This window comes from Paenibacillus sp. FSL H3-0286, assembly GCF_045040705.1.
Taxonomy (GTDB): Bacteria; Bacillota; Bacilli; order Paenibacillales; family Paenibacillaceae; genus Paenibacillus_AQ; species Paenibacillus_AQ odorifer.
The window spans coordinates 2,249,190-2,364,532 of record NZ_CP150285.1 but is presented as its reverse complement, the minus strand read 5'-3'; the positions used below and the strand labels follow the sequence as shown (position 1 = coordinate 2,364,532).

The window sequence follows — 115,343 nt, the reverse complement described above, 5'->3', positions numbered from 1 at the left end:
TACCATTCAACCTAATGAAGACTACATACTTTCCATCCTAAAAAAATTACTCGACACCCCCAGCCCAAGCGGTTTCACCGCACAGGTAATGACACTAGTTGCTGAAGAAGCAGCTGCGCTGAACGTACCTTTAAGCTGGAATGAAAAAGGCGGCGTAATTCTTAACGTCCCTGGCCTAGATCCCTCTCGTACTATTGGCATCAGCGCTCACGTGGATACACTTGGTGCCATGGTCCGCTCGATTAAAGCTAATGGCACACTGCGTCTGACCTCTGTGGGTGGCTTCGCCATGCACAGCATTGAGAATGAATACTGCACGATCCATACCCGTAGCGGCAAAACTTATACAGGAACCATCTTAACCAGCCATCCATCTGTTCACGTATATCCAGACGCTCGTGACTTCAAACGATCAGAGGAGAACATGGAAGTACGTATTGATGAGCTGGTATCTTCTAAAGAAGACGTACTCAAGCTTGGCATTTCCGTCGGAGATTTCATTTCTTTCGATGCACGTGCAGTGATTACGCCTAGCGGCTACATTAAATCCCGTCATTTAGATGACAAAGCAAGCGTGGCTGCCCTTCTCGGATTGCTGGAAAGTATTAAACGTGAAGGCTGGAAACCTCTCCACAACCTTTCTTTCCTCATCTCTAACTACGAGGAAGTGGGACATGGTACAGCTTGGATTCCTGGTGAAATCAATGAAATGATTGCCGTCGATATGGGCGCCATGGGTGATGATCTCAGCTGTAAAGAAACCGATGTATCCATCTGTGCAAAAGACTCTTCCGGCCCTTACGATTATGTTATGACAGGTCGTTTGATTGAACTGGCAGAAGCACTCGCAATTCCTTATACCGTTGATATTTATCCTATGTACGGCTCCGATGCTTCCGCAGCGCTCAGAGGCGGAAACAATATCCGTGCAGCATTGATTGGCCCAGGTGTACATGCCTCCCACTCCATGGAACGTACGCATAAGCAAGCTGTAGTGAACACTGCTAAGCTTCTCGCTGCTTATGTGGGGACAAACTGAGGGTAGCTCTGGCAAGCTGAACCAGCTCTGGAGGCGCAGACAGGGACTTATCGTCTCACTTCTGGTGTTATTGATAGTGGGGTTAGCGCTATCGTTGTTTCTGGTATTTAGAAATCATAAGGAAGATCCCTTTAAAGGTCTTCCTCACGCCTATAGCTTTTTGGAAACAGTGAGTACAGATAACGTGCAGCTCTATATGATGTCACTTTCACCTGAGGATATTAAGCTCAGGGCCGCGGGTGTCCCTTTACGGCAAGTTAATGCATATGGGATTAACGGTGGTTTTTTCTATCAAGATGCGCTTTTATCCATGGCTATCATGAATGATACTCCAGTCAACGGAGCCCAGAAGGGTTATGGGTCTGGCTGGTTCAATGCTAAATACGCACGTGGAACCCTTGTCTGGGATGGTGCCAGCCGTAGCTTCTCCGTACAGGTTGTCTCTTCTGGAGAAGAATTGAAGATTACTGATCGCCAGCATTATTTTGCGCAAGGTGGCATTAGTATGAATCTGGGACACGAAGACTTATGGGAAGCGGCAGTAGCTGAAGAGCATCTTCCTTACGCTGATGAGAAACGCCTGCGCTCAGGCATGGTGTATGACAACACAGGAAAGCTCTGGCTGATTGTTACCCCAACGCTCTCAACAGCGGCAGAGTTCCGCTCAGCGATCCTCCAGACAGTTCCTGCTAAGGGTCTGGAGGGCATCTTCTTGGACGGAGATGGCTCTTCCCAGATGAATGCGAAGGAAATCATTGTACCCGGCGATTCTCGGTCTGTAGTACAAATGATTGCTGTGGACGGAACGAAATAAATAAGTAGAAAAATAAAAGAGTAGAATTCTCCAATTAGTGGAGGACCCTACTCTTTTTTTTTATTGGTGGTTCGCTTGTTCTTCAACAGACACTGCCGGACTTTCCGGTGGTCATCACTTACGGCTGGTGCTTACGGACCCAGATGGCGTTATTCGCAAATTATTAGCCTTTGGAGCATTGTTTCGGACCCAAGCGACGTTATTCACGCAAAAAAGGAACGTATCGGGTGCTTTTAGTGTCAATAGCGACTGTGGTGTCCGTTAACATTCCAAATGTGCAATAATGCTGCGTTTAAGGTCAGTGGTGTCCGGATAGTACTTCGTAAGTATTAATGTGATCTAAAAACAAGCATCAATCCCAGACTTGCTCCAGCTTATCTGAATAATAAGAAATGGCCTTACTGTAACTTCTTATCCCTTCATCCGCAGAGGTTTCTGCCAACAGCTTAAGCAGCAGCTCCATCGCTTGACTATGCTCTCCAAGATTGTGCAAGGTCATGGCTAGGAACGCCGGAAATTCCTTATTCTCCGGGTACTCCTGAACAGCCTGCATCAGAAGACCTTTTGACTTCTCGTATTCTCCGAGTGTCCGGTAGGTGCTGCCCAGTCCCAATAGAGCGCCAACTCTCTGCTCAGAAGGTAATCCTAACGCCAAGCTTTTCTCATAAAAGGGTACTGCCGCCCGCTCCAAACCCAGCACATCATGCGTCCAGGCCAATTGATATAGAAGTTCAGCGTCCCCAGCATTCTGCTCATATAGCTCAAACAGCATCATTTTGGCTTCTTCCGCTTTACCAGCGTTGCGTAGGGCTACGGCAGCTTTAAGTTTATCTTCCACACAGAGCCCTCCCCTATTTTCATTCAAAACCATCCAACGGGTTTAAGCCTTACCAGCGATTTTCTCCGCAAGCTCGTTCAGATAGGTCCAGCGTTCCATAAGACGCTCCAGCTCTGCTTCGGCTAGGCGTTGCTCCTCTACTAGCTCCTGCAGCCTTCCAGAGTCAGCAAAAGCCGCCTCCATCTGTACACTAATATCCGTCAAACGTTGCTCTGCAAGCTCAATTTGCTCATCAATGCCCTCATATTCACGCTGTTCCTTGAAGCTGAATTTGAGTTTTGTTTTGGGAGCCGTTGAAGCTGCAGGGTTGCTGGCAGTGTCCGCGGCCTCTTTTTGCTTTGAGCTTCCTTCTTTGTTCGGTTCTCCAATGCGTGACGGTACATTTTTGGCCAGCCATTCTTCATATTCCGTATAATCGCCAACATGAATCCGGATATCGCCATTTTCAAAAGCAATCAGCTTATCTATCGTACGGTCCAAGAAATAACGGTCATGGGATACAGTAAAGACGACACCCGGAAATTCATCCAGATAATCCTCCAAAACAGCCAATGTGCCGATATCCAAATCGTTCGTAGGTTCATCCAAAAGCAATACGTTAGGCGCTCCCATCAATACACGAAGCAGATACAAGCGTCTTTTTTCGCCCCCGGACAGCTTGGAGATCGGTGTCCACTGCATCGCAGGAGGGAATAAGAAGCGTTCCAGCATTTGACCAGCCGTAATCACACTGCCGTCTGCTGTCCGTATCACTTCTGCTTCTTCCTTCACGTATTCAATGGCACGCATACTGTCATCCATATCCTGATGCTCTTGTGTAAAGTAACCAAGCTTAACCGTAGCGCCAAGCTGAACTTCACCTTTATCGGGTTGCAGCTGACCTGCAATCATATTTAAGAGTGTTGATTTGCCGCTGCCGTTCGGGCCGACGATGCCCACTCTATCCTGGGGTACAGCGATATAGCTGAGATCTTTGATTAGCTGACGACCATCCAACGCTTTCGACAGATCATTAATTTCAATGATCTTGCGACCTAAACGTGTAGAAGCCACAGAGATATCCAATGAACCGTTCGAGCTGCTTCCCGTACTCTCTTTCAGCTTCTCGAAGCGGTCGATTCTTGCCTTCTGTTTTGTTGAACGGGCTTTGGCACCGCGACGAATCCAAGCCAGCTCTGTACGCAACAGATTCTTACGCTTCTGTTCGGCAGAGGCTTCTCGTTCTTCTCGATCGGCTTTAAGCTCTAGAAACCGTGAATAGTTAGCTTCATAACGATAAAGCTGGCCACCATCTAGCTCTAGCATGACACTAGCCACACGCTCCAGGAAGTAACGATCATGCGTCACCATTAAAAGAGCGCCGCGCCGTTTCTGCAAATATTGCTCCAGCCAAGCCACGGAATCCGTATCAATATGGTTCGTAGGCTCATCAAGAATCAACAGTTCAGAGGGGGTAATCAGTGCAGCTGCCAGAGCCACACGTTTACGTTGTCCACCAGAAAGTGTGTCCATTAACGCATCAAACTTTAAGATGCCTAGCTTGGTAAGCACGCTTTTGGCTTCACTCTCCAAATGCCATGTTCCCGCAGCGTCGATCGCCTGCCCAATCTTTACTAGTTTTCCTTCCAGTTCAGCATTACCAGGCTGCTGTTCAAGCTGGGACATAGTCTCCATATACTCACGCATGGTAGCAAGGTCTGGATCATCCCCGGCGAACACTTGCTGCAAAACTGTATTCATAGGATCATAAGGAGGATTCTGCGCCAAATATTGTACTCTTACATTATTCCCGATGGCAATTTGTCCACCATCCGGAGTATCCAGACCGGCAATAATCCGTAAAAAGGTTGATTTACCCGTTCCATTCACACCGATCAAGCCAATTTTATCCCGATCGTCCATACCAAATGAAGCGTCGCTAAAGAGTACTTTCTCGCCATAACTCTTGGAAAGATGTTCCACGGTCATAATATTCATGCTATTTCCTCGCTTGCCTTATATTTTCATAAAACCGGCCCGCATCTAACCAATGCTATTTATCCGGTCTATCATCCTATCCAAAATTTAGGTGATCATGGCCCCTCTAATAAAAAGACCAGCAGCGAAATCAGCGCGTTTATACGCGTCCTCCTCCGTAAAAGACGGATCAAATAAAATATCCATCTTCAAACGATCCAGCATCCCTATGTAGGACTGTGCCATAAGCTCAGGCTCGGATGCTCCACCTTCTAATAATACCTTGACCACATCTTGCATGTACTGCTCCATAAATTGAGTCATATACGCCACTAATTCAGGATTATTGTTAGGGGCACGGAAAAAGAGCTTCGTATGCCGCTTGCGTTCATAATAATAATTCAGGTGATGTTTAGCAATGATCGACAGTTTACCGGCCAAAGTATCACTAGCCTTCAGCCTTTCCTGTAATTGCAGGAGAAATCCCTCACAATCGCGGCGCGTCACTGCCATGAATAATTCTTCCTTGCTCTTGAAGTATAAATAAACGGTGCCCTTTGCTATCCCGGCTTGCTCCGCCACTTCCGACATCTTCGTTTCGTAAAATCCACCTGAACCGAAGAGCTCGTATGCGGCATCCAGAATAGCAGTATGTTTTTGATTGGATGCGCTACTCATCGGTCCCTCCCTAAACTGTGCCGTTCAAAGCTTAAATTCAAATGCTAAATGATCATGCTCAGCAGTAAGGCAGCTGCACCGCCGAGGATAGAGCTGATGGCATTGACTGCGTCATTGCTCATCCACTTCCAGCCTCTTGCGTGTACAGCTGGAGCCCCACAATGCTGTGAACCTTCCACTTCGCGGCCGCATACGGTACAGCGGTTCATCTGCTGCACGGTTGCACCAAGGATAGAGTCGGCAAAGGCGCCGACTAATCCTCCGGCAAGTCCTGCTAGGGTAAGCAGCACGAAAGAGTGATCCGGCATGCCGGATATCATACGCAGCAGCCAAGCTGACGCACCGATGAGTGCACCTCCTGCTGCTGCCGCCAGCGTACCCAAGCTGGATACACCGCCCGAAGCTCCGGCAGGAAGAACTTTACCCGTAAGGACAGAACGAGGCGGTTTCTTGCTCAGTGTTCCGATCTCCGTAGCCCATGTATCCGAGGTTACTGTAGCCATTACACCAATAAATAGGAACCCCCATAGCTCATTCGGGAAGATCGCATTCAGAAAAACCAGAACCATGCCAAGTCCACCGTTAGCAAAAACCTGCCCGGCATCGCGGCGGCCCGTCTTAGCATACGTCAGCTCTAATTCTGCTTTATTATCATGATGAAGTTTGGACAGCAGGCTTGAAGTGATGAAGAAGATCAGCAATATCCCAAACCAAAAAGCATTTCCGGCACCAAAATAAATAGTGCCCATCACTACCGCGGCAATCATGCCAGAGAGACTTAAAGACTGCTTCCAATATGCCGCTCCCGCAACAATCAAAGCGCCTAAAGCGCCAATAACCCACTGCATAGATTCATCTCCAACAGATCTATTAACCGATCAGGCAAGTCCCCATCAGCTTGTCGCCCCAGTACAGCTCGAAAGCGTCGCCAGCTACAGTAGGACCCACGCCTGCCGGAGTACCTGTAAATATCACATCGTCTTTCCCTAACCCGTAGCGCTCGGCGATAAAATCAACAATTTTTTGAAGTGAAAAAATCATGTTTTTAACATTGCCGCGTTGTACTTCCACCCCATTTTTCACCACTGTAAAATCAGTTCCCTCCAGCTCTTCCTTATCTGGAAACGCTATGTAAGGGGTGAGTGGTGCGGCATTTTTAAAGCCTTTAGCTGGCGTCCACGGCAAACCTTTCTTCTGCAGATCATTATGCACATCACGCAGCGTGAAATCCAGTCCCAGTGCCATTACATCTACCAGATCCTCCACGCTCATGCCTGGTGTATAATCACGTGCAATACGCAGTACAAGTTCACCTTCATAATGAATCTGACCCGCATCCTTTGGCAGCTTAATTACTGCTTTATCGAGGGAAACAGCCGCATGTGAGGGCTTCATGAAGATGAGCGGCTCAATGGGCACATTGTTACCCAATTCCTCCGCGTGTAGCTTGTAGTTGCGTCCAACACAATATAGATTATTAACAGCAGCGCACATAAACAGTCAGCTCTCTTTCCCATCGATTTGGATTATTTATACCTTCAGAAAGGTGTCGCCCCATATATCCGGGCGGTTTGTACAGATCATTATATCAGAATGCATGTCGGCTAAGCGACGCATCTCTTTCGCTTTGTTCACAGTCCAAGCCATAATTTCCACCCCACGCTCGGACAAAAGCTTAGCCAGTCTAGGATTCAGACGCGAGAAGCTAATCGAAAGTAAAGAGCAATCCAGTTCATGCAGCCTGCGTGCAGGATTGCCAAATCTGGAATCAAAGATCAATCCGGTACGAAAACGGGGATCAATTTCCTTGACTTTTTTTAATGCTCCAGTATCAAAAGAGGTCAAGATCACGTCGTCCCGCATACCTTTTGCAGAAATAAGATCCGTCACCGTCTTCTCAATGCCAGGATACATATCTCCCACTGTTTTCAGTTCAATATTCAGACGCAATCTTCCAGAGGCTAGTGACAGCACCTCTTCCAAAGAAGGCACCCGCTCGCCCTGAAAAACACGCCCTTTCCAGCTCCCCGCATCCAGACGCCGGATATATTCCCAGTCCATGTTCTTTACTTTGCCATGACCATTGGTCGTCCGGTCCAACGTATAATCATGAATGACAACAGGAACGCCGTCTTTGGAGAGCTGGACATCAATTTCCATCCAGTGCACAAAGGGCATGGCAATCGCCATCCGAATGGCTGCCAATGTATTCTCTGGAGCTTTACCGGAAAACCCTCGATGGGCTACACACAAATTGTTCATCATAAGGACCTCCCAGGAACCCTATTTGGTAACTTGAGTGACTTTACCGTCGCTGCCGATCTTTACCCGTCCTGCGGATAGAGCTTCTACTCTTTTTAACAAGAGCTTTCCATCCACTTCGTTCATTGGCACAGGCTGTGCTAGCTCGGCTTTCATAGGCTTCAGCTTTAAGGAGCATTGACCTTTTACACTACATTCCGCCTGAAAAACCGCAGTTTCCCAAGTGGCAGGCACTGTAGATCTCGTAAAAATAAAATTCCCGGTGCTGTAGGCAATCCATTTGCCCTTGTATGGCTCCACGCCTTGCAACACATGTGGATGGCCGCCAATGACAAGATCGGCTCCTGCATCGATAAAGCTATGGCCCAGCGACTGTTGCGTTTTATCATATTGTTCTACCCGTTCTTTACCCCAATGGACCACTACGACCACCAAATCGGCTTTCTTTTTGGCTGCAGCAATAGCCTTCAGTCCTTCTGCACTATCGTATACGGAGGCAAGCCCCGGCTTATTTTTCCCTGCCATCCAATCCGACGCAGGAATCACCCGGGTGAATCCCAGCAAAGCGATCTTAATGCCCTTACGTTCAAAATATTGCGCCGAATATGCTTCTTTACTGTTAAGCCCCGCACCCACATAAGGAATTCCTCTTTCAGCAAGGTGGTTAAGGGTATCCCGCAAGCCTTGCTCTCCTTGATCAAGCGTGTGATTATTCGCCATATTTACTGCGTCCACACCCGCTGACTTAAGCGCATCCAGAGCGAGTGGTGATCCTTTGAATACAAATTGCTTATTAGTGGCACTTACGCCACCTGTAGTCACTGGAGTTTCCAGATTCAAGATCGTAAGATCATCTTTCTTGAACAGACCCTCCAATGCGGCATACGAATAATCATAACCTTTCTTCTCCAGCAGTTCTCCAGCTTTCCCGGAAAATATAACATCTCCACCAAAATTCAAAGTTACCGTCTTACCAGACGCGTTATCATCTGACGGCAGACCAGACACTGCATCATTATTTGCTGCTTCCGAGCTGTCCTCATCCTTCGCAGGGGTCGCTGTCGCTTCAGGAGCTTGTGTTTCAATAATCTCTTCGGGCTCCTCCTGCGGTGTAGGCGTTGGCTCTGGAGTTGCCGTAGGAGAAGGGCTTGGCGTCTCTGTAGCTTCAGGCGTTGCAACTGCAACCACCGGAGGTGCTGTCTGAGGCTGATCACTACTCTCTGGTATAGGCGTAGCTGTCGCTTCTGCTACCGGAGGCGGTGAGGCGCTTTTCTTGTCAGGGTCATTCGTAAAGCTATAAGTCAATAACACGGTAATCATCAAAAGAAGACCTGCATTGATCCAAGCCCAGGCCGTTCTGCGCTTGCGTTTGCTCTTATGTTTGTTCTTTTGTCTAGAACGCGATCGCGGCGGATACATGGTTTCTGTGATCTCCTCTACTCTCAAATTGTTTTTATTATAGCATATCTATCACAGCACCCTACAAATAAGAGAGTCGATAGAAATAGAAAATTTTACTAACTAAAGAAAAACAGTGAAGCGCCTCATGCTTCGCTTCACTGTTTTATTTAGTCATCGTACTCACATTTCATTCATTAGCTGTTTAGCAACGCTTTCCGCAATAAGCTTGGACTGCTTGATGCAATCCGGCATTGCTATGCCATTAAATCCGGCGCCAATGATATACACACCAGGAAGCGAAGCCGCTAATTCTTTGCGGAATTCGGTAATATTATCAAGATGTCCTATAGGATACTGCGGCATGGAATGCTCTAAGCGGGTGATTTCCGTAAATATTGGTTTCGCAGTAATGCCCATGATCTCTCGTAAATCTTTAAGCACAAGCTCCGTCAAAGCCTCATCAGGCAGCTGAACATTCTGTTCATCACCAGAACGACCCACATAACAGCGCAAAAGCACCTTATCATCAGGAGCCGTATGCGGCCATTTCGTAGATGTCCATGTGCAGGCAGTAATATTCCGCCCTTCTTTACGAGGCACAAAAAAACCTGATCCATCATATTCGTTAACAATATCCTTTTTGTTAAAAGCCATGACTAGATTCGCTACTGAAACATAATCCACCGCTTCCAGCGCCGTAACCTCCATATGGGGACGAAGTAAGTCAGCAGCCGAAAAATTAGGCGTAGTGATATATACATCATCCGCAAGCAACCGTTCGCCATTCTCCAGCTCTACCTCATAAATAGAAGGACTCCCAACAGCCTGAATAGAAACTACGTTAGATTCCGTCCGTTGTTCAACATCATGCAGCTCATAAATCAGACTATGCACGAGACTTTGCAGCCCTTTGCGGAACGTCAAGAAGGTACTCTGTGTAGTACCTTCCTGTGCCTTTTTATTCTTTCGCCCTGTGCGCATTCCACGAATAAGGCTGCCATACTGTTGTTCTAATTGTCCAAATTGCGGAAAAGTAGCATGCAGGCTAATTTTTTGTATATCTCCGGCGTACATGCCAGAGAGGAGTGGCTCGGTTAAGTTCTCCAGCACTTCAGACCCTAGACGGCGCTCAATAAGCTCACCAAGCGATTCGTCTTCATCATTACGCCGCGGAGGAAGAATAAAATCCATCATCGCACGTATTTTGCCCCCAAACGAAACTAACCCACTTGATAAAAAAGGTTTCAGTTCGGTAGGGATACCGAGTACAAGACCGTTTGGCAAAGGATTAAGCTTGTCCCGCTGCAAGATATATCGCTTCTTAGCAAGAGGGTTGGAGGATACCAGCTCGTGATCCAATTCCAATTCCTTAGCCAGCTCGCACATCTCCGCCCTTTCCGCCAGAAATGAATCCGGTCCCTTTTCAATCACAAAACCATCGCGATGTAAGGTTTCAATCTTTCCACCGAGGTTTTTCTCTTTCTCAAGTAAGACAATATCAGGCTTAATACCCGCTTCTTTATAAAATTTACGAATATAAAAGGCGGCGCTGAGTCCGCTCAGCCCTCCGCCTATGATAACAATTTTTCTTGTGGGGCCAATCATGATTGAGCGGCCTTCATCTGCTCCAGTCGTTTACGAATTACATCGCTCAATACAGACATATATGCGGGATCACTATTCAGTGAGTCAATCCGCATAAGACGCATATCAAGCTCTGCAGCTACGGCTGTTGCCTCAATATCGAGATCGTACAGTACCTCTAAATGATCGGATACGAATCCGATAGGGGCCACCAATACGTATTCCACCTGTTCTTTACTAAGCTGTTGCAGCGTGTCCAGAATATCTGGACCAAGCCACGGTTCAGCTGTGCGGCCAGCACTTTGCCAAGTAAACTGCCAGTTGGTTACGCCTGCTTGAGCTGCAATTGCTTGCGAAGTTTCCAGCAGCTGATCCCGATATGGATCACCCATAGCCAGAATACGTTCTGGAAGACTATGAGCGCTGAATAATACGCGAATCTCATCACGGGTCGCGCCTGCTTCAATATATTGATCCAGCTTCGCCGACACTCTTTGGCTTAACACATCAATCAATTCAGGATGCATATGGTAACTCTCTACAAAACCCATGTCAATCTTGCATTCATCAGCCTTTTCCTGTGCACGCTTGATGTAGCTCCCCACACTCATACTGGAATAGTGTGGCGCCAAAACAATACCCACTGCTTGAGTAATGCCATCCTTCGCCATAGCCTCCACGCCGTCCTCAATAAAGGGACTGGCATGCTTCAACCCTTGATAGCAGACAAATTCAACATCTGCTCCCGCTTTATCCGCATTTAATGCTGCTTGTAAAGCTTCTACTTGCCGGTCTGTATTCTCCCGCAGTGGGAATACCCCCCCGACGATTGCTTCATAACGGTCGGTTAACTCTTTAAGCTGCTCCGCTGTTGGCGGATTCCCCCGTCTAATATGCGTGTAATAAGCTTTAACATCTTCTAGGCTCTTAGGAGTGCCATACGACATGACGAGAACACCTATTTTTACTGTCACGGATTCCGTCCCCTTTACAATTTAATAGCGTGGAACATATAAATTCTTATATTTTTACGAACGTTGCTTAGCCGTTTCTTGTAATACTTCCTGAGAATAAGCGTGAATATACTCCGTCAATTCTCTAAGTTTGTCTAATGAGGCCTCCGGGAATAATCCATGGCCCAGATTGAAGATATAACCTGGCTCAAGCACCCCTTCATCGATCAGTGCTTTCGCGCGTTCTTTCAAGAGGTCCATCGGAGCTGTAAGCAAATATGGATCAAGATTTCCTTGAATCGCAAATTTATTGCCTATTCTGCGTCGGCCTTCAGTCAAGCTAACTCGCCAATCCAGCCCGATTACGTCTGCTTGAAGCTTCGTAAGGCTTGGCAGCAATTCTCCAGAGCTTACGCCAGGAAAGTATATTTTAGGTACATCAAGATCAGATAATTCGGAAAAAATACGAGAAACCGTCGGCAGCACGTACGTTTCAAAATCGCGTGGAGCAAGCGCACCAACCCAACTGTCGAACAATTGGAAGGCTTTGCCTCCACTCCGCACATGACTTCGGAGGTAAGTGATAATCATATCGCCCAGCTTGTCCATCAGCATTTCCCAGACACGGGGTTCACTGTACATTAGCTCTTTCGTACGGATATATCCTTTGGAAGGTCTACCTTCGATCAAATAGCTGGCAATTGTAAACGGCGCGCCTGCAAAAGTGATCAAAGGAACGTCCAGTTCCTTATCCAGAATAGCAATCGTTTCCAAAATGTGGCTCAGATCACCCTCCACATCAATGGGTTTTAGTCTCTCCACATCAGCTGCACTACGGATCGGATTCTCAATCACTGGACCGATATCCTTAACGATATCGAATTTCACTCCGATTGAAGCAACTGGATTCATAATGTCGGAATACAAAATGGCCGCATCCACACCCAGCTTGCGAACGGGCATCATGGTTACTTCTGCCGCCAGCTCAGGCTGCTTGCAGATTTCAAGCAACGAATACTTTTCCTTAATTTTACGGTACTCGGGATCATAACGGCCGGCCTGCCGCATGTACCATACGGGAACGTGCTCCGTGTCCTGCTTTCTGCAGGCGCGGATAAAAGTGTCATTGTAGGTCATGATAAGATCTCCATTATATTTTATTAGATTTTTTTAATCGGCATATCTACTATTATGCCCTTTTTAAAAGCTTGTAACAACTAATACGAAGAGTTTGGAATGACAATCCTATGACATTACTATGACATGTGTTGCACACATGAAGCTGCAAAAAATGATATACTGATAAAATGGCATTTTTTCCGTGAATCATATATTCTCTGAAATTCTTTGAAAGGATGTGAAAGCACTATGAAGAAATGGGAGACCTGGAAGGTCAACCTCTTAGTGCTTTGGTTCGGGCAATTTTTGGTGAATGCTGGAATGACAATGATTACACCCTTCCTGACCTTGTACCTTGCGAAGGATCTTGGTGTCCAGGGTGAACATGAAATTGGAATCTGGGCGGGACTTATTTTTGCCGCAAACTTCTTAACCTCTTTCATATTCCAGCCATTATGGGGCAAGCTTGCAGACAAATATGGACGTAAAATCATGTTGCTGCGTTCCAGCTTTGGCATGGCTATTGTCATGGTATTAATGGGCTTCGCACAATCCCCTTTACAGCTGCTCCTGCTCCGTCTCTTAAACGGTACGATCTCTGGCTTCAATCCCGCCTCCATCGCACTGGTGTCAGGTACTACCCCCAAAGAACGTATGGGCTTCTCCATGGGATTGATGCAATCAGGATCTGTAGCAGGAACAATTCTAGGGCCACTGATTGGTGGCTTACTTGCCGATTTAATCGGATTTCGGCCGATTTTTTATGTCGTTGGAGCCTTGCTCTTTATCGCCTCTCTGCTGGCATTATTTCTTGTTAAAGAAAAATTCGACCGCGCCGAAGCCGCACAAGAGCCACAGGTTTCTGTACTCGCAGGCTTGAAGGAATTAATCAAAATCCCTCAGCTTCCAGCTCTATTCGGTGTAACCTTTCTGCTGCAATTTGCAATGATTAGTCCTATGGCCTTGTTGCCACTTTATGTAGAAAAATTAAATGGACCCGCTGAGAATATAGCCTTCTTGGCCGGGATGGTCAGTGCCGTTACAGGGATCTCCAATATGCTGGCTTCTCCCTTGCTTGGGAAGCTAAGTGACAAAGTCGGCGCACATCGTATTCTGACCTATGCGTTAATTGGCGCTTCACTCTTCCTAATTCCGCAGGCATTCGTAACTAGTGTCTGGCAGCTGATTATAGTCCGTTTCCTAATGGGAGTCTTCATGGGCGGACTGTTGCCCAGCGTTAATGCGCTTATCCGCTCCTATACCCCTGACGGAAAAGAAAGCCGCGCATTCGGCTTCAACAGCAGTACATTGGCGCTAGGCAATATGCTGGGAGCTATCTTGGGCGGCTTTCTATCAGGTTACATCGGAATTGAGGGGCTTTTCATTATATCCGGCTGCTTGCTGCTGGTTAATACGATTTGGGTTCGATTGAAGCTGTACAAAGTAACAACACCGCGGTTATTTCGCTAATCAGCTATTTGACCATCGCTAGTGCCAATCCATCATAGGCAGGCAGACATGTACTGATAAGACGTTCATCCGTAGCGATCATCTCATTGAAGTGGCGCACAGCCAGGATGGCAGGACCATTTCTATCTGTATTTAAGGTCCGTCCACGGAGAAAAATATTATCACCCGCAATGATCGCTCCTGGATTGGCCAGCTTGATGGCATATTCCAAGTAGTTAGTGTAGTTCAACTTATCTGCGTCAATGAAAAAGAAATCGAACCTAGCGCCCTCTGCTTCCAGTGCCTTCAGGCTGTCCATTGCGGGTCCTATTCTATACTCCGTAGTATCCCCGAAGCCTGCCAGCTCTAAATTACGGCGGGCAAGCTCGGCATAGTCGGCTCTCAGCTCTAGCGAAGTCAGTGTGCCACTTTCAGAGAAACCGCGGGACAAGCAAATTCCGCTGTAACCGCCAAGTGCGCCAATTTCCAAAATACGCTTAGAGCGAGACAGTCTAACTAGCATGGTGAGCAGTCTTCCGTACCCCGGCTCGACAGACACCGGCGGCATGCCTGCTTGAACGATTGCTTCTTTTACTCGAAGCAGAATTTCGTCCTCTGTATAAAGTTGTTCACTGTATTCTTCTTGCGTAAGCATAAAGATTCTCCTTTGAGGATCCCCCGTTTGCTCATAGTAAGGGATGACGGGGAACATTTTATGATTTATGGAATGCCGGGCATTGTGAAGTGTCCCACATTCCCCTATACTTGTATGGATGCTTTAAAGGACGACAATGTCGTCTCTTCTTATTGTACTGGCTTTTTGTATTTATCTACAAGTTAAACGGAGTTGAGAGTATTTGAGCAAATTACAATTAATCGCTACTGCCCCTATGGGTTTAGAAGCTGTGGTAGCGCGCGAATTAAACGAACTGGGTTATGAGACCAAGGTCGAGAACGGACGAGTATTATTCAGCGGTGATTACATCGATATCTGTCGCTGTAACTTGTGGCTGCGTACATCTGACCGCGTATTGGTTAAAATGGGCCAATTCCCTGCTAAAACCTTTGACGAGTTATTCGAAGGGGTTAAAGCCTTGCCTTGGGAAGATTGGATTCCAGAGAATGGAGAATTCCCGGTTGAAGGACGGTCCCATAAATCACAACTAACGAGTGTACCCGCTTGCCAAGGGATTGTCAAAAAAGCTATTGTTGAGAAGCTGAAGCTTTCGTATCATACAGACTGGTTCCCGGAGAACGGTCCTCGATATGTGATCGAAGTGATTTTATTAAATGACATCGCTTTGATCACATTAGATACCACAGGACCCGCGCTTCACAAACGGGGTTACCGCAGACATGCAACAGAGGCTCCACTGAAGGAAACAATGGCTGCTGCACTAATCCAGCTTAGCCGCTGGAATGGCCATCGGCCCCTGTTCGATCCATGTTGTGGTTCGGGAACACTGTTAATTGAAGCTGCCATGATCGCTTGGAATATTGCTCCAGGACTACGCCGCTCATTTCCATCTGAACATTGGCCAGTCATCCCCAAACATCTTTGGGAAGAGGCGCGCGAAGAAGCTTTCGATGCGGTGCGCGATGATTATCCTTTGCAATTAACAGGTACGGACATTGATCCAGAAGCGATTGAAATTGCTGAAGCTGCCGCCAAGAGTGCTGGACTGTCCGGAGAAATTACCTTCAAAGTGATGGCTGCCGCCAAAGCAAGACCTGAAGGAGAATATGGTTGTATCATTACTAACCCTCCATATGGGGAACGGATCAGTAATGACAAAGAAGTGGAAAAGCTGACCCGCCAGTTTGGTGAAATGATGATATATCTGCCAACATGGTCATTTTTTGCGATCAGCCCTTACAAGGAATTCGAACAATTTTACGGTCGTAAGGCAGACAAACGCCGCAAACTGTATAACGGACGTATCGAGTGTCAATATTATCAATACTTGGGTCCACTTCCACCTAGAAATCCGAAATAATTAGGATCACCATTGTTTTGAATGCAGAACGGACATCTACCTCGTATGAGGAGGATGTCCGTTTTTCTCCGAGTATAAGACTGTTTTAGTTTAGCGCCTATAACTTTACGCTCATATATTTCTTCGAGAAACGTTTATCATCTAAAAAAGACAACAACATTGTTTATTCTGGTTTTATTTATTTTCTGTGTTAGGAGGTTTTATAATGTCTGACTTTCCATCAATTCGGAGCAACAGAACCGTAACAAGTACAATAGCTGCTGTGATTCGCTCCCGATATATCGGTTATCTCCTTTTTCTTGGCATCATGCTGGCCAAGTTATTATTTCTGCATAGTGGGCTGCATGCTCCCAATATAGATATGAACCGGCAGGACAAATGGATTGCTGTAGGTTCAGTCATGTTATTGTCTTTTTGGACCCTGTGGCTTCCCCGCCGGGGACAGACGATAGCGTTGTTAAGTATAAACTTGCTTCTGACACTGCTTATTTATTCGGATATCGTCTACTATCGTTATTTTCAGGATTTTATCACGGTACCCGTATTGTTTCAGGCTGGACAGATGGATGCGCTTGGTGGAAGTATCTTCGCCCTACTGCGTCCTTCCGATCTTTATTTGTTCGCTGACTGGCTTCTGCTTATTGCCTATGGAATCGGAATAGGGTTCTACCACCGGAAAACCCATACATACTTGTCTAATGCCGCCCCTCGCCGTTATGGGCAATCTCACTCTTATTCTCAAACCGGTTATTCCCGCCGCTCTTCACGCCTGAGCAGGATGCTAAAAAGAAGCGTGAATGGCATCGTTGCTCTGGCGCTAGGTTGCGTGCTAACCTTTGGACCTATACACACCTACGCTACTACCTGGGCTAAAGATCTATTCACTGGCAACTGGTGGAGTCTGGCGATGTATAACGTAACCGGACTAATCGGTTTTCACGGTTATGATATTTACTTATATGCTAAAGATCATCTAGGTCCGCAGCCCGAGCTTTCGCAAGAAGAAGCCACCTCAATGCAGCTCTGGTTCAATAAACAAAACACTGAGCAAAATGCCAATAATGACAGCTTTGGAAAATACAGCGGAAGCAACATCGTTGTTATTCAAGCTGAAGCTTTTATGAACTTTGTAGTTGGACGCTCAATATCCGGCCAGGAGATCACGCCTAATCTGAACGCTCTAATCAAAGAAAACACCTATTTCAGCAATTACTACCATCAGACCTCACAAGGACGAACTTCCGATGCGGATTTCACGTCCAACGCTTCCCTGTACCCGCTGGTCTCCGGCTCGGTATTTGTCCGTTACCCGGATCATCAGTTTGACACGCTGCCTGCTATTTTGAAATCAAAGGGCTACAGTACCAATGCTTTTCATGCGTACGAAGGCAGCTTCTGGAATCGGCAGATTATGTATAACGCGATGGGTTATGACCATTTTTATAACAAAAAAGACTATACAATAGACGAACCTCTAGGCTGGTCTCTGGGTGACAAATCCTTTTTGCGGCAATCCCTCGATATTATGGACACTTCAGAAACGATAAAGCAGCCTTTTTATTCATTTTTGACTACACTATCCAGCCATCATCCTTATTCTCTCCCTGCAGATAAACAAGGGCTTGATACTGGAGAGTTCAAGGGCACGATCTTCGGAGATTATTTGCAGGCTGTTCACTATACGGATGAAGCTTTAGGGGAAATGGTCAAAGAGATGAAGCAGCGTGGGCTGTGGGATAATACCATTGTTGCATTCTATGGAGATCATGATAATTCGATTCAGGAGACCTCTTATTACGAACAATTTCTCGGCAAAAGCCTTAGCGCACTCGATATGCAGCAAATAATGCATCAGGTTCCCTTGCTCATTCATCTGCCAGGCTCTAACGCCTCTGTCCTTGATTCAGCTCCAGCTGGTCAGTTGGATCTTACACCTTCCTTGCTCCATTTGCTGGGGATCTCACGTGATCCTTATTATCTCATGGGCAATAATCTGTTTAGCGGGCATGAGCGTCTTGTAACGCTGCGATCCGGCGCCTATGCCGATGCAAAGCTTTCTTATCTCCCCAGCGAAAATGGGCAATTTGCCAGCGGAACCTGTTATAGTCTCGAAAGCCGCGAAGCCGTTGACGTAGGGGAGTGCAGCATCGGGTATGAGACCAGTAAGCTCCGCCTACAGATCTCCGACGATATCATGAAATATGATGGAATCAAGAAGCTCAAGAACACACAATCTGCACCTTAAGCTTACATCCGGGTAAACGAAGAGACTATCCAAAAAAACTATCGAAAACGGCTGCTGCGATATCCTCTCTATGTTGGACATTTACCACTTGATCGTTGTTGGAAGCACGTTTGGTTTTCCGACTTAAATACGTAAAGTATCTCACTAACGGACACAGCTGACCCTAAACGCAGCATTATCCGAGATTTGGAATGCTAACGGACTCCAGAGCAGCTATTAGCCTAGAAAACGCCGATATGAGCCTCTTTTTAAGGAATAGCGTCACTGGGGTCCGAAATCTTGCTTTAAAGGCTAAAAACAGGCAAATAACGTCATCTGAGTCCGTAACCCCTGTGAGATGGTGGAATGATAGGATGGTGGGACGATGAGATGATGAGACGGAGAAATGATGGGATGATGGGCACGATTGAAGTAAGCCGTCAATGGCCAGAAAACGCAGAGCAGCGATCCTCCAAATTAACAGGAGAATCGCTGCTCTGTTTACTTTTACTTATTCTGAGAATGAAGAGGGATCGACCCTATTATCTTAGTTGATAAGAACTCAGTATTATTTCTGAACGGAGGGCTGTTTGATAAAAGCTTCCGCTTTCTTCAACACTTCATCCTCCGTTGGAGCACTCACATAACGACCATTCACATAAACAAAAGCCCGTTTGCCACATGGACCGCAGTACGACTTGCAGCCGACCTTGATCTCGGCATCAGGTGCCATTTTTTGCAGCTTTGGGATAATACTTTTCAACTTCATGAAATTACATTCATCGCACACTTGTATTTCGTTAGCCATGGAGCAACCCTTCTTTGTGTTCGAAATTTACAGGCGAGTGTTTAGTGATCGCCGTGATTACCTTTAGAGGGATTCGTAATGACAAAACCTTCTTGTGGAAGATACAAATAATCAACGACCACGCCATCAAGGAGTGGTTGGCTCGGATCAAGAATAACATCGATTTCCTTATCTGTCGATACTACAACATCGTTCTCTTTAGGCGTGTCCAAGTCCAGTCCGTAGTGAGCATGATCACCGTGTGCATGTGTAATTGCTACGCGCAGCTTCAACTCACTGTTTCCTTCCAGCTCCATTTGTTTCTTTATCACTTTAGCCGCATTACGGGTAATTTTGACCTTCATCTATATTCCATCTCCTAGTCCGAAAATTAAATACTCAATTACTTATTTTAAAGGTAAATGACATCTAAAAGCAACTATATTGGCTAATTAGCTCTGAAGTTCTTGTCGAAAATGTGCGGTGCTATCCTTCACCCTGCTGAAGGGTAGGATATTTCCGGCCCATTCGTGACACGAACCAGCCCATTAGCAGCATGGTCACTCCAATATCATCGATCGGAATAAATGGCATGAAGTCCGGCAAGACCCAATAGAGCAATACTGGAATTGTAAATAACAGCTTGTCCCCCATTGCTACTTTAGGGGAGCGGATGTATTGCCAGGAGCTACTGAAGATATGGGACCATTGTTTTAGTGACAGTATTTTTTTCAGTTTCATGGTGACCCTCCTCCCAAGTAAAAAGGATACAGCCGCGGATAACGTGTAGTGACGACAGCGGCCATACCCTATGGTTTATTTTACGCAAGTTTACTGCAAATGTTTCATAATTATTTCACATTGGAAAGGAGCGTTGCTAATATAAGTCCTGTTTCCAGGGCCATATCTTCAAAATCTGCTAGTGGCAGCGGATTTTTGCCAATCCCAAGCTCCACAGTAAATCCAGGTTTGCGGAAGGTCTGAATAAACCAATCCTTATATCCGGCATCACTTCCCGTCAGCTCCACTGCCCGGTAACTGCTCGCAACTGCCAGCTGCGCGGCTAATTCACGGCTCTCGGGAGGCTCATACCCGCGGTAGTTCCAATAAATCTCTCCTCCTTGGCTATGCAGAGACACTGCAGCTTCGCCAGGCGCTTCCTCAGCCAGGGCTGCCAGAGCAGCTGCTTCAGGCTCACTCAGCGGCTCAGGGCCGCTGTAATCCCGATGTGAGGGCTGCCTTACTCCCCGACGTTCCCGCTCCTCTTCCCAATGAGCGGGAAATTGATCCCCAAGATCCACACCGCGAATGTTAGCTTTCCAATGCCGGAAGCTGCTTCGTCCACCATTCCATCTCATGAGGTCATCATAAAATGGATGGTCAGGCAAAACCCCTTCCTGAACCAGCTCCACACCATCTGGATTAGCCATAGGCACGACCCATAATGTCCAGTTTTGGAACCAAACCTCAGGGTTATGTCCATTCCATTCCAAGCCTTCAGCATAAGCTGCCGCATACTCCTCTATGAAGGACATCAAGCATGGCGAAGTCAGCCATTCATTGGCATGCAAAGCGGCGTTAACATGCAGATGACGAGTGCCGTTCCCTATCTTGAGTACATGGAGTGGCTTGCCGAGTACGCTCGTGCCTATTGTGGCTGCTTGTATAAACGGGTATTGGACAAGCAAGCTGTCAATGTCACTCTCAACATCAGCCGGACCGTACTCCCCGCGCAGAAACACTACGCGGTCTGGAATCGGGGGTGGAATGACAAGTATTTTTCCAGGTGTACAGCAGTGCCCTGAGGTCACACCAGGATTAAGCTTCTCCAAATCCTCTAAATTCACTTTAAATAATGAGGTTATGCGTTCTGGAGTGTCCCCTTCCTGCACAGCATACCTTTTACGCGGCGAAGATGGCAGAAATAAAACCTGGCCTGGGTATAAATAAGACTGCCTCCCAACCCATGGATTACCTTGAATAACATGCTCAGGAGTTAATCCATGTAGAGCGGCAATTCGGCTTACGGTATCTCCCCTGTTTGCAATATATTGTCGCATTAGGTCTCATCCTCTCGGCCTTAAATTGCTGATACAGCAATACAAAAACAGCGGCATACAGCACTTAACTCTATTGTATGCAAGCGCCACTACCCGGCATGAAGGAGAAATGAATCACAAGAAAAAACAACGTCATCGCCCTTTATAGATGGCAACCATTTCTCATGAAAATAAGGATATTACAGATCCGCAGCGTATAAATGCTTATATTTCAAAAAAACAGACTGGGAAATGTGCTTTCCCAGTCTGTTTTTCTTTTTACACTCCCATGGAGTTTGTCCCTATTCAATTCAACATTGCTCCTGCTTATAACGTGGATACTTGCCACACTACTGGAGTACGTCTAATTTGTTCTCCAAGCCAGTCTCGCGCGATGCTTTGAAACATCTCAGCATCACCGCTGCAGAAGAACTGATGAATTGGACTTTCATCGCCGATGGACAGCTTGCCTTTGTCATATAAAATTGTGCTGATCTCACGAGCGGTCTCATCTGCAGAACTGATCAGCTTGACTCCTGATCCCATAGTCTCACCAATGGGTTCTACAAGAAATGGATAATGAGTGCATCCTAAAATTAAAGTATCGATGTTAGTGTCTTTAATGCCTTCGAGTGCCTCTTCTACGATATCGTAACTTTTCTCTGAGCGGAACTTGCCTTGCTCGACAAGTGGGACAAGCGCTGGACAGGCTTGACTTACAACCTCAACAAAAGGGGACAACTGCTTTAATGCGTTAGTATAAGCTCCGCTGTTGATGGTTCCTACCGTACCGATCACGCCGACATGTCCGCTTTTGGTTGCGCTAATTGCTGCGCGGGCTCCGGGATGAATCACCCCAATTACAGGGATAGAGACCTTGGCTGAGATATAATCGAGTGCCGCAGCTGTTGCGGTATTACAAGCGATAACGATCATTTTAGGATTAAACTGGATCAAATAATCTACAATTTGTTCAGTAAACAGTTGTACTTCCTCGGTCGAACGGGGTCCGTACGGAGCTCGGGCAGTATCTCCGAAATAAATGATCTTCTCCCGCGGGAGTTGCCTCATCACTTCTTTGACAACTGTTAACCCTCCCACACCTGAGTCTAATATTGCTATAGCTTGCTGCACGAACACACCGCTTCCTTCTACTTGTTTTGTGTAGCTTATGTAAGGTGAAAACAAAATGTACCTGGCTTTCAGCCCCAATTGCAGATATTACTCCTTTTGCCCTCTTAGTTCAAGACTAGTCTTCTTCCATCATTTAACAAGCGGGTGCAAACTAATTAAAAAAGCCACCCTCCGCCCAATGCGAAAAAGCGGCTCTATTATAAGAGAATGAGTACTCTTTTACCACTGAAACAGAGGATTTAAACCACGGTCCCATTATAGAATTTCTTTATCAACCTTGTCATCTTGAACGACTTCTTCCAGGCTAACTTCTTCGCTTACATCTTCACTTATAGTGGCCTCAACCCACTCAGTTTCCATTTCCAAAGTGGCAGCAGCCTCTTCAACAGCTTCTACAGCGTCAACTGCTTCTACAGCATCTTCTGTAGCAATACCGCTTACAGTTACTGTGATTTTTTCTTCTTCATCAACAGCATTCGCACATGATTTGCTCCATTCCCGAACTTCATGCACTACATGCCCAATCGAATCTTTTGCTTTGTCATAAATTTCAATGCTCTTGTCTCCGGCTTGAACAGCAATTTCTTGAACCTTCTCAATACCAGCGGCAGTTCCTTCCGCAATATCCTTGCGCAGCTCTTTACCTGGTTTAGGTGCGAACAGCAATGCTGTCACCGATCCAACCACACTGCCGACTAAAGCGCCCCATAATAAGCCTTTGGTGTCCTTTTTCATCGTTTCATCTCTCCTTTAAATTCATTGCTCCCCGCTCTACCGGGCTAATGCCTATATCTGCTATATCATAAGCAGCAGGGGATTGTCTTGTGACTAATTATTATAACTTTTCAGAAGTTTTGTCTGTAACATTTTTGGGTACGATAGCGTAGCGGCAGCAATGGCCGCCCTCTGCCATACATTCATTACGTGTTACCTTAGCATCCAGCAGTTCTTCGAAAAGACTATGCTCACATTGGCAAGCCTTACGATACTGGGTAGCCACTTGGCGAATCGGGCAATTGTACTCCTTTATGACATATGAGCCATCCTCTTCGCGGTTCCATTCTGCCATATATCCACCGGCATTTTGGATGGAAGATAATTCGGCGACGCGTTCTTCCAAATTCCGCCGTTCCATCATCGGAGCATACTGAGCGAGCATTCGGCGGCGGCGTCCTTCAAATAATGTATTAACAGCATCCAGTCCACTGCCGTAATCCAATTCACGCAGAAGCTCCAAAGCCAAGTTGTGATAACTTTTTGGGAAATATTCTTCGGCTCTCTCCGTTAATGAGTACATATGTAAAGGCCGCCCCATCGCTTGCCGGACCACTTTTGTCTTTGCAAGCCCTTCTTGCTCCAGCTGAAGCACATGACGACGGACACCCATCTCTGTAATTCCCAATTCTTCTGCCAGCGCGCCGATGGTCAGTGTTCCTTTCGTCTTCAGGAGCGTCATAATCATTTGTCTTGTCGATCCGTTTTCCTGCCCCATCTTCATCATAAAGGAACCCCTCTCTTTCACGGCTATCGCCTATTCTATGTGATTCTATCCTATGCTATTATAGCGGTACGCTGGCTCCAAGCTCCTGGTCCAAATATTTCCGTACCTCAACGGCAAACTGCTCAAGTACTTCCGAAAGAATGGGGGTAAGTGGATGCAGATCACCTCTCTCCCAGGCATAATAATCCTGAACGAGTGGCTTACGCAGAGCAACTAATTCTATCAATCTCTCATAAATTTCACTTTGACCTAGCACTTTCTCTTCATGAATAATAGAAATTATATCCTCATAACTTCCAGCATCACGCATAATAAACCCGTCAATGAGACAGCTACCAACGTCTGTTACAACCTCTATTGCCAGATGGAGGCAGCGTTCCTGTATTAGTCCAGTTAATGTTGTACCATCCCAGGAAGCTGCTACAGTCCGAAGACCAGCGGTAATATCAGGGATTTGAGCAAGAATGGTTTCGATTTGATTGCGGTTGACATAATACACAGCAATACCCCCATGTCGATAATTGTTAGAGAATCGTCCTAATCTCTACTTACCGCGTTTGCCACGGCGTTTCAGCCAGAAGAACATTACGAAACATGCTCCGAGAAAAACGACTAAATAAGTTAACGCTTCCATTGGATACTCAAGCTCACGCATTCCTGTCACCGCTTCCGGTATAAAATGATGATACTATATTCAAGCAGCTGCTTAAATTTCGTAATCTACAGCAATCGAGAGCTCTTTGACTTCATTAATGTGAGCAATAACTTCTTTATGCGCCGGATGAACCTGATACGCCTGTAAATCCTCTAGAGAAGCCACTTCTGTGACTAGAGCAATATCAAAGGAACGATCGGAATGAATGATGTCAGCACCCACCTCGATGGAGAGAAGCTGCGGGATCTTACCTTCCATATTACGCAGTACCGCTACCGTTGCCGCTACGCTTTCTTCGGACCGATCTTTTAATTTGAAAAACACAATATGTTTGATCATTCTATATCGCTCCCTAATGTAATATTGTAATTAGATATTAAAAATATATCATAAGCGTAGCTGTTCTGAAAGAAACTTAAACGGTGTTGTCAGAAATAGCAGCATTAACCATTGCCGATATACCAGAAAGTGTTGTAGTATATTTTTAAAAAATCGGAGGAATTATGCCTAATAACCAACAAGAAACTCATAATATCCAGGCGTGGTCTCTGATCAATCGCAAATACCTTGGACAAGGCGTTCGAGTCAAAAGATTTCGCCGTCCAAAGCGCAGCCAGATTAGAAACCGTGTGCTGCTTGCTGTATTGATGGCTAAGGATATCAAGCTGTCACGACTCGCAGAAGAGCTTGGTATATCCTCACGCAGTGTAAGCGCTTGGGTATACGAAGGTCGTATCCCTTCCAACAATAACATTGACAAGACCTGCCGCCTATTGGGGTACCCACCCCACATTCTGTTCAATGAAGCGTTGATTCGTCAAAGCCCCATTGTATGTCAGCCTACACCTTCACGTTTTATGAAAAGAAGTATTACCAGTTCACCGCGCAGCAATGTTATCCTGACCGGACTTTGTATGGTTTACGATTTCTCAGTAACGGATGTAAGTATCTGGATAGGCGTCCATCCTGGAACATTTCGAAAATGGCTCCACAACAGCCATCTGCCGACCCCTGCTCTGCAGGAAAAAGCCGAGGCTTTCTTTCGGATTCCACGCCATATTCTATTTGCAGACTGCGGAACGCTCTAATACAATCCTCTCACAAAACACGTCTAACACAGCCCTTCTTCAAGAAATCATGAGAAGGGTTATTTGCCATACCTTTTTTTCTTAAAAAGAGGTCATACTACTGTGTGTAAATATATTGTCTAGTACTAAAGAACGGGTCAGGAGGCGCAAGATGAAACTTAACGGAATTCTGTCAAAGGGCTATACCGATACTTGGAAAGTGGCCCCTGGTGTCATTGGACTTCGCACTATGTTTGTAAATGTCGCATTAATTGGCCAGCCCTCTTCGGATTGGGTTCTTGTAGATACTGGTCTTAGCTCATATACAGGCAATATTATTGATTTTGCTACGGAGCATTATGATAAACCTCCGGTGGCAATTATCCTGACGCATGGGCATTTTGACCATATTGGGGGTGTAAAAAGGCTTGTTGAGGAATGGAATGTGCCTGTATATGCTCATCCGCTAGAACTACCTTTTCTGACAGGTAAAGAAGACTACCCTCCAGCCGATCCGGCCGTAGGCGGCGGGCTTATGAGCATGATTTCCCCTTTATTTTCACATCATGGCATTGACCTTGGTTCAGCCGTTCATCCCTTGCCGGAAGACAGGACTGTTCCTGGTGCGAAGGGCTGGGAATGGATCCATACCCCTGGACATAGTCCCGGACATATCTCCCTGTTCAGGCCTGAGGATAGAGTTCTGATCGCAGGTGATACGTTCCTTACGGTCAAACAGGAATCCGTATTTGCAGTGGCTACGCAGCATCAGGTGGTGCATGGCCCACCCTCTTATTTCACGACAGACTGGGAAGCTGCTGAGAAATCGGTCCGTACCCTTGCCTTGCTGAATCCACATCTTGTTCTTTCGGGACATGGAGTACCCATGGAAGGTGAGGAGCTGTCTACTCAGCTTGCTCATTTGTGCAAAAATTTCAAAAAAATGGCGCTACCGGGTCAAGGTAAATTTGTGTAAAAAAGGTACTCCTGATCAGCGCACAGAGGTCTAGGGAAAAAGTCCCTATAATTCATTTGATATAGCCGATTCTACGGATATTCAACGAAATTATAGGGAGTTCCTCCCTAAATTACTTGCTTAGTGCAGATTTACGTGCGACGATATATCTCAGTATGTATTGATGTTTTTTTCCAAGCGGCCCACATAAAGTCTCCACACATGAGCCGGTCGTAATTATTTTCGTACCTGCAAAATGTTGTCTTAAATCTTCTTCACTAAAAAAATGGGCGTATTTTCCCTCTTTGTATTCGTAGGTTCCCGGTTCCAAAAGTGTTCCACAGCCGTTGTTCGCATCCTCATCGGAAAAACTGGTAAAATAGAGCAAGCCATCCGGCCGCAGCTGTTCCAGACAATTAGCTACGAGCCTGCGGCGATCCTCTTCGAGAAATAAATGCAATACGTCATAGCAGTAGACAGCATCAACCTGTACTTCAGAAATAGGATCTAATACGGAACCTGAGATAAAATGGCTCTTGGGATCCCATTCTGCCGCCATCTTTAACGCGTCCTCGCTCAACTCAATGCCTAAGGTCTTAAACTCATCTGAGAACACCTTCGTATTTCTTCCGTATCCCGCACCCGGGACTAAAACTGATTTCACGTTATGTTGCCGGAATATATCCCTTGCTGCCTGAGCTGTAGGACTAGGTTCACTCCCCCAGATCATTCCTTCCTGAGCAAATCTTCGACTCCAGTATTCGGACATAGATTAGACCTTCTTTTTAAATTTATTCGCTAATTTCATCGCAAGGAACTGAGGGATCAGGTTTAGCATACTAAAAAATATAAACGATCCTGTAGGTCCAAGTGGTTTGAAAAACGTCCCGTCCCAACCGCCTTCCCCTGACAAGTTGCTAATAAAATAATAAGAGACAAATGCAGAAGCGATATTCCCAATGACTATAGCAATTATATTATTAGACCATTTTCCCAAAAAAGCTATTAGTGATGTTATGACGATCATCATTAAATAACCAACCATTGAACCATTATTGAAATCTTTATCCATCGCGAAATATACAAATGGAAAACAGTACACAATAATGATCAGGAGATTCAATCCTAATTTTCTCACCGCATCCCCTCCTCAGCTAGTTTTTCACTCTATACCAATACTGATAGATCTCCTTAAAACCCAGCTTGTCATACAAGGCTGAAGCCCCCGTATTCGCTTGCACAACTTGCAGAAAGGAAGTTGTTGCTCCCTTTGCTCTCCCCCAATTAAGCAACGCTAGCAGCAGCTGTTCCGCCATTCCCTTTCTACGATGAGCAGGGGAAGTGACAATATCATACAGACCCAAGTACCCGTTCTGAATCACACCAAGACCGCAGGTGCCAGGAACACCATGATTAAACAACAGGACATAACCCTGCTGCAAATGTGATGCAGACAACATTCTAGTTAAGGTTTCCCGGTTCTTATCAGACAAGCCGGTAAGCTCACTGAAGGTGTGCAGCCACTCTTCAGTCAAGCTCTCCTGTATCTGAACCGTATAACGCAGATCGGGGCTCGCTAAGTCCCCCAGATCAAGAAGCCTTACAGATGAAGGCTCGGCAATTGTATAGCCACGCTCTGCAAGAATCTCATCAAGCTTTGGCGGCTGGATGTAGGGGGTTATTTTGAACACGGACTGTAGTCCAGCATGCTCATAATAACGCTCCGCAAGCTTGATTTGTTCTGTGAGTTCAACCTGAGAGCTGTCAGCCCCGTATAATGGATTGACCGAATTGGCCCTTTTTGTATAACCAGCTGCCGAACGTAGAATCCAGCCCTGCAGGAGAACGCTTTGCTCCGCCGGCCAAGTATTAAGTGTGATTTCTTCTATGAATTTATACAGCTTAATCCGCTCCTTTTGAAGCACGTTTGTTACGCATCGCAGGCAGTAATTTCACAGCTCCCTCCCCTTGGGAGGTGAAATAGTCATATTCGGGAGACTCTTTGCCATAGAGAGCTATTTTCCCCTCACCGTTATAATGAACACCCCAACCAAAACGCTTCGGCAACAGTGAAGCCCTTAGACAAGGATGATTTTTGGAAAATAGTTCGTTCCATATTTCTTCCTTACGGGCCAAACGTTCTTCCTGTGGAATTTGTTTATGGCGCACATGAACCTCGTACAGAAGTTCTTCATGATTGTATTTGTAGGGCTCATTGATTAACAGTTCATATTGAATCACATGTGCAGGCGGGAGCGTTCGGCAAGACATCGGAAGAACTCCTATTTCCTCAGGACAGTCCTCTGCTACACGAATAAAAGTATCGGTATAGCTCATTTGCATCACCTCCATCTTAAATAGAAATATATTCCTTCTATGATAAATCATTTTCCTATTCTAAGCATAGCCGAATTTTCTAAAGCCCATGATGGATGAACAGCAAAAACGGCCAATCCTCTAAACTACGGAGGATTAGCCGTTCTCATTTACCAACTCGACTTGGTAATGCCCGGAATCTGACCTTTATGCGCCAATTCGCGGAATACAATTCGGGAAACATTAAATTTCCGCAAATAGCCTCGAGGTCTGCCAGACACTTGGCATCTATTTTTTTGACGAGTTGCGGAGGAATCACGTGGCAGCTTTTGCAAAGCCATATAGTCCCCCTGTTCCTTTAGTTCTTTTCTTTTAACAGCGTATTTGGCGACTAGTGCTTGTCTCTTCAATTCTTTCACAACTTTAGATTTCTTGGCCATGTTCGTTCTCCTTCCATCCTTTAAATCTACTCGTTCAATGCACTCTTCAAGGCTTCCAGGTTCTGACGCATGATTCCTAAATAATCCAGGTTTTGACTGCGATCTTCCTCTGTTAATCCTTCAATTGGGTTTAGAACGGCTGCTTTGGCACCAATCTCTTTTGCTATTGTGTCTGCCACACTGGAGGATACAAGTGTCTCGAAGAAAATCGTCTTCACTTTATGCTCTTTCGCAAACTCCACAATCTTACTCATATTTGCGGCAGAAGGCTCCTGCTCCGGAGATAGTCCGGCAATCGGGACCTGAGTTAATCCATACTGCTTGGCAAGGTATCCGAAAGCCGCATGCTGAGTAATAAAATCCTTGCGTTTAGTATCCTTAAGACCGTCCTTAAATTCTTGATCCAGTTGCTCCAGCTTAACTACATAAGCATCTGCATTTGTCTTAAAATCCTCGGCATGTTCAGGTGCGGCAGCAGCTAAAGCTGCTTCAATGTTATGCACTTCTTGAATGGCTAATGTAGGATTGAGCCACACATGCGGATCTAATCCACCGTGATCATGCGAATGCTCTTCAAGAGCATGTTCTCCTTCTTCATGAGCATGCTCCCCTTCTTCATGAGCATGCTCTCCTTCTTCATGAGCATGCTCTCCTTCTTCATGGTGGTGGTCAGCCTCTTCCTCTTCCGTGCCTTCCATGATGTCCAGACCCTTGCTCGCTTCTACAGTAATTAACGGAGTGCCAGATACACTTTCCAGCACCTGATCTACCCAACCTTCCATTCCTGCGCCATTATAGATCAGCATATCCGCATCTGAGATTTCTGCCATATCTTTTGCTGTCGGTTCCCAATCATGGGGTTCGATTCCTGCTGGTATGAGTGCTTCCACGTCCGCCAGATCTCCTGCCACATTTTTGGTAAACTCGTAAATAGGATAGAAACTGACTTTAATATTTAATTTAGATGACTCCGGAAGGACAGTAGCTTCTGCGGCTCCAGAAGCATTCGTAGTAGTAGAAGAATTAACAGCATTATTACCGCAACCGGCGGCAATAAGTAACGCGGACAGGGACAAAATGGCTAAATGATGGATTTTAAATTTCATTGAGAGGTGTAACTCCTTTACTGGAAATAGTTTTATGAATTCGCCGACGATTTCTTAGTCGGATCAGCTTCTGTACCAAAATTGCGATTAATAAGAACGATAGCAGTATAAGAGCAATCGTCCCACCAGGCGGTGTATTGATGTAATACGAGGCACTTAGGCCACTAAAAACGCCGAGTAATCCTACGCCGATTGAGATCAATATAGCTGTCGTAAAACCAGACGCTATACGCAAAGCAATCGAAGCTGGCAAAACAATAAGCGCTGAGACTAACAGCACTCCAACAACTGGCATCGCAGCAGCGACTGTCATTCCAGTTAGTACAGCAAACGAAAATGATAACCAGCCCACATGAACTCCACTGATGCTAGCGGTCTCTTCATCAAAGGTCAGATTATATAAGGATCTGCGTAACACAATAAAATAGATCAGACCGATTACAGCAACCACAGCGATAATCTTTAGTTGAGTGTCGCTGACCGCAACGATGGAACCAAACAGATAGGAACTGAAGCTTTTACTTAAATTCTGCTTTAAGCTCATAAGTACAACTGCCAATGCTAATCCAGAGGTCATAATAATCGCTACCGGAAGCTCGCTATATGTACGATAAGAACGTCGAAGCTGTTCGATGACAATACCACCGAGAATCGCTACCATGAAGCCACTTAGTGCCGGATTAAGCTGTAGTATTGAGCCTAGTGCTACTCCTGCAAGCGAAACATGAGATAGGGTATCCGCCATTAGGACCTGACGGCGAAGCATGAGATATACCCCGAGTAGCGGACCGATAATGCCAATTAATCCACCGGCCCAAAATGCACGTTGCATGAATTCGTAACTAAACATTGCCAACCCTCATTCTCCTTTCGTTCCAGGCTGATCAACGTATCCAGATAGGAGCTGGTCTCTTCCAGGCCATGCGTCACCATGATTACGGTCCGGCCGTGTTCACTGACATCATGGCGCATCAGCTTATAGAACCCAATACGACTGTCCAGATCCATTCCCGTAGTAGGTTCATCGAGAACCAATATCTGCGGCTGTTGTGCCAATGCTCGAGCGATGCAAATCCGCTGCTTCTGGCCGCCTGACAGTTCTCCTATCTTCCGGTCTCGCAAATGCCACATATCCACCTGCTTTAAACTTCGCTCAACGATCTCGTCCTGCTCAGGTGTAAAACGTCTAAATAATCCAAGCCTTGGATAACAACCCGAGCGAACCAGTTCGATCACCTTACTTGGGAACCCTGCGTTAAAAGAAGCTACCTGCTGTGGAACGTAGCCGATAACCATCTTTCCGTTATCTGATAACTCTTTATTCAACTGAACCGTTCCACTCCATGGACGAAGCAGGCCGAGCATTAGCTTCAGCAGGGTGGTTTTAGCAGCACCATTGGGTCCCGTTATACCAATAAACTGTCCGGTATGAATATCTAATGAGATATCATCAAGAACAGGTTCATCCCCATACCCGAACACTACATTCCGCATGGATGATAGGATCATCATGCCTCGCCTCCCTTCTGACTGATATTATGTCCAACCCAGATTAAATCGTAAGTTTTACGATTTAACAAATTTGATAATATCGTAATCATTACGATTTGTAAACCCAAAACTGAAAATTAATCGTAATAATAACTATTAGTCCTTTTTCGAATACAACAAAAATCCGGAATCCCACCTTCTGGATTCCGGATTTCCACCGTTAATTTACTAAGTATCTATTCCTCAGCAGCCGCAAGGAGTTCTTCAACAGGCCACGGAAGTGGATTGTTGAACTTTGTCCAATCCTGCTTCAGCTCCTCCGCTGTCAGCAGACATCTGTCCAATCTGGCTTCGAGTTGTGCCTGATCTATATTTACACCGATAAATACGATTTCATTTATTCTATCGCCCCACTGCTCGTCCCATTTTGCCCGCAGCTCAGGTTCGCTTTCCAGCACCTCCAGCTGCTGATCCTTAGGCATTGTAGCCAACCAGTAACCAGCAGGTCCGAACTGAATGGAAGGTCCTGCCTGACTTACAGTAGCTGCAAGATCACCTTTTGCCGCTACCCATGCCACCCCTTTTGCCCGAACGACCTCTTCCGGCCAGTTGCTAAAGAAAAAACTTAATCTTTGCGGGTGGAACGGTGTTCTCCGGCGATAGACGAAAGAAGAAATCCCGTATTCCTCCGTCTCAGGGGTATGGGTCTCTTTATTCAGCTCGGCGATCCAACCAGAGGATAAGCTTGTTTTCTCAAAATCAAACAATCCGGTATTTAGAATTTCCTTTGGATCTACTACGCCGTTAATTGTACGGATCAGCTTAGCAGACGGCTGAAGCTTACGCAGCACAGCTTCAAGCTTATTGAGTTCATCTTCTTTCAACAGATCGCACTTATTAAGCAGCAAGACATCACAAGTTTCGATCTGATCAATAAGCAGATCCACAATATCGCGGAAATCCCCTTCTCCAGCCGTTTGGTTGCGGTCCATCAGACTATCACCTGAGGAGAAGTCATGCCAGAAACGCCCAGCATCCACAACAGTCACCATCGTGTCTAATTGAGCAAGCGAAGTCAGATCAATATCCAACTCGGGATTGGCATAGGTAAAGGTCTGTGCTACTGGTACAGGTTCGCTAATGCCTGAGGATTCAATCAGGATGTAATCAAATCGCCCTTCCGCAGCCAGTTTTTGTACTTCGACAATCAAATCATCACGAAGTGTACAACAGATGCAACCATTGGACATCTCAACCAATTTCTCTTCAGTCCTGGAAAGCGTATTTCCGGACTTCACCAGATTCGCATCCACATTCACTTCACTCATGTCATTTACAATAACAGCTACTTTAAGACCGTCACGGTTGTGCAGAATATGATTCAACAATGTTGTTTTCCCAGAGCCCAAATATCCACTGAGCACGGTAACAGGGAGCTTTTTCAACTATACCACTCCTATCGTTTATAAAATCAAGATTAAAAACATCCGCCCTTAACGGGTTTCGCGATGTAAGGTTACTCTCTTTAGGCGTGGACAATATTTTTTCATTTCCATACGCCCTGGATGATTTCGTTTATTCTTGGTAGTGGTATAGTTGCGATCTCCTGTCTCCGTACATGCCAGAGTAATGATTACTCTCATCATTTCCATCTCCTTTTGATTAAATCGTAATAATTACGATTAACACATCGTACACGGTTTATTCACAATCTGTCAACTATGATCTTGTAAAAATTTCAACTCTCTTAATTTTGTGGTCTTTCTGGTGGACAAATTACGTATAGATGGAATTATAAAAAATATGATTCTTGTAATTCCTAGAGAATCAGGCAGGAGTGGAGATCATGAAGATACCAGTAATTATTTTGAGCGGGTTTCTGGGGAGCGGGAAGACAACTCTGCTGTTGTCCCTGCTGAAAGAGAGCAAGGTAAGAGGGCTGAATCCAGGAGTAGTAATGAATGAACTGGGCAAACGAGATGTGGACGGGTATATTTTGCAGGAGCATACCGGTACAGCTGTAACTAAACTGCTGGACGGATGCGTATGTTGTAGCCGTAAAGAGGATTTGGCAGATAGCCTGATGGTGCTGCTGAGAGGACGTCCAGATGCCATTTATATGGAGTTGACCGGCGTCGCCGATCCTGAAGAAATCGCCAAAACGTTGCAGGAAACTCCTCTACAGGATCTGGTGGAGCTGCACTATACCATCACTCTGTTAGATGCGGAAAATGCTCTGGAATATAACAGCAGACTCTCCTCTGACAAACAGCTCGTTCGGACCCTGCGTAAGCAGCTTTCCACAGCTGATCTTATTGTCGTTAATAAAAGTGATCTCGTAGAACCGGAAACCTTATGGCGAATTGAAAAGGGAGTTCGTAAACAAAATACGGAGGCTGAAATTGTATACACCCATTACAGCGAAATCAACCTCTCTCCGATATTGTCAGGAATTATCCCACGTAAAATCATAGCTCCGGCTCCACAGCGAGCGCCTCAAACCTTCAAAGGAGCATCATTGAAACAAATGCATTCAGAGCATGGGGGAACCGCTGTAAAAGAGCTGCATGAGGAGCAGCATGCTTCTTTCTCGCAGGTAACAGCCATCACGTTAACCATTCCGCAGGTAAGGACAACTATGCCTTCTAAAGAACGCCTAGAGGCCTTCTTCCAAGAATGGGGTGACAACCTATTACGTGCCAAGGGGCATATTCTTTTGTCCGAACAGGAGCCGGTTCAGCTTGTTCAATATGCGGGGATGCGTACTACCTGGGAAGCCTCTCGTTATCCTGGTATGCCTTATGTAGTGTTCATCGGGATGAATATAGATGAAGAACAGCTGGCAGATCGGTGGTCCGCCTTATTCGAGTTTTGACTACCTTTTCACCATTAAAAATACTGCCGTTGCTCCTCCCGATCTCGTTCCTGATTATCATTGGTTTTGTATGGCTGCCGAATCATCTGGAACTGCTGGATAATGCGTACATCGACACCTTCAAAACCGCTTTTATCGGCATATTGCTGGAAGCCTTGCCGTTTGTATTAGCAGGAGCATTGTTATCTTCACTGCTTCGCGTCTTTATCCCGGATGAAATGATTTCCCGGTGGATTCCGCGGCGACCTCTTCCGGCCATTCTGTTCGCATGTCTGCTCGGAATTATTTTCCCGGTCTGCGAATGTGGAATGATCCCACTCGTCCGCCGGCTTATCCATAAAGGTATGCCTGTTTACGTGGCTATCGTCTTTATTTTGTCCGGACCGATCCTAAATCCTGTCGTCTATGGGGCAACCATGACAGCATTTCGCAGCCACTCGGAGCTGGCCTATGCCCGTATGGGTCTGGCGTTTGTTGTAGCCTGTCTCATAGGCTTGATAATCTACGCAACGGTCAAAAAATCTCCCATCCGCCTAAATGTTCAGCGTGAAACGGGGGAAGCTCATCAGAATAATTCTCGCGGGGGAAAAATAGCCGCTGTCTTCGTCCATACCTCAGATGAGTTTTTTGAGATGGGGAAATATTTAATGATCGGCTGCTTGTTAACCGCTGGTATTCAGACATTTATGGTTCAAGACAGTCTGGCCGCGATCGGAGCTAAGCCGCTGGGGTCATATTTCTTCATGATGGGACTGGCATTTGTGCTCTCGCTCTGCTCCACCTCAGATGCCTTTGTAGCTTCCACCTTCGTACATTCTTTTCCATCTGGGGCTCTGCTCGCTTTTATGGTATTCGGACCCATGCTGGATTTCAAAAATTCATTGATGTTGCTCTCACTGTTTAAGACCAAATTCGCTCTTTATTTGTTCTTTCTGATCTTCGCAAGCGTGTTTGTTGGGGCGGTATTCATGTCCTTGTGGCTGTAATTCATAGAGGTGGTAAGCTGTTGCTTACAACATGGGTAGGAGGATAGAGCATGAATGACTCTCGTAGCATCCGGTTTCACTATTTGTTAAGGGCGGTCATTCTGCTCGCTTTCGCCCTCTATATCGGGCATCTGGTACAGCAGGACGCTTTGCATTATTATGTAGCTCCTAAACTGGCACGCTGGGTTCAATTATGCCCAATCCCGCTGACACTTATGGCGCTCAGTCTGACCATACAGGCTTTATTTGGCAAAGGTAGTGTTCTCTGTGACTGTGAGCATCGGCTCCCACATTCTTTTTTCAAAAGTACAGCGCTATATGGATTATTCCTTTTTCCACTGCTGCTCGGATTTCTTCTTCCTGATCGCGCATTGGGAAGTATGGCTGCTGCTAAAAAAGGAATCTCCCTATCCTCCTTGCCCACTGAAGCTAAAAATTCCGCGAGATTCGAGTCCATTGATCCTTACCATGAAGAGCTTACTGAGCTGGCCAAGATCCTTTATGCACAACCTGTGGTCCCAGTTTATTCGGCGATTTTCTCCGAAACTTTAGGTGCGCTTGAGCTGTACAAACAACAATTTGCAGGCAAAGAAATTACTATTTCCGGCTTTTTATATCGTGATCAAGGTGAACATTCAGAGAATTCTTTTGCCATAGGTAGATTTCTGGTCCAATGCTGTACTGCCGATGCTACACCTTTTGGGATATTAGTGGATTCCGGCAAGCTAAAAAGCCTGCCTACCGATACCTGGATAGAGGTCCGGGGCAAGCTTCAAGTTGTTCCCTATAAAGGTCAAGAAATTATGCAAATTAGTGCAGAGTCTATTACACCTATCAAACAACCCGTAACACCTTACATCTACACCAGTCCTGACTCTATCACCGCATGGAAGGAGCTAGAAGGCTCAACTAAGATTACTAAATAATCGCATCTAGCTCATCCTCATCATTCTCAGACTTATTAGGATTAAATACTTCTACCATAATACGAGCTGGAATACAGATAATTTGCTGTTTGGGTCTTGAGATGAACCCCATTTCCAAAGCAATTCTTAAGGGAGCATCAGAATAGGTCATTTGGATTCCATAATCAAACACCTTTAGTGTATTGTGGCCGAATTTCGTTTGAATATCTATAATTTGTTCTTCTTTAGTCAAAGAAACGGTTTTGTACTCTTTACCGTCCACCGTAATTATAGCTTTCAAATCCCCTTGCTGATACTGCTCATTGCTGCTGTCCCACCACTTCATGCCATAAATCAAGCCCGCAGCTAACAAGGCTATCACAATAATTAAAATATCCCCGCGCTTCATTGTTAGCAAGATAAGAATCCTTTCATGACAAATAATATACGTAATGATTACGATTAATATCAATATATTAATCATAACCTTATTTGTCAATGATGCTCACCTAAACGAATTTGGGCAGACCACTCTCTTAACACCCGGTCGAGCTCTTTTATCGAGATGGGTTTAGAAATGAAATCCTGCATTCCAGCACTAAGACACATCATCTTATCTTCATCTCTGGCAAAGGCTGTAGCCGCAATGATGATTGGATTCAGCCCAAGCTTCTCACGTATGATTCCTGTTGCTTCTATTCCATCCATAATAGGCATCTGAATATCCATAAATACCAGATCATAATGATTGGAAAGCACAGCCCGAACTGCTTCCTCACCATTTAAGGCGATGTCAGGAACATATCCCCTCTTTTTCAGATACGCCTGCATAAGCTGCTGATTCACAGGATGATCTTCAGCAATAAGAATGGACATCGGTCCATATTCACCGGTAGTTAACTCTTTAACAGTGGATTTATCATTTCTGACCAAATCCGTTGAGGCGTTGACGGTCAATTTCTGATCCCATTCCTCTTTGGGTAGAGAAACCTCCACTGTAAAATAAAACTCCGAGCCTTCATTCTCACAGCTATTTACACCGATAGATCCGCCAAGAAGCTCGGCCAGCTTTTTACTAATGGCAAGGCCAAGTCCTGTTCCGCCATATTTACGATTGATCGACGGATGCAATTGCGAGAAGGATTGAAATAATAGACCTTGGCTGGAAACTGGAATCCCCAACCCAGTATCTTTTACGACAAATTTCACGATAAGATTTCCGGATGCCTCTGAGGCTTCTAGCATAACAGAGATACTGATTTCACCTGTCTCCGTAAATTTCACTGCGTTCCCAACCAGATTTACGAGAATTTGACGCAATCTCGCCCCATCAGTCATGATGACGGCTGGAAGCTCAGGAGATAACTCGCTAGTAAGTAAAAGCCCTTTTTCCTTAACCTTCGGATAAAACAGTTCACAAACGTTCTGTATCACTTCATGCAAATCCACCATTTGCAGTTCAAGCGTCATCATGCCTGCTTCAATTTTGCTGAAATCCAGCACTTCATTCAGAATATGAAGCAATGCCTCTCCGCTTTTGTTAATGATCTGTGTGTAGTAGCTTTGCTCTTCATCCAGCTCCGTCCCAGATAAAAGATCAGCCATCCCAATAATACCGTTCATAGGCGTACGCAGCTCATGGCTCATGATCGCTAGGAACTCCGATTTTGCCCGGTCGGCTTCCTCGGCAGACTCCTTCGCCCGCACAATCTCCTTCTCCTCCGTGATATCACGAAAGACGACAACCGCCCCAATCCGTTCATCACCATCAAACAGTGGGGTCATTCGATATCTGACTAAAAAGCTTGAACCATCCTGCCTCCAAAACACACCCTCCCTATCTTCAATAGTGAGATTATTGGAGCGCGAAGGAAGCAGCTTCTTCTGAATTCCTGTAAAAGACTCGTTATCCAGCCAGGTTTGGTGAATCGCATGAAATTTGCTGTTTCCCCACTCAGTAGGATCGAAACCCAACATAGTAATGGCTGCTGGATTAATGAACATCGTGTTGCCTTCAAGGTTCATCCCAAATATGCCCTCAGAGACCGAATTCAAGATCAGCGCATACTCGTTACTTAATTTCTGTATTTCTTCAAAATGACGCGTACGTTCCCCAATGTCGCGGGTTACACAGACAAGCTCTTGATTCCCGCAGGTCTCAGAGTAAATATACCGCAGTGTCGTTTCTGTCCAAATACAGGTTCCGTCTTTGCAAATAAACCGGAGAATAACAGGCTCAAGCTTCTTCCCCTCCATACAATTGCTGAGATATGAAGTTAATTTGATTCTGTCCTCCGGATGTATGTAATCAATCCCTCTAGTTCCGCACATTTCTTCTGGTGCATAGCCAAACATAGTCTGGCAGATGGGTGAGGCATACAGATAGGTAAAGCTCCCGTCCGCTGCATTACGTGAAATGAAGTCCATAGAATTTTCTGAGATCAGACGATAGTTCTGCTCACTTTCCCGCAGTTGTTCTTCCATTCGTTGACGTTCGGTGACATCCTGGGCTATCCCGCTGATCTGCAGCAGTCTTCCTTCTTCATCCGTAATCACTTCCCAGTGCGCATCCAGAAATTTCAGTTCTCCATCCGCACTATGAATACGGACCGTTACTTCGCCATTAGTCCCATTCTCCATGGATTGATGTACTAACCGTTCAAGTCTGATGAAATCGTCAGGATCAATGCAAGCAAAAACACGTCTGTAATCAAAATAAGAATGATTGCTCTCATCTTCCAAAAAGCCAAAAATATTACGCATCTCTCTGGAAACCGTCAGCCGTGATTTTGTCATGTCCCATTCCCAGGATCCCATCTTCGCAAGGTGTTGCGCTTTAGCCAGCATATCCTCGTATTTCTTGCGCTGAGTAATATCGCGACCAATGGTTAATATCTGTTTAACGTTCCCCTGCTCATCACGTACCACTTGGGAAGAACTCTCTATCCACAAATAATGTCCATCTTTATGACGGGCTCTACGAGTAAATACGTCCGTATCGGAATATATCTTACCTTGTTCAATCATCTCTAGAGCATCATCTACGTGATAATACTCGGGTCTTTTGGTACCTATCATTTCTTGTGCAGAATAACCTAATAGCAGCTCCACTGAGGGAGATACGTAGTGCAGTGTCCCGTCAGGATCGCCAAAAGAAATCATATCCGGTGTATTTTTCGTAATCAAATTATATAACTGCTCATCTTCATGAATCTTTTGTTCAGCAAGTTTTCGGTCAGTGATATCCGTTAACTCAGAAATCAGGACATAGGGTTCACTGGAATTCTCCTGATAGATTAAAAATATATGTTGGGCTACCCAGATGATTTCTCCATCCTTACGCAAGAACCGCCGTTCTTTCTCCAATGCAGTCCCAGGCTCAGCTAGCAAATCGTTCAGGATAACGGAATGATCGTTATTAGTTTTATCTTCCGGATACACAAGATCCAGATAATTTATATTCAAAAGATCTTCTTCTGCATAACCAAACATTTGGCATAGCGCAGGATTCGATTGTAATAACGTCCCGTCCTTCGGAGAGACTACCGCAATCCCGATAGAAGACCGTAAGTATAGCTGTTTAAAAAGAAAATCAGACACCTGTAAGCCTCCTCTTTTGAAAATGGGGGACTATATTAACAAACTTGTAATAATTTCAGTATACCTTTTTTTCGGTAAATAAGCTTGATAGTTGAGTCCTAAATGATAGACTGGTAACTTTCGCAGTAAAACTCCGCAAAAATAAACAGCAAGTCTCCCTCTGAAAAGGAAACTTGCCGTGTGTGCATGTTACAACTCTAAAGTCCTATTCTATTATCAAATTTTCCAGCTGAAGCTTCTTAATTTTCTTACGGATAGGTGCACCAATAATTAAAAAAACAAGACCTAACAAAATCAACATTCCGCCCATTATTACGTTTACCATGCTGAGATTCTGTGATGAAAAAGAATAATTTATTACACCAATCATCACATTAAATAGGCCTAAAATCAACTCTAGCCACATTACAGATTTCCATAACCTGTTGATTCGCTTATAGTGTTTTATTCTGGATTCCAGATCTGTGTAAATATCAAACGGACCTTCCACTGACTTCTTTCTAAGGTAAACCCAGCGCATGTAAGTACTCACACAATCTATACCGTTTTCCTCTAAAAACTTGAGATATTTGATGCTATCCGGATGATCCGGCAAGTTATCTAAAAGCTCAATTCTATACGTGTACTCATTATTGGGGGTCTCTGTAAACACATATTTGCACCAGGATAATTCTGATAGAGCCATCCCCTTCGCAGACATTTCATTAAGCCACTTTTCTTCCTTCTCATAATCCCAAATCAGTTTGCGAACCACATGTTTCATTTGGACTCACCTCCAGCTATTCTCTTACCATTGGCTATCAATTCTTCCAGACGGATGATCTCTCCCTGAATCACTGACTTTCCTAAGTCGGTAATTTCGTATTCTTTTCTACGGGAACCTTGCTCCCCTTCCACTGCTTTTATCCAGCCTTTTTCCAGTAAAGTGTTAAGTGCTCCGTATAAAGTGCCCGCGCCCAGATCAACCCGACCGTTACTTAAGTCCTTCACATTCTGCATAATTGCGTATCCGTGCATTGCTGTATATAGAGACAATAAGATATAAAATACAGCTTCAGTTAATGCGCCTCTTTCTGTGCTTTCAGGCATCATTTCATCCCCATTCTATTACTGTTGTCGATATATCGGCTTCCGTAATACCATTATTACGGAAGCCGATATAATTGTCAATACAAAAACACCCATTTTTTCATCGCAGCGATTATGAGCGCAACAAAAAAAACGCCTAGCACTTAGCTAGGACGGATTTGTTGGGGGGCTACTCAGCAGCTAGATACTCCCACCGTGGCACCTATTCCTTCCTCATTATGAAGTATCGGACTGAGATGCCGCTATTTCCGAAAAATAGCGTGTTTCAGCTTACGTTCGGACTCAGATGCAGCTATTCGTCTCCAAACACTCGCTTTTCACACGATTCCTTAGCAATAAGCGCTATGCAGTCCGAAACCTCTGTAAAATGTGCCAAAAATCAATAATAGCGGCCATACGGTCCGTTAGCAGACATTGTTCGTACAGATTCTAAAACTACAAAAGTCTATACAAAAAAATAGGCCAGATAAGATATGTAAAAAAGGAACATACCCAACCTGACCTATTCTTTATTTTGTTCTGCATAGTTTTTTATGGTCTCTCTTTTGAGGCATTTTTAACCATGACACCTAGTACATTTTTAAACGTTTGAAGATCCTGTTCGGAAATATTGGTGATCGTATCATCTTTAAACTTTTCGGCAACCGGCAGTAAATCGAGATAGATCTGTACTCCCTTATCTGACAATTCCAACTGCTTGACTCGCTTATCCGCATGGGTGCCAGAGCGATGCAAGAAACCCTCAGATTCTAATTTTTGAAGCAGCCTGACTACGCTGGGCTCTTTTATAGACATTTTATCTGCTAGTTCTCTCTGGGTAATGGATTCACTGGTATAGATGTAATACATCGCAATCCATTGGCTCCGGGTCATATTATACGGCCGAAATTCCTTTTCCAAGGCTTCCGCGAATATTTTTGCACTACGGTTTGCAATAAAGGCCATACAGTCATCTAAATTAAACACTGTTTACACCAACCAATCCCAACTGTTTTATCTTAAAATAATCAACTCTTTTCTAATTTATTATAGCAAAATATATTAAGGAAGCTGAACATACTTTTCAAGTGATCACATAGTTCATTTATTTAGGCTGCAGCAGGATCCATCTCCCGAGATACTTAGAACAACTTATCCTTGATGCAACGCCCCAATTCCTAAACCGAATGCAGCTTCATGAATTACTTCCCCAGTAGTTGGATGGGCAAAGATTGTCTGTGTAATCTGTTGTTCCGTAAGCCCATTGGCAATCGCAAGTGTAAGACTACTAATCAGAGAAGACGCATCGGGACCAATGATAGACCCTCCCACAATCTGTCCGGAGCCATTATCTTTGATTAATTTGATAAAACCTTCCGGTTCATTCATTGTCAATGCTTTTCCGTTACTTGCAAAAGATACCTTACTCACACGATAGTCCAGCCCATTCTCCTTACATTCATCTTCCAACAGCCCGACGCTGGCAATCTCTGGAGAGGTGAAAATTACATTCGGTACCGCGGAATAATGCATATCTTGGGATTCACCGAGTAAGGTGTTTACAGCCGTAATGCCCTGATGTGAAGCAACATGAGCAAGCTGAATAATGTTAGTTACATCGCCAATCGCATACACATTTTCTACATTCGTACGCATTTGTTTATCAACGGCAATACCTTTACCACGTTCATTTAGTTGAATACCTGCTTTTTCGATATCCAGACCCTCTAGGTTAGGCTCGCGTCCAATAGCGACCAATACTTTTTCACTAACTAGCAGATGCTCACCCTCACTATTCTCATAGGTTACAATCGCCTGACCATCATCCGCACGTTGGATTTTGGAAACTTTGGAGTTGGTGTGAATATGAATCCCAGCCTGCTGAGCTAAACACATAATTTCTACCGAAATATCACTGTCCAGCATCGTTAGCAGACGGTCCATAAATTCTACAACATGAACTTCAACTCCTAGGTTACGGTAAATGAAGGCGAATTCCATGCCGATAACCCCACCACCGATGATAGTTATTACCTTTGGTAACTCTTCGCAGGCGAGCGCTTCAGTACTGTTCATTACAAATGGCAGATCAATTCCTGGGATATTCACCTTGGAAATCCTCGAGCCTGTTGCCACAATGATATTTTTTGCTGAAATATGGTAACTATTTTCGCCGGTTACCTTCACTTCATGCGCCGATAGGAACGAAGCGTGGCCGCGAACAACCTGAACACCGTTTTTTTCCATTAAATAACCAACGCCGGAGACCAATTTCTCTTTGACTTCATTTTTACGACGAATAACCTGCTTCATATCCACTTGAAGATCAGATCCTGTTGTTATACCAAACAAAGAGGAGTTTTTTATTTCATGACAGATTTCAGATGATTTGACTAAAGATTTTGTAGGGATACAGCCAACATTTAAGCAGGTACCTCCTAATTCTTCTTTCTCAATCATCGCTACCTGAAGTCCTTTTTTTGCTGCATAAATAGCGGCAACGTAACCTCCTGGTCCTGCTCCAATGATAAGCAAGTCAGGGTTTATAGCATGAGTTTGTTGCACGGCGACTGCAGGTTGTGGGACAGATGATTGGACCGGAGCCTCCACCTGGATCGGATTTACTTCAAATAAGACTTGATTTGAGGCAATCTCGCTCCCCTCTTCAAATAATATATTGATAATAATACCCTCTTCTGCCGCTTCAATCGATCTGTTGCCTTTTCCAGTTTCAATCTGTACCAAGGTATCTCCTGCAGATATCTTGTCTCCGATATTTACATTTATCTTGCCTGCTTTCCCCTTTTTGCCACCTGGAATCATAGACATTTTTATTTCCATCGTTATGCTCCTCATATCCTTGAGGGAACTCATAAAGAGCCCCCTCAAGCGAATGTATTAGTGAATGACTACGCCTGCTTTTACCAGCTTCACACCGTTAGCAAGACAATCTCCAACAGGACATGTCTTCTCGATAAAGTCTGCAAAAGCATCTGCCTTTTCTTGGCTTTCGTTGGTTTTAAAATGCATAACAAAACGAATTTCTTGGAAACCATTTCTCACATCTGCAAGACCCATGAAACCATCCGGATCTAAGTCTCCTTCAAGTTCAACATAAAATTCTTCGAAGCTAAAATCGTTAGCGTCTGCAAAGGCACTAGCGACAATGGACTGACATGCACCAAAGGCACACAATAACGCCTCGACGGGATTCAAACCAACATCGGTCCCCCCCAAATCCTCTGGTTCGTCCATAATAATCTTAAAACCTCTAGAATTGGTTTCAACTTGCATTCCATTAGGCAGTTTTTTAGCTGTCGCTTTAAAAGTAGTTAACATATTTATTACCTCCTCCTTAAGATTGTGAAAATAATAACATAGTAATCGATGAATATCAATACTTAGCTAAGTAAGTATTTTTTCGAAGAAGAACTCGAACCTGATTCAATAAAAAAACAGGTTTCCAATCTACCTGAATAGGTAAATCAGAAACCTGTTTTTGTTGATAGGATGCGGTCAAGAGGACTCGAACCTCCACGATATTGCTACCACTGGCACCTGAAGCCAGCGCGTCTGCCAATTCCGCCATGACCGCATATTATGTAACTGGCGACCAAAACCGCCTGTACATAATACTATACTCCCTCTGCATTTAAAACGCAAGGTTTTTGTGTTATTGAAATAGGCTTCATATAGACTCATAGGTATAACCAATCAATATTATTCAGTTTATATATTTCTATTATAAAGCCTCCTATGGTACAACATAGATAAAGTAAGGCGCTATGACGGAGATGTCGGAATAATCGATCAATAGAAAGGATGAATACTTATGAACCAACAGTGGAATACCCAAACCTATGATACTGATATGGCCTTTGTGTCTCAGTTTGGAGAATCATTGATTGAGCTGCTTCACCCACAGCCAGGCGAACAGATTATCGATTGGGGCTGTGGAACCGGGGATTTGGCGGCAGCCATTGCTGCTAAGGGCGCCACTGTGACAGGTATTGATGCCTCTGCCGAAATGATTCAGACAGCCCGTGACAAGCATCCCCATCTAAGCTTTGTCTTAGCTGATGGGCAAACTTATGTCGCGGAACAGCCAGTCGATGCTGTGTTCAGCAACGCTGCCCTTCACTGGCTAACAGACGCAAACGGAGCGGCGGCGTCCATTGTTGCCAGCCTGCGGGTAGGCGGCCGTTTCGTGGCCGAGTTCGGTGGACTGGGCAATATTGCTTCCATCGTCGCTGGCCTTCCACAAGCTTTTGCAGCCATTGGCTGTAGTCATAAGCTGCATTTGCCCTGGTACTTCCCAAGCGTTGGCGAGTATGCAACTCTACTAGAGAAGCACGGACTGACCGTGGACCTCGCCCTTTGTTTTGACCGGCCAACACCACTGGAAGGCTTGGAGCAAGGATTTCAGCGGTGGCTGAATACTTTTGCCGATGGAATCTTAAGTGTGCTCACACCGACCGAACGCGCAGAAGTTCTCTCTTCTATGGAACAGAAATTGAAATCCAAGCTATATCAGGACGGCCGCTGGGTAATGGATTATCGCAGAATCCGGATTGTTGCTTACAAACGAAGCTAGAATAGATAAGAAATACTTCTCATGTTCAATAGCCAAAAAAAGAGTGCACTGGCGCTTAATACGCGCTAGTACACTCTTTTTTACACGGGATCCTATTTTCTGTCTCCAACATACCGATCACTGCCAGCGCCAAGCCCGACAACCATCAACAGTACACTTGCACCCAGCAGTAAAATCAATGGCACCGTCCAGCTGTTCGTTACATCATGCAGCCAGCCGAATAATGCCGGTCCCATTGCTGCCAGTACATAACCCACAGATTGGGCCATTCCTGACAGCTCCGCCGCTTCTTGCGTGCTTCTTGTTCTTAGACTGAAGAACATCATCGCAAGACCGAAGGCAAATCCTCCGGCAATACCAAAGCATACCGCCCAGACAGCCATTAAAGCGCCGCTGCCTTGCCAGATGCCACCTAATGCGATGAAATAAAGAACAGCAGTGATTATAACTAGAATACGTTGGTTCTTCATCCGGCCTGCCCACAGCGGTACGAAGAAAGTAAAGGGTAGCTGTGCCAATTGCATGAGCGAGAGAAACCAACCCGCATTACTCGACGACATTCCCCGTTCACCGAGGAGAACCGAAAACCAGGCAATAAAGACGTAATAAAGCAGTGACTGTAAGCCCATAAAGATCGTGACTTTCCAAGCAAGAGATGAACGCCACATATTTTTGCTTGAGGCTGCACTCTTAGAGCCGGTTCCTTGATTAAGCTTACGCATTTGCGGAATCCAGAACACTGTTGCTAGAGCTGCGATCATAAACCAGATGGCCAAGGTCCCTCTCCAACCGAATCCAGCATTCGTTGCCAGCGGTACACTAATTCCTGAGGCAATAGCTGCGCATAAATTCATAGAAACCGTGTAGATACCTGTCATTAGCCCGATTTTGTGAGGAAACTTCCCTTTAATAAGACCTGGAAGTAGTACATTACACACGGCAATGGATAATCCAAGTATAGCAGTACCTGTGAACAACAGACCTGCTCCAGATCCCGAGCGAATTAGAATTCCCATAGCCAGCATGACCATGGCAACTAATAACACATTAGCTAAACCAAAACGGCGGGCCAGCTTTGGAGCAAACGGGGACAAGATGGCAAAAGCCAATAATGGTAAAGTAGTAATAGCTCCTGCTAGAGTATTGGATAAGCCGAGGTCATCCTGAATCAATTGTATTAATGGACCCACAGAAGTAAATGGAGCCCGCAGCGCTGCAGCGATAAAAATAATTCCCAGCACAAGCAGCCAGCGATCATATTTGCTGTCCATTAAGCTATTATTCTGAATGTGTCCTTCGCTTTGTGAAGCTTTCATCGTGTATCCTCCTAAATTACAAACAAATAACCCCGCCAAGCACAGAGCTTGTCAAGGATTTGAAATATTTTAAACACTATGAACCATCATCTACTATTCTATTAGAAGTTACAACCCTTAAGTAATTTTATACCCGAATTATTGACAAAACCGCTGACCATCTTTAGTATCCATATCATCGGGTAGTTGAGAATCAATTTCATTTGAACTCATATTTAAACCACAGAAAAGAGTGAACAGAATGCTTCGAAGGTTTTTTTCCTACTATCGTCCGTATAGAAAATTATTTATATTGGATTTCTCCTGCGCTGTTTTTGCGGGACTGCTAGAACTGGCTTTTCCGGTAGCCGTCAATAAATTTATTGATGATTTGCTTCCTGGTCAAGATTGGCCGCTTATTCTTATCGCTTGTGTTGCGCTGCTGGCGATCTACGCCTTAAATACGGTGATGCAGTATATTGTCACCTACTGGGGTCATATGCTGGGCATAAATATCGAAACTGATATGCGCAAAAAAATGTTTGACCATATTCAGAAACTCTCGTTCCGATTCTTTGATAATAATAAAACAGGCCATCTAATCGGAAGAATCACCAATGACTTAAATGATATCGGCGAAGTGGCGCATCACGGTCCTGAGGATGTATTTATTGCAATCATGACCCTTGTCGGAGCCTTTCTCCTAATGGCTGATATTAATCTGAAGCTGGCGATTATTACTTTTATTATCGTTCCAATTATGGCTTGGGTAATCATCTACTTCGGCCGCAATATGACTTCAACTTATCGCCAGCTATTTGGAAATGTAGGCAGTTTCAATGCCCGTATCGAAGATAATGTCGGCGGGATTCGGGTCGTGCAATCTTTTGCCAATGAGCAGCATGAACAAGAGCTATTCGCAGTAGATAATCAAATGTTCCGCAAAACAAAACTTATGGCTTATAAAATCATGGCTAGAAGCTTGTCCGTCAGCTATATGATGACCCGCCTCATTACCATCCTGGTGATGATCTGCGGCGCATGGTTCTTTATCAATGGCGAGCTGCAAATCGGTGAATTTGTGGCGTTTATCTTGTTGTCTAATATCTTCTTCCGCCCTATCGAGAAAATCAATGCCGTGATCGAAAGTTATCCTAAAGGAATTGCCGGCTTCAGACGTTATCTGGAGATCATTGACACGGAACCTGACATCAGTGACAAACCGGATGCCGTGGAGATCAACGCTTTGCGCGGTGATATTACATTCCAGGATGTATCTTTTGGATACGAAGAGAATCGTCCGGTTCTGCAAAATATAAGCCTTAACGTAAAGGCTGGCGAAACCATTGCCTTTGTTGGGCCGTCCGGCGCAGGCAAAACAACAATCTGCAGCCTGCTTCCGCGCTTCTATGATGTCACAGCCGGGGCCATCACGATTGATGGCATCGATATCCGTGACATGAAGCTGGAATCGCTGCGCAAACAAATCGGGATCGTGCAGCAGGATGTTTTCCTGTTCTCCGGGACAATTCGCGAGAATATCGCCTATGGGAAACTGGATGCAAAGCTGCCTGAAATCTGGGAAGCTGCGCGACGTGCTCATCTGGAGGAGCTCATTCAGAATCTGCCAGATGGAATGGAGACAGTCATCGGGGAGCGCGGTGTGAAGCTGTCCGGTGGACAAAAGCAGCGCCTGGCTATCGCTCGCATGTTCCTCAAGAATCCGCCGATTCTGATTCTGGATGAAGCTACTTCCGCGCTGGACACAGAGACCGAAGCCGCGATTCAGCAATCCCTGGCTGATCTGTCCGTAGGCAGAACCACACTCGTCATCGCTCACCGTTTGACGACGATCAAAAATGCCGACCGGATTATGGTCGTGAATGAAGAAGGAATCGCTGAACAAGGCAGACATGAAGAATTAGTCCATGCTGGTGGAATTTACAGCCGTCTGCATCAGGCACAATATAACTTTTAAAAAGTAATTTGCCACAGCTGGGCAAAAATGAAGCAAGCCTAGTCACCATGTTTTTGGCGACTAGGCTTGCTTTTTCACGTAACTCCTCTGTTTGCAGCAAACGTGATGCTTGATTAAGGAATTCCTCCCTGATTTTCTTTGGTTTATTGCTCTAACCCCTGCAATCAGGGAAAACCTCCCGCAATTCACCCCAATTTACTCATAATAGTGGAATTCAGGCGATATTTAGGGAGGATTTCCCTGAAAAGCTAAGTAACCAGCAAAAATAGCTATTTTCAGGGAGGTTTTCCCTAAAAATTAAAAACGGCACAATTAAAGCTCAGTTCTCCTACTTTCGCTATTGCGGCTCTGTTCCCCATACCAGCACCCCGTTCCGATAAAGGGTCACCTTGTTCCAATCCGCATAAGCGGTCTGAAGTGAATTAAACGAATAATCATTGGCCTCGTTAAAATTGCTCCAATCTGTCTTGTGTATCCGGGTCTGAATATCCCCGGAAGTTCCTCCAGCGGCAAGCATGCCCGCACCTGCGTTGAATTTCACTTCCAAATAGTAATCTGCTCCCGTTCGGGGCGTGTCCAGCTTTACAAAGCTGCCTGCTACCTTGCTGTTGCCGATCTGGGCATAATCACAGAAAAAGGATTGCGGCTTGTCTCCATCGATCGTATACCAGTAACGGATGCTCAGCTCGCTAAGATCGACTGCAGTTGTGCCGTTATTTTTAATATTAAAATAGGGCTTCATCTGGTTGTCATTTGGGTTAGTATCCGCTGTCCGATACGCCACTGCAAGCCCGGTGACCGGTTCGACAGGCCCCGAGCCTTGCGGTGTAGCCATCGCTTGTACAGAATTGCTGCTCGTACCCGCACTATTGACAGCATTCACAACATAATAATAAGTCGTTCCGTTGCTGACCGCCGCATCGCTATAGCTCGTCCCGGTAGCCGTAGTCAGAGTGGTATAAGGGCCACCACTCGTAAGTGACCGTTTCACCGTATAGGAAGTTGCGCCCGCCGAGGTGCTCCAGCTAAGATTCACGAGCCCATTGCCTGCAGCTGCATTCAAGTTAGCAGGAGCTGCTGGAACTACGGGAGCTGCCACTGTCTCCAATACGGACCAGTAGGCCGGCTTAGATTGAAGGCGCTCATCAAATAATAAAGGCCAATTGTTACGGGCTACCGGATAAGTGCGCAGCCAAGTATTACTGTCATCCTTCCCCCAGAGAGTGACATTCGTGACCGTATCCGTGTGCCGCAGGAAGATCTCAAATAATGATTTGTATAAAGCCGCTTGGCGCTGCTTCAAATTATCAGGGAAGGTCTCATAGGCTTGAGAATTATCAGAATACACACTAATATCCAGCTCAGTAATATGAGTTTCCAGCCCTAAAGCCTTGAACTTGATAATCGAATTTTCGATTTCAGAGAGCGAAGGATAATACAAACTAATGTGCGTTTGATGCCCTACTCCGTCAATAGGAACCCCTTTAGCCTGAAGTCGTACAATCAGATTGTATAGCGCTTGGCTTTTGGCTGGCTCATGGGTATTGTAGTCATTGATGAACAGTTTTGCGTTAGGATCAGCTTCATGAGCGAACTGGAACGCCTTCTCAATATACTCTTCACCCGCGATCTGGTACCACAGGCTGCGGCGCATGCCATCAGATTGCGAAGTGTCAATCACTTCGTTGACGACATCCCAAGCATAGATTTCACCTTTATAACGTTCCATAACAGTCTTAATATGACTCTTCATCCGCTCATATAACACCGTTTTGGAGACCAAATTACCGCTGGCGTCACGGAACACCCAATCCGGTGTCTGCGAATGCCAGACTAGGGTATGTCCACGTACCTGCTGTCCATTTGCGGTGGCAAAAGCTACTGCCGTGTCAGCTTCAGCGAAATTAAACACACCTTCCTGCGGCTCCGTGCTGTCCCATTTCAGAACATTTCCTGGCGTCACACTATCAAAATGCTTGGCCAACAATTGCCGATCCGGAGCTGTCAGAAGCTCACTATTCGTAAACGCCGAGCCGATCAGAAATTTGTTTGCAAACACATCCTTCAGCGAAGGAATCGCATCCTCGATGACAATTGGACCGAGATCCGGTAGCTTTTCCAATCGAAAATCATCCAAATAAAAAGAAGTTGTCGCGCTAGCCGGCACTTCAAAATAAATAGAAAGCTGATCTGCCGGCTCCAATAGCTTGTACTGCGCCTGAAGCTTCACCCAACCGTTCGCTGTCACTGCTCCAAAGGTCAAATTGTCATAATGAATGGTAGAAGGTAATGTCCGCTGCAGTGACATATAGATATTCGCGTTGGATGATCCGGCAGGCAGCTTCACCCATCCAATAAACACATAAGTTTGTCCCACTTCCAGCTGGCTAGTCACATCCAGTGAAGGTCCATGCCACGTTTTTGTTCGGCCGCTTACCTCCAGGCCATATGTGCCGCTGCGTGCCGCATCTGTTTTGGCTGTAAGCACCTCAACTTCCCCACGTCCACTCCAACCCTGAACAGTGCCATCTTCAAAATCGCTTTGCTGAATAAGCGTGTTCTCCGCATGTGCGGGTGCAGCCCAATACGCAGGTACAAGCAAACATAAAACCAAAACAAAATTAAGCGCTTTCAAAAAAGTTCCTTTTTTCATCGCTTCGATTCTCCCTTCTGAGTTAGGTTCGAACCTTATGGCTTCGTTTCTTCCTGTCCCCGATACCGCTCGGGCCACACCACCTTCCTCATAAAAAAATCAGAGCCTATCCTCAGGAGGAACCAAGCTAGGCAGGTCATCCGTGAAGTATGGGCTCTATATCGCCATAATATCACATTTGTTTCCATTTATGGAACTAAAATTAATTATTTTCGCTCTTATCTTACTTAAGCTGAACGGATCTGCGTTATCAGATCCGTTTAGCGCCGAAAAAACCCAAGAGACGACACCATTATGGTGTTGTCTCTTGGGTTACATAACATGCTGGCTGAATGTACGGGATTTTTCCCGTACAATTCGGTATTTCCAGCTGGATCAGCGCATTGTACGGGAGTTCTACGTACATTTCGGCGTTTCCAGCAGGATCAGCGCATTGTACGGGAGTTCTACCGTTCATTTCGCCACTTCCAGCTGGATCAGCGCATTATACGGGATTTATACCGTTCATTTGGACGTTTCCAGCAGGATCAGCACATTGTACGGGAGTTCTACCGTTTATTTCGCCACTTCCAGCTGAATCGACCAATTGTACGGGATTTTTACCGTTCATTTCGGCATTCCTAGTATGTACAAGAACATTATGCTAGTCAGCTATTGATTTTTCTTTCGTTACTATCATGATCAGTAGTAAAAAAATCAAAACTAGTTGAATACCTAAATATATTATAGAAAAAAAATAGATAAGACTTATCTGATCAAAGTCAGGCTTAATATCAAAAAAACTTAAATCAACAACCCCTGAACCTCTAGACTCTTTTCCTTGTAATTCTTTTAAATAAAATAGAATTCTCGTGCTAGGAACAATACTAATAACTAACCAAGAAATGTTGTACCTAAGCTTTTCCGTCTTTAAAGCTATCTTGCAAGACACATTCAGAAGAATTATTGGTGCTGCATACATTATAAACATTTTTTTTACTACTTCTACTTCCAACTTCCCCGTTTTCATTCCCAAATGGTGACTTGTAGGAGTACTTTCATCCTTGTGCTTCTAGATTCACCTTTCAATCTATCACCTCTCACAAGTTATATTCTAGTTTCTATAATTTTACAATGAAAAAATGGAGATACTGAGATACAACAACAAATAAAAAGAGAGCCGTGTTGTGAACACGACTCCCTCTTCATATAAACCGCATCAGTAGCGGCATATTTGCAAGGAGCTTAGCAATAAGCTGTCATCCTTGATTTATTTTTTCGCAATATGAACCTTCAGCTGCTTGCCCTTCACGGTGGTCTCTCTCATCGCTTGCAGCACCATTGCGCCTTTACCGTTCAAAATATCCACATAGGTCACATTGTCCTGAATCGAGATAATCCCGATATCTTCGGCGGAAATACCTTCAAGCTTTGCTATTGTGCCGACAAAATCGACGGCTCTTAGCTTCTTTTTCTTGCCGCCGTTGAAGTATAGCTTCATAATCTCTTTGTTTAAGCTTTCGCTTTTGTCCTTCTTGCGGACAGGCTGCTTATTGATCTTCTGCTCGAACGCTTCCTTTGCGTAGGCAACTGCGTCGTCCGAAGGAGCTTTCATATGCGGAATGCTGAAGCCAATATAGCTTTCAATTTCAGTTACCCACTTCTGCTCATTCGGAGTGACAAAAGTGATCGCTTTACCCGTCTTGCCTGCACGCGCGGTTCTGCCTGTACGATGCACGTAGCTTTCTTTTTCCAGTGGAATATCGTAATTAATCACATGGGTGATATTCTCGATATCAATCCCTCTAGCCGCTACATCGGTAGCGATTAAATAGCGGAATTGCCCTCTTTTAAAAGCATTCATGACCTCAAAGCGCTCATCCTGCTCCATACCTCCGTGGATCTTATCACAAGGATATTCCAGATCCGCCAATCCTCTGAATACAGCATTTACCTGCTCCTGCGTACGGCAAAAAATAATACAGCTATCCGGATTCTCCACCGTTATGATATCGCTTAGCAAAGAGAATTTGGCAGCTTGTCTCACTTCAATCAACGCATGTTCAATCGTAGCCGTCGTAATTCCACTTGCCTGAATCTCGATATCCGTTGGATCGCTCATATATTTTAGGCACAAATTCTTAATGACTTCGGGTAAGGTAGCTGAGAATAACATCGTTACTCGCTCTTTGGGCAGCTGCTTAATGATCTTCTCGATCTGCTCAATAAAGCCCATGCTCAGCATTTCGTCAGCTTCATCGATGATCAAATATTTGATTCGATTTAGCGGAAGTGTGCCTCTTTCAATATGGTCAAATACGCGTCCAGGCGTACCTACGACAACATGTGTTTTTTGCGTAAGCTCTATCTTTTGAGGGGCAAAGGGCTGCTTGCCGAAAAGAGCAACTGCTTTAATCCGTTTAAAACGTCCGATGTTCGTAATATCCTCTTTCACCTGCATCGCAAGCTCCCGAGTTGGCGTAAGAATCAAAGCCTGCGGCTTATTCTCCACCCAATCCACCAGATCGCAAAGCGGAATACCATAAGCTCCCGTCTTGCCACTGCCTGTTTGCGATTTCACAATCAGATCCTTTTGCTGCAAAGCCACAGGAATTACCTTGCTCTGTACCTCCGTAGGTGTCATAAATTTCAGAACATCCAGTGCTTTAATTATCTCTTCGTCTAACTCATAATCTCTAAATTGCAATTCACTCATCGTTCAACCTCTTCTATGCCGATTGTTCTGGTTAAAGCGGAAACTCCGCGATCCTTCCATCTTGTGCATACTTATCATTATAACAGTTATTGGCGTCCTTGATTCCATTCCTTATAGAACTGGTCCAGAAAATTCAACATGAAATCATGCCGTTCTTCCGCTAACTTGCGTCCATAAGCCGTATTCATTAAGAATTTTAGTTTCAACAGCTTCTCATAAAAATGATTCACAGCCGTCCCCTTGCTATAATCCCTGTATTCCTTTTGCAGCGACTCCTCGCGTGGAGCCACTTCTGGATCATAAGCCGGACGTCCCTTTGCGCCTGAGAAAATAAAGGTTCTGGCAATGCCAATCGCGCCAAGTGCATCTAGTCGATCTGCATCCTGCACCACTTGACCTTCCAGAGTCTGCATAGGTTCTCCTCCACCACCACTAAAGGACATTGTTTCAACGATCAGCATGATATGACGAATTTGCTCCTCCTCTGTAAGGTTTGCCGTAAGCCAAGTGTGGACTTTAAGCAGACCTGCTTCTTTTGACGGATTAAGCTTCTCGTCTGCAACATCATGCAGCAAGGCTGCCATCGTACAGATAAAAACATCCGCACGCTCGATCTCAGCAATTTCACATGCCGTGCTGCGGACCCGATGGGTGTGCCACCAGTCATGCCCCGTAGTATCTTGTCCTAGTTGTTCTTTCACAAATTCTTCCGCCCGGGCTATTATTAAAGGTTGATTCATCGTCAACAAGCTCCCCTCGCCTATGAAATATCGAAGCCCTATTATAGCTGATTGCCTGTCCATTCGCCTACTAAAAATCTTCGTTATAACAAATTCTTACTTGCACGACTCCAAATGATCCGCTATAATCGGCAGTAATCAAAATGTCGAAGGGAATTGATTCTGATGAACACCATAACAATCATGCTGAATCAACTTCATTATTATCACAAACAGCGTTAGCAACCCTGAAATTCTCAGGGAGGCTAACGCTACTCGCGTTGGCCTCCCTGCGGCATAGATCACGCGCAGGACCATGAGGTCCTGCGCGTTTTTTTATTTCTAAACTATGCCAATTCAAAGGAGCTACTAACGATGCAAAACATTAAAGGAACTTATGATTACTTCGGAAAAGAGCAGGCGCTCAGAAAGAACATTCAAAATACGCTGCAGGATTTGTTCGAACTCTATGATTTTGAATCCATGGACACCACATTATTAAATGAACTGGAGTTATTAACCTCGAAATATGCAGGTGGGGATGAAATTCTCAAGGAGATGTACCAACTCACCGATCAAGGCAACCGCAAGCTGGGCTTACGATATGATCTGACCATCCCTTTTGCCAAAGTGATCGCCTTAAATCCTGGAATAGTGTTTCCCTTCAAGCGTTATGAGATCGGAAAAGTATTCCGTGATGGTCCCGTGAAACGTGGGCGCCTGCGTGAATTTCTGCAATGCGATGTGGATGTTGTTGGTATTTCAGGACCTGAGGCGGAAGCTGAATTGATGCAGCTGGCCACAGAAGCTTTTCGCAAGCTGGACATCCCGATCATCCTAAAATGGAACAACAGACGTTTTCTCGGTGAGATTCTGGAATCGCTGGGTGTACCTGCCGAGAACCAACTGTCCGTTATGCTAACCTTGGATAAATTAGAAAAAATCAACCTCAGCGGCGTGAAAAATGAATTGATCAGCAAGGAAATAGATCCTACAACCATCGCTGCTATTCTAGAGCTTATTGAAATGGACAATCCAAGCTTTGAGCAGTTATGCCAAAAATATAGTCTTACCGGACAACCGGGAGCAATGGAGGTTCTTGTCCTGCAAAAGCTGCTCCAAGACATTCAGCTGCAGCAGACTTGCCGTTTCGATCCCTTCTTGTCCCGCGGGCTTTCTTTCTACACTGGAACCGTCTACGAGATCTTTGATGCATCCGGTTCCTTTACCTCAAGCTTGGGTGGTGGAGGCAGATATGACGCTATCATCGGACAGCTAGTGGGCAGAGAGGATATTCAATATCCTACGGTTGGCTTATCTTTTGGTATGGAGTCTATCATGGCGCTCCTTGCAGAACGTCCTATCCAAGAGCGCAAGACAGCAGAGGTTATGGTCATTCCGATTGGCGAGACGCTCCCACAGGCTTTAATTGCAGCCGCCGAGCTCCGTGCCTGTTCTATCCGGACCACTCTGGTATCCGGTAAAAGAAAACTTAAAAAGCAACTCGCCACAGCCTCATCCAAAAAAATCCGTTACGTTATTCTGATCGGCGAGAGTGAATCCAGTGTGGATAAGGTGCGGCTGAAGGATATGAAGGAACAAACAGAGGTTATAGTTCCATTAGATGAAGCTATCTACCTTATTACTGGCTAAACTGCTGCCTGATATCCTCCTAAAAAGATCTGCATAAAAAAAGACCCCGCCGGCGACCGGCGGGGTAAAGTCTATATATAAGGGAGGTTATACATGTACTATAACCCTGCAAGCTTAATATTTTATGAAAAAGAGATAAGGATTCCCTTAATTCATTTCAAACCCTTAGATCTTAAACTTATCTACTAACCCCTGAAGCTCTTTGGCACTTTGAGTATTTTCATCGGCCATAGTAACCTCCAGGAATGTTTTTTCCACGATATCCGCCGTTTTCACCGCGATATCCTGAATCCCTATAGCTCCTTCGTTTACTGTAGCAGCTACCTCATTAACGGCAATATTAATACTTGATATAGCCATACTCAAATGATCAGCTGCGCTCTCGAATTGTTTTAACAGCGTATTTACGGTGGCAGCATCACTGTTGTATTGCTGACTTACCTCAGTTAATCGTTCATAATCTGCTAGGACATTCTGGTCAATAAAAGAAAGTAATGCCTCAGAATTCTCCTTCATGGATTCAACAGAGGAATAAACACCTGTTACCACACCTTGAATTCCGGCCGCAATCTTAGACGACTTCTCAGCCAACTTCCGAATCTCACCAGCTACAACCGCAAAACCTTTACCTGCCTCACCCGCTCTTGCCGCTTCTATAGCTGCATTCAGGGCCAGCAGATTGGTCTGACTGGCAATGGATAGAATCGTATCCGTCAGTACATTAATCTCTGCAATCGCGCTCGACTGCTCAATCGCTTTTTCCATATCCATTCGCACGGATTCATAAATTTGTTTAGCATTCGTCGTAGATTCTGTTGCCTCATCTTGGAGAGCCAGCGCCCGCTCACTAATTTGTCTAGAAACGGCAGCGCCTTCCTTCACATTATTGGTGATCCCGGATACATTGTTATCAATTTCAGTAATTGCTGCTGTCATTTCCTCTGTGGAGGCTGCGGTCTCTTCCATACCTGCCGATAGCTGCTGCGTAGTCGCTGAATTATCGTGGGCATTTTCCCGCACATCTATAGACAGCTTCTCCAGCGTTTCTGCATTTTCAAGCACTTTGGACGAGATCGTAATTAAGCTTCCAGCCATCTCACGAAGTGTAGCCCGAGTGCTGAACATCGCTTTGGCGATCGTCCCTGTCTCATCTTTGTTTTTAGTCAAATACTCATACTCTGAGTCATGCGTCAAATTCAATTCTGCCGTTTTATTAATCATGTCCGTTAGTTTAACAATCGGAGAAGAGATTTTTTTAGCAAAATAAAGAGCAATCAGCAAGGCAATAATCAAACTTCCCACACCAAGAAATAAGTTGAAATTTCTCATATCAGTGACAGGTTTCACGATTTCATCGAGGTCTGCGGTTAATACAAGCAACCAGTGCGTCTCAGGTAAAACTGTATAGGTTGATTTTTTTTCCACATCTTTATATGTATTATTGAGCAGGCCATCCGCTACCTTCTCACCAGATTTCACACGCTCCATAACAGCTGCGATCTGCGTATTCTCAATAGGCTGACCAATTTGTGTTTTATCCGGATAATATAATTTATTGCCGTTCTCATCCAGTAAATAAGCGTAAGAGCTCGTCGTGTTTACCACTTTGGTATCCGCCAAATACTTAATCATACTATCTGCGGAAACAGCTGACGCAATAAATCCAATCATCTTTCCATTACTCTTTACGGGCTGTACAAAAGCCACTACATAAGCTCCTGTAGATTTTGATTTCAGCGTTTCACTGATCACAGGCTCAGCCGTCTCCATTACTCTTTTCGTATAATCTCTTTCACTAAAATCTGTCCCTATAAGCTTAGTATCACTGTCAGCCACACTAATACCTTTCATATCACTGACTAGAATGTGCTCAAGGTTTCCTGCTTCCTCCACAATGCTTTGTAGACTGGCGTTCACCTCATTCTGAAGCTTATCTCCTTTGTTAACTCCACCATTCCCAGCTTGCAGCAGTAGATCAACAATTTCCGAACGGCTCGCAATAAGCTCTGTACTTCTCTGCTCTTTTGCTATCATGGCTGATATAGTCTGAGCTTTGTTCGTATTGACCTGCTTCATAGAATTCTCAGTAAGATTCACAATCGCCTGAGTTGATTTCAAATACGTAAATATCCCCATTACAGAAATACATAAAAGGGTCACACCTATCATAACAAGTGATAACTTTAGGCGAATCTTCATATTCTTTTCATCCTTCCGACTGCTTGTTCATTTGCGAACAATGAAATTGTAAATAATACAATTACTATCGGGTGGCAAAGTTGAATAGTGAATATAAATCGCGCAAAAATAAGAAATATATCATAAAATGTCGAAATTTTTCATGTAAATGAATAAAATATCACAGCTTTTAGGTCATATAGCCCTCAAGAGATGTTTAACAAGGCCTGTCATCTGTCCTAGAAGAACTAGGTGGTTCTAGCTGAGAGACCGTATTCGCTTGCATTAATGCACCCTCACTTAACAGTCGTTTAGTTCTACTACGTAAAAATAGACCAGACATCGCAGCGAGTATTTGTTGGAATAACATCCCCGAAATTACTGGAAGCGCGACAGCAGGAGGAAAATATTTCACCGCTAATACAGCTCCTGCACTTAAATTCCGCATACCCGAATTAAACTGCACCGCAACGGAATCTTCATAACTAAAGCGGAAGCGGCGTGACACCAAAGCTCCGATTACATAGCCAAGCACAACGGTTATGAAGGTCACTCCAATAATGATCGCTAATTTGCCATCCGGATGTTTCAGATAACGGGCAATGCTGGCCCCATTAATAGAAACAACTACAAACAATCCGACTTTAACAAACGGAGCAAGCGGCGGTCCACATACCGTATTTACTTTCCCTTTTGTCCATTGATTCAGCAGCATCCCAACTACAGAAGGAATGACTACCATCCATAGCAGCCCTTTCATCATATCGCCTAGCTGAATTTCAACACTCGCTCCCATCAGCAAATATAAGGTACCCGGGACAACAATGGGCGACAAAAGCGTATCAATCAGAATAAGCGCCAATGTCAGCGCAATATTCCCTCCGTACATCGACACCCATACCACACTTACAACACCTGTAGGAATCGCGAACAACAATACATAACCAGTTACTGTATATGGATCTCCCGGAAATAAAGCCATGGCTGCAAGCCAGCCGATCAGCGGCATTACAATATGTAAAATTACCATTAGAATAATCAGCTTCTGAGGTTTCAGAAGTACCCCCAACAGATCCTTTAGGTTGGACTTCAAGCTACCGATCAGCGTCATTACAGCAAAAATCCAGGGCACGAGACCTGTGAACGGCAGCAGTCTGCTTTCGTTAAGTACGCCGACCACGATGGCCGTGGGTGTTAATAACGGCATAATCTTTTCTAGAACAACATTAGATTTGATGAGTCCATTTCTTATATTAGCAAACACTTGGCAGTACACCTTATGTATGAAGCTCATACATCCCTTATCTTTGTTTTTTATTAAGTCTACCATAAAAAAATAGGAACCAATTCTTAAATTGGTCCCTCGAAGTAATCTATATAGAGTGTTAAACTTCTATGCCTTGTGGAAACAATGCATCCAGTGCTGGGCAGGGCTGCTTATCCAAAAACTGTGCCAATGGCGCTGGCATATTATTGTATAAATCTTTTAGTGAAGTTCCTTGATAAATGTTGCCGATAATCACCGGATGGCAAAGCTCTGAAATCAAAATGTCGCCATTTCCATGCAGATGAAGCTGCTTCTTCCCCTCAATACAGTGAGGAAAATACACACCCGGCTGCTCTTCGAACCCAAGGGCGTCCATAAAGCGGTCCATACAGGTGAAATACAGAATCGTATCTTCTTTCTTCCGAGCGATCAGCTCGCTCACTGCATTCTTTAATTGTTCCCGTGCAGCTATAGACTTCCAACCCGTATGATCCATGACAATACTGTTCTGAATTTCATGTGTGCGCACGCCCATTGCGTAGACATGATCGCTGATCTCCTTCATATTATCCTGGGTTTCACTGAACAGCAGCGTCTCCAGTACGGTATCCACACTTGTTGCAGCGAATAGGGTAATATTTTCTCTTATTTTTTCATAGATGCTTGGATGAATATTATAATATTTTGAGAAAGCTTCCGCAGTAGTAAAATTGAAGGAAATATGTATAGTCGTTAATCCTGCGGAGACCAATTGGCCAATTCGTTCAGCATTTAAAAGACTGCCGTTGGAATTTAACTGTGTCTGAATCCCTCTGGATGCGCAGTAGGTTACAATTTCCACACAGTCATCGAATTTCAGCGTCACTTCTCCACCTGATAAGCGTACTCTTTTAAGGCCTGGAAGTTCGTCCAGAATGCGGATGACCTCTTTGGCTTTGATGCTTTGTCCATCATTTCTATTATATGCACAGCAATAATCGCAGCGGAAATTACAGTTCGAAGTTACCCCTATTTCTAACCCTTCCAGCTCATAAGTAAGCGGTTTGTCGAGCTCTAATGCTTTATATCTCATACTCTAAAGTCCTCCTGAAAAATAATGAATTTAGTTCAAAAGTTCAACCTTAGAGATTATATAGGTTTATGGCTTAGGTTAATGTGAGTTTTATAACATTCGGATTGCCAGCTATAACAGCTAACGATCGTGACTACGGAAATATCCGTTCTTCCAACCGGATTTGTCTCCAGTTTTCTTTGTTATTACCGTATCAATTGGTCGGATTCCGGAGACAACCTCTGCTAACGAGGCGAATTTTCCTTCGGAAAGCTTTCGGACAGTCGCTAACACGCCACAGTTTCAAAATTTCCTTTACCACTATATATTGGTTATACAATATAATAAAGGTTATATTTTACATTACTTTCACTCTGGATTATATAGACCCTTTTAAATTAAAGGAGCTTTTATATGAAGAAAGTTTATCTGTAGGCGTTGTTGGCGAAGCCCCTAAAGTAAGAGAAGAGCACGTGAGCTTCACAAGTATTTCATTTGAGGAATTAGAAGAACACGCAAAAGTCAATGACACAAAGTTACCTACGACCATCAGAAGTTACAATCATATCTCCCTTGTATGGTACTCTCGAAGCGCATTCCTGAATCTCTCCTTCATTCGATTATGTTAATCATTGACAGATTTTCATAAGATCTTATATACTAATAAAAATCCGAAATATAGTATTTTTGGTAAAAAAGAGGAATCTAATATACCGAAAAATTGCCTCATTAGTACTGATTAGTTCTTTACTTCTTGGATCAAGAGGTGTTGTAAGCGCTTCAAGTAGCAACAACAACGATGTCGAAGCACAGATTAGTAAGATTTATCAAGAAAGAGCGGATCTACTGGGAGAACATAAGGCTGGCTACGAAATAGAATATGAAAAGCTAGGGAAGGAACTAGAATCTTTGGGGGTAGATTATTTAACTCCAGAGGAAGCACAAGTTGTAATAGGACAAAAAATTCTTAGGAACAGACAGCTCACAAATACAACCATTTGTTGATTTACCGGCGAGCACAAATATTGTTTGGTCTAGTTTCCGGTCTAACTGGGTCAAAAATGGGGTTACATATGAAGTTCAACATGTAACGGCAGAATCTAATGCTCAAAATTCTGCACTCAAGAATACGGGAGTAACGTTTCTTTCAAACTCAAATTCAAGCGGGGGCTTCCAATCTTTTGGTGTCAGCTGCGACAACTACTCTTGGTTCATTTAATAGTTATGTAGGTGCTACCATAACTATATATGACGCGGTAAAGAACTTTATTTCTGATTCTTATCAAAGTTTAGCATTAATTACTAGTACAGTTAGCGGCGCTAGTGCATATTCTATTCCTACGTTTAGCTATGCTTCAACAACTGGTGCCACAACAACTGGTGCCACAACAAATGCAACAATAAATCAGGGATCATCGAAACAATTTAGTTATACTGCCCTGTATCATAGAGATTCTTCTGCCGCAATAAATTATTATCTCAGCGGGCCTACTGCAACTTCTTTCATAACAAAAATTACTCTTACCGGGATTGATGGTAAAACCGTTCAAACTATTCCCCCTGCTATGCCTATGGGTATGGGTTATTTATTGTAATAGATTTCAATTATTTGAAGTTGAGATTTGGAGGGGAATTATGAGATTAAAGGAACCTATAACCTTAATTTCAGTTGTACTATTTTTAGTGCTAATAGGTGTTGCTTTGTTTTTATATAACTACAATTTCCCGAAAAAGGTTAACGTAGAACGTACTGCCGTCGTGTTCACCCTTAACAACTCTTCTTCAGCTAAAAGTACCATAATTAAGGTTAATGGGACACTATATAAACCAATATTTGGTCAAAAGAAATTTGTTGGAAATGTCTCAATAGATGCCTATGACTTCACAAAAGATCAAGAGGTCACTGTATATATCACTAAAAGAAATAAAGGCATAAATATGAGTACTCTATTTTATCTAGACTCCTCCGCACCATACGAAATAAATCAATACGGTCTAATGTGGTTTGATGATAGATTTGAAAACATCAATATTTGGCCATCTACTAACTGGATAGATGTTAAAGAGAAGAATTTGGCTTTCATTGCTACGGGTTCTAATTATGAACAAGCATTACAAACTCAAATAATGATGAGAAAGAAATTTGGTGATATGTTTGTTCCTCATGAATATGATTCGTTAGTTAAATGACTTGAGTATTGCGATTAATGGAATTGATCCGATCAATAGAAAAGCCCTCTGCAGATGCAGAGGCCAATGAAGAACTTACAATTTTTCTGTGCTACTGCTTAATGAACGATAAAACACAACACCTGCTCCGAACTTCGGACTGGTTTCGTATTTTTGGTCTCTTTATGCCCTCAGTTGTGTTCACCTCCAACACTCGAAAGATTGGCGTTAAACGCTTATGAAGACAGCAATCGGCTGCCAGTTACGGCGGCTAATTATCCACGCCATCCATTTATCCATTTTTTCTTGAGATTTTGCATGTGCATAGTTATATCGTTGAGTGTAACCTCCGTATCTAAATAACGTTCTTCATACTTTGGTATTAAAAGATACTCGCAAGCAGCGGCATAGCAGTCCAATTGTTCAACACTCTCGTCTGATATTCTCTCTAAACAGTTGCATTCTGCCCATAAAAAAACCTTAGGTAGATAAAACACCCACCTTCAATAGTATTTATTCAATAGAGAACAGAAAAAACCTATCGCCTCCAAAGAGGCGATAGGTTTAACCTTCGCGGTACCACTCTTTTTGATCGTTGCTGCTTACTCTACTGACTTCCCCATCTCGTTCCAGACAGGCTGTCCGATCAGACCTAAACGCCAGATCGCAATTCCTTTAAGGCCATAACGTTTAGCAAGTCCTACCTTCGAATTCACTGAAGATTCGTTTTCGCTATACACAGAGATCCCGAGAATCAGCTTATCCTTACTCACTTGCTGAAGCGCAAGCCGGATGCCTTCATCAACTAAACTCATCGGCTCTGGAACTTTTTTCTCTTGTAAATAATCGTACGCCATAATGACCAAATCATCTGCAAGTGTTCCTAAAGTTTTGTAATCATAACCTTTATAAGAACTATTTAATGGATGAAGAATAACGGTAAGTTTAAGTCCTGCTGCATGTGCTTTTTGTGATAGGTTTTTCACAAAAGCATTGTAATCCGCTTGCACCTTCGCCTTATCACCTGTTAGACCTAGGCCCTCCAGATCCAGGGTAATGCCTTGGAATCCTTTTTGCGTTGCAAGATCTACGATTCCAGTAATCGTCTGTTCTTGAAGCTGTTTATCTTCCAGGTTCTTAGTTAACTCTGATGCGGTATCTCCAGAGAAGACCATCAGATAAGGAGCTGTTCCACCTGCCGCTGCATTCGTGACAATCGATTCTGGTGTTACGTCACCAGCCGCCTGAGGCCATTTGAAATCAGTCCCCGTTGTGGTGAATTGCCCGCTTTTATCAATCCCACTCCAACCGAAGGCCATAGCATCAAAATTAGGAAGTAAGGAAATCTCACTATAAGAACTCAGAGCATAGAAACCAAGAGTGTACAGCTCAGTCTTCGGCGAAGTAATAGATACGGTCTTCGTAGATTGATTCCAAGCTACACCCGCACCAAACTGCTGGCCGAAGAAGCTAAGGGGAATCATCGTTGTATCCCGGATCGTCTGCGGAGCAACTCCTAACTTCACAACCGCGCCGTTAACACCTGCATTTTTGCTGCCAAGGGTCAGGGTTACCACTTTGGTCCCTGCAGTATCTGTTTTGGTAGCCGTAATTTTCTTCTGCGCTTGATTCCACTCGACATTAATTCCCAAAGCTTCAGATATAGCTCGGAATGGCACCATCGTTGTTCCGCTCATCACAACAGGTTCTACTGGAAATGGTAGTGGATAACCATCCAGCACAATACTAACTCCAGCAGCTGTGGCTGCCTGTGTAGTATTTTGGAATAACGCCGTGGTGCCTCCTAGCGAAATAGCCATACATAATACTAATTTACCGATTCGCTTATTCATGAATGTTAAGTCTCCCTCTTCTATGATATGCAGTCTAATCTTGTAAACTCTTATATGTCCTCTACCATTTTACCAAAGATTATCCAATTGTAAAATTAATAGATTGTCATCTATGAGCTGCGAAATTATTTGTCATATTAGAAGAGGTCGGCAAAATTACATAAACACGCTCAAAAAGGTTCCCACTGCTCGTTCAACATCTACATCCACTGCAACTTGTATGGGTTTACCCACTTTTGGCTGAGCCCGCAAGTCCGCTACGACCATTCCCGATGTAAACTCACCTTTGTGCTCCACACGAACATTCATCTCTTTGTAGGTTACTAGATCTGGTTGCAGCGCAACCATAAGTGCGAGTGGATCATGCAGCGGTGCGCTGTTGATCAAAAAGTTCGCTTCACGATAGAAATTAAAATAATGAGTAAGCGATTGTTCCATAAACGAAATGATCGCTTTATTTTCTTCACGTCCAAAACGTTTTAATAAATCGATATGCTCTTGTGTAATCCGCGTCTTAAGCGTAACGTCTAGACCCACCATCATAACAGGAAGCCCAGATGTAAATACATGATCAGCAGCTTCCGGATCCCCGGCAATATTCGCTTCCGCAACCGGTGTTCTATTGCCGGGACTGAAGATCGTACCGCCCATCACCACTACTTTTTTCAAAGTATTCTTAATACCAGGGTCCATATCAAGCGCCATAGAAAGGTTGGTTAGATGTGCCAGTGTGACTAATACAATCTCTCCGGGATTCTCATTAGCCATCCGAACAATAAACTCAGATGCAGTTTCGTTAATGGGACGCTGGCTGGATGGAGCAATTTCCACATTGCCAATACCGTTCTCACCATGCACATGAGTGGCGTAGCCTGAGTGCTCACGAACAAGTGCCTTGGATGCTCCGATCGCTACAGGAATCTCATAACCGGGCTTAGCAAGCTCAATTAGCCGCAGTGAATTGTCCGCCGCCTTTTCGACCTCAATATTCCCAAAAACGGTTGTAATTCCTTCTACAATTACGTTTGGAGCACGTAAGGCATATAGAATCGCCAGTGCATCGTCAATACCTGTATCTGCATCAATAATAATTCGTGTTTTGCTCATTTATGTTCTCTCCCATTATGTTTTTTTCATAAAAGCTATCATATCACGGCCAACGAGGGTCGCTCAATTTTTATTCAATTCCTGTTCTTTAAAGGCTTCAATAAACCGCTCAGGATCGCACTCTATCAAATAAGCATACACGCCCTTACTCGTGTGGAGATAGAACATGCCGCCCATATCCCCCATTGAGCGATAAGACATATCGAAAATATCTTTTAGCGGGAATTCCCGATGACGTGTTACAATTCTATCTTGATACAGATACATTAGCCGATTGGAAGCAACACTTCGTTGTTCTCCATCCCTAATTTCTCGTTGTATCTTATAATACGGAAGCTGAGCTACCCATTTCATTTGCAGTCCTCCTGCTTGTCGTAATGGACTCCATTTTATTATTCTTTTTACCCTATTGCAAAATAAAGAAGCTTAACGATCCCATTAGCGGAATCATCAAGCTTCAGTAATCACCGTTTATTTCGTTGTATAAGCTGCGGCTGCCTTGCAAAAGCGTTCCAATGCCTCAACTAATGTGGATCTCGGACAAGCCAGATTAATTCGTAGATGGCCTTTGCCTTCTGTTCCAAAAACAGAACCTTCATTAAAAGCCACTTTAGCCTCTTTGTACATCAGCTGCTTCAGATCGTCTATTTCCAAGTTCAGTTCGCGGCAATCCACCCAGAGCAGGTAGGTTCCTTGCGGCTGCATCACATGAACCTGTGGTAAATGCTCCGCCAAATAGCTGACCGTATAATCCACATTATCTGATACATATTGTAACAGCTCATCCAGCCATTCTTCTCCGTCATTGTAAGCGGCTTGTACCGCTCCTTGCGCGAAGAAACTAGCCATATGTAAGCTCAAGGCTTTCATTTTTTGATCAAATTTACGTTTCAATTCCGGATTCGAGGACACGATAAAAGAGGATTGAAGCCCCGGAAGATTGAAGGTTTTGGTCGCAGCAAGGGTGGTTAACGTAATATTGGCAATTTCCTCAGACAAGGATGCAAAAGGAATATGCTCATAACCTGGAAGCGCCAAATCACAATGGATCTCATCAGAGATAACTGTCACTCCGTGACGCAAGCACAGTTCACCGAGCTTCAACAGCTCTTCTCTTTCCCATACTCTACCGCCTGGATTATGCGGACTGCATAACAGCAGCAGCTTCGCTCCACCCAACATCAACCCTTCCAATTGCTCATAATCCATCTCAAAGCGCCCATTACGGACGATAAGCGGATTCTTGGCAACCTTCCGGTCATTCATCTGGATGACATCATAAAAGGGATAATAAACTGGCGATTGTAAAATAACCTCGTCCCCAGGCTCAGTAAACAGTTCAACAGAGAGGCTTAAGGAAGTTACAATTCCGGGAGAATCTGAAATCCACTCCGGTTTGATCTGCCAATCATGCCGTCTTTTAAACCATGACGTGATGGCTTCTTTATAAGTATCACTAGGTACACTGTAACCGTAAACTCCTTGTTCTGCGCGGCGCAGAATGGCTTCCTTCACTGCGGGAGGACTTTCAAAATCCATGTCTGCCACCCAAAGCGGCATAATATCCTTCTCACCAAACAACTTCTCGGATTGGTCCCATTTGTAAGAGCTAGTATTACGGCGGTCAATTACGCGATCGAAATCATACTTCAACTAAAGTCACCTCATCCTTATAAACTTATCTTTTATTGTATCATGAGGAAACCGATATGGCATCTTAAGATAGAATCAAAAGAATTCACATAAATAGATGATGAATTTTAAGTTGTTAGACGATAGAAAAACAATAGAATGTTAGCATCACCTTGATTAAAAAATGAACTTGTTCGATTGCTGCTTTTTTGAAAGCCAGTAAATACTCTGAGTAAAGAGGAAGACCTTCGTTCGTCCTCCTCTTTACAATAATCATAAGTAAAATCACCAATATTAAGATGACCAACTTATCTATACGAAATACACCTTGTTACGCTAATTGTGTAATAACGAGATGTGCTGAAACAGATCTTGTTCCTCCAGCGAGAGGAGTAATAGTAAGTGCAGTAGAGTTACCAGCAGGATTGCGAACGGTCAGGATGGTGTTAATGACCGTTGTTTGCACTATAGCCATTTCTACGATTTGCGATGTACCTGTTGCACGTCCAACAACAGTATAGGCAAGATCCGCACCATTAAGAGTCAAGATGAGTTGTCCCGCTTCGGTTACACTAACCTGAAACAAAACCTGATAAGTCCCTATTGCCGCTAAATTAAACGAACTAGGACCTGTTCGTGCAATTGTCGTCCCGCTAGTAGGTCCGTTTTGAGGAAAACTTACGTCTGTGCCCGGTGCTACAGTTGCTGCATTATCAGGAGGCATTAGGGCAAAAAAATCAGCAAAACCTAATACGCCTCCTGTTGCCCCGGTTGCTCCCGTTGCTCCTGCTGCTCCCGGTGCTCCGGTTGCTCCCACGGCTCCTGCTGCCCCCGGTGCTCCTGCTGCTCCCGGCGCCCCGGTTGCTCCCGTTGCTCCTGCTGCTCCCGGTGCTCCTGCTGCTCCCGGTGCTCCGGCCGCTCCCGGTGCTCCTGTTGCTCCAGCTACTCCCGGCGCTCCCGGCGCTCCCGGTGCTCCTGTTGCTCCGGTTGCTCCCGGTGCTCCTGGTGCTCCCGGCGCTCCGGTTGCTCCTACAAAACCTTGTGGTCCTATAGCTCCTGCAGGACCCGGTAAACCTTGCGATCCCTGAGGACCTACAACTCCTTGGGCACCCGGAACGCCTTGCGCACCCTGAGGACCAACGGGGCCCGCTACACCCTGAGGACCAATCGCTCCCGCTGGCCCGGGTTCACCTTGAGGTCCTTGGGGTCCCGGAGGGCCGCCTGCAGGTCCTTGAGGTCCTTCAGCTCCTTGGAGTCCTCGTGCTCCTTGAGCTCCGGGAATGCCTTGGGCCCCTTGTATTCCTTGGAGTCCTTGTGCTCCTTGTGGCCCTTGCGGTCCTGTAGCACCAACGACTGTGGGAGTAGTAACATTCACTTCTGGTGGAGGACAGGTTACTTTTACAATCTTCTTAATAACCTTTCGGCGATGTTCTTTTCTTTTTCTTTTCGAAGGAAATACAGTGGCGACTTTTTTCTTATGACACTTTTTATCGTCTGGACAACTCAATGCGTACACCTCCCTATAAAGATAGTTCAGTGTACGCATCTTATTAATTTTAGACATGGACCAATAACTAGTTTCTATTAGACTGGAACCTATTTTTATAAAAAAAGGCTAATAAAATAGGAGGTGGCCCTTAAGCACATTACAATGTCCACACCATTTTAATTTACTTTTCGTATTTTATGATTAGGACAACTGACACTTCCCTATTAGCCCAAATCATAGATTTGGGTCTTTTTTTATGAGCATATAAAAAAACAACCCCCAAACCACGGGAGCTGCTAATCATCAACTATTATATTGTATCAACAGGCTTACGAATGGTGTTGCCTACCTTCGTAAGAATATCCGCCATTGATGCCGAATCATTCACGTCATAATCATCAATGTTCAGTCGGAGCACTGGGCAAGCTGTAAACTCATTGATCCATTTCGAATATCTGCCATGCATATGCTCCCAGTAGGACACGTCCGTTTGAATTTCCATTTCACGGCCACGTTCATTAATTCGCGCTAAAATAGAAGGAAGACTGCCTTCAATATAAATCAGTACATCAGGGTGCGGGAAATAGGGTGTCATAACCATAGCTTCATACAAGCTTGTATAGGTTTCATAGTCTGTCTTAGACATCGTGCCTTGATCCGCATGCATTTTAGCAAAAATACCAGTGTCCTCATAAATCGAGCGATCTTGAACAAAACCACCGCCCATTTCGAACATTTTCTTCTGTTCTTTAAAACGTTCGGCTAGGAAATAAATCTGTAGATGAAAACTCCATCTCTCAAAATCATGATAGAATTTTTCAAGATAAGGATTATGATCAACTTGCTCCAGCGAGGTTTGAAAATTCAACCTTTTAGCCAAAGCACCTGTTAAAGTGGATTTCCCCACCCCCACGGTTCCTGCCACGGTAATTATGGCGTTATCTGGGATGTTATATGGATTCATTTCATTAGCTCCTTTAGGTGAGAGGCAATTTCGACGAAGTGTTCTGGGTTCTCCACGAAATCGACTGCATTTCCATCTATGGTAATAATAACGGTAGACGGCTCTTGAATCGCTAGAGAGGCCATCGCATCATCATAATCTTCTATCAATTGCTGCAAATACGCAGTATCCATATCCCCTTCAAAAGGGCGTCCGCGTTTGGCAATTCTTTTTAACAAGGTATCGAGATCCGCTTTTATATAGAGAATAATATTTGGCTTCGGCAGGTCATCCGTCAGCACATGATAGATTTGTCGATACTTTTCTCGTTTCGTTCCCTTCAGCGTTCGTTCCCCAAAGATAAGGTTCTTATAAATATGATAATCCGAGATCACCGGTTTACCTTTATCTATGTATTGAGTTACTGTATCTTCAAGCTGCTTGTACCGATTACAGAGAAAAAACATCTCCAGTTGAAAGCTCCAGTCATCCATGTTCTGATAAAATTTAGCTAGAAACGGATTTTCATCAACAATCTCCTTAATAATCGGTAAGTTTAATTCCTCTGCAAGCATCGAAGCTAATGTTGTTTTTCCAGCCCCGATCGGGCCTTCCACTGCAATAAACGGTGCATGTTTCATTGATGCTGACTTCCTCCTCAGATACGGACCCTTCAATAACTATTTTTAAAAACAGACTAAATTATTGTATCACATGAGACCTTACTTGTGAGCGGCTAATTATGAAGAAACTTTTCCAGTAATACAAGTATCCAACTGTAAGATAAACCCAATAACAAGAGAAGCATCCCTATGAAAAAACGGTTCGATATCTATCTTCTCCCCATCCCCACGAGCATGAAGCGGACCGAGGAGACTCTATTTCCGAAAAATCGGCTGTATCAGCATACAATCGGACTCAGTTGCAGCTATTCTACCAAATGCGCCCTAAAAATAGTCACTATTCGGCCAATAAGAGCTATACTGTCCATTACCTTAGCTAAATAAGCTAATAAATACCAATAGCTGCTATACGGTCCTTAGCATCACTTCTCTTTTCCTAGATGTAATCGCGCATTCAAAGGACTGGAACTATAGCAAAAAAGGTGTCCCTGAAGGGACACCTTTTTAGATCATTCTATTAAGATAAACGTCCGCTGAAATCTTCGAAAGCGAACTGTTTGATTACTTTAATTCCTTCTTCGTCATTGTAGCTGACGATAGCTGGCAGATTCACGCCGTTAAACATATGGTTCTTCACCATAGAATAATGCGCCATATCTAGGAATACGAGTCTATCGCCGTATTTCAAAGGCTCCTTGAAGGAATAATCTCCAATAACATCTCCGGCTAGGCAAGTCATTCCACCTAATCTGTACGTATAAGGATATTCCCCAGGTTGTCCAGCATCGATAATGTTCGGACGGTATGGCATAGCCAGTACATCTGGCATGTGGCATTCAGCCGAAGTATCAAGAATCGCAATGTCCATACCGTTATGCATAACATCCAGAACGGTAGCTACCAAATATCCAGTATTAAGCGCAACGGCCTCACCTGGCTCCAGATAGATTTCCACACCGTAAGTCTCTTTCATATGCAAAATGCAGCGGACAAGGGTCTCCAGATCATAATCGGGACGTGTAATATGATGACCGCCACCAAAATTAAGCCATTTCATCCCTTTGAGATAAGGTCCGAACTTCTCTTCGACTACCTTGAGCGTACGCTCCAGTGTGTCAGAATTTTGTTCGCACATGGTATGGAAGTGTAATCCATCAATCCCCTCAAGCTCTTCAGGTCTAAAGTTAGGGAGAGTTACTCCCATTCTGGAATAATTGTAGCATGGATCATACAGCGGAACTTCGATCTCGGAATACTCCGGATTCACTCGAATGCCGCAGCTGATGTGCTTCGGTGCATTTTTCACACGATCCTTGAATCGATTCCACTGGTCAAAAGAATTGAACACAATGTGATCGGAGTATTCAAGAAGCTCATCGAATTCACTGTCCACATAAGCTGGTGCGTAGACATGAACCTCTTTGCCCATTTTTTCATAGCCAAGTCTGGCTTCGAATAAGGAGCTGGAAGTTACGCCATGCAAGTACTTGCCAACTAGCGGATACAAGGAGTGCATAGAGAAGCCTTTTTGCGCGAGCAAAATCTTAGCTCCTGTACGTTCTTGTACAGAATTCATAATCTCAAGATTGCGGGTAAGCAATCTTTCATCTACAAGGTAACATGGTGACGGGACAACGCTGATATCAATATCCATCAATCGCGCCTTAGTCTAGCAGCGTTGGCGAGAAATCTTCTTGCCAAGGCAGACCATGTTTATTCAAAGCTTCCATGAATGGATCTGGATCGAACTCTTCTACGTTGTACACGCCTGGTTTCTTCCAGATTCCTTTTATAATTAACATTGCTCCGATCATTGCAGGAACGCCTGTAGTATAGGAAATGGCTTGGGAGCCAACCTCTGCATAACATTCTTCATGATCGCAAACGTTGTATACATAATAAGTTTTTGGCTTACCGTCTTTAGTACCTTGGATGATACATCCAATGTTAGTTTTACCTTTTGTTCTTGGTCCCAGGGAAGCTGGGTCAGGCAGCATTGCCTTCAAGAATTGCAAAGGAACGATCTCTTTACCTTCGTACATGATAGGCTCGATAGAAGTCATACCCACATTCTCAAGCACTTTCAAGTGAGTCAGGTAGTTCTGTGAGAAAGTCATCCAGAAACGGATCTTTTTCACGCCCTTGATGTTAACAGCCAAGGATTCCAGCTCTTCATGGTACAAAAGATAAATATCTTTAGGTCCAATTTCCGGAAGATCGTAAACTTTCTTCTCAGAAAGTGGTGCAGTTTCAATCCACTCGCCATTCTCGAAATAACGGCCATTAGCTGTAATTTCACGAATATTGATTTCAGGATTAAAGTTTGTAGCGAATGGATATCCATGATCGCCAGCGTTGGCGTCTACAATATCAATGGTATGGATCTCGTCAAAATAGTGCTTTTGCGCATAAGCCGTGAATACGCCAGTTACACCTGGGTCAAATCCACTGCCGAGCAAAGCGGTAAGGCCAGCTTTCTCAAATCTTTCTTTGTAAGCCCACTGCCAGGAATATTCGAATTTCGCTGTATCTTGTGGTTCATAATTGGCAGTATCCACATAGTGCACTCCTGTTGCCAGGCACGCATCCATGATCGTCAGGTCCTGATATGGGAGAGCGACATTAATAACGACATCCGGCTCAAAGCTCTTGATCAGTTCAATGACTTCGTCCGTGTTATCTGCATCGAGCTGAGCAGTAGAAATCTTCGTGCGGCCTCCGGCTAATTTATCTTTCAGAGCGTCACATTTCGCGACAGTTCTGCTAGCAATGCAGATCTCTTCAAATACATCCGGGTTCTGGCAGCATTTATGAACAACAACACTTGCTACGCCGCCAGCGCCAATAATTAACGCTTTTCCCAAAATAAAAACCTCCTAAAATTCCATTTGCAAAATCAACAAGGCTGATTATACATAATATTTTTGAATAAATCAATAAAAACCGACAAAAAATGATGTGTTTTGTGTAAAATCTCTAAGAAATCTTGTTAATACTCTTAAATGCTCATATTTCCTCGATTATCCACGTGTATAGATCAGGTGTTTTGCTGGAACAGAGTGGATTCTCAGAAACTAGGGCAACTAGATTATTCTATCACAAGAGGGTTATACTTCATACGATTTATTTTAAAATCAATGAAAAATCTCACCACCCTTTCAACTCCGCCTAAAGAAGTTCGGTTTCCACACATTCCAATCAACAGCACTGCAGCAAATACAAAGAGGCCGTAATATATACTCTTACCCGTTTTTGTCCCAATATTAATCGTTGTTGCTATGCCCATCCGTTTCGCGCCCATAATTGAACGATCATTGGGATAATTATAAGTTGTCCCATTTTTCCAATATTCATCATCATCCGTATAAAGAATCCTCGAAAAGATTCCCGCACACATTCTTCAAAATCGCGTACGCTTTGTTTACGGTCATTGCATATCCCCCTAAATCTTCTGCCTTCCACGCAAAAAAGCTGAGCTCCCCTGAAGGAGAGTTCAGCCTAAAGCTTCTAATATATAGTCAACTTATTTATTGGAATTTATTCGAACGGCATAAGCATCTGCATCCCATTCTACCTGCGCCCCCAACATTTCACTTATCAATCTGAGGGGTACATAAACGCTATCATTAATGAAGACCGGTTTTTGATCTGTTGCGATAATCTTTCCATTAACAGTCGTTTGTCCAGTTACCGAATTCAAGATCAGCGTTGTAGATCCCTTCACAGCAACCACAGCTCTCGATGGAACATCCCAACGAACATTAACTCCCATCTGCTCGAAGACTCCTCTTAAAGGAACATATGTCGAATTATTGATTAGTAACGGCGGCATAGTCAGTTCCATTTCATTCCCATTCAACAACACTTGAATAGATTTTTTCACCAGCTGAGGCGTACTCACCTCGATCTCTCTGACCCCCAGACCCGTCTGTCCAAATTCATTTGCCCCCCAGGCAAGGACATGACCATCTTTTAAGAGTACATAATGATTTCTGCTCCCTTTAGAAACGGAAACTGCATTCTGGATGCCTTTAGACTGTGTAACATTAATCTTGTTCTTATCGCCAACCGTCCACTGCCACACGGTCCCATCCGCCTTCACTGCGGAATCTGTTGTCAGCGAAATGACGTCTGTAAGTCCTGGAACCTGAACAGGCTTTAGAGCTTCTCCCAGATATGGATCTATGTAATTATTCCAAATCCATACTGTGCCATCCCATCTCAATGCCGCCCCATAAAGTCCATAGGCTCCATCCATATCAACCGCTCTATATTCTCCGCTTCCTTTAATAAGCGTAGGCTTTAAGATTACGCCCTTCTGAGTTCCCAGTGGTTGCTGTGATCCCCACACCCATACCTCTCCGCCGTTACCAAGAGCCACTGAATTATTCGATCCCGCTGCTATAGACAGGACGGTGGGTAGTCCCTTCACCTGCACCGGGGTTAGCTTGTTTTTCCGCGAATCGTCACCGAGTTCTCCTTGTTCATTGCCTCCCCACGCCCAGACCGTTCCATCTTTAAGAAGAGCTAAGCTAAAGGTGCCCCCCGCAGAAACAGCTTTCACATCTGTTAGCCCTTGCACTTGAACAGGCTCTACAAGAATCTTAGAAGACTGTGTTCCAATGCCAAGTTGTCCATGCTCGTTCCCCCCTACCGCCCACACTGTACCATCGTCCTTCAACATCAAGTTATGGCGATAACCACCTGAGATTTGCTTTACATGATCGATATGCATTTTGACGGGAGTATACGCTGGTGTGGTCGCCCCATTACCAATAGAGCCATACCCACCACCCCACGCCCAGGCTGTTCCATCCGCAGTGACGGCATACGCACTTCTGTCACCAGCGTCCAGTTGGGTGATGCCAGACAATAATTTCTTTTCTTCAAGTGAATTCACATTATCTGCTGCTGCCACTAAAGGTGAGACCATAGTCAGGCAAAGAACAGTCCCGACAACAACTCTACAAATCCGACTTACCTGCACTTTTGACATCAAGCTTTGTTTAAACACTTGAGATCACTCCTTTTATTAAAAAATAGATAACGCAACAACTCACGGTCCCGTTCCAAAACCTCCAATCTTCCAGCCGTTAGCGTGTTTGGTCAACACTGCGAAGCGAGTCTCCCGGCCATCTGGGGTATTGAAGACGGGATTTAGTGATTTCATATACAGATCGACCACAATATTTAACGTTGTGCGGTCACCGATGTCTTTAATTTCTGAGCCAGTATCATAATCCATCACTTTATAAGAGGTAGGCTTAGCCTCAACAATACTTTCACTGAGAGCATTTTCACCACCAAAACCCGGGTTATAGAGTTGATGCGCTTGACGGTTAACCGTCAATGCAGTGAGTAAGGCATTAGGATTCAAACATGCGCGGGCACGGGTATGATTACCATCCTGAATAGCCTGAAAAAAAGCATCCAGCAGCTCGAAATGGTCTAAAGAGGCTAAGTCACTATTCTCTCCTTCCTCAGCAAACAAACCTTCTCTCTCCGTCCACTCCTCAAATGTAAGTCCTGTAATGTCAGTCAAGCTACGCTTCTTAATAGACGGGCCGATACTTTGAATATTAAATTCCAGCCACGCACCAACGGTATTCCCTGATTGCACAAGCAAAACGAGGTTGGAGGGATAAGAAAATTCTTTTTGTTCGCCAGAACCAGGTAAACCATCGACTAAGGAATACCGCTGCACCTCTACCGTGGTCCCCTTCAGCAGTGTCAAATTCAATCCTGCATCTTTAGAGAACTCATTCGCTAATTGCCAGTAAAGTCCCACTGGATACTCCCCCAGCTTAACCTCCCAGTTCTGCGGTACCTCAACTGCAAATGCCTCCGGATGGCTCTGAACTTTATAATCCAGTGTTTGCAAAAAGTCTTCGGGAATCATAGTTACTTGAGCAGATGTTGGCGTTACCTGTGGTACAGACGTTGAAGCTATAGAGGCAGTAGGTTCCACACCTATGGAGTTCTCCCCTTGATTACATCCAGAGTTTAAGAGTACAAAAAAACAAATCGTTACCATCGTTACAAACTGCCGCTTAGTCATCTGATTCCCGCCTCTCTAATCACTCCTCTATATTTAGACTGAGGAATATTATACAAAGTTGCGGGATACTGGAAATTATTAAAATCATTTTATACGCATAGGACCCTGTAGTTTGGGATTGGCGTTGATTTTACCTGCTTATGCGGCATAAATCGCCTGTTGCTTCGCTCTAGGGCTCTCGTCCACCTTTTGACACTTGTTAACTTCGAGAGCATAATAAGCTTCGGCATATTGCAACGGATTTCCATGAAATACAGGTATATGCAGGACCTTGGTGTAATTGCATCAGAGAGGATGATAACGAGTGAAAAAAGATTTTGATATAAAAAACAAACCCTTCCTAGTCTTTAGCTTCGTCCTGCTGCTAAAATGCGCAGTGGCCTGGTTCGTAGTTTTTAGCGACGGTCCTAACTGGAGCATGCTGCTGACAGAGATCCCATTTTTCTTTATCGTATTTGGACTCATAGAATGGATGGCTTCCAAACGAAAGTTTCTGTATTACATGATAGCCAACCTATTGATTTCAGTCATATATTTTGCCGTGCTAATGTATTACAAATATTACGGTGTAATTGCTACTTATCATGCCTTGGAACAAGCAGATAAAGTAACTAAGGTGGGAGAAAGCACATACTCATTGCTGGACCCTTACTACTTGTTCATTTTTGTGGATATTGTAGTTTTCATGTTTTTTATGTTCCGTCCGAAATATATTGCGATCTGGAAAGAAAGAGGTATGAACCGCCGCATGAACCGGACTGCTTTGTTTGGAATCATCAGTGTTTCTTTGGCGGTCTGTGTCTTTAATGTTTGGCCAAATCATGCCAGTATGAACGAGAACAAAAAAGCGGAGAGTATGGGGATTCTTAATTACGAGGTCTATACTATTTTTGCCGATACAAGGGAAACAGAAGAAATAATCGACAGCAAAGAAATCACGCAACCATCCATTAACGAGACCAAAGGGATTACAGAGCCTGTCTCACCGAAGTACTGGGCGGCAGCTCAAGGTAAGAATCTAATCGTGGTACAAATGGAATCTTTTCAGAACTTTTTGCTGGGCCTGAGCATTGACGGGCAGGAAGTAACACCCAATCTAAATAAGCTTTTGAAAAGCGAACATTATTTCAATAACTTCTATACTAATGCCGGGCAAGGAACAACTTCGGATGCTGAATTTGTAGTGAATACTTCGTTGTACGTTCCCCACCACGAGGTAGCCACTTCATCCAATTATATGGATAAGGCGCTTCCGAGCCTGCCTAAGTTGATGAAAGCTAATGGATATAACACAGCAACCTTTCACACCAATAGCGTAGAATTCTGGAACCGCAAAACCCTATACAAAGTTCTAGACTTTGATAAGTATTATGATCAAGCGTTCTATGGGGATGATGATCATATCGCATTCGGTGCTTCAGATGAGGTACTCTATGCCAAGACTGTTCCAGAATTAGTCAAAATGGATGCTAAAGATGATCCTTTTTACGCGATGGTCATTTCTATGAGTGCTCATCACCCTTATAAAATGCCAGAGTTAAAAAATAAAATGACACTGCCTAAACGGTATGAAGGCACCCTAGTTGGCAACTATATTCTAGCTCAAAATTACGCAGATTATGCAATGGGACAATTCCTGGATCAATTAAAGTCCAGTGGTCTATGGGATGATAGCGTCATTGTCTTTTACGGTGACCATCAGGGTGTATCGCTATATTCCCTTGATGGCAACGAGAAATCGTTAATGGAAGAAATGGTCGGACACGAATATGGTTATACCGATATGTTCAATGTTCCTTTCATCGTTCATGCCCCTGGTGTAGGTGAACCTGCCGTGTACAGCCAAACTGGCGGTCAAATCGACATTATGCCAACTGTAGCTAACCTGTTAGGGATTTCAATGAAAGACCAGCTCCACTTCGGAGAAGACCTGATGAACCAACAGACCAACATGCTGCCTGTCAGACACTTTTTGCCTACCGGCTCTTTCATTAATGACACAAGCATGTATTTAACTGGTGTCGATTACGACGATGGAGACAACTTTAATCTAATCGATGGCTCAGAAACAGAGGGCGGTTCGACAAAAGAACAATTTGACGCCGTTCAGCGGCTTCTAAATATGTCAAACAGCTACATTCAACAACTGCCGGATTTACCCTCTACGGATGATGCAAAGTAACTATAAAAAAAATGCCCCTCAGCCAAATAGCTGAGGGGCATTTTTGTTTTTTTTATAAGAATCTAAAACTTAATTAAGCTTCAACATCCTATCGATAATCACTGCTGCTTGAGCACGGTTGGCAATTTTTTTAGGACCGAAGGTATCCGCAGTCAGACCTTGCACAATGCCTTCCTGTGTTAGTAATGCCACCGCTTCTTTACCATAAGCAGCGATTGTTGCCTGATCTTTAAAGTTAGCCAGAGCGGCATTTGTATCACTTACCGACTTGCCTTTAAATTTCTTAAGTGCATTGGATACAATGATTGCCATTTCCTCGCGTGTAATCGCACGGTTAGGATCAAACTTTCCATTGCCTACACCGTTAATCAATCCGTTCTTGACCCCGGATGCAATGTATCCGTAAGACCAGTCAGAAGCTTTCACGTCACTGAAGGCAGCGGATGATTTCACATCAAGCAGATCAAAAGCTCGCACGATCATGGTAATAAACTCGGCACGCGTCACCTCTTTAAGCGGAGCAAAGGTATTATCGCTCACCCCTTGCAGAATCCCTTTTGCCGCCAGCTCTTTAATCGCCGATGCTGCCCACGCCACCTTACCTAGATCCGTGAAGTTAGAACCTATTGGGGCTGGTGTCGCAGACGGCTGCACAGTTGGAGTTGGAGCTGGCGTTGGTGTTGCAGACGGCTGCACGGTCGGTGCAGGTGTTGATGTTACAGATGGCTGCCACGGTGTCGAAGGTGTCGTTGGCTCTTGTTCATTCACCCCGTTATCCATACCATCCTCTTCAGTCGCCGCTGGAGCAGCAGCATAGATTGAATTGGCAAGCAATCTGAATTGATTTTGCGGATGATATTTATTCATCAGATCATTCGCAAATAACGTCACATGAATGTTGTCTGTATTGTAAGTAAGCGCCAATACTTGGTCTTGTGCAGCCTCGTTATTCGGCCACCAGCCTGCTTTGAAAAAGTCAGCTCCTGATCCGTATTTCGCCAAGATCTCTGCGCCTTCAGGCACTTTTGTAATATAAGCCGCGGAAACCGTGTAGAGGTATTCGCTATCGGCATAAGGCGCTGTAATTACATTGTCCTGAGAGACCTCAGCCTTAAACAATCCCTCATGAGCATCTTCTTTGCCATCCTTATTGACCGGAGTTGAATAGTCCAGCCCAGGGAGGACCTTAAGCCCTTTAACAGTTTTCAGCATCGTTCTTCCATAACCGATAAATGGTTTACCTGTAGCAATCAGATTCGTTCCCGAATTGATTAGAACATCTGCTGCCACTGTATCCGTAGTTACGTTAAATCCAAGATCCTTCAGCATAAATGCAGTCGCTCCTGCAATAGCTACCTTAGGAGCCTTAAGCAATTTACCCGTTCTGTTCTCTGAAGCACTAAACGGCACAATATCCAGCAGATATTTAGACGATACCGTTCTAAGGTTGGATCTGGAAACAAGGAAACTTCCCTTCTCGTAACCCGTCCCCCCATTCTCCAGCAGTGTCACTGCCTTATGGTTGGCTAGCAGCTCATTCACAGCTTTTATCGCATCATTGTTGCTGTTTTTAATCACATAATTTTGCTCGAACGGAGATTGATCCAGATTCGTACTAGGGATCGTTACACTGCTAACCTGTTCTGTTTTCCCAGTGAATGCTCCAACAGAACGGCTAATATATCGGTCAAAACCACGCATAGCCGAGAAATTCTGTACCGTATCTGAATACATCTCATTAAAATCCGAGACATCTAGTCCATCATACAAGACAAGATTCGCATAACCTCTTTTGGCTTGATGCATATTCACCACATAGGTTCCAGCCGGATAGACTACAGAATCTACAGTTACACTGGCTGTTGTCCGTTCTACTTTCACATTGTTACGCAGTAGGTACTGAACCATTTTGTAGGTTTCCAGATCATTTTTTTGCAAATCTTTTGCAACCGGAAGAATGTAATACTCAGGGAAGAAATTCGTATTCTCATCTACCCCTGGACGTCCAATGGACTCATTCTGTGCATTGATTAGATAATCTTTAACAGCAGCATTAGTATTCTCATTTTGGATACCCCGTTTGAAGATTTCCAATTGATTCAGGAACAGTTCCTGCTTGTTGTTGATCACATAATCGGTTGCCCCCAAAGCCGCATAATAAAAGGCATCCAGTGAATCTTCATTCAATTCAGGCACTTCAATCGTATGCCCAAGTGCTCCTTGATGCATGGCATATACAGCTGTGTAGGCTGGTGAAGCATCATCCCAACCTGTTGCATTCGTTCCTTTATAGTTCGGATCCTGTTGTGTTTTTTCGTATTCTTCATAAGGGATATGGTAGGAATCATATTTAGTATTAGCAATTCCCGCCTTCCCCATGGCATTTGCTTGCTCAAGCATACTTGGCATTACAAGATCATATTCAATGTTAGGATCATGAGGTGGTGTGCAAGGCTCAATCAAGAAGCCACTTACAAATCCATGCATGTCCAAAAAGGTAAGCGGCGTCCACTTAGCAATTTGTGCAGTTACCGCTTGTGTCTCAGGCTGGGTCTGGTAAGAGTTGTCCCGATTTGGATCAAGCAGCGTTGAAGTTTGACGCGTGTTTAACGCGCGACCGTCAGGATTCTCTACATAATCAAGCAGGAAAATCACATGGTCAAGCGCTTCGTCGATGTTCAGAACTACCTTTTTCGGATTTCCATTCTCATCAGTGGTATCATAGGTGACAATTTGCTGTGTCATCAGCGTATCCAAAAACTTAATGATTACATCGACACCATTGGCTTCATCGGCATGAATGTTATTCAACCAGATAGGTACCTTATAATCCTGCAGTTCCCCGTCGTTAATTTTCTTTTGCAGGGCTTCAGGATCATTCATCATAAGCGGTAAGGTCTCGTTCAAATATTGATCTACTGAGGACTTATCCTTAGCAACAATAGAGAAATGAATGGCACGACCTTGAGTTGAGGTCCCAATTTGCTGATACTCTACATATCGATCATATTTATTATTGCTGTCAGCAGTAATCCTATCGATCGCCGGTTTAATCTCATCATATGTATGATAGGTTTCATATGGATTTAGTTTGACTTGCTGCTCTACCAGCACATCTCCAGCAGGTAATGTCCCGATTAGATTATAAATTCCCACTCGTTTGACGTACTCTGCACGTATACCCGTTAGTGAGAGATTCTCTCCGTACAGCAAATCAAAATGAATTAAAGCCTTTACTTTTGAACCTGAGATCGGCTCATAGGTCACTGTTACGAAAGGATTACCTGAATAATCTTTCGCATCTTTATTCCATTTCTTCCACTCTGCCAGCGGCTTCATCTCTTCCGCCGTTCTGCCAAAATTCCAGATGATATCTTGAGGCGATGCCCCATCAGGAAGATCTAAAGTCAATTCTAATGTTCTAGCTTCCGTCATAGAAGCTTTGTATACTTCTGTGGAAACTGTCGCCGCTATTTGTTCATAGACAGCAGTCGCTACCGTAGTTTGTTCTGAAGAAAGCACCGCTGGATCAGCTGTGTTCTCCGTAGAAACCGGAGCAACAACTGCCTGCGGGTTAATTTCGGTTGCAACTTCACCTGCATATGCAGCTGGAAGCAGACCCGACATCATAAGTGTAAAAGCTAGTAATAAAGATAGTATTCTCTTGGACATTTTTTACCTCCTATAATTTTGTCTACTTTCACCCCAAATTGAATGAATATACACTTATATGAATCTGTATTCATAACATAATATAGTATTCTATTAATTTTGGGAACAAAAATAATAGAAAAAATAATATTTTTATACGACTCGCCTAAGTAAGCGCATTCATTTTGTGCAAGAGTGCTACACTACCGCAACAAAAAAAGCGCCCGGATAACCGGACGCTTTGAATTACAATGAATATATTAAACGGTTTCTGGAAAAGAAGCTTCACTTAACTCTTGTGCAGGTACAAGTTCACTGCTACCCTCTTGCTCTACAGGTGCGTTAACCAGCATATACACACGGGACTCGTAAGGCCGTAATGCGACAGTCTCAATCGGCTCCGCAGGATCAACCTCATAGTTATGCAAGAGCAATTCACTAGTATCAAACTCCAAATCAAATGGAAGGTCAAACAGCGCTTCCTCTGCTGTCAGGTTAGACATGACCAGCAGTTTTTCATTTCCAAGCGTCCGCGTATAAGCATAAATACGTTCATCTTCAGGCAAAATGAGATCATAAGTCCCGTAAACAGTAACGGGATTAGCAGCCCGAAGAGCGATAAGCCTTTTGTAATGATGATAGATGGAATAAGGGTCCTGCTTCGCCCGCTCCACATTGATTTCCGTATAATTCGGATTCACCTTCATCCATGGCTTGCCACTGCTGAAACCAGCGTTTTCAGAGTCGCTCCATTGCATTGGTGTTCTAGAGTTGTCCCGACCGTTCTTCCAGATTACCTCCATGACTTCCTCATGTGATTTACCGGCTTCAGTCTCCAAACGATACAAGTTCTTCATCGCCACATCATCGTAATCATCCATTGATTCAAATCTTACATTGGTCATCCCAATTTCTTGACCTTGATAAATAAATGGCGTTCCCTGCATCAGGAAATACATCGTAGCCAACGATTTAGCTGACTCTTTCCAATACTGGCCATCATTTCCCCAAGTAGAAACTGAACGCGGCTGGTCGTGATTTTCGATGAACAATGCGTTCCAGCCTCTGCCCTCAAGACCTTTTTGCCAACGGGAGAGCGCTGATTTTAGCTGCAGAACATCCAATCCACCTGTCACACTCTTATTCCAAAGAGCTAAATGCTCGAATTGAAAAATCATATTAAATTTGCCTTGCTCTTCACCCACCCACGACTCCGCCTGATCAACATTTACACCACTCGCTTCGCCAACCGTCATGATGTCATATCGGTCAAACGTCTCCTGCTTGAGCTCCTGCAAGAAATCGTGAATCCCCTCACGGTTCATGTGCCCATCGCCAGACGGAACATACGGAAGATTCTGTGGATTCGGCAGATCGGGATGTCCGGTGATTTTTTTAATATGTGAAATGGCATCCACCCGGAAGCCGTCGATTCCTTTGTCCAGCCACCAGTTGACCATGCTATACAATTCACGGCGCACCTCAGGATTCTCCCAGTTGAGGTCTGGCTGTCTTTTGGAAAATACATGCATAAAATATTGCTCTGTGGCGGGATCAAGCTCCCAAATCGAACCGCTGAAAATACTCTCCCAGTTATTCGGCTCCTTCCCGTCCTTGGGATCACTCCAAATATAATAATCCCGCTTCGGATTATCCTTGCTTGAACGTGCTTCAACAAACCATGGATGTTCGTCCGAAGTATGATTAATCACTAGATCCAGAATCAGCTTCATGCCTCGTGCATGAACCTCGTGCAGCAGCTGATCAAAGTCGGCCATGCTGCCGAACTCCGCCATAATATCCTGATAATCCGAAATATCATAACCATTATCATCATTTGGGGATTTATAAATAGGACAGATCCAAATGACATTGATGCCAAGCTCCTGCAAATAATCAAGTTTAGAAATGACTCCCTGCAGATCGCCTACACCATCACCATTGCTGTCCATAAAGCTCCGTGGGTAAATTTGATACGCTGTGGCTTCTTTCCACCATGTTCTGTTCAATGCATGCAGCTCCTTCGTATTCATATACCCTTCACAGGAAAATATTTTCCCGAAATTCATTAGAATTAATAATTCAGTTATTGTTTTTAGCAAAAATTCAACTTTATCGTTCAAAACAAGCTTTTTTCAAGGAAATAATTTTCCTTCAGCGATCATTATAGGACCTTTTATTTCCTAGGTCAACAACAATCTTTTGGATTCTTGAAGCTATCCGTGATATGCTTGCGAGAGTTGAAACACCAAGTGAATCATATGGAAAGTTATGGTGATCTTCTTGAAGGTAAAGATAAAAGATATAGCCCAATTGGCAAACGTTTCGATCTCTACGGTGTCCAGGGTAATCAATAACAGCAAACCAGTTAACGATGATGTCCGTAAACGAGTACTGGAAGCTATTAAACAAACCAACTACCGTTCGAATGTCATCGGCCTTGAAACGGACAAAGCTAATACACAGCTGATCGGTGTGATCATTCCGCAGAATAGCAACACTGTACTGGATGACTTCAATGTTGGCATTCGCGATCTCGCGGATTTGTATGGATACGACATTATGGTCGGATTAACGGACGGCAGTGCAGAAAGTGAACAACATTATTTGAAGATGTTCCAGCGGATGGGGACAGAAGGAAATATATTTGTGGGTTCTATTCCAAACCATGAACATTTGGAGATCATCCGCAGCTCAAATACACCTTGCGTGCTTGTCGGGCAACAATCGCAGGTGGATACGATTCCTTCTGTTCATTTGGACAATATAACTGCCTCCTATGAAGCTGTTACTTATCTGATTCAAAAAGGTCATCGCAAAATCGCTATGATTCGTGGCTCGGGAGATAATGCAGTGGGCGGGGATCGATATAAAGGCTATCTACAAGCCCTTATGGATGCAGGCATAACCTTAAGGAAAGAATGGGTAGTAGAAAGTGCGATGGCCGTCGAAGATGGGAGCGACGCCATGCGCCGACTTATGGATAGCGGGGAGTTACCTACTGCGGTGTTTTGCTCTACAGATTGGATGGCAGTTGGAGCCATGAATCATTTAACCGATAACGGTCTACGGGTGCCAGCTGATGTTGCCGTGTTCGGATTTGATAACAGCTTCATTGCCTCTATCGTTCGACCTAAGCTTTCCTCGGTTGAATACTCAGGAACGGAGATTGGGATGACCGCCACTCGAACTTTAATCAAGCTGATTAAAGGGGAGACCGTTGTGCCGCATCATGCAAATGTGGCTCATTATTTGGCTATTCGGGAAAGTACGGGTTAGGAGCTGAGGAGCTCCTAACCCATTTTTATACAGATGATGTTATTGATGTTATTGTGTGAATCCTACTTTGGCTCGTTCACGCGTTTTGGTATCTAGAGAGATAGAACAGATCGAGCTGATTGGAATATAAAACTCTTCAAAATCCGTCCGATATTTGACGAACTTTTCACTTACCGTTTCCAGCACTCCTTTTGTAGCGTTGGAGCCATCCACAAAATAGATTGTTACCTCTTTTCCCTGCAAAACCTCCAGCATAGCCTTCTTCACTCCTTCGTCTTAGAGATTTGTGATGACCTTATCGATAATTCCGTATTCAACCGCCTCATCGGCTGACATGAAATAATCTCGATCCATATCTTGCAGTACCTTCTCTACCGTCTGCCCAGTTCGGTCCGCTGTAATTTGCACAAGCACTTCCCTTGCCTTCAAAATACGTTTGGCACTGATCGCAATGTCACTAGCTTGCCCCTGCGCCCCACCATGCGGCTGATGAATCATAATCTCGCTATTCGGCAAGGCATAACGTTTCCCTTTGGCCCCAGCCAATAACAACAAAGAACCAAAAGAAGCCGCCATTCCTGTACAAATGGTATTCACCGGCGGTTTAATAAGCTGCATCGTGTCATAAATACTGAAGCCTGCGGTGATAGAGCCACCTGGACAATTAATATACATGTGTATATCTTTATCCGGATCTTCTGCTGATAAAAACAATAACTGGGCAACAATACTGTTAGCCAGCTGATCCTCAATTTCCGCACCTACGAACACTATCCGGTCCTTCAACAGCCGCGAATAAATATCGTAAGATCTTTCACCTTGATTCGTTTGTTCGACTACATAAGGAACGTACGCCATCCGTATTCGACCTCCATCTGTTTTAGAGTTTTGAAATCTACCCTGTAAACGGATTAGTATGGGGATAGGATACGTTAGGCGTGGGAATTTTTATTTTTTAAAATTGCGTATCTTAATTTCCTGCTCATTCGTTTATTATTAGAAGTAATCGAAATTACCTTACTGGAAAAGGAGTTATGCAGAGTGATCATCCTTGAGAAGCTTAGCACCGGAGATGCGCCGGATGAAAGTAACACCAGGTCTTTGCAGATAGCTCTGAAGCGATATTGTCTTGCATTGACACAATCCCCGTGGGATGCCGATGATTTAGCTCAGGATACATGGGTCAAGGCCCTAGGTTATATGAAGACTTCGGACTCAACGAGCGCAAATAATGGGAACAGTTCAATGAATGAAGTTAAACAAAATAAAGAAACCATTGAAAATGATAAAGCTAATGAAGCTAATAGAGCTAATCAAAAACTTGAAACTAATCAAACTAATCAAACTAATCAAACTAATCAAATGAACTATATGGTTTCTACGGCTGCAAAGGCTGTAACGCCATCTAAGACTGCAACGTCTGCTAATACTGCAATGCATTCTACGATTCCTACAAATTCTACTCATCATACCCGTTCTACAAATCACCCAAATCCTGAGGCATTGCTTTTTCGGATTGCCCGAAACACATGGATTGATATCATGCGGCGAAAAGCCACCTTGTCACGAGTGTTGGAGCTGGATCAGTCCCCCACTGAGGCCTCTGCGGAGTATGGTTCATTTGAGATCGAAGCTGCTTTTCAAGCACTACAGGGTCATTTGTCTCCGCTGCAACAGGCGGTGTTCCTGCTTCGAGATGTATTGGGACACTCTGCAATGGAAGCTGCCGACATTCTCGATACCACAGAAGGGGCAATAAAAGCCGCTCTGCACCGAGCCCGGCAAGCCCTCCCTCTCGTAAGACAAGAGCTTCTTCAGGCCGATGGTCCTTCCTTACCACAGGACACAGCCATGCAGATCGTCTTGAGCCGCCTTGCAGCCGCGTATGAACATGGGGAAATTGCCGAGCTGATCGAGCTTGTATTTGCGGACGAAAGTCAGGAACCTGTAATGGCGGTATCAAGCCAAAGCTTGCAAGGCTTCCAGACCTTCCAAGCTGGTGGATTCAGTTCAAACAGCTGGAACTATACCACGCCAGGAATGTGTATGGTGGCGTAGTTTTTCGTTAAGCTGGATCTCGGGCAGCTAAGTGTCTCGTTACGTTAAAAACGAACAGATATGATTGTGATTTGTGCGCTTAATGTGCAATTAACATTTGGGCTGTTTGTGGTAACTAGCTACAAACGTTGCATATTGTGCAACAGAATCCGCCGTCCTGGCCGCAAAAATTGAATCTGCTGCACTCTCTGCAATAGATTCTGGTGAAAAGTTAGTTTAATGCCACTTGCTCATCCATTGATTGTATAGAGTGCAATAGGATCAAATTTTCTCCACTCTAATACGAATTCTATTGCACGAAGTACAATCAAACTAACTCTTTCTCTTTAGTCCAATTTGTATCACTCAAAACTCAATACATTGCTGCTGATCTGGCTGATCCCGCTGCTACAATGAGTCAGAAGCTTTATATAAACCAATAAACAGTCGTTTTAATAACCATTAATAGCAATCAAGGAGTGAGGTTGATGAGGAAGATTCTTATTTTAGGCGGCACACGCTTTTTTGGGAAACGTTTGGTCGAGCGTCTGCTTGAGGATTCTAAGAACGAAGTCACCATATTAACGCGCGGGGAAACAAGCGATCCTTTTGGCGATCTCGTTCACCGGATACAGGTAGATCGGTCTCAACCGGAGGCCTTCGCTCAAGCATTAGGTGATACGAGTTGGGATGTGGTTTACGATAATATTTGTTTTTCACCTAATGAAGCGGATCAGGCGCGCCGTATTTTTGACGGCAAAACCACACGTTACATACTGACTTCAAGTTTATCTGTCTATGATTTCAGTGAGCAAGCGCTGACGGAAGAGATATTCGATCCTGAAACGTACCCAATTCGTTATGGAGGACGAAAGGATTTCACCTATCAGGAGGGGAAAAGACTTGCGGAAGCTGTCCTTATCCAACAAGCTAACTTCCCTGTAGCTGCTGTCCGCTTTCCGATTGTTCTGGGAACTGACGATTATACACGAAGACTCCATTTTCATATTGAACATGTACGTAACGAACTGCCCATCGGGATTCCGAATCCAGATGCAAATATCTGTTTTATCCGTTCGGACGAAGCTGCTGATTTTCTGTATTGGCTCGGCAACTCGACGGTGACGGGTCCTCTCAACGCTTGCTCAGACGGTAAGGTTAGTATTAAAGACCTTATCTCGCTGATTGAAAAAGAGACCGGAAAACAAGCCGTCATTCAAAGCGAAACAGCGGATGCGCATAATTCTCCATTCGGGATCACACAATCCTGGTTTATGGATACAGCTAAAGCTCAATCGGAGGGATACAAGTTTCTCACTCTAAGTGACTGGCTCCCAGAGTTAGTTAGCACCCTAAATCAAACGTACGTGGACTAATTACTAACTATGTTACTACGATAAAAAGCTGGCTTTTCGTGGACACTCCCACGAATGAGCCAGCTTCTTTATGCAACAAATCACAATTACGCGATGAGTTAATTGCACTCTATACAACTATTTTCAGGTATGTGTATTCCCATCTGGTTTTAGTTGTATTTCATGCAATTATATCCCCACTAAACCACCGTTATCGTCATTTCGCCTCGAAATAACTGCACTAAATACAACTAAACCCTAATCAAGCTAAATACAAACTTTTTTAGTTGTATAAAATACACTTAAAATCAAAACGGCAGGTAGAACCTCACTAAGCGCTAAACTTTAGCCTCTCATCTCTAAACTCTATTCTATAAACTCTAATCTCTAGACCCTACTCCCTACTCACTACTCCCTTCTCCCTACTCCCTACTCACTACTCCCTTCTCCCTACTCACTACTCACTACTCTCTACTCCCTTCTCCCTGCTCCCTGCTCCCTGCTCTCTACTCTCTACTCCCTACTCCCTACTCCCTACTCCCTACTCCCTACTCCCTACTCCCTACTCCCTACTCCCTACTCCCTACTCCCTACTCCCTACTCCCTACTCCCTACTCCCTACTCCCTACTCCCTACTCCCTACTCCCTACTCCCTACTCCCTACTCCCTACTCCCTACTCACTACTCCCTACTCTTTTCTCTACTCTCTACTCCACCTTACGCTTAGAATGCCATTTCCCGCTGAGCTAAGCAGAGATTGTCAGATAAGCCCCCTCTTTAGAACCGTCTGCATTTGGTGTACTACCATCATTTGGAGTACCGCCATCATCTGGAGGATCACCAGCACCTAATGTATCATCTCCTAATGCGTCTCCTAATGTGTCCCCAGCTTCTGGATTGCCAGCATGGTTTGTATCCCTGTCACCTTCATATCTGACCCCATCGTCCCCATCCGAATCAATCTTAAAAATGTTGATTTCTTTGAATAAATTCTGCGAAATTTCATTAATCTCAATGGCTTGACGGGCTATATCACGGATAGCATGATCCTGCTGTACGCTGGAGGCGTTCACCTCTTGCACCCCGGCCGCAGTTTCCTCGGCGATGGCCGCGACGGCATGCACAGACTCTGCGAGTCTACGGTTCATAGTCTGAGTCATATCCACTTTGTCGTGAATTTGCCCAATCTGTTTACTAATCTCCACAATAGAATGATCAATCGCTTCAAAAGAGGACAACGTTTCGGCCACTTTATGATCCTGTTCCTCAAGATTTCCTTTGGTCACCAGCATATATTGCTGGAATTCATCCATCCCGGATTGCAGCTCGCTAATAATCTGACTGATATGTACGGAGGACTCTTTGGTCTGCACAGATAATTGTCTTACTTCATCAGCGATGACAGCGAACCCTTTTCCGTAAGCACCCGCCCGGGCTGCTTCAATTGCTGCGTTAAGTGAGAGGATATTGGTCTGATTAGAAATATCTGTTATGGATTTAGTAATGCGTGAGATGTCCTTTGATTGATCACTCAGTTTGGTTAAAGCCAGATATACTTTATTCACAGATTCTCGCGAATGCTCAGACACCTCCCGGAGGGCGATGACGGATTCAGATCCTTTACGAGTATTGTGATTAGCCGTTTGACTGGTAGCCAGCATAACCTCGGTATACTCCGTGATCTCATTCACTTCACGTTCCAGCTCCTGAATCAGGCCAGCGCTCTGCTCAGATTGTCCTGCCTGCTGTTCTGCGCCTACCGAGATTTCCTGTATAGTGCTTACGATATCTTGATTCGTATGCGCCGTTATAGATGAAGATTCTTGAAAAGAATGCGAATAAGTTGCCAGCGAAGAGGCTACTGACTGGGTATGCTGAAGCATTTCCCGGACCCGCTCCACCATATGATCAAAATGATGACTCAAACTGCCCAACTCATCGTTGTAAGGTGAATTAATCTGCTGACGCAAATCTCCTTCGGCAATTTTTCGCAGAGCCACTTGCAGTTTATGAATAGGATTGAGGAAGGAACGTATGAGCATAACCGCAATCACTAATGTGAAAATAAACACTAGCACAGCTGCGTAAGCAACTATAGAGGTGGTCAGATTAAGCAGATCAAAAGAATAATCCTGTGCTTTTTCTGCATTCTCTGCTGCTGCCGTATACAATTGTTCATTAGTCACTAGCATGACTTCACTCAACGCTGTAGCTTTCGTATGTAATTCATCGATTTGTTCCAGCACACTCATGGGATCAAGCTGCTCGTCTTCTATGGTCTTTACCAATTCGTCAAAATATCCCGTATATTCCCCAATCTGACTATGTAATTGTTCTAACTCTTTAAATGCCGGCGAACCTGCCGCAAAATTCACCGTCGCCAACTCTTTAATCAGCTTTGTTTGCTTGTCCTTAAAGGGTTGGACGAACTCCAAATCACTCGAACCCGCTAACGAAGATTCTATCGCATTCATTTCCTGCAGCAGTTGCGTAATGATAGACACGGTAATTCGTTTTTCCATCTCAGCTTTTTGCGTTTCCATAGAAATCTCCACTTGGCTGATTTTATGATTTTGATAAAACGCTACTCCCAAAAAGAAAAGAACAACGGCGGAAAAACTCAAAATCAACTTCCATTTCATAGTTAGATGCATAGATCTAGCTTTCAACAATATCATCCTCCGTATAAAGCCTCATATTGCAATAGGTACATTCTACCAATATCTTGATTGTAGAAGCTGGACGTTAAATACTGGACAATGTTTTGTATGAGAAATGTAAATTATCTCGAATACCCAATCATTAATTCTCCTTGCAATTGACGTAACGTTAAATGCTAAAATAATCCACATAAGGCGCCTTATCAAACTATGAAATGGGAGTTGTCTATGAGCGGATTTGTTACCATTGATAAGCTTTCTGCGCAATTCGGACTGACGAGTCGGACTCTGCGTCACTGGGAAGCTCAAGGATTGTTTGAAAGTAAGCGGGACAGCAGCTCTGGCTGGCGGATTTATGATGAGAAAGCAATACTCGCCATTCGGGTTACCTCATTATTAAGAAAGCTGGATATTAGCATCAAGGATATTGGAACCGTGCTTAAAAATATGTCCGTTCAGTCCATGTACGAAGCGCTCAGCCAGCAAGCGGCTTCTATTCACAATCAAAAAACAGAACTAACAAATAGAGAAGGTGAAATCCATCTCTTTTTACAGTGGATATCCGCCCATCTCGAGGAACCCATTACAAATCAATTATTATCTGAACTAAACGAAAAGTCATGCAGTCCATCGGATGGTATGACTAAAACTGAGGAGGTTATATCTATGCCAACTATTAATCACTCTAGCCCTATTCATGTAAGATTCATTACTCTCCCAGCTATGAGATTTGCCTACAATGTTGCGGTTAGTACCTCTCCAGAAGATGAAGCTATGATTCCAGTTAATGATTGGCTGGACGCTAGTCAACTATTAGGCACAGCACGGCTGTTTGGCGGCAATACGAACCCGCATCCAAGTGGTGAGAATAAACCTTACGGATATGGATTCTGTGCCTCAATTCCGGAAAATGTGAAGATACCAGCTCATCTAAAGGAAATGCGGCTCGACGGCGGCCACTATGCTCTGACAGAAAGCACTGATGATATCTACGGCTCATGGCAAGCCCTAATGGGGTATCTGGATACTCATCCTGATTATCAAGCGGATCACAATTCCAGATTATGTCTGGAGGAGCATATCCGTAACGATAGTCCCAAAGGTAGCGGAAATGAGTATGCCCTAAATCTACTCGAACCTGTAAAAAAGAGAGTTCACGCGCTTGCGTAAACGAGCGAGCCATAGATAAACGTTTCTCATCTAAAAAAAACGCTCTCTTCTGCTTATTCGGGCAGACGGAGAGCGTTTTGTTGTATATTGCTTCTATTGATTTATTCCCTACGCAGACACAGCTGGAGTAATTTTCACAAAAATAAATCGTGTAAGCGGCCCAACTAAAATGATTTGCAGTGGAAGTGCAAAAATAAAATTTTTACCTATGGCAGACAGATAAGCTCTTGGTAGCTCAGCAGAAAATCCAACATGGAGAACTGCGCCATAGAAGGACATGAACAATACCATTCCGGTCACCATAAAAAAGGATATGAACATGATTTTTTTGATCATCGGATCATTTTCTTTAACCAGCTTATGCGCGATCCCCTTCGCAACCTTGCCTACAACAAACACATCTAGAATGAGTGCAACTATAAATGCAGGCAAGTAGCCGACAATCACATCCTTAACTAACGTGCCTGACCAACCCTCCATTAGTGCTACATTGTAAATACTCATCCCCAGTACCATCAAAAAACACATGATGAACGTAAATAAAAATGCTTCTTTTTTGTTTCTTCCCATCTTCAAGCTCCTTTTATCTCTATATTGTCAACTTGGATTACAATAACACAAATTCTCAAATCAAGTCAACCAAGTTGACAATAATCGCAAATGACTTATACTGGGATAAACGAGCCATCATTTAGGAGTGTTCTAATGAATAAGCAGCTGCAAAAAATGAACCTGATTGATTTACTCAGTGAGAAGCATCTAGCTTTACGTAAAATAGTGACAGACAAAGACCCGGATCAAATCAATAAGACCGAATCCCACATTCTTGCAGTTCTTGAGGCCCGAGAAATGTTATCGATCTCAGAAATCAGTAGAATAATTCATATTTCAAGACAGGGCACGCATAAAAGCATTCAAGGCATGTTATCCCGTGGTTATGTTGAAGCCGTTGAAGTCGAAGGAAATCAGCGTGACAAAAATATTGTCCTCACTCCAAAGGGTATAGAATGCAATAACAGAATGATGATCACCAAAATTGAATTAGAGCAGCAGATCGCTGCCAAGCTGGGAGTAACAAATGTAGAGCTTCTTAAATCTTTGCTAAAAGAAGATTGGCTCTAATCTCCAGCAAAAAAAAGCCGCAGAGTTGTCTACTCTGCGGCTTTAAAAAGATTGAATTATTTTCCGGGAAATTGTCGTTAATTAGCTTTCAAAGCACTGTTTGCCGCGCTCTCTCCACCTAGACGACCTGAAGTAAAGGAATAACCAATTCCAACCCCATTGCCCACATAGGTATCGTTGAATAATACGCCTTCCGATTCAAGCCCTACAGCAAACAATCCTTTTACTGGTGTACGTTTATCATTTAGCACTTGGAACTTAGTGTTTACCAGCAAGCCACCTACAGAACCCAAGTTGTTGATTTCAGCGACGATGGCATAATACGGTCCTTCTTCGCCCATTGGCTCTAAATAATCAGCAGCTTTACCAAATTCAGTATCCACACCAGTTTTTGTAGCTTCTTTATAACTATTGTAATTTTCTACAAACACATCTACATCCATACCTGCATTTGTTGCTAATTCTTCGATTGTATTTCCTTTGTAGCCATCTCCGTTTTCTACCATAGAATCAAACACCTTTTCTGCATTTACCCATGGATTCTCTAACGTGAATTGATCTGCAAATTCGGCATAAAATTCTGGTGGCATTCCTGGCAGGCTTGGTGCGTTAACACCTTTCATCCCCTTGGACTGAAGAGCAGCCAATTGAGATTTTGATACGATAACCATATGATAAGCACCATTAAATGCACTCGTATTAGCTGCTGCGACCGATGTTAATGTAGCTGCTTCATCTCTGAAACGTGCTCCGGAAGAACCGACATTCATGAAGTTAGGCAGATACGTCAACATCAGCGGATAACTTGCTTCAAAAGGCTCATATTGTGCTTTTAGTCCTTGTGTTGCTCTGGCTAATGTTTGGTGCAGCATTTGTCCACCGAAGTTATCAGGAACCTTGGCTCCTGCTTCCCAAGCCATTTTCAGACCTTCCCCAACATTCTGACCTAGTCCTCCGTTAACCCCTTCAAAACCAAAAGCTTCTTTAACCATTTCCGAATTTGCGGCATAACCGCCTGTTGCCATTACGACACTTTTTGCTGTGATTTCAAGAGTAGTCCCGTCCGATTTCTCAGCCACAATACCTGTAACTTCTCCTGCTTCATTGGTAATCAGCTTTGTGGCAGTGGTTTCGGTGATCACTTGTCCACCCTTTTGTTCAACCGATTCAGCCAACATTTTCCGAAGGGTCTCTTCCCGGGTTTCATAAGCTGGCAGCACATGCAGCTGCTCTCCGAAGAAGTTTAGGAAGCTGGTTTTATACCCTTTTTCTGCTAACCAATCATAAGTTTCGCCGGATTTCGTTACGTATTGTCTAATCGCTGCAGCGTCAACTCTCCAGTGATTGTTGACAATCCAATCGGCAATTTCTTTTTCCACATTTACTTTAAGATTATTGTCAGTAGCTGCGGAAGAATTATAGAACTTACCGGCCCAGGATAGATTACTTGCTCCCCCGATAACTCCTGTTTTTTCGATAATAATAACCTTGGCACCTTTATCAGCAGCGGTTACCGCTGCGGACACACCAGATGCACCGGCGCCTACTACCACTACGTCTGATTCAAGCTTTTCCGTTTTACCTTCACCTGCTTTTTGCACGCCACCGGCTTTAAGGACTTCCAGATTTCCTCCACCTTTGGTTACGGCATCTTCAACTGCCGCGAGCATTGCTTCACTGGAAAGACTCGCACCACTAACAGCATCTACTGCCAAGGTTTGTCCTTCCAGAATTTGATCTTTTATTTTTTCAAGTGCATTATCGCCTAGACCACCCGTTTCTGACTGGCTTACGATCTTAATATCTTTAATTTTATCTGGCTCATCCATAGTGATTTCTACTTTAATCACGCCCTCTTTGCCTTCCGCTTCCCCTGCGAATGTACCGGCTTTAAAAGATGATGATGACGAATTTGCCGACTCCCCATTTCCTTTGCATCCGCTCAGCATGGAAACGATCAGCACCATACAAAAAGTTAACATGAGCATTTTCTTGGTGAAATTTCTGTTGCGCATTCTCTTCTCCCCCAGTATCTAATATCTTATAGCTCGCCAAGAACGTGATATTTTTCACATTCATATCTATACATATCTACCGAACGTTGCCAAGCTATATACCGAAGTATAAACATTGGTGCAGCACCAAGGTCAATGTCCAATTCTTGTCCAAAAAGAAAAAACACCCGCTCTTAGAGCAGGTGTTTATAAAAATAAACTTATACAATTGGAATATTCACTTCCAAATATGAGCGGTTATTGCCTTCTATTTTTTCAGTAAGCATTAATTTACCCACCACATCACCCGCTATGGTATAACCATTTGCTTCGATGTAATCTATCATAAACTGCAAAGATTTCTTCGTGATATAATGTCCATCCGTAGATAACATGATAGCAGAGATACAGGTACTCGGGCTAATGTACTCTACATATTCATCGATATCCATTGCAAATTTCTGCACTTCCTCCTCGGGTAAGGTAAGCCCCCAGCTATAGTCAAAGTTATTATCACCGGATAACACCCCCGCGTCCTCAATCTTAAAAGAATAAAACGCATAAGGAAGCCTATCCATCCAAGTGTTGACGAGGCTTTTTACGATATCATTTTTTAATAATGCATTTTTATCCGTTTGCTTAAGCCTGTACATGCCTGGCAGTTGTTTAAGTTTACATATATATAATGAGGACTCTATTTCCTTAAGCTCTTTATGAATTTCATTCATCTTGTTTAGCAGCATCGTCTTTTGCTTAATCTCTTCTTCTAAACTCTGCTGAGACTGCTGCATCAATCCCATAACTTGCTCAATAGAGGAATCCTTCATCAGAAGTGCCACTTCGGGCAATGGAATTTCCATACTGCGATACCATCTGCTCATTAACAGATCCCTTGCATCTAAATCATTAAAATATCTATAATTATTGCTGTTATCTTTTGTAGGCCTAACAATATCATGTTTCTCGTATAATCTCAGCGTATCCGCAGTTACCCCGAGAATGGAAGCAAATTCACCTATGCAATACTTCACTTGAAGTCCCTCCATTCATTTCATGCATATCCTACCACACTAAATGATAAAGAGAAGGATGCTGTTTGGATATGAAGTAACTCATTTCATACTCAGGGTGTACATGCTAACTACGCTAGCGCAAGTAAGTGAACTAACATAAATCCAACTAAAGATAACATGACCGAACCTATAAGTCCCGCTGCAAAAGACTTCATTCCAAGCCGTCTAAATGCCGCCAAATCAACGTTTAATCCAAGCCCTGCCATCGCCATAGCGATTAACATATAAGCAATCGTAACGATCCCATTGGCTACTGATGCGGAGACGATTCCTAACGAATTCACACCACTGACAACTAGAAATCCTAGAATAAACCAAGGGATTGGAATGCTTTTCCACGAAGCTTTAGCCGCTCCACCTTGCACTTTTCTTTCTTCACGATTGGACCAAATCCCAATTAAAATAGCCACCGGCACAAGTAAAGCCACCCGGGTCAATTTAACGATGACCGCCATATCAACGGCAGCATTTCCACCTGCATCCGCAGCCGCGATAACGTGAGCAATTTCATGTAAAGTCGCTCCTGCGAATACCCCATAACCTAAATCTGATAAGCCGAGAAAAGGATATAAAAATGTGTACAGCAGTGTAAATATTGTGCCTAATATAGCTACTATAGCTGCACCAATAGCAGTTTCGTCATCTTTGGCTTTTATCTGTGGAGCGATGGCAACCACAGCTGCCGCACCGCAAATCGCAGTTCCGCAGGCAGTTAAGATACTGAGGCGCTTATCTACTTTGAACAGTCGAGCCAGTCCGTATACAACGGAGATCGCAAATATAATGACGATGACTGCCAAAAGAAATACCCGAGGTCCTGCAGCAACGATATCCTTTAGATTAAGCCGCATACCGAGCAAGATAATCCCAAGACGAAGCAGTTTTTTACTGGAAAAATCGGTGCCATGTGTGATGCTATTTGGCACTCCTATCGTAGCTCGCCAAATAATCCCGATTAAGATGGCAATGACCAATTGCCCCATAATAGATAGGAATGGAAAACCCGCTAAAAATTTTGCCAATAATGCGATAACTAAGGTTAGCCCTATCCCTAATGCAAACCCAACCTTTTTGTTGTGATCTGGTTGATACAAACCTTCTGATTGACCCATGTCGTATACACTCCTTGATGAATCTCTAGATGATGCTGTATAAATACATCCCATGACTCAACAATAATACGACACCGCCCGGAAGTTAAATACCAATATCCTATCCGTAAGATTAGGAATACTTATGCTTAATTTTAGACAAAAAAGCTCCTTCGAGTGAAACATAAATGCCGTAGCATCTGCCTCACCAAAGGAGCAATTATAATCGTTAGTGATATTTAAGCTTCCAGCTTCTGTAATCGAGTCCCTTTTGGAAGTACAGAAGTTATATATTCGTGTACCGGATGTTGCCCTTCCTCTTCCGCAAGTACAGTTACAATTCCTTGATCTGTACCGGTTCGAATCAGCCGCCCCATCCCTTGTTTGAGTCTTAACAGCATGTAAGGCAAATCCACATCTTCAAAGGGAGTGGAGGTTTCCGCCCGTTTTGCCATAAACACTGGATCAAGCGGAGGATACGGCAGCGACCATATGATCACATTAGATAATGAAGGTCCAGGGATGTCTAGCCCCTCCCATAAGGTGACCGCACATAACACGCTATGCTCATCCCGTTGGAACGCCGAAATCAAATAGCTGATTTCTTGATCCCCTTCATATAAAAATGAATATGAACTGCTTTCCGGTCGTAATGAGTTAAGCTGCTTGAATTGCAGAAGCTCTTCACGAGTACGGAACAGTAGCAGCGCTCTACCTTCAGTCCGCTGAATAAGCTTCAGGGAAATTTCCATTTTCTCAGCAAAATCCCCACTCTGAAGCTCTGGCACATAGACATTCATCTGGTGCTCATAGTCATAAGGTGAGTCTACAGAGAAGGATAAAAAATCTTGTATCCCAAGACTGTCCTTCAAGTATTGGAATGATTTATCCACAGACAATGTAGCCGATGAGAATACGATTGGCATTTTTTGCGTGAACAGGCTGTCTTGAAGTACCTCTTTGACATTTCGTGGCATGACCGACAGCGTTAGACCATCGCTTTCTTCTGTCGCCCAGCAGATTAGAGCCCCTGAATCCTCAAACAATCGCAAAGCGATCTCTATGGTCTCCAAACGTTCCTCCACAATTCGCAGTTGGTATTCATCAATCGTGTAGAGTCCGCTCTCGAATACTAATTCTTCTTCGATAGCAGCAATTACACTCCGCATCCGGTGTACCTCACGAATCAATGAAGCATTCAGCGCAATGCTTTTCCGATCTGATCCCGGTATGTTTCGGCATTGACGGCGAATCGCTTTGAACATTTGCTCACTTTGCATGATCGCTTCATCAATCAGAACCGCCAGCGTTTCACGAATCTCGTTCTGTAGCAGGCGAGAAATCAATTCTTCAAAGACGACATGCTTCATCTTATAGCCAAGCGCCTTCATGGCCGCTGATTCTAATAAATGTCCTTCATCGAATACAACCGCACAGTGATCCGGAAGCAAAGGGATTTGCCCTTCCCGCTTACGCGCTTCATAGGTCCAAATATGCTCCATGTAATAATCGTGGGAACAAATGATCAGATCACTTGATTTCCGGTAATGATCACGGGACAAGGTCTGCCCGCAGCGGTGACGCATATCGCAAGTAAAGCAGTCCTGAAACGTATCCCAGTTAATCTTGTTCCATTGTTCGTCATTCAGATCAGGGTAATCTCTGCGGTCTCCATAAGCATGGAATTGCTGCATCGGTGCATGTGAATGTACAAAATCAGGTAATGTACTGTACAAGCTCTCCAGTGGTAAGCTTTCATCATCATGGTTCCGAGCCTGATCCAGCTTTTTCAGACACATATATTTATCCGGAGATTTCGCTAGTCTAGCATCAATATTCATGTTCAGATGCTTCGCAAGCTTGGCGATATCGCCTTCCGGTTTCACAAGCTGCTCAATCAAGGACTCGTCCGCACATGCAATAATCGCAGGTTTGCCCATATAACGCGCGTAACAAATGCTATACAACAAATACACTAATGTCTTGCCTGTTCCGACCCCTGCTTCAGCAAAAATCGTCTTTTTCTCGGCAAAAGCCCGCTCTACCTGAAAGGCCATATATATCTGTTCATCACGTACTTCAAATCCAGCCTCAGGAAGAATTTCATAGAATACATCTCCGACCCATTCCCCTACTTGCTCCATAAAAGGTTTGGTCCGATCATATTCAAAAGGATACTGTTTCGCCAACAAGCCTACCTCCAATATTTGATCAGGCATCTCTACCATGCCATGAAAAATAGAATCAACGGAAAAACTCTATTATCTCATACGTTTGGAGGAATTACAAAAAATAATTAGAGACAACTAAAGATCTGATTAATAACGAAGATACTCATTTTCGTAAATATCACTAATCCTTTCCAAAACATTCCGGGCTTGATCCTTAAATTTCAAATCCGCAACCTGGCCTTTCCAAAGAAACACCCCCGTCTCCCCACGGTGTTCTCCCAGAGCACCCTCATACAATTGGTCGGCGCCGTGGGTAGGCGGAGAGAAAAACAGCTTCATCAACGGTTTAACTATTAGAGGCAGTCCAGAATTTTTTCCTTTTCGCAGCGTGTTATTGCTACCCGGATCAACACTGCGAATCATGATGCCCTCGTTAGCAAGCTGCGGCGCAGCGGCCTGTGTCCATAACGATAATGCCAGCTTTGAGGTGGCGTAAGGACCAAGCAGCTTGCGGAAGGTGGTGGGACGCTCCAGGATTTCAATCGTAAACTCTTTCGTAAACTTAAGCGCGGAGGATGAGGTGTTGATCACCGTTTTTAAGCGTCCTTTTTGTAGGATATCCTTCAATTCCATTAAAATAATATACGGCACAACGGTCATCAACTCATAGTGCTTTTCGCGCCCCTGTGTCGAATAGCTCAGTTCAGGGAAGCTCCCGCCGGCATTGTTGAACAAAATATCGATCCGCTGCTCCTTGCCTTTGATCTCTTCCAGTGTCCCTCTCAAGCTGGCAAAATCCGCGAGATCGGTTGTTTTATAAATACGAAGCCAACCGTTTTTGATGGCTTTTTGGATGTTCTCATCATCGGCTGGAAAACCGGAACGGTTCAAAGCAACCACCTGCCAATCCTCCGCTAGCAATTTTCGAGTTAATTCCAATCCAATCCCGGCGTTAGCGCCTGTAATCAATGCGATATTTTCACGTTGCTGTGTGCTCATTGTAAATCTCCTCCTGAATTCGGGATATCTTCTTCTTATAACGCACATTTTATTAATTGGAGTCGACTCCAAGTCAAGGCGTAATAAAAAGATTTTGTCCCAGAGATAAGGTCTTGACTTGGAGTCAGCTCCAAGTTGTATAATGCACACACAAAGCAATCTCCAGGAGGTACAGTATGAAGGCAGAGCAAACGTTTACGATAAAAGAAACCGCCGTGCAAACCGGAATATCCGAGGATACAATCCGCTATTACGAAAAGATCGCGCTGCTTCCCCGGGCAGACCGGAAGGACAACGGGCATCGCGTTTACCGGCAGGAAGACATAGATACAATCCTGCTGCTATCCTGCCTCAAAAAAACAGGCATGCCCTTGCAGGAAATGCAACCATTTTTGGCGGTCTCCGCTGACGCTGATCCCGCAGATTATCCTGAACTGGTGGAGCATTTAAGGAACCATCGAGAAAACATCGTCAGCCAAATCTCGTCGCTGCAGCAGGTTGTCCATTTTATTGATATGAAGCTGGAACAAGGGAAATATCGCCGAGACTGCTCAGATAAAAGCGAGGACAAATCGAAATCAAAAAACATCTCCCCTGTTGAGATGAGTTATTTTTCTGGATCAGCAAAAATGAATAATTAATGAATTGGAGTTTTTAGGATGAAAGCAATGATCATAAAAAAATACGGGAATTACCCTCTTCAACTAGCCGACATCCCAACACCCGCAGTGGGTGATTACGATGTATTGGCAGAGATCCACGCAGCAAGTATTAATCCTATCGATTTCAAAGTGCGGGATGGCAAAGTACGTACGCTGTTGAAATACAACATGCCCCTAGTTTTAGGAAATGATTTTTCAGGGATTGTCATCCAAGTAGGAAAGAATGTTAAAAAATTCAAGATAGGTGATGAGATTTACGGACGGCCCAGAAAAGATAGAATTGGAACCTTCGCAGAATATATCTCCGTACATGAAGAGGATATAGCTCTCAAACCTCACAATCTTTCCTTTGAGGAAGCTGCATCCATCCCATTAGTCGGGCTTACTTCTTATCAAGCATTACATGATATATTACAGCTAACGGCAGGACAAAAGGTATTGATTCAAGCGGGAGCGGGCGGTGTTGGCACCTTTGCTATCCAACTTGCCAAAGCGATGGGGATATACGTGGCTACTACTACAAGCGATGCTGGAGCAGAATTGGTCAAGTCACTTGGAGCCGATCAAATTATCAATTATAAAACCGAAGCATTTGATAAGATTTCACAAAATTATGATGGAGTATTCGATACCATTGGCGGTGAAACATTAGAAAAAGCTTTTAAAACAGTCAAACAGGGAGGACAAATTGTATCGGTTTCAGGGTTGCCTAATGCACGCTTCGGAAAAGAGTATGGAGCTGGGTTCATAAAAACTAATATTTTTCGCTTGATTACCCGGAAGCTGAGCAAATTAGAGGCAAAGTACAAGGTTAAATACAGCTTTCTGTTCATGAAACCAAGTGGCAGTCAATTAGAAATCATTTCAGAGCTTATTGAATCCGGACAAATAAAACCTGTTATTGATCAAGTGTTTCCTTTTGTAGAGGCGCAGAAAGCGATGGAGTATTCCGAATCGGGCAGAGCTAAAGGAAAGATCATATTAAAAATAAAGTGATACAACATTTAAATAAAACGGCAGTCTAAGACTTTATGCTTCTGTCTAGACTACCGTTTTTTACTTGTGTACTCGTTAATTAAATTATCTATTTCCAAAAATCCGTTCCAGCAAAAACAAACTCTTTATCCAGCGTCTCGTCGCCATCTTCAAAGCAATCTGCCCAAAACACACGTTGCTTACTCAGGGGAATTGCATCCTTCACGCCATATTCCTGATAACTAACGGTTTGTTCATTAGCGGTGTTGTCCCAGTTATCCCAGCCAAGTGGATGTATATGTGCACCCAACTGGCAATCTACAAATACGGTTTTAGCATACTCACGCCAAGGACGGCCCAGAAACACCGGAGCAATATCAGGAGCTGCTGTTAAAAAGCAATTTTTAAAAATATAACCATACGATTGTCCCTCAGGTGTGGAGGCAGCCGTAATATAACCTGCTTGATTCTCACTATGACACAAGCTGCGAATTTCACATCTGTCAAAATATGCTGTAGCCCCACCAAATATAAAGTCCACTGTTCCCTCTATATAGCAATGCTGATACAACTGCCGATATTGGGCATGGTGTTCTCTCAGTGGTATACCTCCAAACGTAGATCGCTCTTTGGGTGCAGGTGGCAAAGGTCCTGTGAACAACGTGTCCTGATACCCTTTTAAAGTACAATTTCTGAATACGGTTTGATCACAATTAGCATACACAGCTACGGCCTGCCCGATATTTTCACCCTGCCCTGCATTATTGGTAATCACCAGATTCTCCAAGACCAGATGGCTCCCGCCCAGAAATAACGTTGGTGTAGAGAATGTATTGATTTCTTCGCCCGCTTCATCACGCTCTTTCGCGTAACGATTCATAACAATCTCCACGTAGCCAATCCCTATGATCGTAAGATTAGAACGATAAATCCGCACTGCCTCTTTATAGACCCCTGACAAAATATAAAGCGTATCCGCTTGACCGGATGGCCCCTGCTCTAGTGAATCTACCGCCTCTTGAATCGTGTGATAAGCGCAAAAAGATTCTTTTCCTACAACAAGCATAGTGGATTCTTTTCCTTTCAATAAATTGATAACTTTCTCTTATGGACAGACATTCTGTGCTTCAGGTGACACTGTAGCTTGTTCTACTAATTTTTCCGGCTTCTTCGTGTTTTTTGATCGACAATTTATGATCTCTACAGCTTCTCCATTTTCAATGTAAAAAGCAGGCCCTTCATGGTTCTCAATCGTCACCTGATGAAATTGAACATCTCTTGCATTCCCGAGGAAAAACCCGCGATTATTCATGTTTTCGATCCCTGTCATCATGTCTGGATGGCCGGGAATTGCATTCGTCGCCATGGAGATGTCCACATTGGTAAACGTAATCTCGGATACATACTGCTCAGCAAGCCCGTATAAGAAACCCGCTGCGGCATGAACATTACGTGCGGTAATATTGGCAAAATGAATGCGTCTAAAACACGGCGTTTCCTCTGTAATCGGATAAGGATTTTTATCCCACACATATTTTTCTTTCCCGCGTGGTCCACAGAAATAATATAGATTTAGAGTAAACGGACAAATAACGTCCTCCATTACAATATTGCTGATCCGAATATCTTCAATCGTTCCCCCGCGTCCCCGTCTTGATTTCATCCGGATTCCACGATCGGTTTGTTTAAACACACAATTACTAATCGTGACATTACGAATATCTCCACTCATTTCACTACCGAGTACGACACCCCCGTGTCCATGTACCATAGTGCAGTTGGTGATCGTGATATTCTCACAAGGAACTCGTTCTTTGGTATCCTCAGTTCCTGCCTTGATCGCAATGCAGTCATCACCGACATCAATATTGCAATTGCTAATTCGCACATTGGTGCAAGACTCTGGATTAATGCCATCTGTATTCGGAGAGTCGGCCGGGTTCAGAATGGAAATATTATCAATAGTCACATTGTAACAGCCTATCGGATTAACGGTCCAGCTTGGAGAATTGACCAGCGCGATATCTTTAAGGGTTACCCGCTGACAGCTATCCAAGCCGATTAGAGTCGGCCGGGGATACTGCAGCTCTTCCCGGCGGTTCCGAAACTTATCCCACCAGAGTTCACCATTTCCGTTAATCATTCCGCTGCCAGTGATCGATACATTAACTAACTCTCTTCCATAAATACAAGGTGAATGAACCTGCTGCTTCACTCCCTCCCATCTGCATTCCACTGCAGGGTAATCCTCCGGGTTCGTACTGAATGAAAGAATGGCACCAGGATTTAAATTCAATTCGATATTGCTTTTCATATGAATTGCACCGGTTAAGAACGTACCAGCCGGTACATAAACGGTTCCTCCACCGGCTTTATTTGCCGCTTCAATCGCACGCGTTATCGCTTCAGTCGCTAACTTTTTACTATTCTTAAGCGCTCCAAAATCCTCAATATTGTAGATCAACATTCATAAGCCCCCCTGTTCTATATCAGATCCAGCCTCTTAATTGTTCATATTCCACACAAGCCTGTAGGAAAGCACCCACACCTTTTTGGTCGTTAGTGACAATAGGCTCGCTAATGTAATAAGCGAAAGTACCGTCACGTTGGTCCACTCCACCTAATCCGGCTACTTGGCAATTCTTATTTAAATTGACCCATTCTTCTTTGGTTTCAAGTACAAACTCCGAGATAAGTCCTTGGTAAGCCAGATCTAATGTTTCGTACCATCCAGCGTTTAACACGCCTAATCGGATACCTTTAGCCATGGCATACACGATCATACTTGAAGCAGAGGCTTCAAGATAATTTCCTTTGCGTTCCCCTAGATTCATCACTTGATACCAGACCCCGGATTCCTTATCCTGATATGTCTTCACCGCAGTTAAGGTATCATTTAGTATTCGTACCAGCTCGGGATAATCTGAGTGCTCATTAGGCAGCAATGCCAGAACATCAACTAAAGCCATGAGATACCAGCCAAGTGAACGGGCCCAAAAGTTAGGCGAAAGTCCTGTTTCAGGGTCGCACCAAGGTTGAATACGCTGTTCATCCCATGCATGATATAGCAGACCTGTTACCGGATCTTTCGTATGCTTCTCACACAAGATAAATTGTTTGGTTACATCCTCAAGTCCCTGCCCTTCTTCAAAAGCTAGCAAGTAGGCTAAATAAAAAGGAGCGCCCATATAAATTCCATCTAACCAAATCTGATAGGGATATATATTTTTATGCCAAAAAGCACCTTCCGAGGTTCGCGGATGGGTCTCAAGTTGCTTTCTAAGTAAAGCAGCCGCTTTTTTATATTTTTCCTGCTTCGTTTCTTTATATAGAGTCAATAATAATTTTCCGTTGTTAATATGATCGATATTATGCTCCTCTAGGTGGTAGCCCTTGACACTGCCATCTTCCTGAATAAAGTAGTCCATATTATCTTGAATGAACTGCAGATACTTCGAATCACCGGTCTGCTTCCAAAGCCATTCAAAACCGTTCAATACCACGCCATAATCGTAGGTCCAGCTTCCTTTGTAGCCTTTATCTTCATAAAGCTTCGGTGTCCGCGCCATAATAGAGTCTGCCGTTTGAATTGCCCACTGTGATTTCTTCATCCCAACCCCCAAAATATTTATAAATTTAAGAGCTCAAAAACTAAAAATAGGTTCAGCCGATTTAAGGATTCTTTGCACATAAAATAATACGACTTGATTCTCTGCAATCTCAGAGAATCAAGTCATTGTTTAGTAAGGATACCGAGCGATTCACTCTTGAAGCATTGACTGTATTTCAACACAAGCCATCACCAATGCGCCCACACCATGCAGATCATTTTTAACCTTAGGCCGAGTCACGTAACTCTCGTAATCTCCAGCTGAGGTACCGATACAAATGTCCGGCAGAACTAATCGGTTATGCTCATCCCACTGGATTACTTTGGTTAACCCTTCATATCCTTTTTTAGCGGCAGCTGTAGCGATAGTCACATCACTTACAACGCCATGCTTCACGGCTTTGGCAATCGTATAGACGAACAAACATGACCCTGAAGTCTCCAGCCAATTATCTGGCTCATGTCCCTTATCTACGACTTGATACCAAAGTCCACTTTTTTGATCTTGGTAACGAATAAGTGCATCCACAAAATCTCTCAGTGTAGTAGAAAGCTCTGTCCGGGCTGAATCATGGGAAGGTAACAGATCCAGAAATTGCGATAAGGCGAGACCATACCATCCTAATGATCGGCTCCAGAACTCCGGTGAACAACCCGTCTCCGGATTCGACCAAGGCATCCGCCGGCTCTCATCCCAGGCATGGTATAACAAACCCGTTGTCTCATCCTTCATATGCTTGCGCATTAACATTTCCTGATGAAGGACCGTTTCACGCAAGCTTGGTTCATCGTAGACATTAGCATATTTCAAGGAGAATACGCCTGCCATATAAAGTCCATCCAACCACATTTGGTTGGCGTACTTATCCTTGTGCCAATACCCGCCCTCAGAGGTTTTATTTAGTGTGAGCAGTAAATTCCTTAGCTTCTCTGCTGCAATACGATACTTTAGTTTGCCTGTCCGTTCATAAAGAGTGAATAGTAGCTGTCCTGCTTGAACCGCATCCAGCTCATCACGTGCAAAATAAAAGTTCCCGTATTCATCCACCAAATCATCTACATATTCCTGAATATAGTTGATATAACGGTCTTCTTGATAAGCATTCCACAAAAGCTCCATGCCACACAGAAATACACCCTGATGATAGTGCCATCGATGCGCGGGGGGAAGCTCTCCCGCCCTGTAAGTATCCATTAGTGAATCGCAAGCTTTTTTTGCCCACTCTATCGGCGTTGTAGGTATCTGTACAGTCATCTCGAAGCTCCTCCCCTAAGTATAGTCTCTCTCTTTCTTGCTAGCCCTTCATAGAACCCAACATGGCACCTTTGGCAAAATGCTTTTGCAGGAACGGATACACACAAACTATTGGTAAGGTAGCTACAACGATAACAGCCATTTTAATTGATTGATCTGGCGGTGGAACAGCAGCATCCAGTGTAGCGCTGTGATCCATACCGCTGGCAAGGACGACAATTTGTCTGAGCAGAACCTGTATTGGCCATTTCGCACTATCATTCAAATACAGAATCGCATTCATGTAGGTATTCCAATACGTTACCGCATAGAACAATCCGATCGTCGCTAACGCAGGTAAGGATAGTGGCAATACAATCCGAAATAATATTCCAAAATCGTTACAACCATCAATTTTGGCCGATTCCTCCAAACCTTCAGGTATATTTTGGAAAAAGTTTCTCAGAATGATCATATTAAAGGCACTAATCGCTGACGGTAGAATCAGTGATGCGTACGTGTCAATTAGTCCTAATTCCTTCACCACGAGGAACGTTGGAATCATCCCACCATGAAAAAGCATGGTGAACACAACCATGAAGTTAACCACTTTACGACCATCCAGATCTTTTCTGGTAAGAGCGTAGGCCATCAAAGAAGTTATAAACAAACTAAAAATAGAACCAATTGCCGTGACACCAATGGAAACACCCATGGCTTTAAATATTGTATTCGTCGAAAAGATGAACTTGTACGCTTCCAGACTCCATACCTTTGGAATCAGTACAAATTTGCTAGAAGCTAGTTCTGCACTCGTTGTGAAAGAGCCTGCTACAACGTGAACAAGGGGAAGCACAGTAATTAAAGCAATGATCGCAAGCAGCGTAAAGTTTATAGCAGAAAAGATTCTACCACTGATTGTTTTATCTTCTACCATTTCGATTCCTCCCACAAAATATCAATAAACGCCTTCTTCTCCCATTTTCTTGGATAATTTATTCACCATCATCACCATTACAAAGCCTACAATCGATTTAAAGAATCCAATAGCTGTACTGTAACTAAACTGCCCCTGTCTCAAACCAGCAGTATATACATACGTATCGATAATTTCCGCAACTTCTCGATTCATGGAGTTAAGTAGCAGATATACATGTTCAAATCCAAGATCAAGAACGGAACCAATTTTCAGAATAAATAATGTAATAATTACGCCTCTAATCGCTGGAAGAGTGATATGCCAGACTTGTCTAAGTCTTCCAGCTCCGTCCATACGCGATGCTTCATAAAGCCCTGGGTCAATCGCAGCTATGGAAGCTAGATAAATAATCGTTCCCCAACCTGCTTCTCTCCAAATCACCTGAATAATATACATGGGCCTGAACCATCCTGGATTAAGCAGGAAATTGATTGGTTCAAAGCCAAAATAGACAAGCAGCTCGTTGATAATCCCTCCATCCATCGTGACCATTACATAAGAAATGGAGACGATGATAACCAATGACAGAAAATGGGGCAAATAGAAGATCGTCTGAAAGGTTCTTTTGAAAAAGCTGCCTTGAAGTTCATTTAACATCAGGGCAAGAATAATCGGCATCGGGAAATAGATAAGAATATTTAATCCGAAAAGAATAAGTGTGTTCACTAATATATTTAAGAAATCCGGCTCTGTGAACAACCTGCTGAAATGCTTCATCCCTACCCAGTCACTACCGTTGATCCCTTGATAGGGTTTGTAATCCTGAAATGAGATAATTAATCCGTACATTGGAAGATATTTAAAAATCAAAAAATACAGTACTCCCGGAGTTAGCATGACGTAGAGCCATTTATTTCTCCACAGCCGCTTTTTCAGTTCGCTGCTGCTTTTATAAATTTCAGGCTTAGGATTCATTTGAGGAGCTGAGCTGGGCTGTGCGGTGACTTCCTGCATGATATTCTTCCTTTCTCCTTCTTTATTCAAACACGATATTTCTGAACCCCGTGAGGAATAGAAAAGGTTGTTGAAACAAGATCAACAACCTTTTCAGCTACAATTTGTCGCTTAACTATTCGAGTACGGGTTACTATTTTTTGTATAACGCGTTGTATTCTTCAATAATCTTATCTCCACCACGGCTCTTCCAGTTCTCTACTTCCTTCTCAAATCCAGCCTTGTCAATCTGACCATAAATATATTTATAGGTTGCATCTGTAATAATCTGTTGAAGCTCTACGCCTTTTTCTGTATAGGTAGCCGAATCCATAGCAGCTGTTGGATCCGCTACACCAACTTTGACATTCTCAAGAACCAATTGATCTGCATGAATTCTTCCTGGCAGCGTGTTATAGTTCTCGTACATTCCATTGGTTTCAGCTTCGCCGATAACACTGTCCTTATATCCCTTTACTTCACGTTCAATCAATTCTTTGTCGTCAGTAGCTTTTGCTTTACCGTCTTCAACGGTATAGTGAGTACCTTCAATTCCCCAATACATCAAATTAGCTACTTCTGGGGTCATCATTTGATCAAAGAAAGCAAGAATCTTCTTCAGCTCTGCCTCATCCTTGACAGCAGATTTCGGGAACAAGACAACATTGTTATAGCCTGGAATCATCCATTGAGCATATTTTCCATCTGGACTTGCAACCATACTATGCGCATCCAAAACAGCGTCAGGGTTATTCTTAATAGTATCTTTATTGAGGGAATCAATATCTTGCATGGAGCCCCCAATATAGAGTCCACCCTTTCCAGCCTTAAACATATTTACTGCATCCGTTTTACTGGTGGCAGCGAAATCTTGATTAATGTATCCGCCATCACGAGCTTTTTTGAAAAAATCCATTGTGTCGAAATATTCATCGAAGGTAAATTCAGGCGCTAATTTGCCATCCTTCTCACCCCAGGTATTCGGTGTTCCGAACCAAGACGAAACAGTTTTGAAAGCTCCATAGGTCAACTCATTACGGTCAATAATACCGGTAGTATCTTTCTTTCCATTACCGTCTGGATCTTGTTCTGTGAAGGCTTTAGCCATTTCAAATAATTCATCTACATTAGCTGGTGCAGCAAGTCCTAATTTATCTGCCCAGTCTTTGCGGTAAATGATCCCTTGGCGTGCAAGTGGACGCCCGATATATAGGGTATAAAGCTTGTCATCTACTTTCGTGTTATTAAGAATTTCTGGTTTCAATTTGCTCAAATTCGGAAATTCGCTTAATAGTGGACCGATTTCCCAGAATTGTCCGTCTTTTATCGCTTCTTTCATCTGAATGAAGGTTGTCTGATTCTTCAAATATGTTACTTGCGGCAATGAACCCGTTGCAAAAGATGAATTCAGTTTTTCTTCATAAGTATCAGCCGGAAAAAATTGATAAGTCAGCTTCGTGTTGGTCAATTTCTCAAGTTCATTCTTAATCGTATCAGGCGGAGTCTCTGATGTATTCAATGGAAGCATGATTTTGATTTCTGTAGGTTCCTCTTTAGGTGCTTCAGTCTCTTCCACCTTCGTAGTGTTCTCTGCACTTGTAGTTGGGGCTGCTGCTTCTTCTTTGTTATTGTTGTTACCACCGCATCCAGCTAACAATGTGCTGAATGTTAACAGTGCTGTTAACAACATGGTGAAGGATTTCTTCTTCATACCATTTTGACCTCCATAATTTGTATTGGTTACGAGTTCCACGTTACATCGTCGGCAAGGTTACGAAAACAATCATTTCCCCATAACGGCGCGTTCTGAAAGGGATCTGAGCAAATGATTATCGGGATATCGCAGCACAAAAAAAATCCACCGCATTATCCGCAGTGGATCAAAACCTTTTTAACCTATTTACTTTTCTGTCCCAAACTCAGCCTCAGCATATTCCTTAATAATAAGATTGCCTCCACGAGCTCTCCATTTCTCAACCTCTTGCTGGAATCCCTCAACGGTAATGTTACCTAATATATAGTTATATGTAGCATCCACAATGATTGTAGATAACTCCATATTCTTCTCATCAAAAGTAGATGAGCTCAGAGAAACTGTCGGGTCATCAACCAGAAAAGATTCATTATCTTTACTCAGCTGATCTGCTAGAGAGGTTAATTGCTCCTTCTGAGCCACTTCCATAATGTTTTTATTACTAATGTCCGCAATCATTAAAGCATATAGCGGATTCACTTCCTGTACCCGCAGTTGTGAGGTTTCCTCGGGAAGGATAATTTTTCCGCCTTCAAGCTTATAATGCCGCCCCTCAAAGCCATACATCATTATATTGGCTACATCTTTATCCATGGTCCGATCAAAAAATCCAAGCACCTGCCGAAGCTCCTCCTCTGTGGCAATGGACTTTTTGGAAAAGAGATACAGTCCGTTGTAATTGGGGATAGACCACACTTTATATCCATCAGGCCCCTCGATACGATTGATCAGCGTAAGTTCAGCCTTTGGATTGTATGCTTGAGCTTCAATTGACAACCGCTGCACATCAGTCATGCTGCCAATAAACACACCAGCGATACCGTTAATGAATTTATCGCGTTGAACCTCTTTACTGGTAAGAGCAAAGTCCTGATTTATGATTTTTTCATCATATAATTTCTTCATAAAATTCATTGTGTTCATATACTCCGCTGTTACGAATTCCGGAACAAATTGATGATTCTCTAGCTTCCAATTATTTGGTGTGCCAAAATAAGAGCTTAGTGTCTTAAATACACCATAAACAAGATCATTACGATCGACTAATCCAAGGGTATCTTGTTTGCCATTCTGATCCGGATCGTTATATGTAAATTGCCTCATTACTTCATATAGGTCATCTAAGGTCTGTGGATTGCTCAAATGAAGATTGTCCAGCCAATCCTTACGTATTATGACACCCTGTCTGGAGGAAGGGCGTTCTGTATACAGGCCGTAGATCTTACCATCAACAGCGGTCTGCTTAAGAATAGCGGGGTCCAGTGCTTTAAGATTGGGGAACTCCTGAAGATATGGGCCGATCTCCCAAAATGCTTCAGAACGGATGGCGTTTTTCACCAGATTATAGTCTGAGAACTTCACAAAGGTGACTTTTCTCAAGGAATTAGTGGTCAAAGCTGTGTTCATTTTATCGGTATAAACACCCTCAGGCACCCACGTGATATCAAGCTCCACCCCTGTTAATCTTTCGATCTCAGCTATAATCTTTTTTGAAGGCTGCTGTGGAAAATGAAGGGGTGCCAAGATGGAGATGCTCGGGCGAGCTTCTTGCAGTACAGAACCAGCTGACTTTCCATCACTGCAAGCGCTTAACATAGGGAAAACAAGCATGAAAAATAAGCAGCAACAAAACGTTGCCCTTCTACACATAAATTGTCTAAACATTTCTACAGCCTCCTAAGGTATTGTAAGGATTTTCACCCTACAGCTTGAAGATTTTCCATTTTGTAGTCATAATTAGGGTTAATGATTATTGCAGAACGAGATGATTATTGTTATTTTCCACCAGGTTTCATACACTAAGAACAAGTGTCTACTTCTACATAAGTAAAGGTGCTGAGTCCCGTGAGACCATTAAGCTTTTTAAGTAAATTAACGATTTTTGCCTTTGTAATTAGCACGTTGCCGGTGATATTCATCGGTTCTTTTTCCTATTTCACATCATCTAATGAGATCCAAAAGAACGTAAACAACAGTAAAATGGAACTTATATTACAAATCACCTCAAATGTAGAACATAAGTTAACAACTGTCAATCAAACATTAAACCAAGTGATCAACTCTAGTGTATTAAAAAAAGCACTAAATAACCCTTTAAGTGAAACCGATTTCATTTTATATAATGATTTAAGAAACGAAATCCGTAATATGCAATCCTTCGATACGAAACTTGAGGATGTCATCCTGCTCAATCAGCAGCAGAACTGGATGATCAAAAATTCAGGCGTCTACCGTCTGAATGAATACAAAAACCACGCGCAACTCTCTAATCTAATGAATATAGCTGACGATACTTCATGGATTTTGAATCCATCGTCCTTATTTTATAGCGAGGAGAGCATTAACGTCACTGGCTGCAATTACAGTATCAGTCTTATCAAAAAGCTTCCCACCAATAAGCTGCAAAAATATGGGCTTGCCCTAGCTAATATTCCGGTCTGCAGTCTTCAGGATTTCATTAATTCAGATGTGCAGCCACTCGATGACATTATCGTTCTGGATCAAGCTGGCCGCTTCCTACTCCATCCGGATACCAGCTTAATCGGAAAACCTAAAGAGCAAGGCGGATTTAAAGAAGTCCCTTTAATCTCTGATCCTTCTAAACAATCCGGACAGTTCAAGACTGTGATCAACAAAAAGAATTACTCCGTCACTTTCATGCGTTCTCAGTTAAATGGCTGGGTTTATCTATCGGTTACTTCCATGGAAAGCTTGACGAAGGAGTCCAATAAAATCGGTATGTTTACGATAATCGTGTGTACCATTATGCTCTTGTTCTCCATTCTTCTGGCCTGGATCGGCTCCAGGCGTATGTACACCCCTATCGAAAGACTGCTTAATCAGATGGGCCAACGCAAACCGGATATTAAATCGAGACATCGCAATGAATTTCAGATTATAGGAGAACAAGTTCATTCTTTGTTCCAATCCAAATCACAGCTGGAAAAAGAAGTCCGGCAACACTTTCAGCAGGTTCGTACGTTTTTTCTGATCAATGCCTTCCACGGCAATGTTAAGAAACGTGATTTGCTCGAAGAATTAGGGCAATTCGGCTACCAAACCCAGCTTGAAGAATGGAAAACCATGGCAGTAATTACGTTGTCTATTGATTATGCCGAGGATTCCAGCTATGAGAAAAAAGATCTCAGCCTCTTATTGTTCGCTGCCCACAATATGATCGAAGAATTAATCTGTCCTGAACAACGGCTGGCTCCAG

Annotated in this window: 101 protein-coding genes and 1 tRNA gene (2 of these 102 cut by a window edge); 25 read left to right on the top strand and 77 right to left on the bottom strand. The window is 43.9% G+C overall.

All coding sequences use genetic code 11. The features are described 5' to 3' along the window. On the top strand, positions 1 to 1,039 hold the 3' portion of the coding sequence (locus tag MHB37_RS10105) for a M42 family metallopeptidase (protein ID WP_405169591.1). 2 nt of this gene lie to the left of the window's left edge; only the last 1,039 of its 1,041 coding nucleotides appear in the window; its start codon straddles the left edge of the window (only 1 of its three bases is visible, at position 1); it ends in the stop codon at positions 1,037 to 1,039. Positions 1,040 to 1,115: 76 nt separating this feature from the next. Continuing rightward, the gene (locus tag MHB37_RS10100) at positions 1,116 to 1,853 is read left to right on the top strand and encodes a hypothetical protein (RefSeq protein WP_254857037.1); all 738 of its coding nucleotides are present in this window, start codon (positions 1,116 to 1,118) and stop codon (positions 1,851 to 1,853) included. Positions 1,854 to 2,205: 352 nt separating this feature from the next. Here the strand turns inward: MHB37_RS10100 and MHB37_RS10095 are convergent, their stop codons facing one another. The 10 genes from MHB37_RS10095 to hemE form a co-directional block, all read right to left on the bottom strand. After that, the gene (locus tag MHB37_RS10095; RefSeq protein WP_249267663.1) at positions 2,206 to 2,691 is read right to left on the bottom strand and encodes a tetratricopeptide repeat protein; all 486 of its coding nucleotides are present in this window, start codon (positions 2,689 to 2,691) and stop codon (positions 2,206 to 2,208) included. A gap of 42 nt (positions 2,692 to 2,733) precedes the next feature. Next, positions 2,734 to 4,668, bottom strand: coding sequence for an ABC-F family ATP-binding cassette domain-containing protein (locus MHB37_RS10090; protein WP_036689259.1), 1,935 nt, complete (start codon positions 4,666 to 4,668; stop codon positions 2,734 to 2,736). 87 nt (positions 4,669 to 4,755) lie between these two features. Further along, a complete protein-coding gene (locus tag MHB37_RS10085) occupies positions 4,756 to 5,325 on the bottom strand; it encodes a TetR/AcrR family transcriptional regulator (protein ID WP_076098408.1) in 570 nt (189 codons plus the stop codon). A 44-nt stretch (positions 5,326 to 5,369) separates the two neighbouring features. Further along, the gene (locus tag MHB37_RS10080; RefSeq protein WP_076184351.1) at positions 5,370 to 6,173 is read right to left on the bottom strand and encodes a DUF92 domain-containing protein; all 804 of its coding nucleotides are present in this window, start codon (positions 6,171 to 6,173) and stop codon (positions 5,370 to 5,372) included. Positions 6,174 to 6,195: 22 nt separating this feature from the next. Next, positions 6,196 to 6,819 (bottom strand): fumarylacetoacetate hydrolase family protein, encoded by a 624-nt coding sequence (locus MHB37_RS10075; RefSeq protein WP_339172941.1) that lies wholly within the window; start codon positions 6,817 to 6,819, stop codon positions 6,196 to 6,198. Positions 6,820 to 6,855: 36 nt separating this feature from the next. Beyond that, entirely contained in the window at positions 6,856 to 7,587 is a 732-nt protein-coding gene (locus MHB37_RS10070; RefSeq protein WP_076125104.1) for a glycerophosphodiester phosphodiesterase family protein, read from the bottom strand. Between the two features lie 21 nt (positions 7,588 to 7,608). Beyond that, complete coding sequence (locus MHB37_RS10065) at positions 7,609 to 9,006, bottom strand: CapA family protein (protein ID WP_076125103.1); 1,398 nt, start codon at positions 9,004 to 9,006, stop codon at positions 7,609 to 7,611. Positions 9,007 to 9,168: 162 nt separating this feature from the next. After that, on the bottom strand, positions 9,169 to 10,593 hold the full coding sequence (gene hemG, locus MHB37_RS10060) for a protoporphyrinogen oxidase (protein ID WP_405169198.1): 1,425 nt from the start codon (positions 10,591 to 10,593) through the stop codon (positions 9,169 to 9,171). After that, positions 10,590 to 11,546: a ferrochelatase gene (gene hemH, locus MHB37_RS10055; RefSeq protein ID WP_405169197.1), complete on the bottom strand. Its 957-nt coding sequence runs from the start codon at positions 11,544 to 11,546 to the stop codon at positions 10,590 to 10,592. The genes hemG and hemH overlap by 4 nt, the downstream gene beginning before the upstream one ends. 54 nt (positions 11,547 to 11,600) lie before the next feature. Further along, positions 11,601 to 12,662, bottom strand: coding sequence for a uroporphyrinogen decarboxylase (gene hemE / locus MHB37_RS10050; protein ID WP_076125097.1), 1,062 nt, complete (start codon positions 12,660 to 12,662; stop codon positions 11,601 to 11,603). A 231-nt stretch (positions 12,663 to 12,893) separates the two neighbouring features. Here hemE and MHB37_RS10045 point away from each other — a divergent pair, with 231 nt between their 5' ends. Beyond that, entirely contained in the window at positions 12,894 to 14,114 is a 1,221-nt protein-coding gene (locus MHB37_RS10045) for an MFS transporter (protein ID WP_038569803.1), read from the top strand. A gap of 4 nt (positions 14,115 to 14,118) precedes the next feature. Here the strand turns inward: MHB37_RS10045 and MHB37_RS10040 are convergent, their stop codons facing one another. Further along, the gene (locus tag MHB37_RS10040) at positions 14,119 to 14,748 is read right to left on the bottom strand and encodes an O-methyltransferase (RefSeq protein ID WP_076191324.1); all 630 of its coding nucleotides are present in this window, start codon (positions 14,746 to 14,748) and stop codon (positions 14,119 to 14,121) included. A gap of 202 nt (positions 14,749 to 14,950) precedes the next feature. Here MHB37_RS10040 and MHB37_RS10035 point away from each other — a divergent pair, with 202 nt between their 5' ends. The 3 genes from MHB37_RS10035 (at position 14,951) to MHB37_RS10025 (ending at position 18,869) form a co-directional block, all read left to right on the top strand. Beyond that, the gene (locus MHB37_RS10035) at positions 14,951 to 16,090 is read left to right on the top strand and encodes a class I SAM-dependent RNA methyltransferase (protein WP_036689227.1); all 1,140 of its coding nucleotides are present in this window, start codon (positions 14,951 to 14,953) and stop codon (positions 16,088 to 16,090) included. Positions 16,091 to 16,295: 205 nt separating this feature from the next. Beyond that, positions 16,296 to 18,335, top strand: coding sequence for an LTA synthase family protein (locus MHB37_RS10030; RefSeq protein WP_076191321.1), 2,040 nt, complete (start codon positions 16,296 to 16,298; stop codon positions 18,333 to 18,335). A gap of 345 nt (positions 18,336 to 18,680) precedes the next feature. Further along, the gene (locus MHB37_RS10025) at positions 18,681 to 18,869 is read left to right on the top strand and encodes a hypothetical protein (protein WP_405169196.1); all 189 of its coding nucleotides are present in this window, start codon (positions 18,681 to 18,683) and stop codon (positions 18,867 to 18,869) included. 13 nt (positions 18,870 to 18,882) lie between these two features. Here MHB37_RS10025 and MHB37_RS10020 read toward each other — a convergent pair whose 3' ends face one another. The 9 genes from MHB37_RS10020 to MHB37_RS09980 form a co-directional block, all read right to left on the bottom strand. After that, positions 18,883 to 19,122 (bottom strand): DUF1450 domain-containing protein, encoded by a 240-nt coding sequence (locus MHB37_RS10020; protein WP_036689224.1) that lies wholly within the window; start codon positions 19,120 to 19,122, stop codon positions 18,883 to 18,885. A gap of 41 nt (positions 19,123 to 19,163) precedes the next feature. Beyond that, positions 19,164 to 19,466, bottom strand: a complete 303-nt coding sequence (locus MHB37_RS10015; protein WP_036689223.1) for an iron-sulfur cluster assembly accessory protein — start codon at positions 19,464 to 19,466, stop codon at positions 19,164 to 19,166. Positions 19,467 to 19,587: 121 nt separating this feature from the next. After that, entirely contained in the window at positions 19,588 to 19,842 is a 255-nt protein-coding gene (locus tag MHB37_RS10010; protein WP_076125091.1) for a hypothetical protein, read from the bottom strand. A gap of 110 nt (positions 19,843 to 19,952) precedes the next feature. After that, entirely contained in the window at positions 19,953 to 21,161 is a 1,209-nt protein-coding gene (locus tag MHB37_RS10005) for a M14 family zinc carboxypeptidase (protein ID WP_405169195.1), read from the bottom strand. A 306-nt stretch (positions 21,162 to 21,467) separates the two neighbouring features. After that, positions 21,468 to 22,274 (bottom strand): glutamate racemase, encoded by an 807-nt coding sequence (racE, locus tag MHB37_RS10000; protein WP_036689641.1) that lies wholly within the window; start codon positions 22,272 to 22,274, stop codon positions 21,468 to 21,470. Between the two features lie 255 nt (positions 22,275 to 22,529). Then, the gene (locus MHB37_RS09995; RefSeq protein ID WP_076125087.1) at positions 22,530 to 23,009 is read right to left on the bottom strand and encodes a YtxH domain-containing protein; all 480 of its coding nucleotides are present in this window, start codon (positions 23,007 to 23,009) and stop codon (positions 22,530 to 22,532) included. Positions 23,010 to 23,109: 100 nt separating this feature from the next. Further along, complete coding sequence (locus MHB37_RS09990; protein WP_076184345.1) at positions 23,110 to 23,775, bottom strand: metalloregulator ArsR/SmtB family transcription factor; 666 nt, start codon at positions 23,773 to 23,775, stop codon at positions 23,110 to 23,112. Between the two features lie 58 nt (positions 23,776 to 23,833). Next, complete coding sequence (locus MHB37_RS09985) at positions 23,834 to 24,274, bottom strand: DUF86 domain-containing protein (RefSeq protein ID WP_076184344.1); 441 nt, start codon at positions 24,272 to 24,274, stop codon at positions 23,834 to 23,836. A 207-nt stretch (positions 24,275 to 24,481) separates the two neighbouring features. After that, the gene (locus tag MHB37_RS09980) at positions 24,482 to 24,769 is read right to left on the bottom strand and encodes a Dabb family protein (protein ID WP_036689213.1); all 288 of its coding nucleotides are present in this window, start codon (positions 24,767 to 24,769) and stop codon (positions 24,482 to 24,484) included. Positions 24,770 to 24,933: 164 nt separating this feature from the next. Between MHB37_RS09980 and MHB37_RS09975 the strand changes: the two genes are divergently transcribed. Together MHB37_RS09975 and MHB37_RS09970 are read left to right on the top strand one after the other, a co-directional pair. Next, entirely contained in the window at positions 24,934 to 25,518 is a 585-nt protein-coding gene (locus tag MHB37_RS09975) for a helix-turn-helix transcriptional regulator (protein WP_036679391.1), read from the top strand. 151 nt (positions 25,519 to 25,669) lie between these two features. Beyond that, positions 25,670 to 26,473 carry an MBL fold metallo-hydrolase gene (locus MHB37_RS09970; RefSeq protein WP_076184343.1) on the top strand — a complete coding sequence of 268 codons (804 nt, stop codon included), beginning with the start codon at positions 25,670 to 25,672 and terminating at the stop codon, positions 26,471 to 26,473. A gap of 112 nt (positions 26,474 to 26,585) precedes the next feature. Here the strand turns inward: MHB37_RS09970 and MHB37_RS09965 are convergent, their stop codons facing one another. The 10 genes from MHB37_RS09965 to rpmG form a co-directional block, all read right to left on the bottom strand. Continuing rightward, a complete protein-coding gene (locus tag MHB37_RS09965) occupies positions 26,586 to 27,221 on the bottom strand; it encodes a bifunctional 2-polyprenyl-6-hydroxyphenol methylase/3-demethylubiquinol 3-O-methyltransferase UbiG (RefSeq protein ID WP_076125081.1) in 636 nt (211 codons plus the stop codon). 3 nt (positions 27,222 to 27,224) lie between these two features. Further along, positions 27,225 to 27,590 (bottom strand): hypothetical protein, encoded by a 366-nt coding sequence (locus tag MHB37_RS09960; protein WP_076125079.1) that lies wholly within the window; start codon positions 27,588 to 27,590, stop codon positions 27,225 to 27,227. A gap of 16 nt (positions 27,591 to 27,606) precedes the next feature. Further along, positions 27,607 to 28,377, bottom strand: coding sequence for a GNAT family N-acetyltransferase (locus MHB37_RS09955; protein ID WP_405169194.1), 771 nt, complete (start codon positions 28,375 to 28,377; stop codon positions 27,607 to 27,609). Next, positions 28,355 to 28,789, bottom strand: coding sequence for a DUF6157 family protein (locus MHB37_RS09950; RefSeq protein ID WP_340012285.1), 435 nt, complete (start codon positions 28,787 to 28,789; stop codon positions 28,355 to 28,357). Before MHB37_RS09950 ends, MHB37_RS09955 begins: the two co-directional genes overlap by 23 nt. 149 nt (positions 28,790 to 28,938) lie before the next feature. Further along, positions 28,939 to 29,208, bottom strand: a complete 270-nt coding sequence (rpsN, locus tag MHB37_RS09945) for a 30S ribosomal protein S14 (RefSeq protein ID WP_038569786.1) — start codon at positions 29,206 to 29,208, stop codon at positions 28,939 to 28,941. Between the two features lie 26 nt (positions 29,209 to 29,234). Next, positions 29,235 to 30,314 (bottom strand): metal ABC transporter substrate-binding protein, encoded by a 1,080-nt coding sequence (locus tag MHB37_RS09940; RefSeq protein ID WP_405169193.1) that lies wholly within the window; start codon positions 30,312 to 30,314, stop codon positions 29,235 to 29,237. Further along, the gene (locus MHB37_RS09935) at positions 30,304 to 31,170 is read right to left on the bottom strand and encodes a metal ABC transporter permease (RefSeq protein ID WP_076125073.1); all 867 of its coding nucleotides are present in this window, start codon (positions 31,168 to 31,170) and stop codon (positions 30,304 to 30,306) included. Before MHB37_RS09935 ends, MHB37_RS09940 begins: the two co-directional genes overlap by 11 nt. Further along, a complete protein-coding gene (locus tag MHB37_RS09930) occupies positions 31,116 to 31,823 on the bottom strand; it encodes a metal ABC transporter ATP-binding protein (RefSeq protein WP_248549328.1) in 708 nt (235 codons plus the stop codon). The genes MHB37_RS09935 and MHB37_RS09930 overlap by 55 nt, the downstream gene beginning before the upstream one ends. Positions 31,824 to 32,041: 218 nt before the next feature. After that, positions 32,042 to 33,250, bottom strand: coding sequence for a GTP-binding protein (locus MHB37_RS09925; protein ID WP_076125069.1), 1,209 nt, complete (start codon positions 33,248 to 33,250; stop codon positions 32,042 to 32,044). A 48-nt stretch (positions 33,251 to 33,298) separates the two neighbouring features. Next, the gene (rpmG, locus tag MHB37_RS09920; RefSeq protein WP_076098468.1) at positions 33,299 to 33,448 is read right to left on the bottom strand and encodes a 50S ribosomal protein L33; all 150 of its coding nucleotides are present in this window, start codon (positions 33,446 to 33,448) and stop codon (positions 33,299 to 33,301) included. Positions 33,449 to 33,651: 203 nt separating this feature from the next. On the opposite strand from rpmG, the gene MHB37_RS09915 reads away from it, so the two are divergent. From MHB37_RS09915 to MHB37_RS09905, 3 genes are read left to right on the top strand one after another with little or no spacing between them, the layout of a single operon-like run. Next, positions 33,652 to 34,680: a GTP-binding protein gene (locus MHB37_RS09915; protein ID WP_036679372.1), complete on the top strand. Its 1,029-nt coding sequence runs from the start codon at positions 33,652 to 33,654 to the stop codon at positions 34,678 to 34,680. Next, positions 34,677 to 35,666, top strand: coding sequence for a permease (locus MHB37_RS09910; RefSeq protein ID WP_076191311.1), 990 nt, complete (start codon positions 34,677 to 34,679; stop codon positions 35,664 to 35,666). Before MHB37_RS09915 ends, MHB37_RS09910 begins: the two co-directional genes overlap by 4 nt. 50 nt (positions 35,667 to 35,716) lie before the next feature. After that, the gene (locus MHB37_RS09905) at positions 35,717 to 36,592 is read left to right on the top strand and encodes a TIGR03943 family putative permease subunit (RefSeq protein ID WP_076191309.1); all 876 of its coding nucleotides are present in this window, start codon (positions 35,717 to 35,719) and stop codon (positions 36,590 to 36,592) included. On the opposite strand, the gene MHB37_RS09900 is transcribed toward MHB37_RS09905, so the two are convergent. The 8 genes from MHB37_RS09900 to MHB37_RS09865 all read right to left on the bottom strand — a co-directional run bounded on the left by MHB37_RS09900 (position 36,585) and on the right by MHB37_RS09865 (position 44,834). Continuing rightward, positions 36,585 to 37,070: a NusG domain II-containing protein gene (locus MHB37_RS09900; RefSeq protein ID WP_405169192.1), complete on the bottom strand. Its 486-nt coding sequence runs from the start codon at positions 37,068 to 37,070 to the stop codon at positions 36,585 to 36,587. The genes MHB37_RS09905 and MHB37_RS09900 overlap by 8 nt on opposite strands. Further along, positions 37,067 to 40,171, bottom strand: coding sequence for a PAS domain S-box protein (locus tag MHB37_RS09895; protein WP_405169191.1), 3,105 nt, complete (start codon positions 40,169 to 40,171; stop codon positions 37,067 to 37,069). Before MHB37_RS09895 ends, MHB37_RS09900 begins: the two co-directional genes overlap by 4 nt. A gap of 205 nt (positions 40,172 to 40,376) precedes the next feature. After that, the gene (locus MHB37_RS09890; RefSeq protein WP_076125063.1) at positions 40,377 to 40,934 is read right to left on the bottom strand and encodes a DUF2812 domain-containing protein; all 558 of its coding nucleotides are present in this window, start codon (positions 40,932 to 40,934) and stop codon (positions 40,377 to 40,379) included. Next, entirely contained in the window at positions 40,931 to 41,260 is a 330-nt protein-coding gene (locus tag MHB37_RS09885; protein WP_036679357.1) for a PadR family transcriptional regulator, read from the bottom strand. The genes MHB37_RS09890 and MHB37_RS09885 overlap by 4 nt, the downstream gene beginning before the upstream one ends. 531 nt (positions 41,261 to 41,791) lie before the next feature. Next, complete coding sequence (locus MHB37_RS09880; RefSeq protein WP_076125059.1) at positions 41,792 to 42,226, bottom strand: MarR family winged helix-turn-helix transcriptional regulator; 435 nt, start codon at positions 42,224 to 42,226, stop codon at positions 41,792 to 41,794. A gap of 165 nt (positions 42,227 to 42,391) precedes the next feature. After that, a complete protein-coding gene (gene lpdA / locus MHB37_RS09875) occupies positions 42,392 to 44,080 on the bottom strand; it encodes a dihydrolipoyl dehydrogenase (RefSeq protein WP_076191305.1) in 1,689 nt (562 codons plus the stop codon). Between the two features lie 57 nt (positions 44,081 to 44,137). Further along, entirely contained in the window at positions 44,138 to 44,578 is a 441-nt protein-coding gene (locus MHB37_RS09870) for an OsmC family protein (RefSeq protein ID WP_076125055.1), read from the bottom strand. A gap of 172 nt (positions 44,579 to 44,750) precedes the next feature. Then, positions 44,751 to 44,834, bottom strand: a tRNA-Leu gene (locus tag MHB37_RS09865). Between the two features lie 237 nt (positions 44,835 to 45,071). Here MHB37_RS09865 and MHB37_RS09860 point away from each other — a divergent pair. Further along, positions 45,072 to 45,833, top strand: coding sequence for a methyltransferase domain-containing protein (locus MHB37_RS09860; RefSeq protein WP_076184332.1), 762 nt, complete (start codon positions 45,072 to 45,074; stop codon positions 45,831 to 45,833). Positions 45,834 to 45,925: 92 nt separating this feature from the next. On the opposite strand, the gene MHB37_RS09855 is transcribed toward MHB37_RS09860, so the two are convergent. Continuing rightward, positions 45,926 to 47,104, bottom strand: coding sequence for an MFS transporter (locus MHB37_RS09855; protein WP_248549329.1), 1,179 nt, complete (start codon positions 47,102 to 47,104; stop codon positions 45,926 to 45,928). A 286-nt stretch (positions 47,105 to 47,390) separates the two neighbouring features. Between MHB37_RS09855 and MHB37_RS09850 the strand changes: the two genes are divergently transcribed. Further along, entirely contained in the window at positions 47,391 to 49,106 is a 1,716-nt protein-coding gene (locus tag MHB37_RS09850) for an ABC transporter ATP-binding protein (RefSeq protein ID WP_076125049.1), read from the top strand. Between the two features lie 337 nt (positions 49,107 to 49,443). Here MHB37_RS09850 and MHB37_RS09845 read toward each other — a convergent pair whose 3' ends face one another. The 5 genes from MHB37_RS09845 to MHB37_RS09825 form a co-directional block, all read right to left on the bottom strand. Next, a complete protein-coding gene (locus MHB37_RS09845; RefSeq protein WP_076191303.1) occupies positions 49,444 to 51,759 on the bottom strand; it encodes an endo-1,4-beta-xylanase in 2,316 nt (771 codons plus the stop codon). Between the two features lie 292 nt (positions 51,760 to 52,051). Next, the gene (locus tag MHB37_RS09840) at positions 52,052 to 52,216 is read right to left on the bottom strand and encodes a hypothetical protein (protein ID WP_405169190.1); all 165 of its coding nucleotides are present in this window, start codon (positions 52,214 to 52,216) and stop codon (positions 52,052 to 52,054) included. 186 nt (positions 52,217 to 52,402) lie between these two features. Further along, positions 52,403 to 52,753, bottom strand: a complete 351-nt coding sequence (locus MHB37_RS09835) for a hypothetical protein (RefSeq protein ID WP_143762728.1) — start codon at positions 52,751 to 52,753, stop codon at positions 52,403 to 52,405. Between the two features lie 255 nt (positions 52,754 to 53,008). Then, complete coding sequence (locus tag MHB37_RS09830; protein WP_076184329.1) at positions 53,009 to 54,454, bottom strand: DEAD/DEAH box helicase; 1,446 nt, start codon at positions 54,452 to 54,454, stop codon at positions 53,009 to 53,011. 86 nt (positions 54,455 to 54,540) lie between these two features. Further along, a complete protein-coding gene (locus MHB37_RS09825; protein WP_036679342.1) occupies positions 54,541 to 55,194 on the bottom strand; it encodes an HD domain-containing protein in 654 nt (217 codons plus the stop codon). 354 nt (positions 55,195 to 55,548) lie between these two features. Between MHB37_RS09825 and MHB37_RS09820 the strand changes: the two genes are divergently transcribed. After that, the gene (locus tag MHB37_RS09820; RefSeq protein WP_340012281.1) at positions 55,549 to 56,826 is read left to right on the top strand and encodes a histidine--tRNA ligase; all 1,278 of its coding nucleotides are present in this window, start codon (positions 55,549 to 55,551) and stop codon (positions 56,824 to 56,826) included. A 165-nt stretch (positions 56,827 to 56,991) separates the two neighbouring features. Here the strand turns inward: MHB37_RS09820 and MHB37_RS09815 are convergent, their stop codons facing one another. The 3 genes from MHB37_RS09815 to MHB37_RS09805 all read right to left on the bottom strand — a co-directional run bounded on the left by MHB37_RS09815 (position 56,992) and on the right by MHB37_RS09805 (position 61,343). After that, complete coding sequence (locus tag MHB37_RS09815) at positions 56,992 to 59,025, bottom strand: methyl-accepting chemotaxis protein (protein ID WP_405169189.1); 2,034 nt, start codon at positions 59,023 to 59,025, stop codon at positions 56,992 to 56,994. Between the two features lie 196 nt (positions 59,026 to 59,221). Then, on the bottom strand, positions 59,222 to 60,268 hold the full coding sequence (locus tag MHB37_RS09810; protein WP_405169188.1) for a bile acid:sodium symporter family protein: 1,047 nt from the start codon (positions 60,266 to 60,268) through the stop codon (positions 59,222 to 59,224). Positions 60,269 to 60,389: 121 nt separating this feature from the next. After that, entirely contained in the window at positions 60,390 to 61,343 is a 954-nt protein-coding gene (locus MHB37_RS09805) for a radical SAM protein (protein ID WP_405169187.1), read from the bottom strand. Positions 61,344 to 62,506: 1,163 nt separating this feature from the next. Between MHB37_RS09805 and MHB37_RS09800 the strand changes: the two genes are divergently transcribed. After that, entirely contained in the window at positions 62,507 to 62,917 is a 411-nt protein-coding gene (locus MHB37_RS09800) for a hypothetical protein (RefSeq protein WP_139330050.1), read from the top strand. Between the two features lie 40 nt (positions 62,918 to 62,957). Next, entirely contained in the window at positions 62,958 to 63,512 is a 555-nt protein-coding gene (locus MHB37_RS09795; RefSeq protein WP_076191281.1) for a hypothetical protein, read from the top strand. Positions 63,513 to 64,093: 581 nt separating this feature from the next. Here MHB37_RS09795 and MHB37_RS09790 read toward each other — a convergent pair. The 11 genes from MHB37_RS09790 to MHB37_RS09740 all read right to left on the bottom strand — a co-directional run bounded on the left by MHB37_RS09790 (position 64,094) and on the right by MHB37_RS09740 (position 77,196). Further along, the gene (locus MHB37_RS09790; RefSeq protein WP_405169186.1) at positions 64,094 to 65,344 is read right to left on the bottom strand and encodes a stalk domain-containing protein; all 1,251 of its coding nucleotides are present in this window, start codon (positions 65,342 to 65,344) and stop codon (positions 64,094 to 64,096) included. Positions 65,345 to 65,500: 156 nt separating this feature from the next. Then, positions 65,501 to 66,451 (bottom strand): nucleoside hydrolase, encoded by a 951-nt coding sequence (locus MHB37_RS09785; RefSeq protein ID WP_405169185.1) that lies wholly within the window; start codon positions 66,449 to 66,451, stop codon positions 65,501 to 65,503. A 63-nt stretch (positions 66,452 to 66,514) separates the two neighbouring features. Next, the gene (locus MHB37_RS09780; protein WP_036679330.1) at positions 66,515 to 66,805 is read right to left on the bottom strand and encodes a hypothetical protein; all 291 of its coding nucleotides are present in this window, start codon (positions 66,803 to 66,805) and stop codon (positions 66,515 to 66,517) included. A 117-nt stretch (positions 66,806 to 66,922) separates the two neighbouring features. Next, complete coding sequence (locus MHB37_RS09775) at positions 66,923 to 68,104, bottom strand: MalY/PatB family protein (protein WP_076301246.1); 1,182 nt, start codon at positions 68,102 to 68,104, stop codon at positions 66,923 to 66,925. 310 nt (positions 68,105 to 68,414) lie between these two features. After that, on the bottom strand, positions 68,415 to 69,590 hold the full coding sequence (locus MHB37_RS09770) for a collagen-like protein (protein ID WP_405169184.1): 1,176 nt from the start codon (positions 69,588 to 69,590) through the stop codon (positions 68,415 to 68,417). A gap of 292 nt (positions 69,591 to 69,882) precedes the next feature. Next, positions 69,883 to 70,536, bottom strand: a complete 654-nt coding sequence (locus MHB37_RS09765) for a deoxynucleoside kinase (RefSeq protein WP_076125023.1) — start codon at positions 70,534 to 70,536, stop codon at positions 69,883 to 69,885. Beyond that, positions 70,533 to 71,156, bottom strand: coding sequence for a deoxynucleoside kinase (locus MHB37_RS09760; protein ID WP_076278612.1), 624 nt, complete (start codon positions 71,154 to 71,156; stop codon positions 70,533 to 70,535). The genes MHB37_RS09765 and MHB37_RS09760 overlap by 4 nt, the downstream gene beginning before the upstream one ends. A gap of 499 nt (positions 71,157 to 71,655) precedes the next feature. Then, entirely contained in the window at positions 71,656 to 72,792 is a 1,137-nt protein-coding gene (nspC, locus tag MHB37_RS09755) for a carboxynorspermidine decarboxylase (protein WP_076125019.1), read from the bottom strand. A gap of 10 nt (positions 72,793 to 72,802) precedes the next feature. Then, the gene (locus MHB37_RS09750; protein ID WP_036679313.1) at positions 72,803 to 74,002 is read right to left on the bottom strand and encodes a saccharopine dehydrogenase family protein; all 1,200 of its coding nucleotides are present in this window, start codon (positions 74,000 to 74,002) and stop codon (positions 72,803 to 72,805) included. A 659-nt stretch (positions 74,003 to 74,661) separates the two neighbouring features. Then, a complete protein-coding gene (locus MHB37_RS09745; protein WP_076125015.1) occupies positions 74,662 to 76,152 on the bottom strand; it encodes a stalk domain-containing protein in 1,491 nt (496 codons plus the stop codon). Positions 76,153 to 76,194: 42 nt separating this feature from the next. Further along, complete coding sequence (locus MHB37_RS09740; protein ID WP_076125013.1) at positions 76,195 to 77,196, bottom strand: DUF4830 domain-containing protein; 1,002 nt, start codon at positions 77,194 to 77,196, stop codon at positions 76,195 to 76,197. A 304-nt stretch (positions 77,197 to 77,500) separates the two neighbouring features. Here MHB37_RS09740 and MHB37_RS09735 point away from each other — a divergent pair, with 304 nt between their 5' ends. Continuing rightward, a complete protein-coding gene (locus MHB37_RS09735) occupies positions 77,501 to 79,378 on the top strand; it encodes an LTA synthase family protein (RefSeq protein ID WP_076220704.1) in 1,878 nt (625 codons plus the stop codon). Between the two features lie 69 nt (positions 79,379 to 79,447). Here MHB37_RS09735 and MHB37_RS09730 read toward each other — a convergent pair whose 3' ends face one another. Both MHB37_RS09730 and MHB37_RS09725 read right to left on the bottom strand, forming a co-directional pair. Further along, entirely contained in the window at positions 79,448 to 83,050 is a 3,603-nt protein-coding gene (locus tag MHB37_RS09730; RefSeq protein ID WP_405169183.1) for a M14 family metallopeptidase, read from the bottom strand. Between the two features lie 239 nt (positions 83,051 to 83,289). Continuing rightward, on the bottom strand, positions 83,290 to 85,038 hold the full coding sequence (locus MHB37_RS09725) for an alpha-glucosidase (protein ID WP_340975531.1): 1,749 nt from the start codon (positions 85,036 to 85,038) through the stop codon (positions 83,290 to 83,292). Between the two features lie 274 nt (positions 85,039 to 85,312). On the opposite strand from MHB37_RS09725, the gene MHB37_RS09720 reads away from it, so the two are divergent. Then, positions 85,313 to 86,308, top strand: a complete 996-nt coding sequence (locus tag MHB37_RS09720) for a LacI family DNA-binding transcriptional regulator (protein WP_256715752.1) — start codon at positions 85,313 to 85,315, stop codon at positions 86,306 to 86,308. Positions 86,309 to 86,356: 48 nt separating this feature from the next. Here MHB37_RS09720 and MHB37_RS09715 read toward each other — a convergent pair whose 3' ends face one another. Further along, positions 86,357 to 86,563 carry a hypothetical protein gene (locus MHB37_RS09715; RefSeq protein WP_076125006.1) on the bottom strand — a complete coding sequence of 69 codons (207 nt, stop codon included), beginning with the start codon at positions 86,561 to 86,563 and terminating at the stop codon, positions 86,357 to 86,359. Positions 86,564 to 86,584: 21 nt separating this feature from the next. Beyond that, positions 86,585 to 87,166 carry an ATP-dependent Clp endopeptidase proteolytic subunit ClpP gene (gene clpP, locus MHB37_RS09710; RefSeq protein ID WP_036679301.1) on the bottom strand — a complete coding sequence of 194 codons (582 nt, stop codon included), beginning with the start codon at positions 87,164 to 87,166 and terminating at the stop codon, positions 86,585 to 86,587. 183 nt (positions 87,167 to 87,349) lie between these two features. On the opposite strand from clpP, the gene MHB37_RS09705 reads away from it, so the two are divergent. Together MHB37_RS09705 and MHB37_RS09700 are read left to right on the top strand one after the other, a co-directional pair. After that, complete coding sequence (locus MHB37_RS09705) at positions 87,350 to 88,366, top strand: sigma factor-like helix-turn-helix DNA-binding protein (RefSeq protein WP_405169182.1); 1,017 nt, start codon at positions 87,350 to 87,352, stop codon at positions 88,364 to 88,366. Between the two features lie 467 nt (positions 88,367 to 88,833). Then, complete coding sequence (locus MHB37_RS09700; protein WP_405169181.1) at positions 88,834 to 89,721, top strand: NAD-dependent epimerase/dehydratase family protein; 888 nt, start codon at positions 88,834 to 88,836, stop codon at positions 89,719 to 89,721. Between the two features lie 725 nt (positions 89,722 to 90,446). Here MHB37_RS09700 and MHB37_RS09695 read toward each other — a convergent pair. Further along, the gene (locus MHB37_RS09695; RefSeq protein ID WP_405169180.1) at positions 90,447 to 92,243 is read right to left on the bottom strand and encodes a methyl-accepting chemotaxis protein; all 1,797 of its coding nucleotides are present in this window, start codon (positions 92,241 to 92,243) and stop codon (positions 90,447 to 90,449) included. A 345-nt stretch (positions 92,244 to 92,588) separates the two neighbouring features. Between MHB37_RS09695 and MHB37_RS09690 the strand changes: the two genes are divergently transcribed. Continuing rightward, a complete protein-coding gene (locus tag MHB37_RS09690) occupies positions 92,589 to 93,530 on the top strand; it encodes a MerR family transcriptional regulator (RefSeq protein ID WP_405169179.1) in 942 nt (313 codons plus the stop codon). Between the two features lie 108 nt (positions 93,531 to 93,638). Here MHB37_RS09690 and MHB37_RS09685 read toward each other — a convergent pair whose 3' ends face one another. Beyond that, entirely contained in the window at positions 93,639 to 94,100 is a 462-nt protein-coding gene (locus MHB37_RS09685) for a DUF2798 domain-containing protein (protein WP_076218537.1), read from the bottom strand. Positions 94,101 to 94,235: 135 nt separating this feature from the next. Between MHB37_RS09685 and MHB37_RS09680 the strand changes: the two genes are divergently transcribed. Further along, on the top strand, positions 94,236 to 94,652 hold the full coding sequence (locus MHB37_RS09680) for a MarR family winged helix-turn-helix transcriptional regulator (RefSeq protein ID WP_038569750.1): 417 nt from the start codon (positions 94,236 to 94,238) through the stop codon (positions 94,650 to 94,652). A gap of 77 nt (positions 94,653 to 94,729) precedes the next feature. On the opposite strand, the gene MHB37_RS09675 is transcribed toward MHB37_RS09680, so the two are convergent. From MHB37_RS09675 to MHB37_RS09655, 5 genes are all read right to left on the bottom strand, one after another. Then, positions 94,730 to 96,667, bottom strand: a complete 1,938-nt coding sequence (locus MHB37_RS09675; RefSeq protein ID WP_405169178.1) for an FAD-dependent oxidoreductase — start codon at positions 96,665 to 96,667, stop codon at positions 94,730 to 94,732. 200 nt (positions 96,668 to 96,867) lie between these two features. Beyond that, positions 96,868 to 97,677 carry a MerR family transcriptional regulator gene (locus tag MHB37_RS09670; RefSeq protein ID WP_076124994.1) on the bottom strand — a complete coding sequence of 270 codons (810 nt, stop codon included), beginning with the start codon at positions 97,675 to 97,677 and terminating at the stop codon, positions 96,868 to 96,870. Positions 97,678 to 97,787: 110 nt separating this feature from the next. Further along, the gene (locus MHB37_RS09665) at positions 97,788 to 98,831 is read right to left on the bottom strand and encodes a YeiH family protein (protein ID WP_076278601.1); all 1,044 of its coding nucleotides are present in this window, start codon (positions 98,829 to 98,831) and stop codon (positions 97,788 to 97,790) included. Positions 98,832 to 99,049: 218 nt separating this feature from the next. Further along, positions 99,050 to 100,954, bottom strand: coding sequence for an ATP-dependent DNA helicase (locus MHB37_RS09660; protein ID WP_370510779.1), 1,905 nt, complete (start codon positions 100,952 to 100,954; stop codon positions 99,050 to 99,052). 174 nt (positions 100,955 to 101,128) lie between these two features. After that, on the bottom strand, positions 101,129 to 101,980 hold the full coding sequence (locus tag MHB37_RS09655; RefSeq protein ID WP_340012263.1) for an SDR family NAD(P)-dependent oxidoreductase: 852 nt from the start codon (positions 101,978 to 101,980) through the stop codon (positions 101,129 to 101,131). A gap of 176 nt (positions 101,981 to 102,156) precedes the next feature. Here MHB37_RS09655 and MHB37_RS09650 point away from each other — a divergent pair, with 176 nt between their 5' ends. Together MHB37_RS09650 and MHB37_RS09645 are read left to right on the top strand one after the other, a co-directional pair. Next, positions 102,157 to 102,621, top strand: coding sequence for a MerR family transcriptional regulator (locus tag MHB37_RS09650; protein ID WP_405169177.1), 465 nt, complete (start codon positions 102,157 to 102,159; stop codon positions 102,619 to 102,621). 18 nt (positions 102,622 to 102,639) lie between these two features. Next, positions 102,640 to 103,638 (top strand): NADP-dependent oxidoreductase, encoded by a 999-nt coding sequence (locus tag MHB37_RS09645; RefSeq protein ID WP_341171886.1) that lies wholly within the window; start codon positions 102,640 to 102,642, stop codon positions 103,636 to 103,638. A gap of 88 nt (positions 103,639 to 103,726) precedes the next feature. On the opposite strand, the gene MHB37_RS09640 is transcribed toward MHB37_RS09645, so the two are convergent. The 8 genes from MHB37_RS09640 to MHB37_RS09605 all read right to left on the bottom strand — a co-directional run bounded on the left by MHB37_RS09640 (position 103,727) and on the right by MHB37_RS09605 (position 113,791). Next, positions 103,727 to 104,683, bottom strand: a complete 957-nt coding sequence (locus MHB37_RS09640; RefSeq protein WP_076191240.1) for a pectinesterase family protein — start codon at positions 104,681 to 104,683, stop codon at positions 103,727 to 103,729. 39 nt (positions 104,684 to 104,722) lie between these two features. Then, on the bottom strand, positions 104,723 to 106,084 hold the full coding sequence (locus MHB37_RS09635; protein WP_076124983.1) for a glycoside hydrolase family 28 protein: 1,362 nt from the start codon (positions 106,082 to 106,084) through the stop codon (positions 104,723 to 104,725). A gap of 22 nt (positions 106,085 to 106,106) precedes the next feature. After that, a complete protein-coding gene (locus tag MHB37_RS09630; RefSeq protein WP_076191237.1) occupies positions 106,107 to 107,228 on the bottom strand; it encodes a glycoside hydrolase family 105 protein in 1,122 nt (373 codons plus the stop codon). Between the two features lie 150 nt (positions 107,229 to 107,378). Next, positions 107,379 to 108,482: a glycoside hydrolase family 105 protein gene (locus MHB37_RS09625; protein WP_076124980.1), complete on the bottom strand. Its 1,104-nt coding sequence runs from the start codon at positions 108,480 to 108,482 to the stop codon at positions 107,379 to 107,381. Positions 108,483 to 108,522: 40 nt separating this feature from the next. Then, complete coding sequence (locus tag MHB37_RS09620) at positions 108,523 to 109,398, bottom strand: carbohydrate ABC transporter permease (RefSeq protein WP_036679255.1); 876 nt, start codon at positions 109,396 to 109,398, stop codon at positions 108,523 to 108,525. Positions 109,399 to 109,419: 21 nt separating this feature from the next. Continuing rightward, positions 109,420 to 110,394: a sugar ABC transporter permease gene (locus tag MHB37_RS09615; RefSeq protein ID WP_036679252.1), complete on the bottom strand. Its 975-nt coding sequence runs from the start codon at positions 110,392 to 110,394 to the stop codon at positions 109,420 to 109,422. Positions 110,395 to 110,527: 133 nt separating this feature from the next. Beyond that, the gene (locus MHB37_RS09610; RefSeq protein ID WP_076191234.1) at positions 110,528 to 112,084 is read right to left on the bottom strand and encodes an extracellular solute-binding protein; all 1,557 of its coding nucleotides are present in this window, start codon (positions 112,082 to 112,084) and stop codon (positions 110,528 to 110,530) included. A 189-nt stretch (positions 112,085 to 112,273) separates the two neighbouring features. After that, positions 112,274 to 113,791, bottom strand: coding sequence for an extracellular solute-binding protein (locus tag MHB37_RS09605; RefSeq protein ID WP_081387802.1), 1,518 nt, complete (start codon positions 113,789 to 113,791; stop codon positions 112,274 to 112,276). A gap of 180 nt (positions 113,792 to 113,971) precedes the next feature. Here MHB37_RS09605 and MHB37_RS09600 point away from each other — a divergent pair, with 180 nt between their 5' ends. Further along, on the top strand, positions 113,972 to 115,343 hold the 5' portion of the coding sequence (locus tag MHB37_RS09600; protein ID WP_076184310.1) for a helix-turn-helix domain-containing protein. 974 nt of this gene lie beyond the right edge of the window; only the first 1,372 of its 2,346 coding nucleotides appear in the window; the start codon lies at positions 113,972 to 113,974; its stop codon lies beyond the right edge, outside the window.

Bases quoted from the DNA above. Each gene is read 5' to 3' on its own strand.
- MHB37_RS09680 (WP_038569750.1), top strand. From the start codon at position 94,236: ATGAATAAGCAGCTGCAAAAAATGAACCTGATTGATTTACTCAGTGAG.
- MHB37_RS09695 (WP_405169180.1), bottom strand. From the start codon at position 92,243: ATGGAAACGCAAAAAGCTGAGATGGAAAAACGAATTACCGTGTCTATC.
- MHB37_RS09625 (WP_076124980.1), bottom strand. From the start codon at position 108,482: ATGACTGTACAGATACCTACAACGCCGATAGAGTGGGCAAAAAAAGCT.
- MHB37_RS09795 (WP_076191281.1), top strand. From the start codon at position 62,958: ATGAGATTAAAGGAACCTATAACCTTAATTTCAGTTGTACTATTTTTA.
- MHB37_RS09620 (WP_036679255.1), bottom strand. From the start codon at position 109,398: ATGGTAGAAGATAAAACAATCAGTGGTAGAATCTTTTCTGCTATAAAC.
- MHB37_RS09765 (WP_076125023.1), bottom strand. From the start codon at position 70,536: ATGAATCCATATAACATCCCAGATAACGCCATAATTACCGTGGCAGGA.
- MHB37_RS09820 (WP_340012281.1), top strand. From the start codon at position 55,549: ATGCAAAACATTAAAGGAACTTATGATTACTTCGGAAAAGAGCAGGCG.
- MHB37_RS09845 (WP_076191303.1), bottom strand. From the start codon at position 51,759: ATGAAAAAAGGAACTTTTTTGAAAGCGCTTAATTTTGTTTTGGTTTTA.
- MHB37_RS10005 (WP_405169195.1), bottom strand. From the start codon at position 21,161: ATGCGACAATATATTGCAAACAGGGGAGATACCGTAAGCCGAATTGCC.
- MHB37_RS09815 (WP_405169189.1), bottom strand. From the start codon at position 59,025: ATGAAGATTCGCCTAAAGTTATCACTTGTTATGATAGGTGTGACCCTT.
- MHB37_RS09860 (WP_076184332.1), top strand. From the start codon at position 45,072: ATGAACCAACAGTGGAATACCCAAACCTATGATACTGATATGGCCTTT.
- MHB37_RS09740 (WP_076125013.1), bottom strand. From the start codon at position 77,196: ATGACTAAGCGGCAGTTTGTAACGATGGTAACGATTTGTTTTTTTGTA.
- MHB37_RS09650 (WP_405169177.1), top strand. From the start codon at position 102,157: ATGAAGGCAGAGCAAACGTTTACGATAAAAGAAACCGCCGTGCAAACC.
- MHB37_RS09840 (WP_405169190.1), bottom strand. From the start codon at position 52,216: ATGAACGGTAGAACTCCCGTACAATGCGCTGATCCTGCTGGAAACGCC.
- hemG (WP_405169198.1), bottom strand. From the start codon at position 10,593: ATGATTGGCCCCACAAGAAAAATTGTTATCATAGGCGGAGGGCTGAGC.
- MHB37_RS09790 (WP_405169186.1), bottom strand. From the start codon at position 65,344: ATGAATAAGCGAATCGGTAAATTAGTATTATGTATGGCTATTTCGCTA.
- rpsN (WP_038569786.1), bottom strand. From the start codon at position 29,208: ATGGCCAAGAAATCTAAAGTTGTGAAAGAATTGAAGAGACAAGCACTA.
- MHB37_RS09965 (WP_076125081.1), bottom strand. From the start codon at position 27,221: ATGTCCGAATACTGGAGTCGAAGATTTGCTCAGGAAGGAATGATCTGG.
- MHB37_RS09660 (WP_370510779.1), bottom strand. From the start codon at position 100,954: ATGGAGCAAGTAGGGGAATGGGTCGGAGATGTATTCTATGAAATTCTT.
- MHB37_RS10080 (WP_076184351.1), bottom strand. From the start codon at position 6,173: ATGCAGTGGGTTATTGGCGCTTTAGGCGCTTTGATTGTTGCGGGAGCG.
- MHB37_RS09830 (WP_076184329.1), bottom strand. From the start codon at position 54,454: ATGAGTGAATTGCAATTTAGAGATTATGAGTTAGACGAAGAGATAATT.
- MHB37_RS09980 (WP_036689213.1), bottom strand. From the start codon at position 24,769: ATGATCAAACATATTGTGTTTTTCAAATTAAAAGATCGGTCCGAAGAA.
- MHB37_RS09610 (WP_076191234.1), bottom strand. From the start codon at position 112,084: ATGAAGAAGAAATCCTTCACCATGTTGTTAACAGCACTGTTAACATTC.
- MHB37_RS09690 (WP_405169179.1), top strand. From the start codon at position 92,589: ATGAGCGGATTTGTTACCATTGATAAGCTTTCTGCGCAATTCGGACTG.
- MHB37_RS10040 (WP_076191324.1), bottom strand. From the start codon at position 14,748: ATGCTTACGCAAGAAGAATACAGTGAACAACTTTATACAGAGGACGAA.
- MHB37_RS10025 (WP_405169196.1), top strand. From the start codon at position 18,681: ATGATAGGATGGTGGGACGATGAGATGATGAGACGGAGAAATGATGGG.
- MHB37_RS10090 (WP_036689259.1), bottom strand. From the start codon at position 4,668: ATGAATATTATGACCGTGGAACATCTTTCCAAGAGTTATGGCGAGAAA.
- MHB37_RS09675 (WP_405169178.1), bottom strand. From the start codon at position 96,667: ATGCGCAACAGAAATTTCACCAAGAAAATGCTCATGTTAACTTTTTGT.
- MHB37_RS10030 (WP_076191321.1), top strand. From the start codon at position 16,296: ATGTCTGACTTTCCATCAATTCGGAGCAACAGAACCGTAACAAGTACA.
- MHB37_RS09605 (WP_081387802.1), bottom strand. From the start codon at position 113,791: ATGTTTAGACAATTTATGTGTAGAAGGGCAACGTTTTGTTGCTGCTTA.
- rpmG (WP_076098468.1), bottom strand. From the start codon at position 33,448: ATGAGAGTAATCATTACTCTGGCATGTACGGAGACAGGAGATCGCAAC.
- MHB37_RS09715 (WP_076125006.1), bottom strand. From the start codon at position 86,563: ATGCTGGAGGTTTTGCAGGGAAAAGAGGTAACAATCTATTTTGTGGAT.
- MHB37_RS10085 (WP_076098408.1), bottom strand. From the start codon at position 5,325: ATGAGTAGCGCATCCAATCAAAAACATACTGCTATTCTGGATGCCGCA.
- MHB37_RS09940 (WP_405169193.1), bottom strand. From the start codon at position 30,314: ATGAAATTTAAAATCCATCATTTAGCCATTTTGTCCCTGTCCGCGTTA.
- MHB37_RS09635 (WP_076124983.1), bottom strand. From the start codon at position 106,084: ATGTTGATCTACAATATTGAGGATTTTGGAGCGCTTAAGAATAGTAAA.
- hemE (WP_076125097.1), bottom strand. From the start codon at position 12,662: ATGACCTACAATGACACTTTTATCCGCGCCTGCAGAAAGCAGGACACG.
- MHB37_RS09645 (WP_341171886.1), top strand. From the start codon at position 102,640: ATGAAAGCAATGATCATAAAAAAATACGGGAATTACCCTCTTCAACTA.
- MHB37_RS10075 (WP_339172941.1), bottom strand. From the start codon at position 6,819: ATGTGCGCTGCTGTTAATAATCTATATTGTGTTGGACGCAACTACAAG.
- MHB37_RS10010 (WP_076125091.1), bottom strand. From the start codon at position 19,842: ATGAAACTGAAAAAAATACTGTCACTAAAACAATGGTCCCATATCTTC.
- MHB37_RS09890 (WP_076125063.1), bottom strand. From the start codon at position 40,934: ATGAAACATGTGGTTCGCAAACTGATTTGGGATTATGAGAAGGAAGAA.
- MHB37_RS10020 (WP_036689224.1), bottom strand. From the start codon at position 19,122: ATGGCTAACGAAATACAAGTGTGCGATGAATGTAATTTCATGAAGTTG.
- MHB37_RS09950 (WP_340012285.1), bottom strand. From the start codon at position 28,789: ATGAGCTATACCGATACTTTTATTCGTGTAGCAGAGGACTGTCCTGAG.
- MHB37_RS09615 (WP_036679252.1), bottom strand. From the start codon at position 110,394: ATGCAGGAAGTCACCGCACAGCCCAGCTCAGCTCCTCAAATGAATCCT.
- MHB37_RS09700 (WP_405169181.1), top strand. From the start codon at position 88,834: ATGAGGAAGATTCTTATTTTAGGCGGCACACGCTTTTTTGGGAAACGT.
- MHB37_RS09855 (WP_248549329.1), bottom strand. From the start codon at position 47,104: ATGGACAGCAAATATGATCGCTGGCTGCTTGTGCTGGGAATTATTTTT.
- MHB37_RS09665 (WP_076278601.1), bottom strand. From the start codon at position 98,831: ATGGGTCAATCAGAAGGTTTGTATCAACCAGATCACAACAAAAAGGTT.
- MHB37_RS10070 (WP_076125104.1), bottom strand. From the start codon at position 7,587: ATGAACAATTTGTGTGTAGCCCATCGAGGGTTTTCCGGTAAAGCTCCA.
- MHB37_RS09825 (WP_036679342.1), bottom strand. From the start codon at position 55,194: ATGAATCAACCTTTAATAATAGCCCGGGCGGAAGAATTTGTGAAAGAA.
- MHB37_RS09850 (WP_076125049.1), top strand. From the start codon at position 47,391: ATGCTTCGAAGGTTTTTTTCCTACTATCGTCCGTATAGAAAATTATTT.
- MHB37_RS09685 (WP_076218537.1), bottom strand. From the start codon at position 94,100: ATGGGAAGAAACAAAAAAGAAGCATTTTTATTTACGTTCATCATGTGT.
- MHB37_RS09970 (WP_076184343.1), top strand. From the start codon at position 25,670: ATGAAACTTAACGGAATTCTGTCAAAGGGCTATACCGATACTTGGAAA.
- MHB37_RS10065 (WP_076125103.1), bottom strand. From the start codon at position 9,006: ATGTATCCGCCGCGATCGCGTTCTAGACAAAAGAACAAACATAAGAGC.
- MHB37_RS10015 (WP_036689223.1), bottom strand. From the start codon at position 19,466: ATGAAGGTCAAAATTACCCGTAATGCGGCTAAAGTGATAAAGAAACAA.
- lpdA (WP_076191305.1), bottom strand. From the start codon at position 44,080: ATGGAAATAAAAATGTCTATGATTCCAGGTGGCAAAAAGGGGAAAGCA.
- MHB37_RS10045 (WP_038569803.1), top strand. From the start codon at position 12,894: ATGAAGAAATGGGAGACCTGGAAGGTCAACCTCTTAGTGCTTTGGTTC.
- MHB37_RS09885 (WP_036679357.1), bottom strand. From the start codon at position 41,260: ATGCCTGAAAGCACAGAAAGAGGCGCATTAACTGAAGCTGTATTTTAT.
- MHB37_RS09905 (WP_076191309.1), top strand. From the start codon at position 35,717: ATGAATGACTCTCGTAGCATCCGGTTTCACTATTTGTTAAGGGCGGTC.
- MHB37_RS09730 (WP_405169183.1), bottom strand. From the start codon at position 83,050: ATGTCCAAGAGAATACTATCTTTATTACTAGCTTTTACACTTATGATG.
- MHB37_RS09640 (WP_076191240.1), bottom strand. From the start codon at position 104,683: ATGCTTGTTGTAGGAAAAGAATCTTTTTGCGCTTATCACACGATTCAA.
- clpP (WP_036679301.1), bottom strand. From the start codon at position 87,166: ATGGCGTACGTTCCTTATGTAGTCGAACAAACGAATCAAGGTGAAAGA.
- MHB37_RS09995 (WP_076125087.1), bottom strand. From the start codon at position 23,009: ATGAAAAAGGACACCAAAGGCTTATTATGGGGCGCTTTAGTCGGCAGT.
- MHB37_RS09630 (WP_076191237.1), bottom strand. From the start codon at position 107,228: ATGAAGAAATCACAGTGGGCAATTCAAACGGCAGACTCTATTATGGCG.
- MHB37_RS09655 (WP_340012263.1), bottom strand. From the start codon at position 101,980: ATGAGCACACAGCAACGTGAAAATATCGCATTGATTACAGGCGCTAAC.
- MHB37_RS09780 (WP_036679330.1), bottom strand. From the start codon at position 66,805: ATGAAATGGGTAGCTCAGCTTCCGTATTATAAGATACAACGAGAAATT.
- MHB37_RS09805 (WP_405169187.1), bottom strand. From the start codon at position 61,343: ATGAGATATAAAGCATTAGAGCTCGACAAACCGCTTACTTATGAGCTG.
- MHB37_RS09915 (WP_036679372.1), top strand. From the start codon at position 33,652: ATGAAGATACCAGTAATTATTTTGAGCGGGTTTCTGGGGAGCGGGAAG.
- MHB37_RS09975 (WP_036679391.1), top strand. From the start codon at position 24,934: ATGCCTAATAACCAACAAGAAACTCATAATATCCAGGCGTGGTCTCTG.
- MHB37_RS09930 (WP_248549328.1), bottom strand. From the start codon at position 31,823: ATGATCCTATCATCCATGCGGAATGTAGTGTTCGGGTATGGGGATGAA.
- MHB37_RS09870 (WP_076125055.1), bottom strand. From the start codon at position 44,578: ATGTTAACTACTTTTAAAGCGACAGCTAAAAAACTGCCTAATGGAATG.
- nspC (WP_076125019.1), bottom strand. From the start codon at position 72,792: ATGGATATTGATATCAGCGTTGTCCCGTCACCATGTTACCTTGTAGAT.
- MHB37_RS09990 (WP_076184345.1), bottom strand. From the start codon at position 23,775: ATGATGAAGATGGGGCAGGAAAACGGATCGACAAGACAAATGATTATG.
- MHB37_RS09760 (WP_076278612.1), bottom strand. From the start codon at position 71,156: ATGAAACATGCACCGTTTATTGCAGTGGAAGGCCCGATCGGGGCTGGA.
- MHB37_RS09785 (WP_405169185.1), bottom strand. From the start codon at position 66,451: ATGAGCAAAACACGAATTATTATTGATGCAGATACAGGTATTGACGAT.